The organism is Endozoicomonas sp. ALB115, assembly GCF_049310245.1.
GTDB lineage: Bacteria > Pseudomonadota > Gammaproteobacteria > Pseudomonadales > Endozoicomonadaceae > Endozoicomonas.
The window spans coordinates 1-115,343 of sequence record NZ_JBLYZG010000006.1; the positions used below are offsets into that span (position 1 = coordinate 1).

The following is a 115,343-nucleotide window of genomic DNA, read 5'->3' on the forward strand; positions in this document are numbered from 1 at the left end:
GAGCGCAGGTAGCGACCAATCAGTTTCAGAAGGCGTTTGTCGTGGACCTTACGGGAGACCCTCGACATCAAAACGTCGTGATTAACCGTATCAAAGAATTTACTCAGATCAACGTCAACGGCGTAATGCAGCCCCCGGTTGATCAACTGCTTAACCTGACGGACTCCGTCGTGTGCTGACCGTGCCGGTCGGTAGCCAAAGCTGTTTGGAGAGAACCCCGGATCAAAGACAGGCGTCAGCACTTGCACAATGGCCTGCTGTATAACCCTGTCGATCACGGTTGGGATTCCCAGTAAGCGTTCACCACCATCCGGCTTTTCTATAACATGCCGACGTACTGGTGACGGCTGGTAGGTTCCGTCCAATAGAGCTTGACGCACTGAAGGCCAATGCTGTTTGGCAAAGTCGGGATAAGCTTCAATGGTGACTCCATCAATACCCGGAGCACCTTTGTTGCTTTTGACCTGTTTCCATGCACTTGCCAGATTAGCCGGTTCAAGTACGCAATTTAGTAGATCATGGTTCAAAGCTGGTTAAAGATTCTGTCGCCAAGTACGGTGAGTCGCCGGACGGCTGCATCGCCTTGAGTGAATCAGTCTCCTCTTTGTCATTGATGTTTGGCCCTTCGCTGACGACTTCCCGTCCGTTAATGACTTCTGTCGTACAGCTACTATGGCCTCTGCTGACTTCTGTCCAATCACCATGCGGAGTTGCCTCTGCTGGCGCTATTGGTTGCCATCGGGTTTGCTCGAACAGGATGATGAGTCACTGTTCGCCGAGCCTGTTGTAACCAGTGGCTGAGAACTGGGAACTTACCAATCGCATGTTGAACAGATCTCCCCGGATAAGGACATGGACTTTCAGTGCACAACCGCCGCATTTACCGTGTCTCACGAACCTGAGGGCTTCGTAATCTTTGGCTCACTCGCCCAGAGACTCAGCCTTGTATGCGGTTTCTTTACGTCGGCTCGCACCTTTGCACTCAGACTGCCTCCGCACAGCCTCTCGCGAGACTGCACTTGCCTTAAGCTAGTGGTTGTCATCAGCAGGCGTCTTTACCGCCAGTCAGATGTAGGTTCTCCCACAGGGGACTTTCACCCCATCAGTTCATGCCCATGCCGGGCGTACCAAAACGACGACAGGTGTGAATCCATGAACATCCGGTTGCCTGATATCCAGGGAGTCTGTCTGCGTTTATCGTCAATTGGGAAACGCCTGCCTGACCATCTGCCAGCATGGCTCAAAAGTTCGGCTATTCAACAGGGTTTAATGTTTGGAGTGGTCTCAATCATCAGTCTGGTACTGATGGCTTCTGTTACTTTTCTGTATGTGGATTACGAACTGGGCAAGCAAAACCGTGAAATTGTCCAGGAGTCCAGAGAACTGGTGAGAGAGCAACACCGGGACTTCAATGATATTGATGAAATGCTGTCCCGACTGGAAGGTTCCGTTACTGCCATGCGGGATATTTCAGCAAATATCGCCCATGAACTGAAAACCCCTATTACCCGGTTATGTCATAACCTGCTGACACTGAGGGATGAAGCAGGCCAGTTGCACACCAGCAGGGATAAAGATTTTTTCAGGCAACTTGATCATGCCCTTGAGGACTCACAACGACTGACCTCCATTTTTGATGCATTGCTGCGAATCACTCAGATCGAGTCTGGCGCACGCAGAAGCCGTTTTACCCGGATAGATCTGGCTCAGATCGTAGATACCGTGACAGAGATTTATCAGGACGTCGCAGAAGATGCACGAATGACAATGTATGTTGTTAAAAAAGATGCCCCGGTTATCATCCAGGGAGACCGAGAACTATTAATTCAGCAATTTGCCAGCCTGATTGAAAACGCCCTGCGATATTGCCCGGCAGGCAGCAGGATTACTCTGGGCTGTGGTCTTGATAAAGAAGATGGCATTGCATGGCTGAAAGTCGCAGATAATGGCCCGGGCATTGTTGATGAAGAGAAAGAACGGGTATTTGAACGCTTGTATCGTGTTGATAAAAGCCGCACCGATGGCGGCTTGGGGCTGGGACTTTCACTGGCTAAAGCCGTAGCTGGTCTGCATCATGGCTCAATTGCCCTGAGTGACTGTATGCCCGGACTGGGAGTTAAGGTGTCCATACCGGTTGATGAATCAACTGCTGCTTTGCAGGCTGTGTAAGAAAGCTGTCGGTTGGATAACAGTTAATGTTATCCCCCTTTCACCGGATCAGGGCAATGTTTTCCTGAATGGTTACAAGCCCCGGCATTACCGGGGGCGACCAACGATCCTGGTGAGATCGGTTCATCATTAACCCGACAGGGCCTGTATACACTTCTGCGCTGATAACCAGGCCCCCTCAACCCTGCCACCCGCACACCAGGCACCAATGACCGCAAGCCGCTGACGTTCATCCAGAAGATAAGGTTGATCAAAGGTTACTGGCTTAATATTGGCATAGCGCCAGTAATGTCGATATTCCGCGGTTTTCTCAAGCCCGGTAGCCATTATTGTCTGCAGCCAGTTCAAACCTGTCTGACCAATGTCCACTGCCGTTTCTTTACCCTGTTGTTCAGACCACTCTGGCGAGAAATGCAACATCCAGACATCGTCAACATCCGGCGCTTTCCTGAAACCGGGTCGGCTGGATAACCGCGAAGCCCAGCGGACCGTTTCATCCCCAAAGATCCCCTGCACATCTGCTGGAATTTTCCCCCGGGTAGCAAGGCCTGCTGCCCAGCAGGGTTGATGGACGGCCTCAGGTACATGAGCCATCACATCAGAACAGCCATCAAGCAGGGTACGGCTTTGCTCGGCAGGACTACTGACAATCAACCAGTCGAAGCCGGAAAAAAGCGCACCATCGGCAGACAACAGCTGCCACCCTTCCCGGCTCTTTTCCACCTTCGAGATGTGACACTGGAAGTTAACGGCAATGTTGCTGCTCAAACAATAAACCAGCTGGTTCATTAACGGGGAACCAATGTAGCGCACCGTTTCATCCGGTGACGGTGTTAATGTTCCCTGTGCAACACAGTAGGGTGAAAAATCCCAGACCTTTACAGCAGATGCTTGCAGCCAGAGCTCTACCTGTTTCTGAAACCCCGGATCCCTGGCGGTAAAGTACTGGGCACCAATATCCAGCTTGCCCCATGCTTCCCGTCGATTGGCTAAGCGCCCACCCAATCCGCGACTTTTCTCAAAAACAGTCACTTCATGCCCCAATTCCGCCAACAGACTTGCGGCCTTTATCCCGGAAAGTCCGGCTCCAATCAGTGCAACTTTCATGGGTATGCCTCGTTACTTATCATCCGGCCCTCTCAACGAAAAGTGAATGCCATGAATACCATTTCTTTCTGGCAAGCAGATTGCGGAAAAATTTGCAAAGTTGCAACCCACCTCTACGTGGAGGCCGCACAAATAGATGTGAAATGTACTGATAAGGTTTCCCAAAGTGATCCGGGGGTTTGATGGTCATCAGGAAAGAGTAGCTGAGGGTACCGGATGACCCGGCTCTACCCTTGCTCAATGAATTGAAAATGAGGCAACCGGATTTAGTAACTCCAGACCAATAACAGAGATAACTGTCAATAAAGCATACCTGACGTAATTGTTAAGTCATAGTTAATACCTGACCAGTCAAATAAACCAAACAACCTTTATTTATTCATTTTCCTCACCAACAATAAAATCACTTCATTCAAAAACATTTTATCCAGGTGTATATATGAAAAGTTTATTGATCATCGGTCTGGCATTTGGTCTGGCTGCCTGCTCTGATTCAAAGCAAAGAGAAGGCACGATTAACAGAGACAAAGAATCATCACCACTTTCTGAAAACCCCAGCCGGGAAAAGACCACAAAGACAGAAGATAACCATTCATTTTCAAGCACCTATACAGAAAATAAAGCAAAACCCATATCCTATAAATTATCGAATTTTGCCACATCAGGTTCAGATATAAACGACCTTTCTTATAGCCTTGGCTATTACACCGTCAACCAAAATGACACTCTGATGAAAATTGCATTTGAGATATACGGTGATTATGAACAATGGATAGTCATTAAGAATGCCAATTCCGAAAAAATTGATTCTGAAAATGTAATAAAAAAAGGAGCAACATTAACTTTTCCAGAACCAGCGGATAAATTTGTTCAAAGCAAAAAAGGGGATTCATACCTGATAAAGCGTGGAGATACGTTAGCATCCATTGCCCGAAATACTTATGGTTCAAGCCGTCACTGGAAAGCCATCTGGAAGAACAACACGCGTTTGATAAAAGATCCGGATAAAATCTTTGCCGGATTCACAATATACTTGCCGGTTGTCAACGACTAAACAGGCCTCGTCTCCATGCTCTGAAAGAGGTCACATCACCATCAATGACCTCTCTGCCACTACCACCCGCCTCCACATTCGTGAGAGGCTGAATTTTCAGGTTTTTATATCACAACTGCTTATAGTTATAGCCAATTTTCATTCCTGATTAACACAAATACTAAATAAACTGTGTTTGATAAGAACTTTTATAAGAGAGAGAGGTCTTAAGAAGTAATTCAGCAATTCAATAATTCAATAATTCAATGAATTTCCAATATACTTCATCTTTATTCAACCCTGCTTTTTTTGATCTTTATCCCGGATCATCAGATTTAGAGCAGAATTTTCAATTTTACGGTGGCAGACAACAACCGGCGTACCATGGTATGTCTGTTCAGAGGATGGATGACCCTTTTCCTGTTTACCTCAATCAATCAGCCATACATCATTATGGCGCTGGCTTTTCCGGGTTATTAAAGGAATATGAGATTGCACCTGTGGCATCAGCCAATCCAGCAGGCTATTCCAGAATTGATATGTCTGAGATACCACCACCAGCTCTTGAGAAATATGCACCCCGGGATTATCGTAATCAACCCGTTAATGGTGCCCTGCCACCAATACCAAACATCCACTTTACTCAGCCGTTATTCCCGGTAAAAAGTGAGCCTGGGATCAGGGAACCAACACCAGCGCACCACTACAATCCAGGTTACTGGTTAACTCGTCCTCCTGTCGTATTCTTTAATCCACAAGATTCAGGACCCGTTGCTGTAGTTCACTCGCTAAACCTGAACCAGGCAACAAGTAATAACCAGTCAACTCAGACAGAAGAAATGACGGATGGTAGCTCTTCAATCATTGAGGACCAAAGGGTACCCCGCCAAGAGCCCACTTATGCAAAGCGCAAGTGTCCGTACTCAACGTATCGCTACCAGACTGATCCCGAGTATGCAGAGCGCCAAAGGAAGCGCCAGAAGGAGCGCTACCATAATGATCCCGAATACGCAGAGCGCGTAAAGAAGCGTCAAAGAGATCGTGCACGGGAGCTTCTCAAAGATCCCGCTTACCGTGAACGCCAAAAGATCATCAACAAGAAGTACCGTATGAAACGCAAAAAAATAATAGAGAGTATGGCAGGAACCCTGTTTGCCCAGAACATCAAGGGTAACACAACCAGCCAATCCCCGGGATAACTTCCCATCAGTCCACTTTTCGGACCACCTTGAAGTTATCCCACGCTTGAGAAGTTGGCATCACTTCCAGAGTGTTGATATTGATATGCGCTGGCTGTTGAGCAATCCAGAAAATGATATCTGCAATGTCTTCCGGACGAAGTGGGTTAACTCCTTGATAAATACTGTCACTTTTCGCCTGATCCCCTTTAAAACGAACCAGCGAAAACTCGGTTTCACACATGCCTGGCTCAAGACTGGTCACACGTACGCCGCTGCCAGCCAGGTCGCAGCGAAGATTACGGGAGAACTGGGCAACAAATGCTTTACTGCCTCCATAGACATGGCTGCCAGGATACGCCCAGTTAGCAGCCACAGAAGCCAGGTTAATAATGGCAGCTTTGGGTTGTTCACGGAGAATGGGCAACAACTTATGGGTGACATTCACCAAACCGGTCACGTTGGTATCAATCATGGTATGCCAGTCTTCCAGGCTGGCTTCCCACGCAGGACCGGCACCCAGCGCAAGACCGGCATTATTGACCAGAACCTCAATATTGCGAAATTCATCAGGCAGTGAATCCACCATTTCTGATACTGCCCGGGCATCGCGAACGTCCAAAGTGACACTGTGAACCGGTACTTCAGGCGTCAGCTCTTCCGCCAGTGCCAGCAGGCGTTCTGAACGGCGACCAGTGATTATCAGGGAGTGGCCATGTTGAGCAAATAACCGGGCACTTGCCAGACCAAAACCGGAGGTTGCTCCTGTGATCAAAACGGTGGGCAAACTCATTCTGCATAACTCCATTTCATTTCTTCAGTTGCAGTTTATCAGTTATCAAAGCATCACATAAAATGAAAAAGTGCTATGCCTTCCTGTATCATTGGGGTCATAAAAAATCACTTTGAGCCCCCTCCTGCTTTTTAAATCTCAAGCCCTCACAAAATACGGCATCGCCACAGATCCTCCGACTTTTTTGCCCCTCTGGCAAGCAGGAGTTCTACACATCGGTCTCGACCTTCACTGATGGCCCAGTCCAGGGGAGTAAAACCTATTGAATCGATGACATTGATATTCACCTCCGGGCTAGTGAGCAGAAACTTCAAGCTACCAGCCTGACCCATTTGGGCAGCCAAACTCAGGGGAGTTTTGCCAAAATCATTTTTGGCATTGACAAGCACTTTGCTGTTTTTTAGTAACGCTTGCACACTATGGGTTTTATCCCCTTCGGCGGCGATGTGCAACGGTGTTTCGCCGCAAAAATCGGTTGCATTGACATTCACTTTACTGTGAGTGAGCAGTTCATCCAGGATATCGCTTCTGTTCTCTATGGCTGCCATGTGCAGAGGCGTGCGGCCTACCTGAGCGATGGCATTGACATTCACCCCTTCCGTATTGAGCAGTACCCTCAGGCTTTTGACGCTTCCTTTTCTGGCGGCGCAGTGCAGGGGGGTTTCGCCGAGGATATTAATGGCATTAACCGTTGCCCCGAACTCGATTAGTAGTTGCAGGCAGTTGCTGCTATCGGTATATGCAGCCAGGTGCATGGGCGTGCGAGGGTAATTACCGGCGGCATTGACATCCGCCTGGCAGTTAATCAGTCGTTGGGCGCAGCCGACGTTATCGTTTATGCAGGCCCGGTGCAAGGGAGTGTAGCCGCGCTCATTAGCAGCATTGACCTTTGCGCCAAAATCAATCAGTAGTTGCAGGCAATCCGCTTCGCCCACGAAGGCGGTTATATGCAGGGGTGTTTGGCCCATCTCATTAGTAACGTTGACATTGACACCCGCCTCGCACAATCGTTTAAAGCCTGCATAATTTTCTGCCTCCAAAGCAATAAAAAGCAAGTGGCCATATTCATGTATGTTGACACCACAATCACTGTTTATTGCCAGACTCTGTTCGAGGGCTTGCATATCTCCGGTGCGAAGGGCGCTTTGCAGTGCCAGGATACCAGACGATGGCCCGGATTGGCGGGGAAGCGACGACCGGGGTTGCTGATGACATTCGACACAGCCCCGTTGATTCAGTTTGGAGGGCTCCTGATCCGCGGTATGGTCAAGATGAAGCTGCCATCCATCCTGACCAGACATTTCGACCCGCGACCAGGAGGCAAACTGCCCTGCGGTGGAAACATCTTCGTTCTGACGGATATCAAACGAAGGGTTGTTGATGTTAGCCCTGACACTCTCCATTTTCACACCTCTGTTCGCGATTCGCGGTTTGGTATGGGGTCCTCTTGGACAACAAACAAAAGAGAAAATTCCATCATGACGAGTGCCTTTACAGAGACACCATCAACATGGGTTCTACCGCAGAAGCATGAGTGAGGGGTATTGCTATAAATATTGCCTATAAAAAAAGCCGGACTCAAAGAGCACCGGCCTTTACTTCATTAAAGCCAGAGTTTAGCCACCAAAATCATCCAGAAGGATGTTCTCAGGCTCTACACCCTGATCTTCCAGCATCTTGATAACGGCTGCGTTCATCATGGGTGGTCCACACATGTAGAACTCGCAGTCTTCCGGAGCCGGATGATCCTTCAGGTAGTTATCAAACAGAACCTGATGGATAAAGCCGGTGTAGCCGGTCCAGTTATCTTCTGGCAGCGGATCGGACAGTGCCAGGTGCCAGCTGAAGTTCTCATTCTCTTCAGCCAGTTTGTCGAACTCATCCACGTAGAAGGCTTCACGCAGGGAGCGGGCACCGTACCAGAAAGAGATCTTACGGGTGGAAGACAGACGCTTCAGCTGGTCAAAGATGTGCGAACGCATGGGTGCCATACCCGCACCACCACCAACAAAGACCATTTCGTTGTCGGTCTCTTTGGCGAAGAACTCACCAAAAGGTCCGTACACGGTCATCTTGTCGCCGGGCTTCAGGTTGAAGACGAACGAAGACATCTTGCCAGGCGCAAAATCAGTACCCGGAGGTGGTGAAGCAATACGGATATTGAACTTCAGCAGGCCTTTCTCTTCCGGATAGTTGGCCATGGAGTAGGCACGGATAGTCTCTTCATCCACCTTGGAAACGTACTGCCACTGGTTAAACTTATCCCAGTCACCACGGTACTCTTCGCCGATATCGAAGTTTTTGTACTCGACGGTATGGGGAGGACATTCCAGCTGGACGTAACCACCGGCACGGAATTTAACGTCTTCCCCTTCTGGCAGTTTCAGTACCAGTTCCTTGATGAAGGTCGCTACGTTGTCATTGGAAACAACTTCACATTCCCACTTCTTGACGCCGAAGAGTTCTTCTTCAACTTCAATTTCCATGTCCTGCTTAACCGCCACCTGGCAGGAAAGACGCCAGCCTTCCTTCTCTTCACGCTTGGTGAAGTGGGAGCGCTCGGTTGGCAGCATTTCACCACCACCGGACAGCACCTTACACTTACACTGCGCGCAGGTACCACCGCCACCACAGGCGGAGGGCAGGAATACCCCGGCACCGGACAGGGTGTTGAGCAGCTTGCCACCGGCAGCCGTGGTTACGGCTTTGCCGGGATCTTCATTAATCCCGATGGTCACGTCACCCATACTCACCAGTTTCGAACGGGCGGCGAGGATAACCAACACCAGCGCCAGTACGATAATGGTAAACATGGCAACGCCATAGATAATATTTAAATCCATATCGTCCCAATCCCCCTTACAGCTGTACGCCAGAGAAAGAAAGGAAGCCCAGGGACATCAAACCTACGGTAATGAAGGTAATGCCCAGACCTCTCAGTCCTGCAGGTACATCACTGTACTTGAGCTTTTCACGGATGCCCGCCAGGGCAACAATGGCCAGAGCCCAGCCCACACCAGCACCGAAACCATAAACCGCAGATTCACCGAGGTTATAGTCACGCTGAACCATGAACAGTGACGCACCCATGATAGCGCAGTTTACGGTAATCAGTGGCAGAAATACGCCCAGCGCGTTGTAAAGAGCGGGTACAAATTTATCCAGAAACATTTCCAGGATCTGTACCAGGGCAGCGATAACACCGATGTAGGTGATCAGGCCCAGGAAGCTCAGGTCAACACCGGCAACCAGCGCCCCGTCTTTCAGGATGTTCTGGTAAATGACATTGTTAATGGGCACGGTGATGGTCAGTACGGCAACCACCGCAACCCCCAGGCCCAGGGCAGTTTTCACCTGCTTGGATACGGCCAGGAAGGTACACATCCCCAGAAAGAAAGCCAGCGCCATGTTTTCCACGAACACTGCTTTCACAAATAGCGAAATAAAATGTTCCATGACTTAGTGCGCCTCACTGAATTTGGTATTAGGTGCAATCTTGAATTCCACCTCTTCAACCTGGTCTGTCTTCCAGCTGCGAATCGCCCAGATCAGCAGACCGATCAGGAAGAAGGCACTGGGTGCCAGCAGCATCAGGCCATTGGGAACATACCAGCCACCGTTGTTTACGGTTGCGAAGATCTCCATACCAAACAGGTTCCCAGCACCAAACAGCTCACGGAAGAAAGCAACAATCATCAGCACACAGCCATAGCCCAGACCGTTACCGAAACCGTCCAGGGCTGACAGCATTGGACCGTTCTTCATGGCGAAGGCTTCCGCCCGACCCATGACGATACAGTTGGTAATGATCAGGCCAACGAATACCGACAACTGCTTGGAGATGTCGTAAGCGTAAGCTTTCAGGATCTGGTCAACCACAATGACCAGCGAGGCGATAACCGTCATCTGACAGATAATACGGATGCTGTTGGGAATGTGGTTACGGATCAGGGAAACCGCCAGGTTGGAACAGGTGGTTACCCCGATAACCGCCAGTGCCATAACCAGGCTGACCTGCATGCTGGTGGTGACCGCCAGCGCCGAACAGATACCCAGAATCTGCAGGGTAATAGGGTTATTCTTAACAACCGGTTCCAGCAGGATATCTTTGGTCTTCACAGACATTATGCATTCCCCGCTTTCAGATTATTCAGGAACAGTTTAAAGCCGGCATCGGACAACCAGAACTTGATCAGATTGCTGACGCCATTGGAAGTCAACGTGGCTCCAGCCAGGCCATCAATCTGGTTTACGGCTCCCGGGCTGGCTGTATCAACGCCACCTTTGACCACGTGCAATGCCACCTTGCCATCAACACCGTAGATTTCCTTGCCAACCCAGCGGGATTTCCAGACCGGGTTGCTGACTTCACCGCCCAGTCCGGGGGTTTCCGCCTGCTCAAAGAATCCGAAACCTTTCACGGTGTTCAGGTTGTTTTCCAGCGCCAGGAATCCGTACATGGTAGACCACAGGCCACGGCCGTGAACCGGCAGGATCAGGGTCTGCATCTGGCCATCCTGCTCCACCAGGTAGACCTTGGCAACGTCAGCCTGGCGGGAAATACCGGCGATGTCAGCACTGCCCAGGGCTCTGGAAGCCTTGGCATCTTTGGCGGCAGTACGCTGGTCGTACTGATCAACGGTCAGGCCATTGGCATCATCAACAAACTTACCGGTTTTCAGATCCACCAGCCGTGGTTGGATCTGCTGGTACAGCTCAGCAATTTCAGCGGGACTCAGCGCTCTGGCATCACTGCTCAGACCGGCGATATCCAGAATGTTACGCTGAACATCCAGCTTGATGTTCCGGTCCTGAACCGGCTTCAGAAATACTGCCGCCATGGATACCAGCACCGAACAGATCAGTGACAGTACCACCGTGACCAGCAGCGTCTTTTTAATCGTATCGTTTCCCATCAGGCCCGAGCCTCCCGACGCTTGATATTGGCCTCTACCACAAAGTGGTCAATCAGCGGCGCAAACAGGTTGGCAAACAGAATGGCCAGCATCATCCCTTCCGGATACGCAGGGTTCACCACTCGAATCAGGACAACCATGACACCAATCAGTGCACCGTAGAACCAGCGGCCCTGGTTAGTCATGGACGCCGATACCGGATCCGTGGTCATGAAGATCAGACCGAAGGCAAATCCACCCAGGACCATGTGCCAGTACCAGGGCATATGGAACATGTAATTGGTATCAGAACCGATCATGTTGAACAGGGTAGACAGGGCAATCATACCGATCATGGTACCCGCGACAATTCTCCAGGAAGCAATACCAGAGAACAGCAGAACCGCACCACCGATAAAGATGGCCAGTGTCGATGTCTCGCCTACAGAACCCTGCATCACGCCAACAAACGCCTGGATCCAGCTGATGGACTGTTGCAGTGCTTCCATACCGCCCTGCTGGGTAACGCTCAACATGGTGGCACCGGAGAAGCCGTCAGCCGCAGTCCATACCAGGTCACCGGAAATCTGCGCCGGATATGCGAAGAACAGGAACGCACGGCCAGTCAGCGCCGGGTTCAGGAAGTTCTTGCCCGTACCGCCGAATACTTCCTTACCGATAACGACACCGAAGGAGATACCCAGGGCTACCTGCCAGAGCGGGATGGAGGGTGGCACAATCAGGGCAAACAGCACGGAGGTAACGAAGAAACCTTCATTCACTTCATGCTTACGGATAATGGCAAACAGCACTTCCCAGAAACCACCGACAAAGAAAGTCACGGCGTAGATGGGCAGAAAGTGAACAGCACCATAGATCAGGTTATCCAGGATACTGGCAGGATCATTACCGGCCAGCATGGCAATCAGCATACCGTGCCAGTCAGCCGGGACAGTGCCCAGACCATTGGCAATGGCCGTGTTTGCCTGATAACCCACGTTCCACATACCGAAGAACATGGCCGGGAAGGTACATAACCAGACCAGCCCCATCATGCGCTTCAGATCAACCGCATCACGCACGTGGCTGGTGTTATGGGTTTTGTCCAGCGGTGTATAGAACAGCGTGTCAGCGGCTTCATACAGCGCATAGAATTTTTCGTATTTACCGCCCTTGACGAAATGGGGTTCCATCGAGTCAAGGAGATTTCTTAATGGCTTCACTGATTACCCCTCCAGCTCAATACGGGTCAGGTTGTCACGCAGCAGGGGGCCGTACTCATACTTACCCGCACAAACGAATGTGCAGAGAGCCAGGTCTTCCTCTTCCAGCTCAAGGGCACCCAGTTTCTGAGCGGTCTCGGTGTCACCGACAATAATGGCACGAAGCAGCTGAGTCGCCAGGATATCCAGAGGCATCATCTTTTCGTAGTTGCCTACGGGTACCATCGCACGCTCACCACCGTTTGTCGTTGTGGTGAAGTTGAACAGGCGGCTCTTGCTCAGGCCGGAGGTCATAACCCGCAGAATGGAGAAGCGATCCACCGTTGGGTTGACCCAGCCCAGGAACAGACGCTCGTCACTATCTTCCAGAACGGAAACCTGATTATGGTAACGTCCCAGGTAAGCAAATGGACCTTTGGCAGTGCGACCGCCAAATACCGATCCAGAAATAATACGGTTGGTGGCAGGCTTCAGTTCACCGGCAGTGATTTCATCGGTAGAGGCACCCAGGCGGGTACGAACCAGGCGTGGCTTGTCAACCTGAGGCCCTGCCAGAGAGACAACACGATCCGTGAACAGCTTACCGGTGGTAAACAGTTTACCGACGGCAATAACATCCTGATAACCCACCTGCCAAACCGTTTTGGTGGCAGAAACCGGGTCCAGAAAGTGGATGTGTGTACCTGGCAGACCTGCGGGATGGGGACCTGCAAACTCTTCACTGTTGGCAATGCCCGCAGGAATGTTGGCACCCGGAGCCTTGCACAGGAAGATCTTGCCGCCACTGAGTTTACCCAGGATATTGATACCCTGTTCAAACGCCTCGGCCTGTTCCCTGATCACCACTTCCGGATTGGCAGCCAGCGGGTGAGTATCAATCGCCGTGATAAAGATCGACGCCGGGCGGGTTCCCAATACGGGTACCTTGCTGAACGGACGGGTGCGCAGGGCAGTCCAGAGACCGGATTCATTCAGCAGCGCTTCCACCTGTTCAGCGGTCAGACCCGCCAGCTCTTCAGGTTTGAAGGCTGTAAAGGTCTCTTCTTCTTCCTGGCCATCGACATCGATCACCACGGATTGCAACACCCGTTTTTCACCACGGTTAATTGCTGAAACTGTACCGCCAGCCAATGCAGTGTACCGGATACCCGGTGTCTTTTTATCGGTAAAGAGCAGTTGCCCTTTCTTAACTCGATCTCCCACAGCAACCGCCATCGTAGGTTTCATACCTACATAATCAAAGCCAATCACGGCAACAGAGCGCGCCGCCCTGCCTTCCGAGATACTTTGTTCAGGCGATCCTGAGATCGGGAGATCCAGCCCCTGTTTGATTTTGATCATACCTTTCGCCTAATCAATCAAGTTGAGGTCAGGAGTAACCCGTCTCTCCGGTGATCCGGAACTGTCGTAACGAATTATGGAAGCCATGGTCATTGAGTCTTCCCTGACGAAAAACACAAAAACAAAACTCCCGCTAACCAGAACACTGGCCGGGGCACTGCACATTATGGTCAGTAAGCAACTTGAGAAAGGGGGGAGCAAACACGCCGGGCAAGGCAAAACCCTGAGGCCTAAAGCTTCAGGGTCAGGCAGCAGAAGCTGATAGCAAACCCCCTTTTTCAAGGTTACTGCTGCGCAGTTTTATTCCCGGAAAGCAATCTGGCAATCCGATCAGACACAGAAAAAACTCCGCTGAAAATCAGCCGAATTCTGATGGGCATCCAGATAGACAAGCATCGTAATTGTAGAACTTGTGTTCTTTATAATTAGCTGAAGCATGATCGGAAATTCCGTATCTGAGCCTAAATCCGCAACATCACCGATGAAAATGGTGGCGCAATTATAAATAGACTGGAGGTGATATGCCATACTGACAGGGAGGATATTTTTACCAATACCTATAAGAAATAACCAACAAATACCCTAATCGCCAGAGTTTTTCTCGCTCTTCCCTGGCAGAGAAAACAGCGAGAATTCTCGGCCAACTTACCCTTCAATCATGCAAAACCTGATACATAATTTTTCCTTTATAGCACTAGTACATGGTTTCAATGAGTTTGAGGTGTATAATCTCCGTTCACCCTGAGCGGAGTCGAAGGGTGCTTGGCACGATCTATCAGAGTCCGGAGTTTCCGCCCTTCGACAGGCTCAGGACGAACGAAGTGCGGAGGCATGACATCCCGTCAAACTCATTGAAACCATGTACTAGGTTACACGACCATTGCTTACCAATCAGACTGCCCGGCGGAACAGCCGATAGAAATTGTCAGACGTTTTTTCTCCAAGCTCCTCGGGTGTCACTCCTTTCAGCTCAGCAATAAATCGTGCCACATCGGCAACGAACCTTGGCTCATTCGACTTGCCCCGATGGGGGACCGGTGCCAGATAGGGAGAGTCTGTTTCAATCAGCAAACGATCCATGGGTAAATAGTCAACCACCGCCCGCAACGCAGATGCATTGCGAAAGGTCACAATACCCGATATGGAAATGTAGTAATTCAGGTCCAATGCCGCTTTTGCCATCTCCAGAGACTCGGTAAAGCAGTGCAGCACCCCGGCAGACTCCCTGGAACCGTATTCACGGAGAAAGTCCAGAGTATCTTCCCGGGCATCGCGGGTATGCACCACCACCGGCAACACCAGTTCTGCGGCCAGTTCAAGATGGTTAATAAAGGACTGCCGCTGAACCGCCTGAGCCCCCTCGGTGGTGGCGTAGTAGTAATCAAGCCCTGTTTCACCGATAGCAACCACTTTTTTATGGTTGGCCAGTGAGCGCACAACGTCGATATCAGGCACAACCTCCTTGCAGTCCAGTGGATGAACGCCAACCGAGGCATAGACATCCTCATACCGCTCCGCCAGTGATACTACTTCCGGACCATTGGCCAGATCGATGCCAATACAGAGCATACGATCCACACCCGCCGCCCTGGCTGCCTCTACTGCAAGGTCAAGATTCCCCTCATAAGCACTCAAATCCAGACGGTCGAGATGACAATGGGAGTCAATAAACATTCTTCTCTCCTGAAAGTTCAACCCTGACAAATTTGCACCGCAGGTTTCATAAAACCAATTTCTGCCACAGGGTCAGGAGGTTTTTTGATGAGTCTGCTACCAGGCCTGCTGGCCCGGATGTCTGAAATAAAGAGACCGGATATTTCCGGAAACTGGAAGTGTAGGCAACCCACACGGTCAGTTAAGGATGACCGGGTCGCCATTGGAGCAGCGTAACCTTTTCACTGACTGGTTCGGGCACACTGTCAAAAGACCGCTCACATTGTGTTGGTATGGCGGTTCGACGACAAGGCACCGGCGATATGCTTCTCAATTTTACTGCGGACACTGTCAGTCGGATCATTAAATTGAATACCGATCCCTGCCTGTCGGCCACCCTGGGCTCCCATCGGCGTCACCCAAACCACCTTCCCCGGCACAGGAATCTTCTCCGGCTCATCCATCAGCGTCAGACGAATAAACACGTCATCCCCGAGGTTGTAATGTTTGTGAGTTGGCACAAACAGCCCGCCGCCACTGATAAACGGCATATACGCTTCATAGAGTGATGCCGTGTCCCGTATGGTCAGAGACATCAGTCCCTGCATCCCTTTCCCCATGACAGCCCTCTCCTTTTTTCCTGAATTCAAATTCTGAACGGGTTCAGAACCCGATTTATATCACCAGCTCAAGATAATCGCTGAACACACCTTCCATCAACATCTGACTGTTCAGGTTAGCGCCCTCAAGCAATTGCTGTCGCTGTTGCATGATCTTATCGCGCAATACCAGCAGATCACCCGCTTCCACTTTTTTAGCCATATAGTCCAGCATTCTCATCAAATCACGATTCCGAACACAGCTTTCATCGGCCGCCAGTTTCAGTTTTACAGCATCATCCAGCCAGCTGCCCATCCAGTCCAGCAGTTCAACCAGGTTACCCGTATGCCACTCTTTCGCCATTTCTACAGGGGTCAGATTCCCACGAAACAGTTCGGGCATAGCATTGAACAAACGTCCTCGAACTGCCAGCGTATCATGATCAAACATTGCCCTGGCGGTCATGGGCGAACCTGATGAAAGGCTCAACAACTGATCCACCACCAGAGGATCGGCAATATGATCCGACAACCAGGCTTTTGCCTGCGCAGTATCCGGCACAGTAAAAGACACCATCTGACAACGGCTGCGGATGGTCGGCAACATATCTCCGGAGCGGGCACTGACCAGAATAAAGAGAGTATCACCGCCGGGCTCTTCCAGACTTTTCAGCAATGCATTGGCGGCATTAACATTCATCGCTTCCGCCGGGTTAATAACGATGACCCTGCGCCCCCCCTGCTGGGCGGTTTTACGGGCAAACTCATTGACCTGACGAATCTGGTCAATCTTGATTGGCTTGCCTGTCGCCTCAGGCTGAACCGCCAGCAGGTCAGGATGAGTTCCCGCCTTTACCAGCTCACAGCTCTTGCAATGACCACAGGCGTAATCACCACTGTTTTGATGACAAAGCACACGAGTGGCCATAGCCCTGGCAAAATAACCCTTGCCCACCCCGGGCACCCCCTTCAACAGCAGGGCATGGGAAAGCAGGCCTGCCTGCATTCGCTGAACCAGTGGTTGCCACTGAACCCCGTGCCAGGGTAACGGCTTTGACAAGAAGTTACTCACCATATCAGTTGATTCAGAACTCAATTAATCCAACCCTTATCCTTGACCGTAGAGCTATTGACTACCCAGCCGACGCTGCAAAGCCTTGATGATGTGTGCTTCAACCTCCGGAATCGACTGACTGCCATCAATAACAACGTACTGATCGGGAAAACGCTCAGCCCTTTCCAGATAGACAGTGCGAACGCGGTGAAAGAACTCGATCGCTTCCTGCTCAATCCGATCCAGCGCCCCACCCTGCTCCATAGCCCGACCTTTCGCCCTTGCCAGGCCAAGTTCCGGCTCAATATCCAGAAGCAACGTCATATCCGGCCTGCGATCTCCCTGCACCAGCTGCTCCAGTACCGCGATACGCTGCTCATCGATACCACGACCACCACCCTGATAGGCATAAGTTGCATCGGTAAACCGGTCACAAACCACCACCTTGCCCTCAGCCAGTGCAGGTTCGACACGCTGACTGAGGTTCTGGCTGCGCGCGGCAAAGACCATCAACAGTTCGGTAGTATCTGTCACCGTCTCTTCGTGTTCGGCCAGCACCAGGCTTCTCAGCTGTTCAGCCAATGGCGTGCCACCTGGCTCCCGGGTTTCAACAACATCATGGCCATTAACCTTTAACCATTGCAGAACAACCCCTTTGGCGGTGGTTTTACCGGCACCTTCACAGCCTTCAATCGTCAGAAAAAAACCCATCAATCTCTCAATTTCAACAGTAGCCAGTATTGCTATTGCACCGTAGAACGATAATCTTTCCGCCGTTCCGTAATCTGATACTTCCTGACGGCGCGATTGTGCTCAGCCAGTGTTTTGGAAAAGTGGTGAGTACCATCGCCACGGGCAACAAAATAAAGCGTTTCCCCATTGGACGGATTCAGTGCCGCCTGAATGGCCTCACGGCCAACCGTCGCAATCGGGGTTGGCGGCAGACCATGAATCACATAGGTGTTATAGGCGGTTCGTTCCCGCAGCATACGACGATTCAATTCACCCTGGTAACGATCACCCATACCGTAGATAACGGTCGGATCGGTCTGCAGTCGCATCCTTTTTTCCAGACGTCGGATAAAGACACCGGCAATATCAGGCCGCTCGGATGGCACACCGGTCTCTTTCTCAATAATCGACGCCATAATCAAGGCTTCGTAGGGGGATCTATACGGCAGGTTTTTGGCCTTTTGATCCCACTCATCCGCAAGGACGGATTGCAGCCTTTGATAGGCTCTTTGCAGAATTGACGCCACCGGCGTCCCCGCTTCAAAGCTGTAGGTGTCCGCATAGAACAACCCTTCCAGGTTATCGGTCTGCGGTACATCCCCGGGCAACGCCCCCATCACCGCTGGCAGTTTGTTCAGCTCTACCGGAGCGGCCAGTTTCGGGTGGCTATTCAAGTCTGCGAGCAACTCTTTTAGTGTCCAGCCTTCCACCAGGGTCGCGCTGAAGTAACGAACATCACCAGTAACAAACTTGTGCAACAGCTCCCGATAGGTGGTACCGGGAGCAATCAGGTATTCCCCGGCATGAAGGTCCGCAGCAACCCCCTTGACCCGGGCAAAGACCTTAAACATATCAGGATATTGAATCAGCCGGTCTGCCGCCAGTCGCTGCACCACACGTCCCAGCGAGTCGCCCGTAACAATGACGAACCCGGCTTCACTGGTTACCGGCACCTGCTGGTCACCATACCAGCGCAGACCATACCAGCCAGCTACAAGACCTGCCAGGACCAGAAACAGAGCCAACAGCAAACCACCGAACAGTGTCAGCAGCAACTTCCTAAGCATTGAATTCTTCCAGTACACAATCTCGAATTTGGACAGTCAGTGGGCCAATCTCCCACTCCCTTCCCTCGTATTCAATCACAGGCCAGACACCGTTGACACTGTTGCAGAGAAAGACTTCCGCAACATCCAGCCCCCGGGGTACGGACTGCTCTTTAACCGTCATCCCACGATGACGGGCAAACTCAATGATAAAATCGCGACAAACCCCCGCCACACCTTGGAATGACAGATCCGGAGTCACCAGGTCACCTTCATGGGTCACAACAAACAGATTACTCATGGTGCCTTCAACCAGGTTGCCCGCAAAATCACACAGCAGACCTTCGTCGTAAGCATCGCCCTGCCATTCACTTCTGGCCAGCACCTGCTCCAGACGATTCAGATGCTTCAGACCTGCCAGGTCACTTCGCCCAAGACGCATCTGACAAAGCTTTACCCGTGCACCATGCACTCCGGGATCACGGGACCTTGACGGCAGCGGCTGGAGTGACAGAATCCGACGCGAAGAGAGACAACCCTCTGGATTATAGCCGCGCCCACCGCTGCCCCGGGTGATCATAACCTTCAGCACACCGTCACCAGCCCGGTTATCCAACAGAAAGGCACCCACCTCCTCAAGCAATCGCTCAATATCCACGGCAATACCCAGCTGCTGGCAAGAGCGTTGCAGACGACGCCAATGGTAGTCAGCCAGCGTTGGCTTACCACCGGCAACCCGAACCGTTTCAAATAAGCCATCCCCGTAAGCCAGCCCACGGTCTGAAACCGGCAGGACACTTTCAGGTACTCCATTCACCCAGACTGGATACTCACTCACCCGGAACCCCCTCTTTAACCGGCCCTATCTGTCTAATCTGGAAAATGCCAGGGTTACATTGGTACCACCAAAGCCAAAAGAGTTGGAGAGCACATGATCTATCTGCATTTTCCTGGCATGGTGCGGCACATAATCAAGATCACAGCCTTCGCCGGGCTGATCCAGATTGATGGTCGGGGGAATCACACCTTCAACCAGGGATTTGATACTGAATACCGCTTCCACCGCCCCGGCAGCCCCCAGCAAATGACCGGTCATGGATTTGGTGGAACTGACCGCCAAACGCGCGGCGTGGGCACCAAACACCTGATGAATCGCCCGTGTTTCAGCCACATCCCCTGCCGGTGTGGACGTGCCGTGGGCATTAATATACGACACATTTTCAGGTGCCAGACCGGCATCTTCAAGGGCTGAAATCATGGCACGCGCAGCACCACGACCATCTTCTGGCGGCGACGTCATATGCCAGGCATCACCACTCATGCCAACACCACTGAGCTCAGCGTATATCCTGGCACCACGTTTAACCGCATGTTCGTACTCTTCCAGCACCAGAATACCGGCTCCATCGCCCAGGACAAAACCGTCACGATCCGCATCCCACGGGCGGCTGGCTTTTTCAGGCTCATGGTTACGGGTAGAGAGCGCACGGGCTGCGGCAAAACCGGTCATACCCAGCGCAGACGAACCTTTTTCGGCACCGCCGGCCACCATCAGATCGGCATCACCATAAGCGATGGTTCTCGCGGCAAGGGCAATGGCATGGCTGCCGGTAGCGCAGGCTGTAGAGGTGGCAAAGTTGGGTCCCTGAAGATTGTATTTCATGGAAACCCAGCCCGCCGCCATATTGACGATGGCAGCGGGAATAAAAAATGGGGATATTCGACGCGGGCCGCTATTCAATAGCGTGGAATGGTTCTGTTCAATAGACGTCAAACCACCGATACCTGAGCCGATCGCCACACCATATCGGTATGCACGGTGATCATCAATCACCAGACCGGCGTCAGCCATGGCCTCGGCAGCAGCAGCCACACCGTATTGAATAAAGACATCCATTTTACGGGCATCTTTCTTATCGATAACACCGTCAGGATCAAAACCTTTGACCGCTCCACAGATAGATACACTGAAACCTTCCGTATCAAGGTGGGAGATCGCCTCAATACCACTGCGCCCCGCTAACAGGGCAGACCAGCTGTCATGGACATTATTGCCCACCGGGGTTATTGCCCCCATGCCTGTTACAACAACCCTTCTACGCATTCGCTGCGACAATCGTTCTGTATTTTTTTCTTCCGACAAGACTGACTCTCCTGCTGACCTGTCGTATAGATTTAATGAACCGTCATTCACATCAAAGCACCGCCACAGTAGCCTGACTATGAAAAAACGACAACAACACGATGATAAGTAGTTAACCAAATGAAATCATATTTTCTGACTAAGTGGTCAGTCACTCCCGGCAACTGCTCCTGCGTTGCTCTAGCTCCTGCATCCATGCAGTCGTGCGGCGTTACAACTCCGGTCACATAGCTAAGGCTATGCTCCCTTCGTTGTGCCTTGCATAGTAACTGCCCACTTAGCCAGAAATATACGATTCCATTTGGCCAACTACTTAATGTCATCACCCAGCCAGCTTTTACCGCGATAGCCAGCAGACTGCCATAAACAACAAAAGCCGCAGACCATCGTCGTGCGGCTTTCGAGTGACATACTTTGGGGATACTTTCGCTAGAGAATATGTATCGGGAAAGCGTGTCACAAAGATACAGTTGTGCAAATCAAGGCAGAATCAGGAGTGTGCAACAACGTAGTCAATTGCTTCCTGAACAGTGGTGATTTTCTCAGCCTCTTCATCAGGAATCTCGGTTTCGAATTCCTCTTCCAACGCCATCACCAACTCAACAGTATCCAGAGAGTCCGCGCCAAGATCCTCTACGAATGACGCACTGTTAGTGACTTCGTCTTCCTTCACGCCAAGCTGTTCGCAAACAATCTTCTTAACGCGCTCTTCAATGGTGCTCATACCTTGTTGTGCTCCTATCGATATTCGGTGCAGCCTGAGGCTACAGGTGAACTAGTGTATATGGTCAATTATGGGAATTTCAAGCCAGTTCATGGAAAACCGGTGACCATCCACGCAAATTGACAACAGATTTAACAAAACCCCAAAACCCAACCCATTAGAACAGGGCTTGCCTCGCCCTGCTCATTACTACAGGTTCCGGCCAAGGAGGATTAATTCATGTACATGCCGCCATTGACATGCAAGGTCTCACCAGTGATATACCCGGCAGGCTCACTGACCAGAAATGCAACAGCAGCGGCAATTTCTTCCGGCTGCCCCAACCGGGCCAGGGGAATCTGGCCAAGCAGGAAGGACTGCTGCTCTTCAGGCAGCGCCCTGGTCATATCGGTTTCGATAAAGCCCGGAGCAACGGTGTTCACGGTAATGCTTCTTGAACCGACTTCACGGGCCATCGCCCTGGTGAAGCCTTCAATACCGGCCTTGGCTGCCGCATAATTTGCCTGCCCCTGGTTACCCATGGAACCAACGACAGAGCTGATATTCACTATCCGCCCCCAGCGAGCTTTAGTCATGCCACGCAGGACAGCCTTACTCATCCGGAAGATGGAACTGAGATTAGTATCAATAACGTCATCCCACTCCTCCTCCTTCATGCGCATCAGGATATTATCACGGGTAATGCCGGCATTGTTGATCAGAATCAACGGTGCGCCATATTCTGCACTGACCGCCTTGAGCACTGCCTGACATTCATCCGCTGAGGTTACGTTCAGGGCCATGCCCTGACCTTGAATACCTTCCGCCTGCAAAGCGTCAGTAATGGCCGCCGCACCGGACTCAGACGTTGCCGTGCCAATCACGATGGCTCCGGCTTTCCCCAGGGCAAATGCTATGGCTTTACCAATACCACGACTGGCACCGGTAACCAGGGCAACCTTCCCCTTCAAACCATCTCCTGCAATGGACTGTTCCAGCTCTCTTTCAGCAGTCATTTCCCGCCTGTTCCTTATTGGTTAGCTTCTGCCAGCATCTGAGCCATAGCGTCAGCAGACTCCAGCGTAGCAATGGGCGCACGTCGTGCAATACGTTTATTCAGTCCAGCCAGCACTTTACCGGGGCCGCATTCAGCAAACCGGCCAACACCAGCGGCCATCATGGTTTCCACAGACTCAACCCAGCGAACCGGACTGTACAGCTGAGCCACCAGATTCGCCTTAAGCTGAGCCGGGTCAGAACAGACACTGGCAGAGACATTCTGCACCACCGGAATCACCGGCTCGATCAACTCAATACCGTCCAACGCTTTTTGCAGGCGCTCTGCAGCAGGCTTCATCAAGGCACAATGAGAAGGAACACTGACTGGCAGCTCAATCGCCCTTTTGGCACCCGCTGCTTTGGCAGACTCAATGACACGTTTAACTGCGGCAACCTGACCGGCAATCACCACCTGACCGGGGGCATTGAAATTGACCGCCTCGACCACTTCATCACCTGCCGCTTTCTCACAGGCAGCAACCACATCTGCATCATCAAGGCCAATAATAGCAGCCATGGCTCCTGCACCGGAGGCAACCGCCTCCTGCATAAACAGTCCACGCAGACGAACCAGACTGACGGCATCGGCAAAATTCATCGCACCGGCACACACCAGGGCCGAATATTCACCCAGGCTGTGCCCGGCCATCATCGACGGCGCTTCGCCCTGACGCTCACACCAGAGACGCCAGAGAGCCACACTGGATACCAGCAATGCAGGCTGGGTATTCTCCGTCTGATTCAGCGCCTCAGCAGGCCCCTCAGAAACCATGTTCAGGAGATCAAAACCAAGCCCCCCGGTGGCTTCAGCAAACGTTGCCCGCACCACTGGCTCTGAAAGATAGTCAGCGATCATGCCAACTTGTTGGGACCCTTGTCCTGGAAAGACAAAAGCAAGCTTATCCGTCATTGCAACCCGCTCTTTCGCTTGGCTCTCCTGTTACCGAGAGGCCTGAAATTCAATTGAATACGAAGCGAACCTCTCGGTACAACCGCACCGATTAATGCAGTCAGCCCAAAGACCAGATACGCTTCCCAATAAAAAACCGGGGCAATTATAGGAAAAATAGACAACAAGGTAAGTAAATTTATGTTTCCAATAACAAAAAAGAACCAAAAATGATTATAAGCACAGAATAATTAACACAAAATATTATAGATACCATTACCTGCAAATCCCGTGCAATCTCTGACCTGGAGTTGCAATTGATCATTATTAACGGTAAAGCCTTGGCAATAAGTTCAGTAAGGCAGTCACAATGATCTATGCAGGGCAACTTATTTTTCCGGAACATTCACTCAGAAACGATCAGCGAAAAATACAACCTGTTTAACCGAGGCAAGAGACCAGCTACCAGACCCGGAAAACCAACAGTCTGTTTTTGAGGCAGTAGCCCTGTTGTTATTCCGGGGCCGGTAATGTACGCTCACCTGCTATTTCGGATCATATCTTCCAGGGATGGCTTTCAATCATCATTAACCTTTACCCCTCTCCCAGCATTAATTCTATCTCTTCTGCCAACCGCCCGGGAACATCACTATCCACTTCCCTGACGGCCTCGCCGATAGCCCGAAAAAAACCTTCTTCATCGGAGTGACCGTGACTTTTGACCACAATCCCCTGCAGCCCGAGAAAACTGGCACCGTTGTATACTACCGGATCAATGCTTTTATAGATTTTGCGCATGACCGGCGCAATCAGCAGAGAGAGAAACCGACGCCAAAGCGTCTGCTGAAAAGCGGCAACCAGGCTGTCACGGATTAAACCGGCAACCCCCTCTCCGGTTTTCAGGGCAATATTGCCAACAAAACCGTCGCAGACCACCACATCCGCGCCACCGGCAAACACATCATTCCCTTCGATATAGCCGATGTAGTTCAAACGACCATCTTCTTTCAACAGCCGATTTGCCAGCTTTACCTGTTCATTCCCTTTGATATCCTCAGTGCCGACGTTCAGCAACCCCACCCTCGGAGCATTGATACCCCTGACAGTAGCGGCCAGCAAAGACCCCATCACAGCAAACTGATAAAGACTATTGGCTGGACAGTCAACATTGGCCCCCATATCCAGCAGCAGAACACTGCCACCCGCACAGGGAATAGCTCCGGCAATGGCGGGACGATCAATACCCACAAAGGTCTTCAGGGCAAATCGCCCCATGGCCATCAGAGCCCCCGTATTCCCCGAGCTGACGCAGGCAGCCGCATGGCCATCAGCCACCTGCTCAAGGGCAACCCACATGGAGCTATCCTCTTTGGATCTCAGGGCAAAAGAGGGTTTTTCATCCATGCCAATGGTCTTACCAGCATGAATAACCGTAAGGCGGGACTGATCGAAAGCAATAGAAGAGAGGTGACCGGTAATCAGTTGCTGATCACCTACCAGGGAAAGATGAAGATCCGGATAAGCATCCAGGGCTCGGAGGGCAGCCCGGATACGAGAACGGGGACTTTCGTCCCCGCTCATAACATCAAGCGCTATTCTCCGTCCTGGAGCTGCTGACCATCCTGGCATACAACGACTCACTCGCCGACTTTACCTTCAAGCACTTTGCGGCCACGGTAGAAGCCGTCAGCGGTCATGTGATGACGACGATGAGTTTCGCCGGAAGTCGCATCAACAGACAGCTGAGAAGCAGTCAGACTGTCGTGGGAACGGCGCATGTCACGCTTGGAACGGGTTTTACGGTTTTGCTGAACAGCCATGTGTCAACTCTCCTAAATTCTTTGCCTGGAACTCTATTTGGGTTCGGTAGTACTTTAATCCTGATCAGCTTTCAGACTAGCCAGAACACTGAACGGGTTACGACGCTTTTTCTCTTCCTCTGCCCGGGCAGCGGAAGCCTCAGCCTCTTCATCAGATTCAGTAGTAAAGTTCTGCTGAACCTGGCAGGCTTCAGGCGGATGATAAGCCACGATAGGAAGGCTCAACAGAAGCTCTTCCTCCAGCAGGGGCACTAACTCCATCGGCTCCTCCTGGAGCATCAGGGGTTCATAACCCTCTGGCAGGGACCGGGCCTGCTCATCGGTCAATACACCCATCAGGTTGAGGTCTGAACGCACGGGAAGTTCTGCTACATCAAGGCAGCGCTGACAAATCATTTTAAGATTCGCTTCAACATGCCCCTCAAGAACCACTCGGTGATCTTCGCTCATGTAGAAATGAAGAAAGACCTTCACCTCGCCCTGATCGTCAGCGAGACTGGCCACCAGTCGATCAAACTGTTTAAGCGCCAGCGAACCTTCAAACTGTAACCCCTGACGCGCGAGTTTCCGCGGATCAATGGTTTTTGGTAATTGGCCTGATAACATAAGCGCGCAATCATAGGGCGATGCCCCTTTGCTGTCAAACATCCTTTTCGGGTGAGGTTTATCAGAATTTCAACTATTTCATGAATAACATGCCTGAAGACAGTATTTTTCACAACCTGCTGCCGGATGGCGCAGGCGTGTTTTACAAAAATTCGTAACCGTGCATACTGTGCTTGACTATCCGCACCCTTTGCCCGCACCACCTGCACAACATAAAACGATGAATATATTGCTAGCCTCAGGCTCACCCTATCGAAAAAGCCTGCTTGAACGACTTAACCTGACGTTCAGCCAGGCCTCACCAGACATTGACGAACCCCCTGAACCCGGAGAGAGCGCCAGGGAGCTGGCCATCAGGCTTTCCCGGGAAAAAGCCCTGATACTGGCAGATCAGCATCCGGACACCCTGATTATTGCCTCCGACCAAACCGCCGCGCTGGACAATAGAATTCTGGGCAAACCCGGAACCCGGGAACAAGCCATTCAACAGCTGTCCAACTGCAGCGGCAGACAGGTGGTTTTCCACACCGGACTTTGCCTGCTGAACACCGCTACAGCAGAGCATCAGCTGACCTGTGTGGATTACACCGTCTGGTTCCGAACACTGTCCAGCACGCAGATTGCCACCTATATAGATGCAGAAAGTCCGCTGGACTGCGCTGGCAGCTTCAAATGTGAAGGACTGGGCATAACCCTGTTCGAGAAAATGGCTGGCGATGATCCTGACAGCCTGATTGGACTGCCACTGATCACCCTGACCACCATGCTGATGAATGAAGGGGTTTATCCTTTGGGCAGATAGGGTAAATACACCGGGTCTTGCACAGCAGACCCGGTAATCAAATCACATTAACTGAAAACCGTCACCCAGGGCTTCCACCAAAGTGGCGCTGACACCAGCCCCAAAATCCCGGGCAAATTTTTCCAATGGTGAAAGGCGAAAGGTGTAATCAACAATATCCTCTTCACCCACCACTTCACGGGCCACATAACCGGCACTGCCCAGACCATCAATCAGACCCAGTGTTTTGGCCTGTTCACCAGACCAGACCATGCCTGAAAAGATATCCGCCCGATCAGCCAGTCGATCACCCCGCCCGTTTTTTACCGCGTCAATAAACTGCTGGTGAATAGTATCCAGCGACGCTTGCCATTCGACAGCAGCTTCACGGTCCACGGACTGGAATGGATCAAGGAATGCCTTATTTTCACCGGAGGTATAGGTTCTGCGGGTAACCCCCAGCTTCTCCATCGCCCCGACAAAACCGAAACCAGAGGAAATAACGCCGATAGACCCTACCAGGCTGGCCTTGTCAGCGTAAATTTCATCAGCGGCAGCGGCAATGTAGTAGCCGCCAGACGCACCAATATCCATAATGACCGCGTAAAGAGGAGTATCCTTGTGCAGTTCGCGCAGCCTGAGAATCTCATCATAGATATAGCCAGATTGAACAGGGCTACCACCCGGGCTGTTAATTCTCAAAATCACCGCTTTAGTGCCCGGATCCTCAAAGGCTGAGCGTAATCCCGACACCACGACATCTGCATTCACATCGCCACCACCAATCTGGCCATCAATCTCCACCAGCGCCGTATGCTCACTGGAGCCATCACTGATCACCACATCATTGATATTGGTCGCGTTATAAATGACAGCAACGGAGAAAAACAACCAGCCAAAGGTCAGCAGCTTAAAAAATATACCCCATCGCCGGGAACGCTGCTGCTCCAGCAGCGAGCCTTTGGCCAGGGCATCCACCAGATCCCAGGCTCGATTACTGTCCAGGTTATCCTGCGCCTCAGACGAGGACTCCCGCCACTTGTCTTGCATAATCACCCCTTAAACAGGTTCACTCAAAAATGATCATATTTATCAATTCTTCGGTTCGGCATCCAGCCCTTGCAAAGCTGACAACACCTCAGCCAGGTCGTCCGGCAAAGGCGCTTCAACCTTCAACCGCTTACCATCCAGCAGGTCAAATTCGATACTGGCGGCATGCAGGAACAGCCTTTTAAGACCAAACTGCTTCTGGGACTGATTGTCTGAATCCTTACCGTATTTTTCATCCCCGGCAATGGGATGCCCTGCGTGCAGACAGTGAACCCGAATCTGATGGGTCCGCCCTGTGATGGGGTAAGCCTCAACCAGGGTCATATTTGGAAAACGGTTCAGTACTCGAAACGCTGTGCGGGATTTTTTGCCATCCACATGCACCCGGACCATCCGCTCTCCTGACTGCAGCACGTTCTTCAACAGCGGCGCATTTACCAGCTGCTTTCTCGCTGGCCACTTACCCACCACCAGCGCATGATACAGCTTTTCAACTTTTTCTTTCTGCTGCAACTGGTTATGCAGGTGACGCAGCATACTGCGGCGCTTGGCAATCACCAGACAACCCGAGGTGTCCCGGTCCAGGCGATGCGCCAGCTCCAGCGTGCGGTTATCCGGCCGTAGCTGGCGAAGCGCTTCAATTACACCATAAGACAGACCACTGCCGCCATGCACAGCAAGCCCGGACGGTTTGTTGATAATCAGCAGCAGATCATCTTCATATAGCACCGCTTTTTCCAATTGAGCGATCACGCTGTCAGCGGGCCTTACGGGAGCATCCCTTTCGGCCAACCTGACCGGAGGAATACGAACAACATCGTTCAATTCAAGGCGATAATCTGCGCTTACCCGCTTTTTATTGACCCGCACCTCACCCTTGCGAACGATACGATACACCCTGGTCTTGGGCACCCCTTTAAGAACCCGCAACAGAAAATTATCAACACGCTGACCAGCCGCATCCTCATCAATGGTAATAAAGTTAACGTTTGCTTGTTTCAATCGTCTAACCACATATCTGTTTATGCCAAGTTGCAGCCCCGGAAGCTCTACCTTAACCGGTTGAGATAAAAAGACTTTCAGGGATTACCGCGATTTTCTTTCAGGTAATGTTATCAGCTTTGTGTCATTTGAAGCACTTACAGATTACTGATATAGTTGTGGCACTGCCTTGTAACTATCCGAAGAGGCAGTTCGATTTACGAAGTCTGAGCATGACCCGAAAGGGATAGCATCACTTAAATTCCGCTAACCGGGCCGAAAATAAACTGGAGCTACGTTCACCCGATGAACAAGTCCGGGCCAGGTAACTCCGGGAATAGCCGCTCAGGCAGACATCATGGCAGATGAACCAGTTGCATCCCTCCCTGAGGGCATGAGTTCCTGCCATGGTGCTGAACGATTAAAGACCACGGCCACAGCCGTGATAGATAAACAGTGCCACCCAAGAACAGAGGTTGCGCTCCCGATACCAGGGATGAAGAACAGCGGACGGGTCATATGCTAGTGACAGGCTCAGTGATACCTGTAAACGTATCCACAACCAGCCAGAAGCGCCCGATCAACGCATCTCCCCACTATGCATCTGGTCAACATACGGATGCAGATTGCTATATCGTTACAGCCTTACCCTTGAATAAGCCCGGCTGTAAGTCTGATAGTTGGTTACCACCGACCACACCGCTCTCCTGCGGCTGTTGGCCTGTGTACACTCGGGTAGCACCGGAGAGTTTGTACAGAAGCTGAAGGAAACCAGTTGCACTGCCAGCCACCGCGAATACGTCAGGTGGCAGGCCGGGCGCTTCCGGAAAGACGATGGATTGCCCGTCAAACCAATGAATGCGCTGGATTTACCGAATGTCACGAACAACTTTTCGCCACCAACATCTGCTTAGGGTAGCCATTAGCAATTTGGTACTCTATGAAGAGAATGTTGATCAATGCAACCCAGCAAGAAGAGCTGAGGGTTGCACTCGTCGATGGGCAGCGCCTGTTCGATCTGGATATCGAATCCGGAGCCCGCGAACAGAAGAAAGCCAACATCTACAAAGCAAAAATCACCCGTGTTGAGCCCAGCCTGGAAGCCGCGTTTGTGGACTTTGGCGCAGAGCGACACGGCTTCCTGCCTTTAAAAGAGATCTCCCGGGAATACTTCGTCGGCCATACTGGTGGTCGTCCCAACATTAAGGATGTCATCAAGGAAGGCACCGAGGTTATCGTTCAGGTCGATAAGGAAGAGCGTGGCAACAAAGGTGCTGCCCTGACCACACTGGTCAGCCTGGCCGGCCGCTACCTGGTGCTGATGCCCAACAACCCAAGGGCCGGTGGCATCTCACGGCGTATTGAAGGCGATGAGCGCGCTGAACTGCGTGAGGCCATGAGCAAGCTGGACATCCCTGCCGAAATGGGTGTCATCGTTCGCACAGCTGGCCTTGGCCGTTCAACAGAAGACCTTCAGTGGGATCTGGACTATCTCCTGCAACTCTGGAACTCCATCAAAGATGCTGCCGATAAAAATCCCGCACCATTTTTGATCTACCAGGAAAGCAATGTCATTATCCGTGCTATCCGCGACTATCTGCGCCAGGATGTTGGTGAAGTACTGATCGACAAAACCCAGGTTTATCAAGAAGCCCTGGATTTTGTTAAACAGGTCATGCCCCAGTACCAGAACAAGATCAAGCTGTACAAAGACAGCGTCCCCCTGTTCAACCGCTTCCAGATTGAAAGCCAGATCGAGACCGCCTTCCAGCGTGAAGTCAAACTGCCATCCGGCGGCTCCATTGTTATTGATCCAACAGAAGCCCTGGTGTCCATTGATATCAACTCCGCCCGTGCAACCCGTGGTGGCGATATCGAAGAAACCGCCTATAACACCAACCTCGAAGCGGCGGATGAGATTGCCCGCCAACTGCGCCTGCGCGATATTGGCGGACTGATTGTTATCGACTTCATCGATATGGGCAGCAACCGGAATCAGCGGGAAGTTGAGAACCGCATTCGTCAGGCGCTGTCGGTTGATCGTGCCCGCGTTCAAACCAGCCGTATCTCCCGCTTTGGCCTGCTGGAAATGTCCCGTCAGCGTCTGCGCCCATCACTGGGTGAAACCAGTGGCGTGGTCTGCCCTCGCTGCTCAGGCCAGGGCACGATTCGGGATATTGAGTCTCTGGCCCTGTCTATTCTGCGCCTGATGGAAGAAGAGGCCATGAAGGACAAGACGTCCGAAATTCGCGCACAGGTTCCTGTGCCGGTGGCGGCATTTCTGCTGAATGAAAAGCGCAAAATGATCGCCAAGATCGAGAAGCGCCATGATGCCCGCATCATCGTTATTCCAAATGCCAATCTGGAAACTCCCCATTACGATGTCCAGCGCCTCCGTGACGACAATCTTCAGGATCGCGAGAGCAGCTACGAAATCATCCTTGAGGGTGAAGACGCCAGCCCGGAAGAGCTGACCACAGCCACCAGGCCTCAGCCCAGACAACAGGCCGCCGTGCGCAATGTTGCCCCGGCACAGCCTGCACCCGCCATTAAAGCGCCTGAAGCAAAACCCGGATTTATTGACAGCCTGCTGAAGTCCATCGGCAGCCTCTTCAACCCGGAAAATGATGACGACAAATCCGCTGGCCAGGACAAACTCACCCAGCAACGTCAACCGGCGCGTCGTGACAGTCAAGCTGGCCAGAACAGGAAAAAGACCCGAACTGATTCCCAGCGCCGCGACAGACAGGACAGCAACCGTCCTCAGAAAGAGCGCAAAAAGAGTCAGCAGGAACGTTCAGACAACCGTTCCAGCAGCCAGGAAAACCGTTTTGAAAGGCAGGAAAGACGCCAGCGTGACAAACCGGAAGTAGCGGAACAACGGGAACCCAGACAGGAACGCCGCCAAGACCAGGAACCAGAACAAGGCTCCGGTGATCGTCGACGCCGCCCGAACTCTGCACCCCGTCGTCGCAACAACCGACAGTCTCAGCGTCAGCAACAGAATGAACCGCAATTACAGCCACTGCTGCCTGAAAGCGCTAAAGGGGCAGTAAATGCGCCTGCTGTTCATGAAACTGCCGCACAGGAAAGCATTCCACAGGAAAAGCGTGCTGACAAAAAAGAGTCATTTGCCAGCATTGAGAAGCCTGAGCTGGAAAGCAGAAAAGCTGCAGCAGCTGCCCCGGAAGCTCCTGCAGCCCCGGCCATGCCAATGGACAAGGTAGAGGAAACCAGCAAGGCTCCTGTCGAAGAGCAAGCCGTTGCCAACACCCCTGAAGCACCGGACGAAGTGAGACCTCGTCGCTCCAGAAGAGTGAAGAATGACCCTCGCCGTCTCAGGGAAACTCAGCAGTCTGCGCCTGAGGAAGTCAGCGAACCTGAAATCCCTGCTGAGAGCGACTCACCAGCCAATCAACAGCCTTCTGTCGATAAAGAGCCAACAGTTGAGCTTGCAACAGCTGGAGATTCTGAAGCGCAATCGGAAAAAGCAGAACAAGCCTCCGTTGAGACCAGCACTCAAGAACGCCAGACTGACCTGCCCGTTGCCGCCGCAGAAGCAACAACCGTTGAGCGGGAGAAGGTAACCCCACGCCCTCAGATGACAGAAATGGCAAAAGCCGTTGCCGCTTCCCATAATCTAGATAAGCCAGCGTTTGCAACCATGCCACCCGCTTTCGAGAAACCAGCCGTAGCGGAAGCAGAGGCTGTCGAGCCCAAGCCGACCATGACCGCCAATGAAGCTGAAGAGATGCTGAAGCAGGCATTAAATCAGTCTGATGAAGACAAGGCCGTTGTTCATGAAAGCCAACAGGAGAAGCCCGCTGAGGCTGCCACGGCACCACAACCTTTAGCGACTGAGAGCAAAGCAGCAGAAGCACCACAAGCAGCTGAGCGTGACCAGACAGCAGAGGTTAAAGCCAGCGAAGCTGAAGCATCTTCTGATGATGAAACCGTTGAAAGGCCGCGTCGTCGTCGCAGCCGTGCTCACAACGACCCCCGGGCAAAGCGCCAGACTCAGCAGATCGAACTGCCTGTTGAGCCAGAAAGCGAAACTCAGGAAGCTCCGCAGGTGCGCACTGAAGAAAGCAACCTGTAATAAGGGTTGATACTGAACTGAACGGGGTGGTTTCCACCCCGTTTTTTTTTGCCTTGAAAAACCACCAGAAGGCTCTCCAGTCATAGCGATGGACAATAAATCTCTGCCGAACTCGCACCCACGAAAATTAAAAGAGCCACAACCCGCCACTGGTGGAACTTTTATCAATTTCAGAAATCAAAACAAGGAGTAAACCATGTAACTAAAACAACCAAAACAGAGGGAAATTTATGAAAAACAACCTATTCAAGCAGTGGGTAATGGCCAGTTTACTGTGCATTCTATCCTGCTCTGCATTTTCAGACGTTGAATATTCAGGCATCGCTTTCAGCAACGTAGATATCCACGGTCAAGGCACTGAAGCCGACGTTAAACCCGGTGAAACTGTCGGCATCCATGCCCATTACAAATGGCTCTGGCCCCGGGAAGAAGCCAGCATTGTCCAGATTATTGTTGGTATTGATGGCATAGGTGCTCAAACAACAATTGCCAATGCCATTGTCGTTGATGGTCGATATCTTGACCCTCATTACAATGATATCACCGAGCAAGATGTAGACTTTCACATCGTTGCACCCAACGAACCCGGCACTTACCAGATCCGCTTCCGCTACGCTCAGGCCTACGGGGCCGAAGAGGCCGTTGGAGTATGGTGGTACGTTGATCAGGCTCCTACCGACGAAGCAACAATTGGCACTATTACTGTCCGTTAAACGATATGACACGCTAGGAGCCTGTCAGAGAATAGCGCCCGTAGCGAGGATTGCGAGAAATTGAGGATAAAAATTTCTGATTCTGAGGAGAATAGCGGGGCTATTTGACGAAGAAGCAGGAATTTTTAGACCAATTTATCGCAACCGCAGTAGGGCAGTCTATTCTCGGACAGGCTCCTAGTCAGGAGTCCCGGACAACTCATGGGACTTCTGACTGATTACAGCCAGTAAACACCTCCCGGAACCGGAATTTGCATCCTCAGATTCACAGGGTTGCTTTATCATCTTCCATATAAAGGCGCGGCTCTCTTTCCAGCTGAACACCAAACTTTTCATTTACTTTCTGCTGAACCTGCCTGGAGAAAGACAGCACATCCCGACCAGTGGCTCCACCGTGATTTACCAGAACAAGAGCCTGTTTCTGGTAAGTCCCCACACAACCCTCTCGCTCTCCTTTCAGCCCGGCCTGATCAATCAGCCAACCAGCGGCCAGTTTCCAGTTCTGCCCAAGGGGATAAGCGACGATATTCGGATATTCCTGCTTCAGGCGATCCATCTCTGACTTTGATACCTCCGGGTTTTTGAAAAAGCTGCCAGCATTACCCACCTCAGATGGGTCCGGCAACTTTTCCCGGCGAATATCACAAACAGCCCGACTGATATCCAATGCGGAAGGAGCCTGATCGCCCAGACGTCTGGCAAGCAGATCACCTAACTGGCCATAGCCCAGGTTGGGTTTTAATGTTGCATCAAGATCCAGGGTCACAGCGACAATAATGTACTGATCACGCTTTTCCCTTTTGAATACCGAATCGCGATAACCAAAGCGGCAACTTTGCCGGTCAAAATACTCAACCTGCCCGGATTCCAGGTTCATCGCCTCCAGCGACACGAAAGAATCCGTTAACTCAACACCATAGGCACCAATATTCTGGATAGGTGCAGCGCCAACGTTACCCGGTATCAAGGAGAGGTTTTCCAGTCCATAGGCCTGATTATCCAGAGACCATAAAACAAACTCATGCCAGTTCTCTCCCGCCTCGGCCCTGACCCGAACACAATCCTGATCACGACTCAACACCGTTTTTCCCTTGAGATTAACGTGCACAACCAGGGCATCAAGAAAATCACCAAGCACCACATTACTGCCACCGCCCAGGGGAATAACGGGCAACTGCTTTTGCCTGGCAAAAGCCAGTGCCGACTGCAATTCAGCAACCGTATTTGCCTCAGCGTAGTATCTGGCAGTAGACGGCAACCCCAGGGTATTTCTCTCCACCAGGGAATAGTTGTCGAAAATCTTAAGCGGGAAGTTCATTAATAGTTGATTCAATAGAAATTGGAGACAAAACGGAGATACTATTTATGGGTTTTCTGCAAATGATCCAGCAACGCAACCCCACCCAGCTCAACCAGATTAAGCACCCGCTCAAACCCTTCGTTACCACCGTAGTAAGGGTCCGGAACTTCAGAGACTGGCAGGTCAGCAAAATCAAGAAAAAGCTTCAATTTACAGGCATGTTCCTGCGGGCAGATCTTTTGCAGGTTCTTCAGGTTCTCTCTGTCCATAGCCAGAATATAATCCTGCTCAACAAAATCAGCAGAGGTTACCTTGCGGGAGCGAATAAATGAAAGGTCATAACCGTGATCCGCAGCCTGCTGCATGGAACGGCTGTCTGGTAACCCGCCATCATGCCAGCCACTGGTGCCCGCTGAATCAACTCTGATACAGTCTGACAACCCTGCTTCCGCCACTTGATGGGCAAACACACCATGGGCAGTGGGTGACCGACAGATATTTCCCAGGCAGACGAACAGTACTTTTGTCATTCTGTTTATGCTCTGACCATGGTTTCATTGGGCTCAGAACTGTCCAGTTCCTGCTCTCTTTCAAGCAATGCACGAACTGCCTGCAGATCCTGTTCCGTATCGACACCATGGGGCGGCGTTGCCACCGCTTCAGCCACATGAATACGATAGCCATGCCACATCAGTCGAAGCTGCTCAAGAGACTCCATACTCTCAATCGGGCTGACACCCCAGGTCACATAATGATTCAGGAGTCCAACCCGATAGGCATAGATCCCAATGTGACGCTGAAAGCAGGCATCTGCCGACACTCTCTTTTCCTCCGTGGCAAAATCGTCCCGCGCCCAGGGAATGGGCGCACGGCTGAAATAAAGCGCATACCCCCGGACATCAGCAACCACTTTGACAATACCGGGATCGAAAATCTGCTCCACCCGGGTCAACGGGCTGGATAACGTAGCAGCCCCTGCCTCAGACCACAGCTGCAGATTTCTGGCCACCTGATTGATCACAGAGGGGGGGATAAGAGGTTCATCACCCTGCACATTGACAATGATTTCATCATCCTTCAGACCATAGATTCTGGCCACTTCCTGCAACCGGTCAGTGCCAGAAGGATGCCCCGGCAGCGTCATGCATACCTCTGCGCCAAAACCGTCAGCCACCTTCAGGATACGCTCATCATCCGTAGCAATGATGACCTTCCGGGCGGCACTGGCCAGTGCCCGCTCATAAACATGCTGCACCATAGGCTTGCCCGCAATATCAGCCAGAGGCTTGCCCGGCAAACGACTGGAAGCAAATCGGGCAGGTATTACAACGGTGAAGTCAGAGCCTTCAGCTGTATGAGAGCCTTCAGTGGAGGGAAAGCCCTCAACCGATAAAAAGCCTTGTGCCATCAGGACGCCTCATCCAAACGTTCATCAACGGTCAATGTGCGCGCCTCACCTTCGAGCATGACAGGAATACCGTCACGAACCGGATAAGCAAGACCGCAGGGTCTGCAAACCAGTTCCTGACGCTCTTTATTTGGCCGCACTTCCCCTTTACACAGTGGGCAGGCCAGAATTTCAAACAGCGTTTTATCCATCATTGTTCCTCTGCCATCAGCCAGCAAATACCGGCTTACGAGCTTCAATCATTGCTACCAGCTGCTCAATACATGAGTCCGATACACGGGTCGTCACCGGCAGATACCAGTGTCGGTGATCGGCAAAACCACTGCATTTAACGGCATCCTTAGCCGTCATAATTACCGGAAGATCGTCGTTAAAACAGATATCTTCCGGTGCAAATACGTGGTGATCCGGATAAGGATGCCCAATAACATCGTATCCCAAAGCGCGCAGTGTATTAAAAAAACGCTCCGGATTACCAATTCCTGCAACACCATGAACCCTGGTTTTATCGGGAATTGGTTGCGAAATCCCCGTCATGCTGACCAGCGCCGAAGGTTCAAGGGAAAAACAATACAGTTTTTCCCGCTCCAGCGTGGTCAGCCCAAGCGAACTTTCTACTTCCTCAGCCTTCGCTGACAGAGAAGCATGGTTGGTGTTGACCAGAATCATATCCACCTGGCTCATTCTTTCCGGTGGTTCCCGAAGCGGGCCTGCGGGCAGACACAGCTGGTTGCCAAGCAACCGGTCACCATCCAGAACCAATACTTCAATATGCCGTTGCAGATTATAGTGCTGCAATCCATCATCTGCGATGATCAGATTGCAGTATGTCTGATCACAGAGATAGCGGGCCGCCTTTACACGATCAACGTCAACAATCAAAGGGACATGCAGCTGTCGGGCGAGCATCACCGGCTCATCCCCTGCCTTTGCCGGGTCTGAATCCGGCCGCACCGACAGAGGCATACCTCCGGTTTTCGCACCAAATCCACGACTGATAATCCCAGGCCGGTAGCCCCTTCGCTGAAACTCCCGTACAAGGGCGGCAACCAAAGGGGTTTTACCGGTTCCCCCTACCGAAATATTACCCACCACAATGACCGGCACAGGCGAAGACCATCGCGCTGCCTGCAGTAAACGTTGCTTTCTTCTCGCAGCCAGAAAGGAAAATAACCAGCTAAGTGGCTTGAGACAGCGGGTCCAGCCACCGGCAGGAGCATACCAGGAGTCTGTGACCGACTGGCTGAAACGGGGCCAGAGCTTCACTGATCAGACTCGGTATCTTTTCGGGTGGTCATGCTCAGGTTGGTAAAACCCAGCTGCCCGGCAGCATCCATTGCTGTAACAACCGCCTGATAAGGCGTATTGGCGTCAGCGGTAATAATCAGGGGTATCTTGCTGTCTCCCTGGCTTACTTTACCCAGTGCCCGCTTGAGTGTATCCAGCTGACCATTGACCAGTCCCTGACCATCAACGGCAAAATCTCCGGACTTGCTGATGATGATCTCAATCTGCTTTGGCTGCTGCTGCAACACCTCGCCGGAGGATTCCGGCAAGTCAATGACCAGATGCGTCTCCTTGGTGAAGGTGGTTGAGACCATAAAGAAAATCAGCAGCAGGAATACCACATCAATCAGGGGCGTCAGGTTGATCGACACCTCTTCCTGATTTATCTGTCGTCGGAAGTTCATTTTTTCCTGGCCTCACTGCCCGGAGCGGATGAAGAGCCCTTGCGATCACCCTGCAGCACTTCCACCAGCTTGATGGCATCCTGCTCCATGGCAACCACCAGCTCATCAATGCGCCGGGTAAAATAGCGATGGAAAATCAGGGCCGGGATAGCTACGGTAAGACCGGCTGCTGTGGTAATGAGAGCCTTGGAAATCCCGCCAGCAAGAACACCGGCATTACCGGTGCCTTCAACCATCAGCACAGTAAAGACATCAATCATACCGATCACGGTTCCCAGCAAACCCAGCAGCGGAGTAATCGCGGCAATGGTCCCCAGGGTATTGAGATAACGTTCAAGGTCATGGATCACCTTGCCCGCCTGCTCTTCAATACTTTCCTTCATGATTTCCCGGCCGCTGCGGGCATTGGTCAGACCAGCGGCCAGAATCTCTCCCAGGGGCGACCCGGCTTTCAGCTGGTCAAGCTTGCGATTGTCCAATCCATTACTTTTGATCCACCTCCATACTTGAGACAGGGTATTTTTCGGTGCAATGCGTGAGGGTCTCAACGTCCAGAGCCGCTCGAAGATGATTGCCATGGCAATGACTGAAGACAACAGGATAGGCACCATCAGCCAACCACCGGATTTCACCAGTTCGAACACAATAATCTTCCCTTATAATGACAAATTCATGATATCTGGCCCGGTTAATGTCAGGCATATCAGTTCCCGGCCAGTATGACTGTATCACAGAGATTAGCGCCATTTAAGCAGTAACTGATCGCTTTGGCAGAGCGTCAGCGCCACCAATAGCGGGTGTGTGTTTTGCGGTAGGCTGAAACGGTCATATCACCGCTACCGAGCGTAAAGGAAAGTGAGCCGTCCGCAGCGGTATTAAAAATTTTCGCCCCCGAGCTTTGCGCACGGGCTAATGCTTCAGCGGCCGGATGACCGAAGCGATTGGCAAAGCCGGAGGAAAAAATAACCGCCCCGGGCTGAACCGCAGAGAGAAAGTCAGAACTACTGGAAAACCGGCTACCATGGTGAGCGGCCACCAGCACACTGGATTCGAGCTCAGCGCCCTGCTCAATTAACCGTTTCTCAACCCGTCCACTAATGTCTCCGGGCAGTAAAAGACTGTCTGACCCTGCTGTCACTTTCAGGACACAGGATGCATCATTGCTGCGCCGATATTCACCACCGGCCAGCACCTGAAAATAAACCCCATCCCACTCCCAATGATCTCCGGATTGGCATTTCACCCACTCTTGCTCAAAACCGGGCAGCCTGGTACCACTGATAACCGGTACATTCGGGTATCTGGACAACAGTGATGGCAAACCACCTGAATGATCCTGATCACCATGAGAAATGATAATGCGATCAATTTGGGTCACGCCGGATTTGGACAGCGCCGGAAGAATCACGCTTTCTGCCGCTGACAATTTTTCCGAGAACCGGTCACCAGTGTCGTATACCAGAAGGTGCTGACGTGTTCTGATAAACACAGACAACCCTTGCCCTACATCCAAAACAGTGACCTCAGCCTGACCTGCCGGTATCTCAGGTGTTTTCGGGAACAACGAAGGCATCAGCATCACCGGGGCAAGCCAGCGCAAACGCAGAGTTGCCGGAGCAATCAGCAGCAACATGCCGACCACAGCGAACAACAGGTCAAGCCAGGTCAGAGACTGCTGTGGTGGAATAAGCACTATCAAACCGGACACCCACTGCAGTACCCATTGAAACCCTGTCACCAGATAATCCAGCCCGGCCATAATGAAACCGGCAGCCTCAGGCAACACAAACTGCACAATTGCGCTGAACAGCAGCAAGGGAACGACGGCAATGCCAATTAATGGAATGGCGAGAAGATTCACCAGGGGAGACAGTGGTGATACCGGCTGACCATTAAACAGCAGCAAAGGCGTCAACAGGGCAAACACCAGCCATTGCGGCTTAAACAGGGTTACCGGCCAGCCAGTCCTCTCCTTTCTGCCAACTATACCGAACAGCAGTGCACCTGCGGCAATAAACGAGTACCAGAATCCATTGCTGGTTATGGCCAGAGGGTCAATGGCCAGCACTGCCGCCAAAGCCAACAACCAAAGTGTGGCGGGAGAGGCTCTGATACCCAGCAAGGGTGCCAGTAATGCAGCAAATGTCATCACCAGGGCCCGCTGCACCGGCACACTGAACCCGGCCAACAGGGCATAGAACAACGCAAACAGCATGCCTGTCAGCGCCTTGACCACGGGTAAGGGTACACTCCGAAGTGGAATTCCCCCCAATCGCCCAACAATGGTGGCAAGGGAAAAGCCCAACCAGGCCATAAGACCGATATGCAGGCCGGAAATCACCATCAAATGGGTGGTTCCCGTCTCATTCAGCATCTGCCATTGCTGAGTATTGATTGCGGTTTTATCACCCAGCAGCAGTGCCGAGAAGATTCCTCTGTTGTTATCCGATACCGTGGAGTACAACCACTCTCTTAAAAGCGCCCTTACCTGATGAAGGCGATATATCCCGCTAACACTATTGTCGAGCAGTGATCCGGACTTCACATACCCCGTGGCCTGTATCCCCTGACGCAGCGCCCAGGCTTCATAATCGAACGCACCCGGGCTTGAAAAACCATGGGGCTGTCGCAACCTGACCGTTAACTGCCAAGTCTCTCCAGCCTGCAAATCCGGCGGTTCATACCAGCTGAGCCTGACCTTTTTGGCATACAGAACAGCCCCTGCATGACTGACTGCGAAATCAAAGCGCGCTGCCATGCCGTTTATCACCGGCAGACTGGCAATCTTTCCTTCGATATTGATATCCCGCCCATGTATATAGCCATCAAGGCGAGTGACAGCGTAATGCGATGCATACCATGAGCTGACAAGAGTACCCGCCAGCAGAGGCAGCAGCCACCAGCGGACCCGGGAAGCTCCGGCTGACGATAATCCCCACAGAAACAGAATGAACAGCGGCAGGCTGATCGACAGCAGTACTGACATGCCAAATGTCAATGAAACAAAACCACTGGCAAGTACGAAGATAAGTAATCCCCTTGCCGGTTTTATGGTCGTGTGCGTGTTATCCACGTAGTCTTGCCTACCATTTCAGTGCATAATCCAAGGCTTTACCTCATTCAAGGCACTGTTCTGCCCTGCCTTGAATGACCGCAATTGTGCTGTGGCATAATCAACCATTCTTTATTTGAAAAGTGGCATGCTATGGCCGATGAAAATCAGCAAGCATAGATGAATTTCAGTCTGGAAAAGCCAATCCCGAATCGATTGAAGGCAACTGGCAAGACTTCCATACTGGAAAACTGGCAACCTCTGCAAACCATGAACTAAAGTCATAGCTCAGAGCATAATGAGTTGATGTCATGATAGCGGTAAGATAGTGAAAGGATATGGCGAAAAAACTGATTAAAAGGTATTTGCCGGAACCAAAAACCATCAAGGAACATCGCCACCTGCGGTTTCTGGGTTCTGCATTATATGATGCAAACCTGTGGCAACTGAATCGCCGCTCCGCTGCTGCCGCATTTTTTGTCGGCATATTTGTTGCGTTTATTCCCATGCCTTTCCAAATGATTCTGGCGGCATGTCTGGCCATTGTTTTCCGATGCAATCTGCCTCTTTCTGTGGCACTGGTCTGGATAACCAACCCATTGACCATGCCTGCCATATTCTATTTTACATACAAAATTGGCTGTTTTATCCTTCAGACACCGGTAAGTGAAGCTTCCTTTGAACTCACCGTACAAGGTCTGGGTGCCGGACTTGCCCGTGTGTGGAAGCCTCTTTATCTGGGATCGCTGGTATCAGGCGTTGTGCTCGGCTTTATCAGTTACCTGCTGATTCGGGCGGCCTGGCGCTGGAATGTTGTCATCCACTGGCGCCAGAGAAACAAACGTCGCTCCCGACCCGATCCTTTCAACTAACCGCTATTCAAAAGTCTCTAGAGATAACAGCCCCATGCAAAGAAGTTTTCAAAAACGCCAGCCAAAACTGGAAGGTCGTGGTCTGCTTGAAGCTATCAGCACCGATGGCCCTCACAGCGACTGGCTGGGGATGCCGGATTACTATATCCATACCCTGACGGTTGCTGGTGAGGATTACAAATACCTGTCGGCCGACAAGCAACTGGATGTCAACGTTGGTGATACGGTGGTCTTCAGATATCAGGAAGTCGGCAAGACTGAAAACAAGGAAAAGCGCATTGATAAGCGCTCCCTTGGTCTCTACATTGACCCAAGCCAATACCTTCAGGAAACGCCCTGAAGCCTGCCTGCCGCGCCGTCTGACCGGGTAAACCCTGCGTCCGGACGGCTGGTAACTGCCAGCAAAATCACTCTGAATTTGAATATCACCTCTGGCACATCAAGCCCTTGGCTTCCAGACTAAAAACCACTTTTGAATGGTTGACTGAAACCAATTTAAGCAACACGCGGAACTATATGACTCAAAAAGCAGACTAAGTGTTTATTGACGGTGTTTTATGAGTACCTGACAGCAGCAAATCTCTGACAATATACAATTTCGAAATATCAATTTGAAAAAATAAAAATTCATAACATTTAAATCAATCTGTGGTTGACCAGATTTCCGGTAAAAGTGACCATTAACCATGTTATTTAACAGAAAACACACAGGCAGCCATAAGCAAAAGCATACAGGCCCTCGTTATATTAAGCTGATTGCCGGGCTCGCCATTACCATTGCCGTTTTAGCCACAAAAATGGCCTACTGTGACATTGAGCATCCGCAAAACAAAAGCCTGAGATATTCCGTCGCCAGGCATGCAGTCCCCATATTAACCGAAACACTGTTTTCAATTGAGAGGCTTCATGAACAATCACCGATGCTGTCATGGGTGTTTAAAAGCAGTCTGCTACAGGCATTTCAGGCAGCATCTCGAATCAACAATTTGTATATCATCTCTTACCGGGATATCAAGGCACTTAACGATTATGCCAAAACCACTAAACACGGTTATTACGAGTTATCCTTCAAAGGCAAAAGAATTTATTTCATCGCTAATGCAGATATCGCCAATCAGATCATCGCTCTTGAAGGACAAGAGCACAACGTTCATACCCACAGAAGACTGTTGAGTGCACAAAACTGGTTTCTGCTGGAAAACAATCCTGTAGCTGCAAGGGATATGCATCACCATAGCTATGGAAGCAAGCAGGCAGCACTCTTTCAGCAGGCGTTTGAAAGGCTGCAACAGCTGCCCGATACTTCTGTGTTATTAACAAACCAGCAAACCTCGGACTTCGTATATGGCGAGAAAGCTGCCGATCTGATCAGCAATCTGCTAACCCAGATATATTTTCAAATACTGTTTTCCAATGTCTCTCCACAATACCCCGTTAACAGAAACATTCAGCAGCAGGTTAATCAACATTATTACCCGATAAAGCGGCTTTACGACCAGCTTGAAGTGCATACCGGAAAATACGATTTAAAAGCCAATCATTTCATTCATGGCAACAGCTCATTTGTAAAAGATCACCCGTACACCAATATTCAAACATTAGAACAGTTTTACAAAGTGCTCTGTTATTTATATGACGAGCCCCTGATGCCGAGCATTCACTCTGGCAACCACCAGTCCACCAGAGAAACTGTGGCAACAAGAACAGTCGAGCTATTAAGAAAAAATAATGCAGCCGTGCTACCCGTATTTGCCCCCTCCCTGACTCTGGACCTTGAAGAGGTGTCACCAGAGGAAGCCATCAACATTATTTTCAATTTATTATCCTGGATTGATAATTCATTGAACATCAGCAATACAGCGACAAATTTTGTTATTCACATCGCTGAACATCATCAAAACCAGCACCTTATTGATATGCATCAGCTATTTGCTGATGAAGTCCACAACCTGCGCGCCCTGGCAACGCTGTTTCCCAGAAAAGTGAACCGCCCCTTCCGGGTAACAACCAGATCAGAAACAGAAAGCCACCAGATACATTTTCAACCGGATGATATGATACTGATAACCAACGCCATCAAAGGGCACGCCTTTGGCTATGAGCCCAGAAAATGCCCATCAAAGCCATACAGTGTTTATATTCTTCCTGAGTTTCTCCAGTATTTTTTTGCGAATTATCACGCCCGATATGCTGCCCGCTCAAAACTGATTCCAAACAGTACAAGCTGGTTCTGGAATAAACTGGATGTTGCTCCATTAGTTCTGGAACCAGCGTTTAATGTAACTGAGCAGTAATTTATCAGGCTGTCTCAGTTACTATCCATGCAAACTAACCTGAGCCAGATCCATTAACTCACGATTGGCAACGGCAAACATGGCCAGGTCGGCCTGTGGCGCACTGCGTATTTCGGCCAGCATGCTCTGCCAGCGGGCTACCAGGGCATGGTTATCCATAATCCATTTATCGATGGTTTGCTCAATGGGTACGCCATCCTGCGCCATGGTGATGAGCCCTTCGGATAATTTACGCTGTTGCCAGCTCAACTCGTCCCTGGCGCTGTCCCGTGCCAGAGACTGCCAGTGATTAGTCACCTCCAGTTGCGACAGGGCATTACCATACCAGGTCAGCTCCAGGCGAGAACCTATGGTAAAGAAAGTCCTGATGGCCACCTCCAGGGGAACACCGGTTTCGTCGGCTACCCTGATCACGGGCAACACACTCAATAGATAACGCTGCCCGGCAACCACCAGAGCCAGCGCCTGTGGAACGCCTTGTGCAACCATACTGTCAACGGCCTTGTCCAACTCTGCCTTTTCTTCTTCACCGAGGGATTCGGTAAAACAGGAGAGGAATTTCTCCACCCTGGGCCCATAATGTTCAACACACTCGGTCGGTATCAGGTCCTGACGCTTCAGGCGGATAAACCATCGGGTAGTCCGCCTCGCCAGCTTGATCAATGCGCCCATCATCCGGTACTGCAATGCACTGGAAACTTTATGGTCCAATTGCTCAATCATCATCCAGTAACGGGAAACATTAAACACATCACGACTGGCACTGAAGGCACGGGCGATCTCGGCCGATGACGCACCCGTGGTCATTTGCAGCCGATAAACAAAGGTAATCCCCATCATATCAATCAGATGATTGGCAATCTGGGTAGAGATAATCTCCTTGCGCAGACGATGTTTTCTGATCTCCTCCGGAAAGCGGTCCACCAGAATCCGGGGAAAGGCACTGTATAATTCCCGGGTAAGATATCGATCATCAATCACTGTCGAGTTCAGTAACGCTTCTTTCAGGTCAGCTTTACTGTATGAAATCAACAGGGACAATTCCGGCCGGGTTAACCCCTGCCCATTAGCGGCCCGTTCGGCCATCGCTTCATTATCTGGCAAAAACTCAATGGTTCTGTCCAGCTTACCCTGCTCCTCAAGGTGCTGCATAAAACGACGATACTCGCCCATTCTTGAGGCAACGTCCGATTCAACCACAGAAATCGCCTGGGTCTGACGGTAGTTATTGGTCAATACCAGGGCGGCCACTTCATCGGTCATGCTTTCCAGCAGCTGGTTTCGCTGTTTAATGGTCATATCGCCATTGGCGACCATATCATTCAGCAGAATCTTGATATTGACCTCGTGATCAGAACAGTCAACGCCACCGGAATTATCGATAAAGTCGGTATTCAAGCCACCGCCCTGCAGCGCATATTCCATACGCCCCAGTTGACTCAGCCCAAGATTCCCCCCTTCCCCGACCACACTGGCCTGAACTTCACAACCATTAATTCTCAGTGGATCATTGGCCTTATCCCCCACGTCGCTGTGGGTTTCGTTCATTGACTTGATGTAGGTACCGATACCGCCATTCCATAACAGATCAACCGGGGCCCGTAACATACAGCGAATCAACTCATTGGGTGGCAGATGACTGGCGGTAATACCAAAGCGTTCCTTCATTTCAGGACTGATGGCGATTGACTTTGCCTGGCGGGAAAAAACGCCCCCGCCCTTAGAAATAAGACTGGTGTCGTAGTCTGCCCAGCTGGAACGAGGCAAATCAAACAGACGACGGCGCTCGGCAAAACTCTGATAAACATCCGGATTGGGATCAACAAAAATATGCAGATGATTGAATGCACCAATTAAAGCAATGGTTTCGGAGCACAACATACCATTGCCAAAAACATCTCCGCCCATATCGCCAATACCAATGGTAGAGATCACATCCTGCTGGACATGTATCCCTTTTTCCCGGAAGTGTCTCTGCACCGAAACCCAGGCACCTCTGGCGGTAATCCCCATCTTCTTGTGGTCATAACCCACACTGCCCCCGGAAGCAAAGGCATCCCCCAGCCAGAAGTTGTAATCCTGTGCAATGCCGTTGGCGATATCGGAAAACGTTGCCGTGCCTTTATCCGCGGCCACCACCAGATAACTGTCACTGTCGTCATACATCACCACGCCATCCGGATGAACCACGTCACCTTCCACCAGGTTATCGGTGATATCCAACAGTCCTCTGATAAAGGTTTTATAACAGCGAATCCCCTCTGCCATTATCGCTTCCCGGCTGCCATCAACCGGTAACTGTTTGGGCACAAAACCGCCTTTGGCACCAACGGGGACAATAAGCGCATTTTTCACCTGCTGGGCCTTGACCAGTCCAAGAATTTCCGTTCTGAAATCTTCCACCCGGTCAGACCAGCGCAAACCGCCTCGGGCCACTTTGCCCCCTCTCAGGTGAACACCTTCGACAATGGGCGAGTAGACAAAAATTTCATACAGTGGCACCGGTTTGGGAATGTCCGGTATCTCCCTTGCCGCCATTTTCAGGGAGATATACCACTTGGCACTGCCTTCGTCATCCTGCTGATAAAAGTTGGTTCGCTGTGTTGCCTTGATCACATCCTGATAACACCGGATAAGCTTGTCTTCACTCAACACTTCCACCTGATCAAGCCCATGGAGAATTTGCTGCTGAATATGCTGCTGGCGAGCAAGCCGCTGGGTTATGGACAGCTTCAGCATGGGGTTGAAGCGAACCTCAAACAACGCCACCAACAACCGGGCAATCTCAATGTTATTGCACAACGTTTCGGCAATATAAGTCTGACTGAAACCGACACGAATCTGCTTCATATAACGGGCATAAGCCCGCAGCATGGCAACCTGCCGCCAACTCAGGCCAGCAGATAATACCAGCCGGTTGAACCGGTCATTTTCCGCCTCCCCGAACCAGATTTTTTCAAACGCTTCCCGGAAGGTAGGACCCACTTTTTGCAGATCAATGGTAATTCGTGAATCGAAACTTAACTGAAAGTCATGGATCCAGATGGTGTCACCGGAAGCGGTGTTAATCAGATAGGGATACTCACCGAGCACACGCAGACCCAGGTTTTCAATAATTGGAATCTGGTCAGCTAACGGCAGAGGCTCGATAAAATGGTACAGCTTCAGGTGAACCAGCCCGGCAGCATCGTCCAGTGACTGGTAAAACCCCATGGCCAGCGGCCGGTCATTGTCCATTTTTTCAAAATGGCGAATATCCGTCACCGCAGACTGGGGCTTGAACGCTTCCTGATAGGCGGCACTGAACCCATCGGAGAACCTTGCCAGCAGTTTATTCCCCCGCACCTCCCCAAAAGTTTCCAGCACCTCTGTCCGGAGGTCATCATTCCAGGATGATCCCGCGAGCATAATCTCCCGGGTAATCACATCCAGATTGTAATCAATCCGCCCTTTCAACTTGAACACGAAATGAACCCTGGCCAGGATCGACTCAGAAAAATAGGTGGTAAACTCGCTGTCTTCTGCCTCCAGTCGGTGACAGAGAATGTTTTCCACCCGCCGACGGAAGCGGGTACTGTAGATATCCCTTGGCACATAGACCAGCGCTGAACAGAATGGTCCGTAGGGGTCCTGGCGGATAAAGACTTTTATCTGTTTCCGCTCCTGCATTCGCAGGATTGACATGGCGGTCTGAAAAAGTTCGTCCTGACTGGTCTGAAACAGTTCATCCCTGGGGAAAATCTCCAGTATCTGCACCAGGTCTTTGCCATGATGGCTTTTGGGGTCCAGACCAGAGCGTTGCAGGATTGCCGACACCTTATTACGGATATAGGGAATGGCGTAGGGCGTCTTGCGATACACCGGAGAGGTGTAGAGACCAACAATACGCGCCTCACCCACAATGCGCCCCTGCTCATCAAAGCGTCGCACAGTAATAAAGTCAGGATAGGCTGGCCGGTGAACACTGGAACGGACAGAAGCTTTGGAGAACGAGAGCCGTTCGGTCAGCTCAAACAGATCATGTTCAATAAAGGGTTCCAGTGACAGCTGACCGGGCTGACCTTCATTGACAGGTTTCAACAACCCAAACAGTGACTCCGACGGTCTTCTCAGACGACGACTGCCTTCATGTTCTGTGACAATCAGTTCTTCGTAACCCAGGAAGGTGAAATTATCATCCAGCAGCCATTCCAGAAAGGCCTGAACCTCATCGTCTTTTTTCAGCAAGCCTCCCGGCATAGCCCCCGGCTCTCCGGCCATAGCCGCCAGCCTTTTCACCCGTCCGGTCATTTCACCGAAGTCATCGACAACACGACTGACATCTCTCAGCACCGCATTTAATTGACTCTCCAGCTGGTCCAGTTGACTCTGGTCTTCACAACGGTCAATTTCGAGATAAACAAAGGCCTCCTGGCAAACAAATTCACCCTCACCCCGTTCATCCCCAAACTGCAGGGTCATGTCTGCGGCACGCCGGGAATAGAAGACGCCATTGCGCAATAAATGAATGGTCGAGCCATAATCGTTCAGCTTCATCCTGAGCGAGTCCACCACAAAAGGCATATCCCGATGGAGGATTCGGATGACGGTATGGGTTGAGTGCCAGCCATGCATGTTATATTCCGGATTGATGACCTCAATGCGCGGCTGGCCCGGATTATGGTATTGAATAAACTTCCAGAATGAGTGGGTAGCGCCCAGCAGTTCCTGCCAGTTGCCGGATACCAGATCCTCATGGGTATCCAGTGAGTAATACCGGTAGACAAACTCATGAAAGCTATCCAGCTGCTCTACCGGAATATGGGTAGCCAGATCACTGATCAGTTTATCCAGAGTTTCTTCACGCTCCTGACTATTTAACTGCCCCATCCCTGGCCTCTCCATTTTGAATAGATATCTGTTTAAAAATCCATGTACTAGACCATCGGCCTTGGCAAACCTATATTGAAGGGCGCTGTCGAAAATAAGATCTTTAAGTAGTTAACCGTAAAGCATTCGACAAGACACAGGGATGGGGCTTATCAATAGCACAAATGACTTGTAGAATTTCCAGACTGAAAAGTGGTGCCATGCACTCTCTTTAAAGACGCAGACAGATTGCCAGGTTGAAAAAAATGTCATCAAGCCACTGTTTTACCCAATTCAGTCAGCTGAAAAACTACCTCTCCAGCACCATCATTGGCCAGGAACATCTGGTTAACCGCCTGTTAACCACCCTGCTGGCTGACGGACACCTGCTGGTTGAAGGTGCGCCCGGCCTGGCCAAGACCAGGGCGGTTAAAGCACTGTCCGATGGCCTGGATGCCGATTTCCACAGAATCCAGTTTACCCCTGACCTGCTGCCTGCCGATGTCACCGGCACCGACATCTATCTGCCGGAAGATGGCAGCTTCCGGTTTCAGCCCGGCCCGATTTTCCACAACCTGATTCTGGCGGACGAGATCAACCGCGCACCGGCCAAAGTTCAGTCTTCATTATTGGAAGCCATGGCCGAGCGGCAGGTCAGTGTTGGCCAGAAAACCTACCCATTGCCTGAGGTCTTTATGGTGATGGCCACCCAGAACCCCATTGAACAGGAAGGCACTTACCCATTGCCGGAGGCCCAGCTGGATCGCTTTATCATGCATGTCCGGGTGGGCTATCCCGATGTGGCAGCAGAGCGGGCGATTCTGAAACTGGCCAGGGGAGAAGCCATGCAGACACCGGTTGAGCGCCCCCAATCCCCGCTTACCCAGGAAGAAATTCTGCAGGCCCGCCAGGCAGTGCTGACCGTGCATATGGAGCCATCGGTTGAGGAATACATTGTTCAGTTAATTAATGCCAGCCGCCACCCGGAACGCTACAGCGATCAACTCTCAGGATGGCTGGATTATGGTGCCAGCCCCAGGGGCACCATTGCCCTTGATCGCTGCGCCCGCGCTTATGCCTGGCTGGATGGCCGTGATTATGTCACCCCTGATGATGTTCAGTCGATCGCCCACGACGTGCTGCGCCATCGCCTGCTGCTGACTTTTGAAGCTGAAGCCGAAGGTAAAGATGCAGACCAGATCATCAACCAGCTATTAGACGTAGTTCCCATCGCCTGAACTGATTCACACCTGCATTTAAAGGGCTATTCAAGCCATGAGTGGAGCCTACTGTACATTACAGAGCCTGGTTAATCTGCGGTTGTCGGCCAGGGACCTGCCTTTGTTTCGCCAGGGACGCAGCCTGCGACAGATGCTGGGTAACTCCCGCTCCCCGTTCAAGGGCCGTGGTATCGACTTTGAAGAAGTCAGGGCCTATCAGTTCGGGGATGATATCCGTTCCATCGACTGGCGGGTCACGGCCCGGAGAATGAAGCCGCACACCAAAGTCTTTCAGGAAGAGCGGGAGCGGCCGGTGATGATTTTGCTCGACCAGAGCCACGCCATGTTCTTTGGCAGCCAACTGAACTTCAAATCCGTCACGGCGGCGGAAATCTCCGCCCTGATTGCCTGGGCCACCCTTAACCATGGTGACCGGATTGGCGGCGTTATTTTCAATGAACATGAGCTGAATGAAACACGGCCAAAGCGTTCCAGAAAAACGCTGATGTACTGGCTTAACCAGACTGAGCGGATGAACCGAAAACTCCGCCTTGCCTCCATAGCCAGTATGGATGCGGAACATGGGCTGGCCAGAACCCTCAGGCACACCCGGCGAGTGGCACATCCCGGCACCCAGATATTTCTGATCAGCGATTTCAGCCATGTTAATAAAGAGTCCGAACAGCATCTGGCTCAGCTGGCCCGGCACAATGAACTGATGGCGATCAAAGTGAACGACCCTCTGGAACAGCATCTGCCAACTCCGGATCAATACCGGATAACCGATGGCATGCACAACCTGTCGGTGAACACCGGCCACCCTCAGCTACGCCAGCAGTTCCACCAGCAGTATCTGGTGCACCATGAACAGCTGAAGCAGATGCTGGCACGGTATCGTATCCCGCTGCTGGAGATTAATTGCGCCACACCCTCCGCGCAGCAGTTGTTGGGGCTGTATGGTGTCAGGACGAACAACAGGGAGCTGGCTCAGTGAAGAGATATTTGGTGGTTAACGCCTGTTTTGAGCTTACGGCATCTCAGGGGACTTAGTTATGGACCTGCAAAATCCTCTGGACCAACTCCGCCCGAACCATCTCCCGGACCCTGTTGGATTATGGCCACCCGCCATTGGCTGGTGGCTTCTGGCGTTGATTGGTATTGCCCTGATGGTTCTGGTTACCGTCTATAGCTGGCGTCGCTGGCAGAAAAACCGTTATCGCTCAGAGGCACTGCTGCAAGCCAGAAAAATTCACGCTGACTATCAGGCTCATCAGTCGCTGCACAGACTGGCCAATGAATCCAATGAACTGTTAAAACGGGTAGCCTTGCATGCGTTTCCTGCAAACAAGGTTGCCGGGCTGAGCGGGGCTTCCTGGTGCCAGTTCCTGGCAGATACCGGTGATATGCCCGACTTCCTCAACCACAGCGCCTTCAATAACCACCGCTATAACCCGCAGATACCGCTAACGCCAACCCACGGCACTCCTGGCGAGATGCCAGCGAACGTGTATAAACTCACCCGGCAATGGATAAAGAAACACCATGCTTGAGCTTGAATGGCCCTGGATACTGATTGCCCTGCCCTTACCTCTGCTGGTTTATCGATGGGTCAAACCAGCCAGCAGTAATAATGATGCCGCGCTGTATACCCCTTTTTATGGCAAGCTGTCGTCCATAGTGGGAGAGCAACGGGCAGAACAGGAAACGCCTTCTGGCAAACGAACCATTCTACCCGGTGTGATCTGGCTACTGCTGCTTATTGCTGCCAGCAAACCGGTCTGGCTGGGAGACCCCGTTGAGATACAAGACAGTGGTCGTGACCTGATGATGGCCGTTGACCTCTCAGGCAGTATGGAGATCAAAGATATGGTGCTCAATGGCCGTCAGGTTGATCGGCTGAGCGCCACCAAAGCGGTGATGAATGACTTTATCCAGCGCCGCCGTGGCGACCGGCTTGGACTTATCCTGTTTGGCACCCAGGCCTATCTGCAAACACCGCTGACCTTTGACCGGGAAACGGTCAAAACACTGATGAATGAGTCGGCTATCGGGATGGCGGGCAACAAGACAGCCATCGGAGATGCCCTGGGTCTTACCGTTAAGCATCTTCGTAAGCGCCCCGAAGACAGTCGGGTGCTTATCTTGCTGACCGATGGTGCCAATACTGCCGGAGAGATCTCGCCACTGCAGGCTGCCCAGATTGCCCGGGAAGAAGGCATCAAAATCTACGCCATTGGCCTCGGGGCTGAGGAGATGGTGGAGCGCAGTTTCTTTGGCTCCCGCCGGGTTAATCCATCGGCGGACCTGGACGAGCAAACCTTACAGGAAATGGCAGAACTGACAGGCGGTCAGTACTTCCGGGCCCGCAACATTGAGGAACTGAATAAGATTTATGCGCTGCTGGATCAGCTTGAACCTGTCGTTCAGGAAGAAGAGGTGTTTCGCCCCAGCAAGAACCTGTTTTTCTGGCCACTGGGGCTGGCGCTACTGCTAAGCTTGATCCCGGCAATGATAAAGATCAATTTCCCCAGCGCTCTTAACCATTGGCAAGCTGACAAAGGGAAGCCTCACCATGATTGAATTTTTCTCTTTGTTTATGGATCAATTCCATTTTCTCAGACCACTCTGGCTGCTGATGCTACTGCCCTGCATCACCCTGGTATTCCTGCTCTGGCGACAACATCGGGATCGGGGCAGCTGGTCTAAAGTCATTGCCCCTGCTCTCCTGCCCTGGTTATTGGAAGGAGAGCAGCAGCAACCGGCTCGCTGGCCGCTGATGCTGGTATGGACTGGCTGGGTAATCGCCTCTCTGGCCCTTGCCGGGCCTGCCTGGCAGAAGGAGCCGGTACCCGTCAGTAAACATCAACAGCCCTGGGTGGTTGCCGTTGATCTCTCCTATCACATGTACGCGGCGGATCTTTCCCCCAACCGCCTGACCCGGGTGCGTTTCAAGCTGCAGGATTTGTTCAACCAGCGCAGTGAAGGGCTCTCTGCCCTGGTCGCCTACGCTGGCTCTGCCCATACCGTAGCGCCACTGACAGACGATAGTCGTACATTAAACAACCTGACCAAAGCCCTTGGCCCTGACATTATGCCCGTACAGGGTAACGACCCTGTAGCAGCAGTGCGCCTGGCAAAACAGCTCCTGACTCAGGGCAGCAGTGAGTCCGGCGATATTTTGCTGGTTACCGGCTCCATGACCGCAGCACAGGCGGAGGAGATTTCCAGTCTGCTGCAGAACAGCGGTATCCGTTTATCCATTCTTGGTACCGGAACGGAACAGGGAGCACCGATTCCCTTGCCTGATGGCGGTTATCTGAAAAATCAACAGGGAGCCATTGTCGTCCCTCAACTGGAACAGTCCCGTCTGCAGTCACTGACTCGGGCCAATGGCGGTGGATACCAGACCATGACCGTTGCAGCTACCGACCTGCAAGCCCTCCTGCCAACAGGCAACATCAATCCACTATTCGGTGAACAGATATCAACTGAGCGTGAGTTTGATCAGTGGTATGACGCCGGTTACTGGCTGGTATGGCTGCTATTACCTGCTGCCCTGCTGGGCTTTCGCCAGGGTTGGTTAGTACTGCTCATGATCTCCCTGCTGCCGGTCCCCCGGGATGCCATGGCATTGAGCTGGAATGACCTTTGGCAGACACGGGATCAGCAGGGGCAAAAAGCGCTTCAGGAGGGGAATCCGGAGCTGGCAGCCAGCCTGTTCAATGATCCGGCCTGGAAAGCGGAAGCTTTATTCCGGAATCAGCAGTTTGAGGAATCTGCAACAACCCTGAACTCTCCTGATGATCAGACGATTGAGCCCATATCGGCTTACAACCGGGGCAATGCACTGGCCAGGGCAGGCAAACTTCAGGAAGCCATTGACGCTTATGACCAGGCAATATCCCAACAACCCGATATGGAGGATGCCAAGTTCAACCGTCATCTGGTTGAACAGTTATTGCAGCAGCAGTCCGATCAATCGCAGCAAAATCAGGGAAACGACAGTCAGCAAAATAGCACCCGACAAGAAAGTGGCCAGGGTGAAAATAGCCAGCAGCAGTCCCGGAGCGATAATAACCAATCCAGAAACAACAACCGGGATGACGCTGCTCCTGAAAATGACCAGACCGGTGAAAACACCAGCGCGCAGGAATCTTCAGCGCAACAGCGCCCACAGAACAACCCACCCGTTGATCAGAACCAGCAGCAAGATCAACAACAAGCCCAATCTGAACCGTCTGAAGATAAGGACAGCACCAGTCCATCGCAACAGTCTGCTCAGGCCGAAAAAAATAAAGTTGATGATAAAGCTCCGGAAACAACGGCCAGTGCTTCGGATGAAGGGGAAGATGAGCAGCCACTTTCTGCCGAACAGCAGGCTATTGAAAGCTGGTTGAGAACCATTCCGGATGACCCGGGTGGTTTATTACGCAGAAAGTTTCTGCATCAGCAAAAGTCTCAACAACTATCTCAACAACAGCAAAACAGAACGGAGGAGGCATCATGGTAAACCGAAAGTCATTTTATTTGATGTTGACCGCATTGATCAGTCTTTCGGTTTCCATGATAGCCAATGCCGCATTTACCGCCAGTGTTAACAGAACATCACTGGCCAGCCATGAAACCCTGGAACTCACCCTGCGCACGGATGAAAGTTCCAGTGACGCTCCAGACCTGAAACCCCTGGAGTGGAGTTTTGACATACTGGGCACCCGGCAACAGAACAAGACCAGTATCATTAACGGCAAAAGGGAGTTTACCCGCGACTGGGTGGTTACCCTGGCTCCGAAACAGCAGGGAACACTGGTGATTCCACCGATCCAACTGGGTGACCGGCAATCTGAAGCGGTTACCATCACCGTCCGCGATAACCGACCCGATGACGCAACAACGGATACCGGCCCAATCCTGATGAACGCCGAGGTCAGCAGTAACAGTATTTATGTCCAGCAGGAGCTGATCTTCACCCTGACCATTCTCTCCAGAGTCCAGCTGTATGATGATAACCGGCTGAGTGCCCTGGATATCAGTGATGCGTTGATTCAGCAGCTGGGGGAAACACGGAAACTGGATACCATTATTGAGGGTATCCGCTACCGGGGATTTGAGTTGAAGTACTCGATTCATCCCCAATCGGTGGGCGAAATAATCATACCATCACTGACCTTTACCGGGGTGGCGGCCGAGCCCCGGGATCCATTTGGCAGTTTCTTTTCCAGTGGTGGCAAACCCGTACTTGCCCGCTCCAGGGAGATACAAATTGAGGTAAAACCCAGACCTGAAAACTACCCTGCCAGTGACACCTGGTTACCCGCGCGAAAGATAACGATTCAGGAGCAATGGAGTCAGCCACCGGACAGTTTGCAGGTGGGGGATGCCATTACCCGAACCATCACCGTCAATGCCGACGGTCTCAGTGCCGCACAACTGCCACCTATTCTGATGACTCAACCAAAGGGAGTGAACAGCTACCCGGATAAATCCGGGACAGCAGACCGGGAAACCGCCAATGGTGTTCAAGGGCAGCGCACGGATTCCATAGCCATGATTCCAACCCGCCCCGGAAAAATCACATTGCCCGCGATTGAATACACCTGGTTTGATACAGCAAGTGGCGAGACTAAGACCTCCAGACTGCCTGCAACAGAGATAGAGGTATCCGCCGATCCAAACGCGAATGCCTTAACTGTGACCTCCCCGACCACATTGCCAACAGACAAGCCTGCTGAATGCCCGGATCCTGCGAGAGTCAGCGATACAACACCGCTGGAGCCTGCCAGCATCTGGCAGACACCTGTCTTCTGGCAGTGGTTAACCGCTTTTTTTGCACTGTTATGGCTGGTAACCCTGGGGCTCTGGCGGTTCAAATCCGGTGCCGCAACAAAGTCAGATCAACCCATCACTAACATGGCTGGTCGTCATCAATCCGGGAAACACGCATCTGAAGCAGAAGCATTCCGGCAACTGGAAGCTGCCTGCCTGCAGAACGATGTTCGGTTGACGCTGAGTGAACTGAAAAACTGGTGTCGTATATATCTTAACAACAACCTTAACAACGAGAACCGGACTTCATTGACCGACTGTCTCAACCAGCTTGGCTCAGAGGAACTGAGCGATATCTGCAACCAACTGACCGCCAGTCTTTATCAAACTCAGGCAGGAGGGGCTGCCACAGCTGCTCAAGAAGAGCAGTTGACCGCATTGCTGGCAGTGTGCAAAAAGCTCAAAGGTACAAAGTCTGGTCGGAAAAAAGATCAGCAGCTCGGTGAGCTGTATCCCGAATAGATCCGCTTAACTTGCTGGGAGCATCCTCTCAGCAAATTCATTTTATGTCATTTTGCCCCTGGCCCAATACGTTCTGCCTAACCGTCTAACAATAAATTGCAATCAGGTATATTTAACAAAAGCCGTCACTCCCGCCTGACCAACTGAAACTGAAACTGAAACTGATCGCATTTAAAATGGAAAATTTTTCTATAATACAGTTTAAAAAAATCAGGATAAATTAATTAAGAGAACTTTTAGAATGCCATTGCCTCCTATGAACATTGATGAACGGGTGCATTATCCAGAGCCAGAAGTTTCAGGATTGCCTGTCACTCCTCATGTCAAAAGCGGCTATGTACAAAACCCGGCTCCATTAAATTGCGAAGCATTGATGCCCTGTTGTCCTAATTCATATCCTTTTCAAACTACAGATATTTCTTCAAGGGGCATCCTTCCCGTTTCAACAGTTCCAGTTCAATTTCTGGCAACAACCCAAATGACCGGTCAGCCGGTTGCTGCCGTATATTGTGGAAATCAACCTGTCATTCCATTTCCGCAACAACAACCAATCAGTATGAACACACTGCCATTGGCAATAGAGCCAGACACTTACGATGCAACATTCCGTCCATTTCCCGGGCAGGATTTTGTGGCAGTAACTTCTGATCAAGTGTCAGGCTGGCCACCTTCTTGCCCGGTTGAGAGCCTTACGCATGATAAAGCGCTTCGCCAGGGATTTGAGAGCAAGACTGCTCAGCCTGAGGCAACCATGGTGAAAGCGGATAGACAAATAGCAATAACGACAAAGGTTAATCTGGATCCGGAAGCAAACGAGTTCGTGCCAAAAACACTGCAATGTTCTAAGGAACAGGTATCCCGGAGGGATGACAGACAACCGGCAAACGCTTTTGCCAGCAACAATGAAAAAGCATGCCCATCCCAACAGCTGCAGGCAGAGGATGAAGTACCAGTGGGAGCTATACCACTCCCGCAGGTTACAGGTACGAAATCTAATGAGGCCGGTGCTGAGTTAACGCCTTCATCAGCCCCGGATTACGCGAATAGTCCCGGGACATATTTTTCAGTCCAACAAGTCCTGCAACTCAGGCACCCCGGGGCTGCCAGAAAAACACCCTGGGCACTCAGGCTGCTTTACCTCGAATGCTTCGATTTTCATCAGAAAATGCGCACCGATAATAGCTTTGATAAACAGGGGAACAGGATAAAGCTTTCCAGGAGCGAGTTAAAAAAACAGCACAAGACACTACAAAACCAGCTGAGGGAAAATAACAGCACGGTAAAACTACCTCCGTTACATAAAATAAAAAAACTGCCATCGACTGATATACTTTTGGTCAGACCAACAACCCATGCAAATATTCACCCACTGAGCAGTCAATTAAACCATACTGCTGCTTCATTAGACCCGGATAAGTTTACTCAGAGGGAAAAAGTAAGAAACAGTCTGGCCGCGCATTTGGCATTTTATAAGTGTTCTGGCAAAGAGATGAACCAGCTGAAAGAAATGGCCAAAACCGAAGAGGTAAGAGGATACGTGGAAAAAATAGAAACAGATGATCTATGGAATCTGGATTTTACCAGCATGTACTACTACCCCTATTTTGACCAAAAGGTTTTTACACTCAAAGCCCCATTCATCAGGTCGGCAGAGACGATTTACTGCCATCCACGTTTGTCCAGTCAACCATTGTTACAATATGGAAAAAAACTTTTTGCTATCAGTGAAACACAGCAAGCCATTAATGAAAGCCATGATAAACAATCAGCGGACATTATCAATACCATCACGTCATTAGCAAAAACCCTGAGTATCAAGCTGAACCAGCAGGCGGATAACAATACACCTGCCAAGGTGCCAGAAACTTTTTCCAGGCAGTGCATTCAGTGGCATATACAATTTACCTCTGATCTTGTTTACAAAATGATTAAATTGGGTGAGGAAAATACACAGGAAATTGGAGATGCTACTGCCTACTCAATGGATGCTCTTCTTGTGAGTATTAACACACTGTCTGACTATTCTTCAATATTTACCGAAGAGTTCATAATGCTTACTGAATCACTGTGCCTCTTGCTGCAAAGTCGCCCGCTTCAGCATTTACTGGTGCAACAGGTAGCACAAGTACCCGGCAACGTTAAAAGCGCTTGGCTTAAATCTATAGAACAACTGGAAAGTACGACCCTGATGATTCTGGTAAAATCATTGCAGCACCCGGGGCTGTTAAACACCACCATGTGCCTCCTTAAAACGCTATCTGACCATGAAATATTTCGAACGGGACAAGCTGGCAATAACAAAATATCCATGATTCGATTAGCCAGAGTAGCAACAGAGATTACTAATAGTTTATTAACAACACTGACTAATAATTTCCTGGATGACCTTTCGACACATAATCAATTTATACAACAACTGAACAGTTGCTGCTCGATACTCAATCAAGTGCATCAAAAAGTCATTCAGAAATCCAACCTTGTTCACACTGAGTCACAAAATCTGGAAGCTTGTATAAAGACTCTCCATGAAGCGTGTAAAATTCGACTCACTGAAATTGACAGGGTACGTCAGGATTATCTTAATGAATTTGAGAGTGAGAAAAAAAGCAATCATGACATATTACGAGAAAATATGAAAAAAAGGGAGCGGGCAAAACAGAAACAGGAAATAAGAAACAAAAGAAAACAGCAGCTTCAACAGGAGATTACCAGAGTAAAATCTGAGCCACAGGAGAAAGAACAACCGGAATCAGATCATGCAAAGCTGGTTAATAGCATGAGTAAGCGACTGCAACTGTTTAATAAAAATCTTGAGTACGGTGAAAACTATGTTAACGAACTGACGACAGTCGATTCTGTATTTCCTGAAATACAGCAATCCCCCGTATTGGCTGTCTGGGTTTATGGTGATCTTGCCTACAACCTATGCAATAAGTGTACGGATAAATTTAACCGGGCCACACTTTTTGTCGAGAAGTTCGACAAAATGAGAGCCTTCTGTGATGATGCTCTTAAGGAAGCTGCTCAACATCCATGGCAGTATGACGCCCAGTGGCTATATGATAGAAATCCAAATCAGCCAATCAGCATCAGCAGCATCAATTTCCTTACGCGGTTATCTGATCCAGAGCAGATTCAGGTCCTGATCAAACGTGCATTCACCAGCGCTTCCCTGTATCAGTCAGCCCTTGATCGAGGCAGAGATGCCGCCCATCAACTGACTCAGGATATGATGGTCGGCCTGGCAAGTGAGGAAAATGATCTGCAAATGTATCACCTGCAGCAAAGGGTAGCGTTTATCATTGAAGAAATGAACGATGTAAAGCAGTACCTGAAAGACCTGCAACCGGTGCCTGACATATCTCATCTTTTAGCTACAAGAAAGCAGCTTTTTAAAACACTTAAAACAAAAGAGGTTACCAGTGTGCCAGACGTCGGTAAAGCAGATCAGGGCAAAGAAGCAAAGGACGCCGTTTATAAAGCACTGCTGGAGAAATCAAAAAGGGAGTGGAAAGTTGACAGCTCAGTTTGTGATATGCGCAATTCTGCCGAACAGCAGCTTGAGCAAGTCATTAAAGGTTTTACAGAACTTAAAACACAGCTGGGAGTCGTACAATAGTCTTTTTCAACTAACCAATATCCGGATTAATAGCCTTAGCCAATCTTTATAATTGGCTGACGTAAATATCAAATGGGCTGTATCAGAGTTGAACTTTCATAATGAAGGAGTGGTCTCAGGGTGTAATTCAATAGTTCAGTAATGTAATGTACAGGTTTAGCCCGGACTCAACTGTCTTTTATGGATCTCCTTGTTTACAGGAGTTGCAAAAAAATCCCTTGCTATTACTGGCGGAGGTTTCAAGCTCACAACTCAGCGGGTTCGGTTATCCTGTACAGATACTTAGGCAGTCCCATTCTGGATATTTAAAACAACAATTACCGAATCAGGATACACCCGGTTCTTCACGTGCTCTGAGTATTTTTTCAACGTTCCATTTACCTCCCTCTGTACATTCAACAGTTACTTTTTCCCAGCCACCACCACGCTCCATTGCGGCAGTCAGTCCGTTGATCAGGTACACTCAACAGCAGGCTCCTGCCAACACTGTTGAGTTTAAAGCAACTGAATCTTCCGGTTACGGCGAACTTCTGCCCCCCACTCCTGATCTGCCCCAGGCACTTAAGACACTGAAAGAGGTGAGTGAGTCCGATAAACGCAACGCGACCAGAGCCAGATATGCTGCATCCGAAAAAGGCAGGAAGGCCATAGCCAGGGCCAAAGCTAAATATCAGGCATCCAATAAAGGCAAAGAGATCATGGCCAGGGCCAGGGCTAAATACATGGCATCCGATAAAGGCAAAGAGACCATAGCCAAATACACCGCATCTGATAAACGCAAGACGTCAAGGGCCAAATATGCTGCATCCGAAAAAGGCAGGAAGGCCATAGCCAGGGCCAGGGCTAAATACATGGCATCCGATAAATGCAAAGAGGCCAGCGCCAGAAGGTGGGCCAAATTCGCTGCATCTGATAAAGGTAAGGCAGACCAGCCCATAAGGTATACAAGGACAACAACCTATCGATTGGCTATAAAACAAGGCTTGAGTGAAGAGTTGGCGAGGGAAAAAGCAGAGCTGGCAGCTGAGGCAAAAAAAGCAGAATTAACATCAGTCCCCCCCACTTTTCAGTCAACAGACTGAAGGAGCATTACCAATCCGGAAGCAAAGTGCATCTGATGTAACGCCCTGTTCGTTATGTGAGTTTATTTACTCAACCAAATCTGTGAGATGGTTGGATTGGAATGCAGGCATGTTTCCCTAACCTTCAATTGCACATCAGAATTGGTGGCAAATGCTGAAAGCACCATAGATCGGACGATATTGTTTGAAATCACCTCAGCCTGTGAATCATAATCATTGTATAAATCCACTTTTACCAAATCGCTTCGGCAACCATACGGACCAATAGTACGGTCAACTTTGAAGTAAAAAGTTCTGCTTCCCTGGGCATGGGCACCAACACTGATTATCTTCAATCCGGTTTCCGTACCGGCCACAACAGTCGTTGATATAATTGATAACAATAGTCCAAGTATGCTAATGAATATGCGCATTTTTTTCCCCTTTTCAGTCAACCTTCCGGCCGCTATTCAGTACCTGTGTAGTTGTCCCCATGATTTTACGTCCGAGTAAAATAGAAGGTCTGTATGGATGCAGTACCGCAGACAAGCCTGAAGGGTTATAGTCATCATCCGCAGGTTTCTGGTGACCTGTGCCTCCGGCATCGCCACAACTGTGATAACAGCAGGGGGTATGTATCCATACGTGGCTGTTGCCATCTCCTGCCACGATTGCCACGATTGCCAGGACAGTTACCGCAGCGACAGCTACACCGGAGAAGATCAATTCAGATCCATGTCTTGGCAGCTCATAGTACAGGCGTGAAATACAGTTGAAAGTCTCTCGGGCGGGTTTGATGGTATATTCCAGCAGGCTTTTGTGTGGTTTTCCACGGATCGCATCTGTGGCCATTTTCCCAATACCATAGACAGCACCTCCGGTGGCAGCGAGCCCGGTAACAGCCACAGCGGTAACGTAATAGGCAGCAAAAACACCGCCATTTACCACCGTTGAGGCAATGCGAAATGGCATGACACAAGCCTTTGCAGCAGCTTTGCCGATACTTGACCATACGGAACGACGACCGCTTCCCTCCATGGCAGGAGCATGAAATTGGGTCTGACTGACATTAGTCGAAACTGGAGCAACACCCGGATAGCTCATAAAACCACCTCCCTGTTGATATAAAAATTAAGGTAATGCTTTATCAGACCCGGAATTTACCAGGGTATTCAGTTTGATTGACTAACAAGATGGTTAGGAATAGTGTCATTCAGCCTGATTAAAATGCCTGGAAATAAATGTAAAGCACCCTAAGCACCAGCTGGCGACAATAGAGACAACCAGCGCTGGGAATAACACACTCTGGAGAGTGATAGCCCGATTTGACTCTGGAAAAACCATCACCCTCGACAACAGAAAGGGCTGGCAACCTGATGCCATGCTTACCCGGCAGAAGAACCACATGGCTGAGGGCCAGAAACTTGGCCACATGTTTTCGGGTTTCAGCTGGCAAATCAAGGCTCCAGAAACCCGCATCTGAATATTCTCCCGACGCTTCAGCCTGAGCAATGCTTTGTTTCACCCGGTAAAGGCCTGCGTTATAAGCAGCAATGGTTAACATCCAGTCACTGGTTCTTTTATAGAGGTACTCAATATAGGTCAATGCGGCATCAGTGGCTTTTTCCAGGTCAGTTCTTTCATCACACTTTTTCGACACCTTAAGTCCGTAAGCCCTGGCTGTTCGGGGCATCAACTGCCACAGCCCCATCGCCCTTGCCGATGAACGTGCTTTGAGGTCAAGCTCGCTTTCGATCAGCGGTAGCAGGGCCAGCTCTGCCGGCAGACCTTTTTCCTGAATCTTCCTGTTCAAATAAAATTGATACACCAGGATTCGTTCGGACAGACGGTTAAAATAATATTGGGGAAATGCTTTCAGCTGCTCTTTGACCTTCGCATTGTGATAGTAGGCCATTAACCGAAAACCATGGCGTAACGACTGCCAGCCATCTTTTGGATCATGAATGCAGACCGGCCGGTAGGGCTTATCCATTTGACGCTTATCCGTCTCTGCCATGTCCCCCTGTCCATGGCATGGCACAGGAGAAAAGCCCATGAAGACAACAACAGCTGCCAACGCCAGAAAATACCAGCCCGTCCGACAACCCGCCAAAAGTGGCCCGTCTTTTACTGCACTTTTATTGCACAAGGGTGTCTCAGGCTGCTTTCCGGACTGAATAAAAACGGTAGTGCTAACAGCAGACTCCAAGCGACGGCTCCAAAGCAAACAATGGCGAACGAAAAACTCTATAAATTGAAACCAGAGTTTTAAACTGGGACAAAAAGACAAAGATCATAAAAATATAGCGTATTTTACACCGGAAATTCGGGGCATGCTGTTAAAGACCGACTGACAGAATCCCCCCCAGACAACCTTTTATCCGCGGTAAATAGTTGGTCAAATGGAATTGAATCGTGATTCGTGGAATTGATATCTTCACGCTCCTGTAATAATTGATGGCTCTTTCTATCAACGCCTCAATTGATAGCTTAAGCAGACCAGCATAACGTCGCCCCATTAAATTCAGAGAGAATTGATTTTGTATAAACCGGTAATGATATACCGTAAGGTAATAATGTGATTTTTTTGAAAAATTATTGTTATTTGGTTCAACTGACTTAAAGGCTGTGCCATTATTAATAGGTTTTTTTACTTTAATCCTGATACAGGCAAGATCGTCCTGGCCAATACGGTATTTCTGGCCAAAACAACGGAAACTGATATGAAGAAGGTTATTAAAATATCTGCTCTGGCAGCTGCTGTACTCTTGGCAGCAGGCTGTCAGGAAAAGACCATCCAGGCTCCTGAAGTTGAGTTAAACACGGATGATCAGAAAGCCGCCTATGCCATTGGTGCCTCTGTTGGTAACTTTGCCAGTCAGACACTGAAGCAGCAGGATGAGCTTGGTGTTGTGCTTGACCGTGCGCTGGTTCAGCAGGGCTTGCTGGACGCCCTTGCCGATCAGGTCAAAATGAACGAGGAGGAGATGGGTGCAGCACTTAGGGCTCATGAGCAGAAGATGAACACCGTCGTTCAGGAGAACGCTACCAAAAAGCGTGAGGAGACCCGTAAAACCGGTGCCAAATACCTGGAAGATAACGCCGTGAAAGAAGGAGTTTCCGTGACTGAGTCCGGTCTGCAATATGAAGTTATCAAGCAGGGAGACGGCCCAAAACCAACCGCAGCGGATACTGTTACCGTTCATTATACCGGTACGCTGACTGACGGCACTGTTTTCGACAGCAGCAAGCAGAGAGGCCAGCCAGCGACTTTCCCCCTGGCAAACGTGATCAAGGGCTGGACTGAGGGTGTTGCCCTGATGCCTGTTGGCTCTGAATATCGCCTGACAATTCCCGCTGAGCTGGCTTACGGCGACCAGGAAGTTGGCTCTATTCCAGCAGGCTCCGTGCTGGTATTTGAGGTTGAGCTGATCAGCATTGAAGGCAAAGAAGAAGCCGCCAGCGAATAAACCACGAAATAAATCCTCAGGCTGGGTACAATAACGGGCAGTACGACGACTGCCCGTTATTTTTGGTGAAATATGAACCTGATCTCTATTTTAGTACTTTTGTTCATCACCCTGTTTGTTGTGGTTAAGCTGACGGAGCGCCATGGCAAACCGCTGACTAATGAGCAACAGGGCAAGCTTGCCAAAATCGCCATGGTATTAATTTTTGTTATGTTAGTGGCAGCTCTGATCAAATCTCTGATGTGATCAAAATTGAAACAGCTCACCGATGATGACCATCAACAGCAATGCAGGGCTGACCCAGCGGATCAGGAGCTGCCAGGTTTTCAGGGATTTACCCTGCATTCCCAACTGTTCAATCAGCACTTTTCTTTCCATGATATAACCGCAAAAATAAAGTACCAGAAGCCCAACGGCTGGCAGCATAACCTGGGTAGCAAAGGCGGTATAAAGGTCAAACAACGTTTTACCATCAACAGCAACCTGCTTCCAGACACTGAAAGAGAGCCCGGGTATTAACCCGACCAGAAATATCATAACACCGGCTATGGTGGCTCCTGTTGCGCGGAAGCCTGAACACAGGCGACTCATCATCACCACCAGCGGCTCCGCCAGATTGACTGCCGATGTCCAAACCGCCATGACCAGAAGAAGAAAGAATAAGGGTAAAACCAGCGAGCCAAAGGGCATTTGAGCCAGGGCAACCGGCAGGGTGATAAACATCAGCCCGGGACCTTCCGCCACCGACAGCCCTTCACTGAATACCACGGCAAAGGTGGCAATACCGACCATTACCGCCACCAGCACATCAAGCAAGGCGACCACCAATACCGCCTTAACCACCGACTGCCTCTCCGGCATATAAGCCCCATAGGCCATCAGACAACAGGCACCAATGGCCAGGGTGAAAAAGGCATGGCCCATTGCCTCCAGCACCACACCGCCGCTGACCGCCTCAAACCGGAAAGCAAACAGGTAATCAAGGGCTGGCGCAAAACCACTGAACTGACTGGCATATATCAGTAGAACCACCAGAATCAGGTACATCAGGGGCATCAGCCAGTTATTCAGCTGTTCAATGCCTTTGGAAACGGCTCGACCACTGATGGCCACGGTCATAACAATAAACAGACCGTGGTATAAAACCACCTGCCAGGGTGATTCCAGCAGCTGTTGAAAATGTATCGAAGTCGCTTGAATGCTGTTGGCTGGAAGCCCCCCCGAGAGCGACTGGAAGAAAAAGTGCAGCACCCAGCCGGACACCACACTGTAGAATGAGAGAATCATTGTGGCCGCCAGCGTTCCCATCCAGGCCAGCTTACTCCAGTGCCTGGTATGGCCAGCACTCACCGCCAGCTGCCGCAGACTGCTGGCAGGTGAAGCCCGCCCTGCCCGGCCAACCACAATCTCGGCAACCATGACTGGCAACCCCAGCAACCCCACAAAAATAATATAAAGAAGGAAAAACAGGCTTCCTCCGTTTTCACCGGCTACATAAGGGAAACGCCAGATATTTCCCAAACCGATGGCAGCCCCGGCAATAGCGAAAATAAACGCGCGATTGGAAGTGATTCTGTTTTCAGGTGGCATGGACTGTCCATTTTCTACTGGTATGTACTGACCAACAGGTCATTATCAGCATAGACGCAAACGCATACTTATATCATCGGACGGGCTCGATTTCAGTGGATCAAATATTGATCCAGATCGATAAACACTCCCCATGGATGCGTCTATGATGGATGCTAAGAGGTAAAGTTCAATGATCCAGGGGACGTTCCCAGAGGCATATATGAGCAGTAGCGAAGTTTTTCATCTCGGCCTGAGCCAGAAGGTTCTGAATGGTGCCACACTGGCCATTGTCCCTGGCGATCCGGAGCGGGTCGAACGTATTGCTGAACTGATGGATAACCCGATCAAGCTGGCCAGCCTCCGGGAGTTCACCTCATGGCGAGGGGAGCTGGAGGGTCAGTCTGTCGTGGTTTGTTCAACCGGTATCGGTGGACCCTCCACATCTATTGCCGTAGAAGAGCTGGCACAACTGGGCATCCGGACTTTTCTGAGAGTTGGCACCACAGGTGCCATCCAGCCCCATATCAATGTGGGTGATGTCATTATCACCACCGGTTCCGTCCGCCTGGACGGTGCCAGCCGACATTTTGCCCCCATCAGCTATCCTGCCGTTGCTGACTTTCAGTGTACCCGGGCACTGGTAGATACCGCTGAACAAGGCGGGCTTAACTTCTGGACAGGTATTACCGCCTCCAGCGACACCTTCTACCCCGGTCAGGAACGTTATGACACCTTCACCCAGCGGGTCAGAAAAGAGCTACAGGGCTCTATGGCAGAGTGGCAGTCGATGGGGGTGCTTAACTATGAAATGGAGTCCGCAACCCTTCTGACCATGTGTTCTGCCATGGGGCTTAAGGCCGGGTGCGTTGCCGGGGTCATTGTTAACCGTACCTGCAATGAAACGCCAGATACTGAAAAGCTGGCCAGTGTTGAGCCCAACGCGATTAACACCGTGATCGGAGCAGCCAGGAGGCTTCTGGGCAGCATTGGCTGAATATTAAACCAGGCCCCGGATGGGCATGGAAATAAGATTGGGAATGATACAACGTTCCGGTGAGACTCCTTTGATACAATCGTTACTAACACCTTTATCCAACGGTCCTGTGGATCGATCCGGAGATGCGCCTCCGACAGATCAACCACAGGCCAGCTGGAAGCGCTGGGCAGTGTGTATATTCCCAGCGGCTTCTACCATTGTGTCTGCAGCATTTACCTTGAGTGCGATCTCTTCAGGATGCTTCGTCGCAGCAGCAGTTTTTGGAGTGCTTACCGTCATGTCTACGGACTGTGCTATCAATGCCTGCTCACCAAACAATACCCTTTCTACCAATCCTTCTAAATTTTCCCGTGACATCGATAGACTGAGTGACATACTCAGCAGTTTATCTGAAAGCACCTCCAACATTGTGTACAACCAGGGGTACGAAGTTGTCGATGTCCCCGGCGATGGCAATTGTTTTTTCCATGCTGCCCTTGTGTCATGCGCGCAACGCCCCGGCCGGGATGCTCACAGCTTACGTCAACAGGTGTATGAAGAAGCAAAAGAATGGCTACAGGATTACGAAAACAATCATTCACGTTTCAATGAAGACGAAAGCTGGCGGGATTCTGATTCTGTGCCGGAAGAAGACCTTTACTTCTATTTAACGAATGATTTCGAGCACGATGGCATGACCGGTATGGACGCCATCAAATGTGATGGCAAATGGATGTATACAGTCATCGTCCCCCTGGTTGCCAGAGTGTTGCAAAAGCCAGTCATTACAGTAAATAACAAGGGCACCATTATGAGCGCTGTTGATGCTTATGGTTTCTACTTCCCCGTAACTGACGATCAGTTGAAAAACTTTGATTTAAATGGGATTGGCGACTTTGTATTACTTGAGAACACTGACAATAATCACTTCAGAGGCTGCCGAAAGCGCAACATCATGCCTGAAGATCAACACAGGAAGGTGTCCGAAGATACCATCCCCGAACCACCTGCCGGGGAGATTGCCTCACGTGCGCCCTTAGTTGCCAAGCCCGGGAAAACCCTGAAGCATATCGTTGGCAACCCCCCCCCAGACCTGGCTTAATGTCTGAACGAGAGCTTGTGTAGAAACATCACTCGCCAGCGGCAGGGTATAGACTCTCTCCTGCCGGGCAATGACCTGCTGATCCTGCCCTTCCAGGGACCAGGCCACGTTCATCTGTAACTGCCGGTTCACCAGCGCTATAGACTGAACATCAACAAATGCGACCACTTCCGGGCGTTTATTGCGGACCCAGGGGCCGGAGCTTATCCAAGTGCCAGAGTGAACCTGTTGACGCAGATTCTGCACCATAGCCTGTGTCAGCAGCTCTGGCAAGGGCTCCCCCCAGTGATCATTCGCAGAGGACTGTAAACGAACACCACCATCGCTCCAGGTAATTGTTTTCTTATCCAGCCAACCGGCAACACTCACCGGAAAAACCCCCAGTGTAGCGGTGTCCGGCAGCACAGTCTGCTCTTGTGAAACCGTTGCCGCCACCAGCGTATAATCATGATAGTTGGGGTTCCTGGCGGAACAGCCCGAGAGCAATATGATCAGGAAAAAAGCCTTTGCAGCAGCGTTCTGCCCCATAACAAGGTTCAATATACGAAGGTAACGGCTCACCGTACGTCTCCTGACTGTCTACCAAAGATAATCGAATCGGGTTGGCGTTGCAGCAAGTCCGCCAGATCGTCCACCGCCCTGGAAGCACGACTGATGTCTTTTGAACTCTGCGTCAGCTGGTACATCAATGGTGAGTCAGGTGCCAGTGTCTCTTCCGCTGCGGACATGGTCTGCTGGAGTTGCAGCATGGTTTCATTCAACTGCTGCGTGGCGGCAGGCAGATGGGTTTTCAGCAATGCGGTCACTTCCCCGGAATCCTGTGACATGGCAGCAAATTCTTTGCGAATGCCCGCCATGCTTGAGGTCATCTCATCGGACATCGCTGCCATACTGACAAATGCCTTATCAACATCATCAATCAGTTTGTTCAGGCGATCATCTCCGGTCAGCCGGGACAGATTATCAAGAACTTCCGTTAAACTGCTGGCCATTTCCGCAATATTAATGCTCTCAAACCGCTCAATAAACTCTTCCAGGTTATTGGGCACCGTGGGAATCTGTGGATACTCGGTGGCCACAGGCTGCATTTCCGGCACAGAGTCAAAAAAATCCACCTCGATATACAGCATCCCGGTCAATACACTCTGCAGCCCAACCTGGGCACTGAGCCCCTGCTGCAGCAACTGTCCCAGCACATTTTGGTCACTGCTATCATGCTCACTGATGGCATCCGGGTACATATCAATGGTGACCACATTCAAGACCTTCTGATGATTGTGATACAACTTGGTCTTGATGGTGACCACTTCACCAATTTTCACACCGCGAAGAGTCACGGGAGCACCAACATTCAGGCCTTTGATCGAGCTGTCAAACAGGATCTGATAACGCTGGACAGCCTTCCTCGAAAAACCATCCGCATTAAGAAACAACACCAGGGCAAACGTCATGGTGATGATCAGGATGACAAAAAGGCCAACGGATACTGACAAGGATTTTCTATTCATAGGCTTCTCTCGGAAAAGCGAGCCTCACTGATTGATTCGTAGAGTCGCTTTTAAATTCCCCCATCCTTAACACTCACCTCTGGACAGAAACGCTCTGACCAGATCGTGTTTACTGTGGTTAAGCATATAGTCGGGAGACCCGGTATCCAGCTGGGTTTTGCTGTTGGCATCGAGGTAGACCCCATTACTGCCAATGGCAAAAATACTGGCCAGCTCATGGGTGACAATCACGACCGTGGCACCGGTGGAATCTCTTAATTGCAGAATCAGGTCATCCAGTCGTCTGGCACTGAGAGGGTCCAGTCCAGCCGAGGGTTCATCAAAAAACAGGATATCCGGGTCCAGGGCAATGGCCCTGGCCAGCCCTGCACGCTTACACATACCACCACTGATCCGGGATGGGTAAAAGTCTTCAAAACCGGCCAAACCCACCAGTGCCAGTTTATAACGCACCATATCCTGAATATCTTTACTAGACAGTGTCGTATACTGTGCCAGTGGCAGGGCAACATTCTCAGCCAGTGTCTTATCACTGAACAACGCGCCCCCCTGATAGGTAACGCCCCAGCGTTTACGCATCGCCAACTGTTGCTCCGGGGATGCGGCAAAGTAACTCTGCCCGCCAAACAGGATATCGCCCTCTGTCGGCTGGTAGAGCCCAATCATATGTTTCAGGAGCGTGCTTTTACCGCAGCCACTGCCCCCCATAATGACAAACACATCACCTTTGCTGATTTGAAAATGCAGGTTGGACTGAATCAGGTTGCTACCATACTTCATGGTCAAGCCACGGGCTTCAATCACCACCTCCTGACCTTCCTGCTGCAGTTGCCCCATGCTCAAATTCCCAGGTGATAAAAAAGGATATTCAGTCCAGCATCGGCCACCACCAGATAAATAATGGCGGTCACTACCGCGTTGGTCGTCGCCTGCCCTACCGCAGCGGAGGAACGACCACAAGCCAGGCCGGCACGACACCCGGCCATGGCAATCATCAGGGCAAACAGAAAGCTCTTGGCAACGCCGGTCATGATATCACCAAAAGAAATAGCATCCTGGAGCTGGTAAAGGAACATCAACCAGCTAATATCCATACTGGTAGCCACCAGCCCACCCCCGAGCATGCCCAGAATATTACTGTACAGACAGAGCAGAGGAATGGTCAGAATCAGGGCCAGGGTTCTGGGTAACACCAGATAATCCATGGGTTTTATGCCCAGAGTTGTCAATGCATCAATCTCTTCATTAACCTGCATGGTGCCCAGCTGGGCGGCATAGGCGGCACCGGTTCGACCGGACATAATCACCGCCGTCATCAATGCTCCCATCTCACGCACCATGCCAACCCCCACCAGATTGGCGACATACACCTCGGCACCAAACTGTCGGAGCTGGACCATACCCAGATAAGCAAGAATCATCCCGATCAGAACACTTTGCAGCGTGATAATCGGCAAGGCAGAAGGCCCGGATTGATGGCAAAAGCTAATAATATCTGACCAGCGGGCGGATCCTTTCCGGGACAACCAGCGGCACAGGGACAGTGCCAGTTCGCCAATAAACGCCAACAGCTCCATCGCCTCATCACCCAGGCGGGCAACCCGGTCGACCAGCCGATGCAACAGGGATGGGTTTCTATCCGGCAAGGCCTTATTGGGCGGTACGGTATTGGCAAGCCTGAACAGATCTCTTACATCCTCAGGCAGGCCACTGAGATCAAGCTGGCAATGGGAAGGCTCCAGCATGCGCTGGCAGGCCAATAGCCAGGCCAGCAGTCTGGAGTCCCACGAGAAGTCATCACCGGTAATAAAAACAAGGGTCTTTAATTGATCATAATCCGGTAAAGCAGAAAGCTGATCCAGGGCTGGCAAAACACCACTAACCGTCCAGCTGCCCTGAAGAGTGATCACAACCTTTGGGTCAGACACTTTATCAAAGGTCAGTGTCGCCTGGTTCATGCTGGTTAATGCCTTGAAAAAATAGTCAATAATAACAGAAAAACACCACCAACAGGCAAGCGTGAGAAATACTTACCAGGCATCAAAACGGCTAAAGCGGGAACTATTTACCAGATTTGCTTTCTTACTAAGGGATTGTCCCGAAAAAGTTTCCAGATTTCTGAGTTTCAAAGTTACGTTCGTCCTGATTGCTGTGCTTGTCGAAACTATTTTGGGACAGGCTCCAGGGAGGCTATTCTCGGTCAGCCTCCCAGCTCCTACATTCTTGAAGTAACCTCAACCAGGTAATGTTCGCCATTATGAACCAGACATTGAGGGTGATTCACCCATGTGGGTCACAATATCTACACCCCCTGATCCCTACCACACGCTTGTTATGGTTGGGACGTGAGACGGGGAGTATCGATTCACTGGAAACAAAACTATGTCCCGTTACCACCCTGCCACTGCCTCCCCCCACCTCTTCAGTGTGGACCCCTACCTCTTCAGAGGTAAAAAAAATGGGCACAGCAGCCTTTCATAACCCGTTTGCAGTTCCAAACTACAGTCCCAGATATGAAGAAAATCCTATATGCGAAGCGTTACTGCAAATAGTGGAAGGCAGAAGGTATATTGATCCATCAGATACCGATAAACCACCTGCTCCCAGCACTTTAAGGGGAGAGCCCATCTTTGCAAACACCACGCTCTCTGATGGGAAGGGAACTGGCAGGCAAAACGGCACACTGACGCAAACCGCTTCCTTGTGCAAAAAGGAAAAATCGAAATCAGGTATCATCGTTGCTGGTAAGACGACTGTTGATCAGGCAACTTCAGCCAAAGCACTACCTGAGATACCTTCTGTTAACCACTATGCCATTATAAACACGCTCAGAGCATGGAACGGAAAAGTAATAACCGCTAACTTTGGATATATCAATAAAGAACTTAGCGCAGGTTTTGCCAGCTTTTCCCCCGGGGGAAGTAGACTGCGCATTCAGGTACACTTCAAAAAGGATTTATCAAACAGCGGATTACCGCTGCACACACTGCAAAAAAAGTACGCTATATCAGGTAATTTGTTATTTGATGACGAGGCGATGGTAAAGAAAGTTATCTCAATGCCTGCCCGATGCTTTTTGAAGGAAGCGCAGCAGCATACCCCACCCAACCCCATTCACCTTGCTAAAAACAGCATAAAAATTTTTAAAAAAGATTCAACGACACAACATTTACTACGTATTCCCATCTTAACGAAAGGTCAGCAGAAAGTTTACAATACAATTACGTCGCTTTTTAACAAACTGCTCGATACCGATATTGTCAGCCTGAAAGGTACACCCAGAGCGAAATCCACACTTCAGGGGCAGGCATGCTGTCACCTCAAATCCGGCCAATTACTGTTTATCAGCTTTAAAATCCCTGCTACTGAAATAGACCAGAGAGTAGATCCATCGGTTTACCTGGAACAGGGTAAAATTCGTGGCAGATTGAGATACGACCCAAAATGGTTATTCTCGAAAATATCAAGTAATTCAACATTACTTCACTCATCACATCCCGGCATCCTGCCAGGTGAAAACAAGATTTTTTTTCCTGCCAACACCATTACATTGTATTTTGAAGATCCCTCCCGCTCGTCAACGTCTTAACCCGGATATTTTATCAACGTGCACCAGTCTGAACCACTCATCGGATCACTGGTAAAGCATTGCTACCAACTGCTCCGGACACAAAGAGTGTTCCTGCAAAAACAGGAACACTCAGTTAACCCGGATATTTCATAAACTGCCCCGAATATCGCGAAGGACTTTGTCGCTCTAAGGGATTTTGTGAAGGAGCGCCGTACCGGGGGTACGGTCGACTGAGCAAAACTCCCTTAGAGCGGCAAAGGACAAGCGAGATCGGGAGCACGTTTATGAAATATCCGGGTTAAACATCCCGGCAATACTCAGCGTAATCTCTTTAATCTCCTGCACACTGGCAGGTACCACAAGAATGGTGTCATCCCCCGCCACACACCCCATAATCCCACCTTTTACGCCAATAGAGTCCAGGAGCCTGGCGATCATCTGGGCGGCACCCGGGCTGGTTTTGATCACAATCATGGACTCATTATGGCTAACGTCTTCTACCAGATCTTTTACCGCAATACTGGAATCCATCTTGCCCAGCTCAGGAGGCAGGCAGTAAACCAGCTCATTCAATGCATTGCGCGCCCGGACCGCACCAAAACGGCTGAGCATGCGCGATACCTTGGACTGACTGATATTGTCAAACCCCTGCTCCTGCAGAAGAGTCACCATCTGGCCCTGGGAGCCGCAGCGCTCTTCTTTAAGCAACTGACGGAAAGAGCGAACCAGGGCATCCTGTTTTTGGCTAGTCATAGTCGTCAAATAACCTTCCAGAAAAAATGCTGTTTTCAGGGTTATCCGTTATCGGAAAATTCTGAGTAATGCAGCATTTTTAATCAATCATATATCCAAAAACCAGCACAACCTTCGATTTTCCACTTGCTGGATGTGTTCGAAGGGTGAGCGTTATAAATTGGCGTCAATTATAGACCCTTACCTTTGCAATATGCATTTTTATTCATTTTTTTGTTGATTTTACCCAATCAGTACAGGACAATTCAGCCATAAATTTCAACCGGCAATAAGAAGATTCAGGCAATGGGCATCGCAGTACAGAGCCTTAGCAAATCCTTTGGTGTCCATCAGGTTCTGAGGGACATCAGCTTCAGCATCAGTAAAGGTGAAACAACGGTATTACTGGGTTCCAGCGGAGCAGGAAAAAGTACGCTATTACGCATGCTGAACCTTCTTGAGAGTCCGGATCAGGGCACTCTCAACATAGCCGATATGGAATTCAGTTTTCCACAAAAAAAACACCAGAAACCATCATCCTCGACTACATCAGCAAAAGCCTGCCAGCTGCGACGCAAAGTCGGCATGGTTTTCCAGCAGTATCATCTGTGGCCCCATATGACGGTTCTGGAGAACCTGGTGGAAGCTCCTGTTCAACAGGGTATGCCCAAAGCAGGGGCCAGAGACAAGGCCATGGGACTGCTGCAACGGATGGGGCTGGCGGATAAAGCCAATGCCTGGCCCGCTTCCCTGTCCGGTGGCCAGCAGCAGCGGGTAGCCATTGCCCGGGCACTGATGCTCTCTCCGGAAGTATTATTGTTTGATGAACCCACCGCTGCCCTGGACCCGGCCATTACCAATCAGGTGGTGGCCATTATCAACGAGCTGCAGGCGTCTGGCATTACCATGGTGGTGGTCACCCACGAAGTGGACTTTGCCCGGAAAATCGCCAGCCGCGTAGTCTATCTGGAAAACGGAGAAATTGTCGAGGAAGGGACTGCTGAACGATTCACTGCCCCACAAACCCGTGCATTTAAACGTTACCTGCAACATTAATTCAATCGCAACCAACAACCCACTGCTTGCAAGAACCAGCTGTCATTAAGGAAAGCCCGATGAAAAAAATAATTGCCACTGTCGCCCTGGCCAGTACTGCCTTCGCCTCCCTGTCTTTTTCCGGGATAAGCCAGGCGCAGGACACCATTCGTTTTGGTATGGAGGCGACCTATCCTCCTTTCGAGTTCTTTAATGAACAGAATGAGCTGACGGGTTTTGACGTTGAACTGGCCAATGCCATCTGCGCCGAACTGGATGCCACCTGCGAGTTCAACAACCAGCCGTTTGACAGTTTGATCCCCGGCCTGAAATTCCGTCGCTTTGATGCCATCATTTCCGGCATGGATATCACCCCGAAACGACTGGAACAGGTCGCCTTTACCCAGCCCTATTATGAAAACTCAGCCATCTTTGTGGCTGGCATCAACAGTGATGTTAAAGAAGCCAAAGATCTGAAGGGTAAAACCGTCGGAGTACAAAATGGTAGTACCCACCAGGCCTATCTGATCGACAAACTGGAAAAACAGGGCGTGAAAACCCGCCCATACGACAGCTACCAGAACGCCTTGCTGGATATGACCAATGGTCGGGTTGATGCCGTGTTTGCCGATACGGCGGTTGCCCGTGAGTGGCTGGTTCAGCAGGGCAAAGATCAATACCAGAGCGTGGGTGAAGAAGTGAAGGATGCCAATTACTTTGGCATCGGCATGGGCATCGCGGCCCGTCAAGGTGACCCCCTGGTGGAAAAACTGAACACGGCGCTCACTCAGGTAAAAGAGAGCGGTGTTTACCAGCAGCTGCATGCCAAGTATTTCAACTCTGCACAGGTGAGATAACTGTGGGCCTGACCACTCTCTTCGCCAAAGCAACCGTGATGACCCTGGGCCTTGCCCTGTCATCACTGGTTCTGGGCCTGTTAATGGCCGTCGCTTTTTCCCTGGCCGAACTCAGCCGCTGCAAACCCCTTGCCCTCGCCACCAGCACCCTGGTTGCCATATTGCGTGGGCTACCGGAAATCCTGGTGGTGTTTTTCGTCTACTTTGGCTCAACCCATGCCCTGTTCCTGCTAACGGATGAGTTTATTGAAGTCAGCCCGTTTGTTGCCGGTACCCTTGCCCTGTCGTTAATTTATTCGGCCTACGCCTCACAAACCCTGCGCGGCGCTTTTATGGCGGTCCCCAAAGGACAGACCGAAGCAGCGGTAGCACTGGGGATCAGCCGCAGCCATTGCTTTTTCCGCATTATCCTGCCGCAAACCTGGCGTCACGCCCTGCCCGGTCTGGGTAACCAGTGGCTGGTACTGCTGAAAGATACGGCGCTGGTTGCCCTGATTGGTGTCAACGATTTACTGCTCCAGGCCAGGATGACTGCCGCCAGTACCTATGAACCATTTACCTGGTATGGTGTTGCCGCCCTTATTTACCTGGCAATTACCCTGGTCAGCCAGCATATACTGGAACGCATGAAATCCCGATTTAATAGACACCTGACGTCCAGTAACGGCGTGACAGAAATGCCCGTTGACAAACCAGTCAACCCCGGTGAGGCCACCGCATGAATATGGACTATTTACCCGAGCTGCTGAAAGGTCTTGGCACCACACTGGAACTGACCCTGGTCAGCCTGTTTACCGGGCTGGTGCTGGCCATCCTGTTCACCCTGGTGCTTGCCCTGAAAGTGAGGCCGCTGACCTGGCTGGTCAAACTGCAGATTCTGCTGTTTACCGGCACGCCATTGCTGATCCAGATATTTCTGATTTATTACGGTCCGGCTCAGTTTGACGCCATCAGAAACAGCGTTCTCTGGCCCTGGTTAAGCCAACCCTGGTTCTGCGCCATGTTGGCCCTGGCACTGAACTCAGCCGCCTATTCTACCTTGTTATTCAAGGGAGCCATTGATGCCGTGCCAAACAGTGACCGGGAAGCCTGTATGGCGCTGGGCATGACCAACAGACAGGCACTGCTGCGGGTCATCCTGCCCCATGCCGTGCGCCGGGCACTGCCCGCCTATGGCAACGAGGTCATTCTGGTTATGAAAGGTTCGTCCCTGGCCAGTACCATTACCCTGATGGACTTAATGGGCTATGCGGCCAGACTGAACGCACAAACTTACGACACATTAACGGTGTTCACCATGGCTGGCCTGATCTATCTGGCCATGACGGGCGTTTTGACAGTGCTGATCCGGTTTATGGAACACAAAGTTCTGGCGTTTAGCCGCTGATTCTTTGTGTAAAACGCCAATTCCGACAACCCCTGTTTGATTTTTTTGCAGATCCCGGCCTGCTGGCTACACTTGTCGGTGGTCATCCAGGCCATGTTTACTTAGGAGGCTGTCCGAGAATAGACTGCCCTACTGCGGCTAAGCGTTATTACCCATACACCACGTTCACCCTGAGCGGAGTCGAAGGGTGCTTGGCACGATCTATCAGAGTCCGGAGTTTCCGCCCTTCGACAAGCTCAGGACGAACGGTATGGGTAACAGCGCTTAGCTGCACTAGGTAATACACGGTTGGCATCCACAGGTAAAACATTACGACAACGTCGCACAGCCTGACTGATAACGTTCATTTATAAAACAGTCAGGCACACCGGATACATAATTGAGCAATGATCAAATTATTGAGCTGTCTGGTACCGTTTATCGTTATCATCAGCCATGAGCTGTCCGCCGATGGCAATCAAACTGACATTGAAAGTCATATTGAAAACCAGATTGACAGCATCGACACCTTTTACGGAACAATATCGTTTAAGGCCATGGCAAATGATCAATCCCGGCTACTCTCTTCCCTTCTGGCCCACCCGGCAGTCAACAGGCTGAAACACATCAACCAGTATGGCCCCATACAGATGGTGGACTCACAGGGCAGTAACAATGAACCCTACTCCCGTTACGACCATTCTCTGGGTGTCTTCTATTTACTCAACCGTTTCGGTGCCCCCTTCCCGGAACAGGTCAGCGGCCTGCTCCATGACCTGCCCCACAGCACCTTCAGCCATGTGTCTGACTACCTGTTTTCTGACAGCTCAGCAGGCAACCCGGACTATCACGATTCACAGTTCACCAACTTTGTGGACAGGCACAGCATTACTCCAATCCTGAACAGACATCAACTGTCGTCTGAAACCGTCCACCCCAAAAAAAATCCCTCGTTTACCCGGCTGGAACGGCCACTGCCGGACCTTGCTGCTGATCGGCTTGATTATATAGTGCAGGGCGCTGCCAGACGGAAAAAGCTCACCAGTCAACAGGTCGATGCCATCCTGGCAGACCTGTTCTTTGACCCGCTGTCGCAACACTGGTATGCCAAAAGCCTGGAATCCGCGCGGCTGACCGCCGATGCCAGTATTGAACTGAACCGGCATATTTTTGTTACCGCCTGGGGACGGGTTCTCTATCTCTGGACAGCCGATGCCCTGAAACAGCTGGTCAGGGCAGGAGAACTCGGGGCCGATGATCTGTTTTTTACCATGGGTGACGATCAGGTCTGGCAGAAAATACACCAAAGCGCCTTGCCCGGTGTACGCACATTAGCCGGGCAAATGTTGACCGCCTGGCATAAAGTGCATGAGGTCACCCATCCCGGGGCAAACACCATAACGTTTGAAAATGTCCGCTGTCGTATTGTTGACCCAAGAGTGGCAACCATCCGTTCCGACAATACCGTAGCCAGCTGGCTGCGTGTTTCCGATATCGACCCGTTATTCAGGGACCGTTACCTTACCGAACTTAAGAGATGCCAGCTTTTTTATGCTGAGGTCGAGCCATAATCAAAAGCAGCATGATGCTTATTCCATATGCTTCTGCTCAGTGATTTCTGTGAACCGCCTGCCCAGCGACCGGGCAGATGCAATCCAGATTGCGAAGAAACAGAGAACAATCACCGCAACATAGGGTGCAATGGCAGACAGTGACCCCAGCATCACCATCAATATCTGCTGTATCAATGAACCCGTGGATTTTCCGGTGGGATTGCCAATAATATCCACTGCCGCCTTGCCCTTTACCTTCTGTTCCGGCGTCAGGGGGATATAACTCATCTCCTTGGTGGGGTCGAACAGGGCGTATTTGGTCGATTTACTCAGAATATTCTGAATTGCCCCCAAAATCACCGTCAGCATTAACGGGGCAATCCCCAGGGAGAGTATCAGGCTTTCAGGCAACCAGTCCCGGAACAGGACAAAACAGAAAAACAGGGACCCGGTGACCAATAATATGACCGGCGTACACAGCGCCGCAAATGTCCAGCCGAAATACCGGATCACATTATTGGTGAGAAACAGCATCATAAAGATCGTCACCAACCCGGTGCAGGTTGAAAACAGCCCCATAAACTGGTTGTAATTATTCGGGTCCGGAAACTGCATACGAAGCTGATTTTTCCAGGTAACCTCCACCATGTTGATGCACACCCCATAGCTGATCACCAGCAGGGCAATGCACAGGAGATATCTGGAATGAATAATCATTTTCAGGCTGTCGCGCAGGGACAGGCTCAGTTTTTCATTGGCTGGCTCATGGGCACCCAGCTGATGGTATAAGCTGGGATCACTCAGGACATAACGGTTTATCCACCAGTAAATCAAAATAATCAACGCCCCGCCCAGCGTCAGAACCGTGGTCATCAGATTAAGGGAATACCCCCAGCAATCCACACCTTCGGGCAGGTTCTCCCTGACTCCGGAGGCAATATAGACAAAATAACCTGCCGTGGGCAGCGCCAGATTGCCCATCATGCCAAACAGGGCATAAAACCGTTTTGACTCGGCAATGGTATTGATATGGTTGGCAAATCCCCAGAACAGCATCGACAGGCAAACACTGCCCCACAACTCCGACATGACATAGAACAGGGAGAAGGTCCAATTACGCATCACCGCAATCAGCCCCTTGAACCCCGGTGGTAAAACACTTTGCAGATAGTCCGATGTATCATGAAAGTGCAGGGTATCACGGTTGGGGTAGAGCCAGAGCGCAAAGAAAACAAAGAACAGAATAAATGTGGTAATCACCAGGTAAAAAAGTGTATTCCTTCTCACCAGGTTACTCATGCGCGAATAAATCAGGGTAAACCCGATAGCAAAAGGGACATTAACCCAAAGCTTCAGAAATGGGATAATCTCGGCACCGGAACCGGCACCGGTGACCACCAGGGTATCTTTGGTGTCCCTGAGAATCGTATAGTTAAAAAGAATAAGGTAGAACATCAAAATCATGGGGATAAGCTTTTTCAGCTCATGACTGTGAACCGGCCAGAACCGTTCCCGCCATTTGCTGAACTCAGGATCAGAACTCATTCAGAAACCTCCGAAACAGATAACCTCGCCCCTTTAATACGGCCTAAAATAAGCCGAAGTAACAAACACGGAAGTCCACTATCAGTCTGAAAACCTGTTCACGAGCCAGATGCAGCCCATTACCGGCGGGAGGTTGTCAAAGAGAATTGACTCCCTGACCTCTCTGTTCAACCCTGAAACAACAATAGAAAAATAATGGTTATTTCATTCAATTACCAGTTTCAAAAAAAGAACGAAATAAAAAACTTTATAAGTTGTTACATTCGGACAAACAAATCAACAAAACCCTAAATTCAGGAGAAAAAACTCCCATTGAATCATCATTCGCTCTTATAAAAAAATCTCTTATAAAAAAAATCAAAACATAAATAACAAATATTTCTCACCAGCATGCGCATTACAGCCTATTTTGAGTGGTTAGGTATTTATCACTCCGGTTTCTTATCTCAATGAAAACAGGTTATTGCTACTACCGTATTCTTCTTATGTTTTTATGCCTGTTAATGGCAAGTTTGCTGCCATATTCCGGTACTAGCGTCTTTGCAGCGGTTCATCAGGCTGAAACTGACCGGCAGAAGCAAGCGGAGCAAAGCAAAAACGGGGAGATCAGTCGTCTGGTGAACACTCTGAAAACGGCGGTTGCCTGGGGCCTGGTGCCATTAAGTTCAGAAATTGCCCTGAACATCAGTAAAAATTATTTAAAACAGCATAATTACACCTTTCTCCAAACCTTACTGAAAATCCACGGCAGTAATATCCGGCGTTCAACCAGCCAGCATTTGACCGACAATCTCAGCGCCCGGCTGGAGAGCCTCAGTTACAAAACGCTGTCGGACGAACATCTGAAAAAGCAGACCGATGATCTGCAAACCGATCTCCTGTTCCGTTCTCTGTTTACCTTTTCCATTCTCAGCATGAATGCCCAGAAAGCGAGAAAAACCTATTTCCGTCTGCAGGACATTCTGGACAACATCGCCTCCACCGCCAGACTCGCTTTGACTGATGGAGATTATGACCGGGCCAGTGCCATGATCGCCCTCGCCGTACAGACCATGGTTTACATTCATCCCGAAGCCAGGGCCAGTGACGGAGCTGACAGCATCAGGACCCATTTCAATTACCATATTGACTGGTCCGATATTCCGGAGTTTCGCAACGACATCCAGCGCCATCTGCAGACCATGGATCCACTGGTCCGACGCTCAACATTGATTAACCTGCGTTACTGCGATCTCCTGAACCAGTGGCAGATCAGTTATCAGGACTGCAGCGACTTTGAAAACGGTGCCATAGAGGAACTGGAGGGCATGGCCATCATGTCCGAAAAGGGAACCAGGCCCGGGGTCATCCAGTCCGTCCTCAAGGGGGTTCCTGAGCACTACATCAGAAACGCCATTTTCATTATGGGGGTCTCTGTGCCGGCGGTACTGCTCCATTTCCTGGACAAAAAGAAGACACCGGTGGTCTACACCGTGGTGGACCATTTTGCCAGGGTAACCGGGATGGCAACCACCAAAGCAAACATTGAACGGTTCTCCTCCAATTCCCGCCGCAGCCTGGAAAACTGGGGGGCCATTGATACCGGCAAAGGCAGTTCGACATCGCCCACCGGGGAATTCGCCAACCATTACTTCAACACCCTGCAAAAAAATGCCACCGCCATTCTGGCCGAACAGCCCAACTTTGCCCGCTCCAATGCCCAGCGCGCCCTGGAGGCCCTGGTGGTCAACCTGGCAGAAGCTTTCAACCTGCAGCGGGTCGATGACGACCAGGCCAGCGCCGGTTTGCTGGCCGCAGCGCTGGTTCAGCATTACCGGGAAAACGTTGAAGTTACCAATGATGACAGCCTGATCCGTTCAACCCTGCTGGCCTTCCGGCCACTGTATCGTCAGGAACTGATCCCTGAAGTCGTGGCAGCCCTGGAAATACTGGAACCTGAATACAAAACAAGTTCAAAGGTGAGGCGTTGGTATCAGCAGCAACTGACCACCTGGTTCAGGCTTTCCTCCCCGGATGGTTCAGCACAGGATCTGCCGGAATTCCCCGATATACCATGGATCAGCCAGATTCCCCAACTGCCTTCCGGGAAACCACGGCCACGGGCCCCGAGCAAATCCTGGTATCAGAGCTACCTTCCGGACAAGGAAACCATATCCACGATCACCATCCAGGGTACTGCCCTGGGCTATTCAATACTGGTGGCCATCCTTGAACCCCTGACTGTCAAGCGGCTAGTGGCTGGCAATCCTCCCTACTGGAATCTGGCGTCTTACTACCTGTTGACCTCCATGTTCGAATTTGGCCTGCGTTCCCTGGGCGAACCGGCCATTGTGCACCTGCAAACGGTGATCAAAAACGGGATTGGCAGCACCACGGGCATTCTGTCTTCAGAGGATAAACAGATCCAGGACGAGCTGGCCAACAAAGTCAATGCCCTTAACCGCAAGCTCAGCATTGAAGCCCAGACCAGCCGCTCATACCGTGCCACACTGGAAGGCCTGCTCACCCGTTACTGGAGCCTGTCCAGTCATCTGCTGGCTCACCCGGAACATTATCCACAGTCCCGGGCGGCGGCCACACTGGCCCTGGCTGCTTATACCCAGCGTTATTTTCACGCCGAATTTACGGAAGACAACCTGGTGATGAAAACCCTGGCAGTAGCACGACTGAACCCAGCCTTTGAGATACTCAGGGAGCAGGGTGACATTGAACACTTTACCCGGCAGGTTTTCGCTGCCCTGAAAGCCCTGGATCCGGCATTTGCCAAACAGGACATCAGCAATATCTACCTGAAAATGCTGCAAGGCTGGGGCCTTAAACATGACATACAGATGACAGCCAAATCACAAGATGTGCTGGACACGTGGGCATCTTATGGTGATTACCTGCTGGCAGCCGTGGGATTCTCAACCCAGGCCATGGTGAAAGCACTGGTCCATGACGAAAAAACGGTGGATGTGATCAGCCAGTCGATGGCGCATTTTTTTGTCAATATTTTTGAATATGGTACTACTGACTCATTAAGAAAGAAGATTTACGCCTGGTCCCGGCTGAAGATGCTCAATGTCGTCTCCTTCTACCCGGAGGAAGAGATGGTTGGTGTCAATTTTGCCAACCAGGAAATGACCGACTCTTTTCGCCGCCAGAAATTCTATTTTGGCAAACCGGAACTGGATATGCGGACGCAACTGATCCAGATCATTACCTCTATCGCCAACAGCTATTATCAGGCAATCATAGCAATCGATGCTGACCGCCAGAGTGATAATGTGATCGATCAGGAAACACTGGATAATGTGGAAAACCTGGTGACCCTTACCGTTCTCCGGCTGGTTCTGTTTGCGCCGGACCTGGCAGCCGATGACCTGTATATCCTGCAATCGATCAGCATACTTTCCCTGCCCATCAGGGATGAGCTGCTTGCCATGCGTGAGCCAATCATTGCCAAAATAAAAACAGCCCTTGATTCACTGAAGGTTGATGACAAAAGCGTGATAGAAGACTGTAAGAATAAAGCTATATTGATTATCGATAACTGGCTTCAGCCGCCTCTGCAGAGTACCTTCCCGGACATTGCATCTGAATAACACCTTGTTTAGCTGCAAAGCCCCTGCGGTAACCTGTTTTTTTGTTTGAGCCCCGGCTTTTCCTGACAAGGCACAACGAAAAAACGTAAGTTGTTACCACTTTCCATAATCGGCACTGTTACTAAAAAAATGGTTCACCCAATGTTCACCAGCGACCTGTCTACCGAATCAACTCTCAGCCCCAACATTACCAGGCATAGCCTGAATGGCCTGACCATTCTGAAAATTCAGAGCCGTGAATGTGAGGCGGCAATATCCCTCCACGGGGGCCATCTGCTTCAGTACAAACCGACCGGGCATCAGGACGTTATCTGGCTCAGTAAGAAAGCAATCTTCTCACAAGGCAAAGCGATACGTGGTGGCGTTCCTGTCTGCTGGCCCTGGTTTGGCCCGGCCAGTGCGCCTTCGCACGGGTTTGCCCGAATCAGCCCCTGGCAGTTGCTGGATCATGGGGAAAATGAACAGACCGTTACCATTCGCCTGAAACTCTGTACCTCCGAACAGACCCGAGAGATCTGGCCCCATGATTTCAGTGCCGTTCTCACCTTTACCCTGGGAGCAACCCTGCGCATAGACCTGGAAATGATCAACACCGGTGAGCGCCCCTGGCAATGGAGTGGTGCTTTGCACAGCTACTTCAATATTGCCGCAACCACCGAAACCTGGATTACCGGTGTCGGCACTTCCTACCTTGATAGCCTGCAAAATGGTCTGCCCTGCGAAACCTCAGAAGCCCTGATCATCAATCAACCCATTGACCGGATTTATAACGCCCCGGATGCCAGCATCGCAATCCATGACCGGGGTAATCAACGCATTATCCATGTTGTTAATGCCGGTCATAACTCCGCCGTTATCTGGAACCCATGGAAAGAAACCAGCAGAAATATGGGTGATATGAACGACGATGGTTATGAGACAATGGTTTGCGTTGAGGCAACCCGCTATGCGAAGGATCAGGCATCGGGTGCATTGTTGATGCCCGGTGAAAAAAATATATTGAGCACTGAAATCAGTGTTACTTCTGATAAATAACCATCCGAAAAGTGAAACCTTATTCAGAGTATTTCCCGGATTGAGCGCTATGTTGTTTCCGGTATTAAGGTATCGTGGGAACCGGTAGGCGATCAGGAGTCAGGGCAACGACGCATCGATAATAATTCTGCTTTTTTTGCATCAGCTGCTGACTCTCCTTTTTTCCTCGCTTCTTTTTCACTAAAGCCTTTGTTTAGCGCTGATCTATAGGCGTTTGACTTGGCATTTGAAATGGCCCTGGTCACCTTGCCTTTAACGGTTGCGGCGTATCTGGCATCTTTTTTGGCTCTGGCCGCCTTGCCTTTATCGGATGCGAAGTATTTGGCTCTGGCCGCTTTGCCTTTATCGGATGCGAAGTATTTGGTATTGTATTCGCGCTTGGCCGCCCGGCCTTTCCCGCACTCACGGTAAGCCTTCTGGACAGCCCTTCCTTTCACAGTCTTACGGTAAGCCTTCTGGGCAGACCTTCTTTTTCCTGGCGCAAAGGAAGCCTTCTTTTCATCGGTCTGCTGGTGAGCTACTGAGAGCGTGAGGGGCAAAGGCTCAACAGAACCGGACGATTCAGGCGCGTTAAACTCAGTGGTTTCCGTTGTAATTTGCTCATGTGTGTCTTTAATTAAAGGATCAATCATAGCAACTGGACGTGATGATGGCTGAGAACAACTCAACAATGAATTGCTCAGGGGAAATTTCTGAGCTATTGGCTGAACGTTTGTCAAGGTTAAATCTGTGAATGCAGAGTCATCATCTACAGGTTCACGGGAAAAATCACAAGATAAAGCTTGGTCAAAGTCTTCCAGAGACAGTTGAGGTAACACTGACTCATTTTCAGGGGATGGTAATTGAGAAATTGAAAAATCATCAAGCGAACGAAGAGAAGATGGCATGCCCTGATTCATCATACCCTTCCTTAAATATTCATAATGTAATGAATGACGTGTCTGGATAGAACAGCCCGTCAAACCTGGCTTTGAACTGGAAGAGCCAGAGGGTACTAAAGGTGATTCTGGAGGCTCCTGTAAACAGGAAGAAACAGAAAAGAAGTTTGAGCCAGCGTTACATCTGTCCATTGGATTATTGCATTATTGAATTACCGCTTAAGACCGACCCTTGATTATAAAAGTTCCTCCTTGACCCCAAAAGTAGATTAAAGGTCAGTGATTTAAACTTCATCATAAATCAATATCTATTAAATAATCCATTGAAAAACAGTGTTTTATTGATTTGAGCACACTCTATGCATAAAAACTCAAACCGCTTTCTCCTGCAAGATATTTCATAAGCATTTACTATGACCACAAACAACAACGTCAGCAATCTCTTTCAGGATATTTCCCGGATTGAGTGCTATGTGGTTTCCGGCATTTAAGGTATCCTGAGAACCTGCAGGCGATCAGCGGTGTGGACAAAGACCCATTGATAATAATTCTGCTTTTTTTGCATTTGCTGCTGACTCTCCTTTTTTCCTCGCTTCTTTTTCACTAAAGCCTTTGTTTAGCGCTACTCTATAGGCGTTTGACTTGGCATTTGAAATGGCCCTGGTCACCTTGCCTTTAACAGTTGCGCTGTATTTGGCATCGTTTTTGGATCTGTTCGCCTTGCCTTTATCGGATGCGAAGTATTTGGCTCTGGCCGCCTTGCCTTTATCGGATGCGAAGTATTTGGCTCTGGCTGCCTTGCCTTTATCGGATGCGAAGTATTTGGCTCTGGTCACATGGCCTTTATCGGATGCGAAGTATTTGGCTCTGGCCGCCTTGCCTTTATCGGATGCGAAGTATTTGGCTCTGGTCGCCTGGCCTTTATCGGATGCGAAGTATTTGGCTCTGGCCGCCTTGCCTTTCCCGCGCTCACAGTAAGCCTTCTGGACAGCCCTTCCTTTCTCAGTCTCACGGTAAGTCTTCTTGACAGACCTTCTTTTCCCTGGCGCAAAGGAAGCCTTCTTTTCATCGGTCTGCTGGCAAGCTACTGAGAACGTGAGGGGCTGAGGTTCAACAGAACCGGACGATTCAGGCGCGTTAAACTCAGTGGTTTTCGTTGTAATTTGCTCATGCGTGTCTTTAATTAAAGGATCAATCATAGCAACTGGACGTGATGACGGCTGAGAAAAACTCAACAATGGATTTATCGGGGGTAATTTCTGCGCTATTGGCTGAACGTTTGTCAAGGTTAAATCTGTGAATGCAAAGTCATCATCAGCAGTTTCACGGGAAAAATCACATGATAAAATTTGGTCAATGTCTTCCAGAGACAGTTGAGGTAACACTGACTCATTTTCAGGGGATGGTAATTGAGAAATTGAGAAATCATCAAGCGGACGCCGAGAAGATGGCATGCCCTGATTCATCATACCCTGTCTTAAATATGCATAATGTAGTGAATGACGTGTCTGAATAGAACAGCCCATCACACCTGGCCATGAACTGGAAGCGCCAGAGGGTACTAAAGATGTTTCTGGAGGATTCTGTAAACAGAAAGAAACAGAAAAACAATTTGAGCCTGCGTTACATCTGTCCATTGGATTATTGAATTAATGAATTATTAAATCACCGCTTGAGACCGCTCCTTGATTACAAAAGTTCCTCCTTGAACCCAAAAGTAGTTAAAGGTCAGTAATTTATGAAAAAGCAGATGACCAACTACCAAAATAAGCTCTCATTACAAAATAAACTTCTACAGGAGTTGAATATATGAACCCCATAATTGAGCTTGCATCCTGCACAAAAACTGTAAGTGACATCGCACTACCATACAACCTTATCTTAGAGGCCAGGTTTAAAGGCTATAAGATAAGCGTTGTGCCCAATGTATCCGACATATCATATATCCGAGAATATTTTTATTCCAAAAATCTAAAAGTCTCACCTATTAAAGGTGCGAAGAAAGCATTAAAAAAAATAGATACAGCTAAAAACTCCAACAAAAGAGTTATTGAAGTTATTGATATCAGTGCTGCCACTACAGCTGCTTATCTGTCATTTAAACTTAATCAAGAATCAATATCTATTGAACTTTTATCAGTAAAAAAGTCCTATCAAGGTAATGGACTTGGAAAGTTGTTGATGAAATCCATTATTGAAGTTGCTGCGTCCAGGAAAGTCCCTGGCATAGTCTTGAATAGTGACTACGATGCTATTTCCTTCTATGAGAAATTTGGCTTTAAAAAAGTTAAAACAGGAGAATCTGAACCACTGATGAAATTAGCAACGCCTGTGCGAGATTATTTACGGCAAAAGAGCCTGGAGCACTATGATCTGATCTGCCTGGATAAGCAGTTATTATCGCCAATTCAATATAAAAAGGTTTAACAAAACCGGGTCGGAAAGAAAACCGACACCGGATCCTCTTACACCTCATACTGCGCCAGATCGGGCGCACTATTTTTGATCTCCACTGCCAGAATATAACCGTCATAATGCACATTTCCTGGTGCATCATGGAAATGTACTTTTTTATACCGTTGCCGCTGCCAGTATCATCTCTACTGCACTGTCCGACATGGCATCAATGGAGTTTCTATCCAGGTAAATACCATCATTCAATAAGCGACTCATACCGTGCAACATGCTCCAGCTCACCTGGGCAAGGCGCAGACCATCAATATCTTTTGAAAACTTACCCTTGTCCTGCCAGCTGCGGATCAGATCAACATAGTGCTGAAAGCAGGCAAAAGAGGCCGCTCTCAGACTCTCTGTTGGTTCACCATTTTTCCAGACCGGACGACCGAACATCAGGTCATACTCCTCAGGATACTTCCAGGAAAGATCCAGATAGGCGTGGACAAAAGCCTTTAACCAGCCATTCATGTCCCCTGACTGCTCATGCATCTGTTGTGCAAAGTGTGCCTGCCACTTCTCAAACCCCTGCTCGGCGATGGCACAGAGCAGCGCATTCTTATCTTTAAAATGATGATAAGCGGCGGTTCTGGAGACCCCTACCCGCTCCGCCAGCGCGCGCATGGAAATGCCATCCACCCCCTGCTCCCCGATCATCCGGGTTGCCTCTTCAAGCAGCTCCTGGTGAAGATTGCCGTGGTGGTAGGATTTTCTGCCAGTCATATGTCGTTTAATGCCCGTGCGCTGTCTGGTATAAATGGTGCAGTCCAGAGACAATACAAATTATCTTGACAGTGTCAAATTACCATTTTATCTTGACAGCGTCTAGCCCGGATATTTCATAAACGTGCTCCCGCTCTCGCTTGTCCTTTGTCGCTCTAAGGGAGTTTTGCTCGGTCGACCGTACTCCCCGGTACGGCGCTCCCTCACAAAATCCCTTAGAGCGACAAAGTCCTGCGCGAGATTCGGGGCAGTTTATGAAATACCCGGGCTTGATGAGGCGTCGAATCACAAGAAGGATTATAAAAATGACTACCCCCTACCCACATCTTCTGGCACCGCTGGATCTGGGTTTCACCACACTGAAAAACCGGGTTTTGATGGGCTCCATGCATACTGGCCTGGAAGAACGGCCCAACGGTTTTGAACGACTGGCGGCTTATTTTGCCGAACGCGCAGTCGGCGGTGTAGGACTCATTGTGACCGGCGGTATTGCGCCGAATCAGGAGAGCGGGGGTATGCCGGGTGCTTCCACCATGGAAACCATGGATGATGTAAAGCACCACCAGTTGGTAACAGACGCCGTACATAAGGCTGGCGGAAAAATCTGTATGCAGATCCTGCATACCGGCCGTTATGCCTACCACCCAAAATGCATTGCTCCCAGTGCCATTCAGGCACCTATCAATCCTTTCACACCTAAAGAACTGACCTCCGAAGAGGTGGATGAGCAGATCGAGAGCTTTGTCAACTCTGCGGCCCTGGCAAAAGAAGCAGGCTATGATGGCGTGGAAATCATGGGGTCTGAAGGGTACTTCATCAACCAGTTCATTGCTAATCGTACCAACCAGCGACAGGACGAATGGGGTGGAGAATACCGTCAGCGCATTCGCCTGCCGGTAGCCATGGTGAGACAGACCCGGGAAAGAGTAGGCCCGGACTTCATCATTATTTACCGCCTCTCCATGCTGGATCTGGTTGAAGGCGGCAGTAGCTGGGATGAAATTGTTGAACTGGCCAAAGAGATTGAACAGGCGGGTGCCACCATTCTTAATACCGGCATTGGCTGGCACGAGGCCCGTGTCCCCACCATCGCGACAATGGTGCCAAGAGCGGCCTTTACCTGGGTAACGGCAAAAATTCGTAACGAAATCAGTATTCCGGTCATCACCTCCAACCGGATCAACATGCCGGAAACCGCAGAAGAAGTTCTGGCCCGTGGTGATGCCGACATGGTGTCCATGGCCCGCCCTATGCTGGCAGATGCCGAATGGGTGAACAAGGCGGCGGAAGGCAGAACCGATGAAATCAATACCTGCATTGGCTGCAACCAGGCCTGCCTTGATCATGTCTTTTATATGAAACCCGTCAGCTGTCTGGTAAACCCCAGAGCATGCCATGAAACCGAGCTGAACTATCTGCCAACCAGCAAACCCAAGAAGCTGGCCGTGGTGGGCGCAGGTCCTGCCGGCATGGCATTTGCCGCCACAGCCGCCTATCGTGGTCACAACGTCACACTGTTTGATGCGGCAGACAAAATTGGTGGACAGTTCAATATCGCGAAAACCGTACCTGGCAAGGAAGAGTTTGAAGAGACCCTGCGCTACTTCAAACGACAGATCGAGTTGACCGGCGTCGAGCTGAAGCTCAACCACAGAGTAACGGCAGAAGAGCTGGAAAACAGTGACTTTGACGAAGTCATCGTCGCCACGGGTATCACCCCCAGAAGTCTGGAGCTGGAAGGTATTGATCACGCCAAGGTACTGAGTTATCTGGATGTGTTCAAGGGAGCACCTGTGGGCAACAAGGTCGCCGTTATCGGCGCTGGCGGTATCGGTTTTGATTTGTGCGAACTGATTACCCAGGAAGGCCCATCCAGCAGCCTTGATATTCCCGCCTTTATGAAAGAGTGGGGGGTGGATATGGCCTTGGAAAATCGCGGTGGCCTGCTGACCGAAAGTGAGCACCCAAAATCCTCCAGAGAAGTCTTTCTGCTGCAGAGGAAAAAGAGCAAGCCCGGTAAAAACCTCGGCAAGACCACCGGCTGGATTCACCGCTCATCACTGGCTAACCGGGGGGTGCGCATGGTACCAGCCTGTGAGTACCACAAGGTGGATGATCAGGGTCTGCACCTGTCCATTGCCGGGGAGCCTCAGGTGCTGGATGTGGATAGCGTCGTTATCTGCGCAGGCCAGGAGCCCATGCGCGAACTCGCTGATAGCATCAGCGGCAAGACCGTGCATCTGATTGGCGGAGCGGATGTGGCTGCTGAGCTGGATGCCAAGCGGGCAATCAACCAGGGCTGCCGACTGGCTGCTGATATTTGATACTGCCGCTTAACCAGTAAAGGGGGCTCGCCCCCCTTTATCATTCCGGCCTCAAGTAAACCTCGCCAAATAGCCCGAATTGCTATTATTTCTATGTGTGTTTGACATAAATATTGAATGGGTTGTAGTGGGAAGGAACTTTTATGATAAAGGGTGGTCTTAAACTTTAATGCTGTAATTTGATAATTCAATGCATCACTCTAGTAAATTACCACCCTTCCATATTGCGTTTTCCGGACTCAATTCGAATTCACTTCAACAAACGTACCAGCATGACAAAAATGAACAGCAACCCACCTATCAAGGCATGCCTGTCCAAACACTGAAATCTCCTTTTCCTGTTTATGTCAGGCTAGAATCAACGGAATCTTATGATTTTGGTGAAGCTCTGCCCCTTCCCAATGAAGGGGCATGCACTTCTGGAATGGGCAAAACGAGCAAAACCAAATACGCCGCACCCGATAAAGGCAAGGACAGCAAAGACAAATGCATCGCAAAAGCTAAGCATAGGGCGGCCCAGGCCAGATACGCCGCATCCAAAAAAGGCAAGGCAAACAAAGCCAGATACCTTGCATCCGATAATGGCAAGGAGAGCCAGGCCAAATACGCCGCATCCAAAAAAGGCAGGGCGGCCAGGGCCAGATACAATGCATCCGATAATCGCAAGGTGAGCCAGGCCAAATACGAAGCATCCGAAAAGGGCCAGGCGGCCAAGGCCAGAAAACTGGCCAGGTACGCCTTATCCAGGGAAAAAAGGATTTCCCAGTCCATAAAAAATGCAAAATCATACGCCTATCGATCAGCCATAAATAAAGGCTTTAGTGAACAAGTAGCGAGGGAAAAAGAAGAGTCAGCCGCTACGACAAAAAAAGCAGAGTTATCATCAACGTCCTTCATCACTGCTCAGTTATCAGACTGAAGGAATATTTACAATCCCATTCGAACCCTTTTATCCTGAGTGGTTAACAGGCAAAGTAAAAAGTTAGTTTCAGTTAACTAACTGATGACTGGATTGCGAAAGGCTGGGAACTTCTATAAAAAATAGCGGTCTTGAAATATACTCGACTTTAGAGTCTGTATAAAACGATGATTCGGTCAGCTTTCTATAATAAAGCAAGCCGAAACCAGTGAACTGTTTTTCCAAGTTCGTTCTTACTTCCGTTTTTTGTCTGAAAGCCTTTGGTTATGCTGCTTCCGACTTATCCGGTATTAACTGGTCGATCAGATCGGTAAAATTGAACTCATATTTTTGCTCATATCTGTTCCAGCCCTTGCGAATAGAGAACCTCGGAATAATTCCTGAAAGAGCAATTCTCATCATGCCCGCAGTGGTTGTATCCGGGCTTCTCCAGGGTATCCGGGAAATATTCAGACATGCCTGATTTTTACAAACGGTTAACAACTGCAATAATGCATAGCCTGCCATTTTCAAATGCATCCACCGAAGCAGTGTTCGTAATTTCTGCTGCCATAAATGGCAACAACCAAAAGTATGTTTGAGTTGGTGAAACATTGGCTCTACTGGCCATCTCCGGGAGTAGGCACGAAGCACCTCAAGTTCCGGATTGGTCGAGATGAATATTCTGCTTTCGGTCAGACCTTTGTCATTTTCAAAGCGACTCCAGACGACGCGTACTTCATGACCTTGAAGGAATCTGGCGCGACAGATCAGGGTGCGATAACGTATTTTGCGAAATTTGCCGTACATCCATACTGTCGCTTTTTCTTCCGGCAGTGTTTTGACCTGCTCTGCCGTCATCTTGATGCCGTACTTTTTGGGGCGCCCTCGTTTCTTTACGGTGGGTGTTGGCGGCAAAGCATAGAGAGCCCGATTTGAAGGTATCTGACCAACAACTTCTATGTTCATTTCCAGAGCTGGCTTTATCAGTGTCCAGTTCATATACCAGCAATCGGTTAGCAGGCGTAGCACCCGATCCTTCACCTCATTGCGTACCACCCTGAGCATGGCAACGGCAATTTTCAGTTTGCTGGTGTTACCTGAAGCTGGTGCCGGAAATGAGATCACCGGTACGGCGGTAAATACTTCATCTGCAGCCCGTTCAAATATGACGGCCAGGGAGACCCAACACTGCCCCCAGATATACGTCGGCCGGTTACGTTTCTTGCTGTGTTGATGATGTGTACGACAAGCAGGGGCTTTGTCGGAAAACCGTTCGATTACCCAGTCATCGAGTCCCAAAACAACAGGCTCATTTTCCGGAGCTTTGGAGCAGACCAGACGGATCAAGCGGCGCGCCAGGTTCTTCCATTGCCACTTGCCCTGGGATAGCCAGTGGTGGTAGCTGCTCCACACACAATGAAAATCCATTGTTAACAACGCCTGTGTAACAAAGCCTTCGGCTGAAAGCATGCAACCGAACAGCAGTTCGCAGAACGTTGGTACTGCGATTGATGATAGCGCTCCGGCAAGAAAGGTTGTATATAAAGCGAGCTCCCTGAGGATTACTTGATGATCTGAAGTGAGCATGGCAACCATCTCGAATTTCGTCGTTGGGGATGGTTGCTTTTAGCAGATTATGCGCCGGAACTATTGTGCTTATAAAACTCTAAAGTCGAGCATCAATAACAGACACCGGTAGTACTCAGCAGGCTTGCTTATCGGGGAGCGAGCCTGAGGTCAGGGAGCCAACCACAATAAGTCATTAGAGTCCAGACTATCAGTTACCCAACCCACCAGATTTAAAGCCTTTTGCTGTAGTTAACCCACCAAACCTGATCGAAACGACAATTGATCCCCCCCCACCAGACAGAAGAAATGACTGATGGTAACGCTTCAATAATTGAGCACCAAAGGAAACTTCGCGAAGAGCCAGCTTACCAGCTCTATAATTTGCGTCCAAAGCAGCGCAATCAGAAATTACGCTGGGGACCAAAAACTTCACAATGATTCCACTTGCATAGAGCAGAGAAGGAGCCGCTACCAGAGTGATCCCGATACACAGAACGCAAAAAATCGTCAAAGGGAGCGAGACCAGAATAATCATTCTTACCTTAGCAACGCCCTGTGTGATTCTCAACTGCAGATCAAACCTTCAAACCGTTATCCCCTGCGCTTCAACGATAGCTCCATTCAAGCAATCAGAAAGGTCCGGGAGGATTTCTGAGCTGCTGTTCAAGGGCTCTAATGTATACACATGCCTGTCTTAATATCTGTACTTTTGTTAATGACTGTTCAGCCCCTCCGGGAATTTTATTTTTAAGTACTAAGAAGGCGTCGTTAATTTTACTGACACGATGTTTTTCTCTAAGGCTAGCCATTCGCCTATGCTGATCATAGGTCATACGCGGTCTATTTCTTTTGGTGAGATAGTTACATTTCCTTGCAGTTGATGTGGAAGAAACGTCTCGGTGATCAACTTGATGAACATCGAACTGCTTGAACGTTATATCTTTAGCAGGATTTATTCCAATAGCGCCAGATGATTCATCTGATGGAGTCTGATTTGGCTGTATTTTTGTTGTATTAATATTCATCTGATTTATTACCTTCTTCATTTTGAATGAAAAAGTACTCGATATTGAGCTTTTTAGTTCATGTTACTGGCGCTGGCATGGTACCTTCAGAAACCTCAAAGTTATCGAAGTATGCTGTACGTCCATACTCCGTTTTCAGAAATAGGCCAATACGGCTTCTGTCTACTGCGAAGCCATAAGATGTGAGCTTCTGCATGCCATTACCATCCAAAAGATCATAGAAGAATGTGTACCTGTCAACCCCGAAGCCATTACCATTTTCAATCACTTCCATACGCAGTTTGACCTTGCCAGAAGCGTTGGCACTGACGTTAATAAGCGGGCTATTGGTACCGAGGCCTTGAAGGTTAATAAGTCCATCACGGCCACTCCAGTAGTCCAGGCCATAGGAGAATACCGGTTGTGCACCATCTTCATCCGCATAGACAGTAAGGCCTGCAATTTGACGATTTTGTGCGGTGTTCAGTTCGAGCTCTGTTTCCACTGCCCAGGACTCAGAGGCGGGTGCTGTAAAATAAGCAATAGGGCCATTGTTACGTGCCTTCCACATATCCGTGTTGCCCATAGTGGTAATGTCGAGACGATCATTAACCTCATCGATGGTAATAGAAGCCAGTGAGCTATCAGGGATATCCGCAGATAAGCCAGAGTCGGTCAGCGTAGCGCCTGCAAAAGACGTCGAATGAGTAGTAAGCAGCGGCAGCCCCACGGTGTTGCCAATTGAAATGGTAAAGGTCTGTTCAGAAGAGTAACCATGTTCATCGGTTGCACTGACAACAAGGCTGTATGAAGGTTTCAGGTCAAAGTCCAAAGCCGCTATTAAGGTCACAGTTCCATCAGGGGCAACTGCGAAATGACTGAGTCCATCACCGCCCACTGCAGAATAGATGACGGTTGTGTCGCCACGGTTAGCATCCGTTGCAGTGAGCGTCATAACGACAGTGTTGACCGCCGTATCCTCCATTACCAGAAAAGCATTGCTGGTGAATTTCGGAGCCTGCTCAACCTGGTAATTCAAGTCAAAGAATGTTTCCTGCCCCCGGTCATCGACAACCTTGAGGTTTATGGTCTGTGCATCAGCATTCGTTACCCCCTCATTAGAGTAGACCTGACCACTACCATGAACGTTCAAACCCGCTGAAAAGGCACCACCCCATGGCCCATAAGTACCAGTGGCCGTATTTTTATGGAAGACGAGGAGTTCACCTCCCTCAGGATCGCTGTAGTATTGGCTGAGATCAACAGGCCCAAAGGGTTTACTTCCCTCAATCGTACCAAGGTCAATGGTTGACTGAGTGATCACCGGAGCCTGGTTGGTATGAGCCACATAGCCAGAAGCCACTTTTCGGAAGCTGGAGGTATCGCCCCGGATACGACTGGCGTCAGCCATAATGGCATCCACACGCCAGAAAATCTGGTCGGTGTCGTTAACTGTCTGTACAACTTCAGTAGGGCTGCCAGTCCAGGCCGCTATCAAGCCACTGTCCGGGTTATCAACATCCGTTTTGTTTGAACTGACAAAGAGTTCGTACCCTGCCGCATCGTGTACGCTTGTCCAGTCAAATTGAACATCTCCCGCAGCAACAATACCGTTATAAGCCGGAGCAATCGGGACTGGTTTGGTCCGTTGATAATTGGCAGTGACCTGAGCGTCATTCAGGGCATAGTTAAAGCTTTGAATCTCATCGATGAGCCCGTTAAAGCCCTTACCAAAAGTCAGACTGTTAAAGTTATAGGTATAGCCCACGTGGGTGGCGGAATCGACGAGCTGACCATCGAAGAAGAGTTTGTTGATACCACCATATTCATGGACCATGGTTACCTGATGCCAGGTTCCTGTTGCTATGTCTACAGCCCCTTCATTGGTGTATTTGGCATCGATTTCATTCCACTCTATGGCACCGGCCAATTGTGAAGATGGCCAGTGCAGTTTTATGCCAGTGCCATGGTTGACAATATCAATGCTGAGCGACTCTTTACCATAAGAACCGTGCAGCAAATTGACGTTAGCAGTGATCGCATTCGCAGAATTAAACCAAAAAGAGAGCGTCATGCTGTGATGGCGTGCAGAAGGTATTACATCATTGCCGATCACCAGGCCATGGGTGTCGATAGATGTGTCGTACGCCTTGCCACTGACGCCACCGGAAACGACAGCTGCCTCATTGACTGCCACTGTAACGCCACCAGAACCCAGGGTTTGTGATTGACCTGAAACAACATGGTCGAAGTCAATTAAGCCATCGACGTGCGGTGTTCGTTTAAAGAAATTGAATTTCCGGGTCGTGGTATAACCACCGGTTTCCTTGATATAGATATGAGCGACTGACTGACCTTCATCGAGGTTCACGGCGGCAGTATTCGCTGTAGCAGTGACAGTGATCGTTTCACCTGCTGCCAGTGAAGCAGATGTCCTGTCAAGGCTTAACCACGGACTGTCTGTTTGAATAGACAGAGTCTGATTTACATCTGTGTTGTTGGTAATGTCGTATTCCTGATGTGGTAATTTGCCATTACCATCCCAGTCATAGACGACTTCCTGCGTCGGGCGGGCGATGATCGGGTAAGTTGGCTTCATCGCCTGTGGAATCACCTTGATGGACGGATCGCCATTGAGTGTCCAGAGAATATTACTTCCTGTGAGACTTCTATGCCCGTCACACATTCTCTGCCAGTGTGCCAGTCCCATGGGCTCACCTTTAGTGAAAATATCGAAGCGGCTATGACGGTAGAACGGTTCACCAACACCATTATTTTTGCCAAGTGACGCCACCGGGCGAGTCCCGCCAATGACACCAATGGAACCATAACGCAACTGGGAGGCACAAAGGTTATTGTCGAAACCAACTTCACACGCTTCACAGGAGCCGATCTCAGACAAGTACGGGCGGACATTGTTACCATGGTTGCGTGAGAGATCGACACTGAGGCCGCCTTGTGTCCAGGTGGGGGTACCATGGCCACCGGTACGGATATAGCCAATATCGTAGTTGGTCAGGAAGTAGTCATTCTGCCACTGTTGGAAATCTGTCGGCACGTGACCATCGCCAACAACACCTCCGCGAACCCGATACTCAACGCCTGCAAATTCGTAGAGAGCGGCATTGATATTCCAGGTTGTGTCATTGATATCCGGTCTGTAGCGCCAGGTGGTATCGGCCTCGTTTTCGTAGTCGATAAACTTCTGCAAGATCGCATCCACATCACTGTATTTGCCAAACTGACTGCCTTCACCCGCCACCTGGATACGACCAACGAGGACATTCCACTGCCCTGAATGCCCTTTACCCCAATCGCCATTACTGTAAAGAATGCCATCGCCATCGGCATCAATCGTTTCATTCACCAGGTCCACGTAGTAATGATCAGTAGCCGCTACCCCATAGGTATACTCGTACCAATCTGTGACTTCACCCGCATCGACTTTGGCCTGGCGTTCAAAGCGTGAGATACCGCCTTTGGCAATGGCCATCGGCACATCGCCCCGGTAAATATCGGGATCACCGACCATAAGGACATACAGAATATCCTTGCTCTGATAGTTATTACGCAACCAGGTACGTATGTTATCCGCCGCATAGGCACCATGACCGCCACCGTGATCTTTTTCAGTGACAACATGTACAGTAAAGCCGATGGCTTCTTTATGGGCGATAAAGTCATTTAACTTTGTCAGATTTTTTCTAAGTTTCTCGGTGGTTACAATTGCAAAGCCTTTACGGTTAAGACGGACATCATCCACATCTTTCATTGGCGATGGCGTGTCGAAGTTACCATTGCCGGTATACCATTGGGCTCCGAGCATTAAAGGGGGCCTCTTCGTCTCCCACGTCTGGCCAAGGGGATTCCACCACCGCTGGATGTTAACTGGAGTCAAGACGATACGATAGACTTCCATCAAGCTGTCATTGTAGTCGTCTAATCCTTTTAAAAATGCTGTGTGCTCTCCTTCGCCAGGCGTAGCTGTACCTAATTTGATACTGGTTAGATCACCACTTGTCTGGGCCAGAGTAAATTGAAGCGCTTCCGGGCCGATTTGTAACTGAACGCTCTTACCTGCAGAGCTGGCAGGGACATTTCTGAGCAAAAGGTTCACATCGTAAGAAATGTTCTCCAGACCTTTGATTGTCCATTCTGCTTGAGAACCAGCGGAACTTCCGCTGAACAATAAGTACTTTGCGCTTGCTTCCCAGGTGATACCTGCCCCCAGTTTGGCGTCCCAGCCGCGCAGGGTGACCACACCTGCGGCGTTAGGCTGAGGGTTGCCTTTGGGAATATCTGCAAAAGTGAGCTGTAGGGATAGTAGAGATATCAATAGAACCAGCCACACCTGTCGTTGAGCCATTGTTTCTCGCAGGCTGGTAGCGAGGTCCCGGTAAATGTTGAAAGCCGGGGTCACGAAAGCTGGGGGCAAGTCTTTCATGGTTCACAACTCTGGTCGTTTACGGTGATAAGAGAAAAAGGCGGCAAAAAGAGAAGGCGGGAAGCAGTGGCAGGTCTTTGCATAAAAGCAAAATTCAAGTCCTGCCTCAGAAACGTTCTTAGTATAACAAACAGAATCACCCTCTGTTTGGATGGTCAGGCTAAAAAGAGTGTTCCGGAATTTCAGCAGCGCCCGGAAGCAGCCGTACTCCGGGCACTGCTGAGATGAGAAGCCAATTAAGCAGGATCAAAACAATCGGTTCAGCCCATCCAGGGCAGCAACACGGTAGGCTTCCGCCATGGTCGGATAGTTAAATGTGGTATTCAGGAAATAACGGAGTGAATTGGCCTTGCCCTCTTGCCGCATCACCGCCTGACCGATATGGATAATCTCCGAAGCCTGGTCACCAAAACAGTGAATGCCCAACACTTCCTGGGTATCCCGGTGGAAAAGAATCTTCAGCATGCCGACCACCTCGCCAGTGATTTGAGCCCTGGCCAGCCTGGAGAAAAACGCCTTGCCCACTTCATAGGGAATGGCATCTGCCGTCAGTTCTTCTTCGGTGCAACCCACAGAGCTGATTTCCGGGATGGTGTAGATCCCCGTAGGCACTTCATTGACAAAGTGCCAGTCCTCACTGTTACAAAGGTGTGCCGCCGCCGAGCGTCCCTGGTCATAAGCGGCACTGGCCAGACTGGGCCAGCCAATGACGTCACCCGCCGCATAAATATGGGGTAATGAGGTCTGATAGCTTTCATTAACACTTAACTGCCCACGGCCATCGGGCTTAAGGCCGATCATTTCCAGCCCCATTGCCTGGGTATTGCCTGTCCGGCCATTGGCCCAGAGTAACATGTCGGCCTTGAGTTTCTTGCCCGACTTGAGGTGCAGCACCACGCAATCATCCATGGTCTCAAGTTTCTGGAACTCTTCATTATGACGGATAATGACGTTCATTTTGCGCAGCTGATAGCTCAGGGCATCGGAAATCTCTTTATCAAGAAACGACAGCAGCCGCTCACGGGTATCAATCAAATCCACCAGCACACCCAGACCAGAGAATATCGAGGCATATTCAGAGCCGATTACACCGGCACCGTAGATAATCATGCGTCGGGGCGTAGAAGACAGCTCCAGAATGGAATCACTATCAAAAACCCTTGGATGGTGAAAGTCGACACCGGGTGGGTGGTAGGGACGGGACCCGGTGGCAATCAGAAAGTTGGACCCGAACAGACGCTCCGTATTCCCGCTGGGCTCAGTCACCTCCAGAGTGTGCTCATCAATAAAGACACCACGGCCAAAGTAGAGATCAATGCGATTCCGGGCATAGTACATGGTCCGGGACTGTACCTGCTTCTGGATCACCGATTCCGCCCTTTTCAATACTTTGGGAAAACTGAACCAGCGGGGGTCACCAATCTCACGAAACATGGAGTTGGTATTGAAATCCATGATCTGTTTGACAGAGTGGCGCAGAGCCTTGGATGGAATCGTACCCAGGTGAGTACAGCTGCCACCGACAAAGTTAAACTGCTCAACAACAGCGACCTTTTTACCAAGCTTGACGGCATTCATGGCCGCCCCCTCACCCGCAGGCCCCGACCCAAGGATGACCAAATCGTATTTACTGACACCCATTTATTCGATTCCCCCGGTTCCAAAACATTATCTGTTTATTCTTTTTTACAGCTTATACTTTGAGTGCCCAAAAAGCTTTACACCAGGAGGCTGTCACTGGTGCCTACAACCAACAAAAAAACAAACGTAACCAGAAACGATTACGCCTTTTCACTCTTATTTGCAGCCGTCGCGTCATAAAACAGGTCATCATTCACCTCGGAAAGAGGATCTGTTTTGTCGCCGCCGCCACAAATGACACAGCTGTCCTTCAGGCCAAGATTACTAAGGCCACCACAGGAGCCTTTAATCGGCTTATTGGCAAAAATCACACCCACTGCCATAGCCGCAATGAGTACCAGAAAAGTACAAAATGTAATCAGCATAATGGTCATGACTGATTCCTCCATTATTTACCATGAAATGGTCAGGTGATACACGGAACCTGTTTATTGAAGCGCTATTTCCCGCTCAAGGTTGTTCATGGCTGTTGAACCAGGTAAGGCTTAAAGGCGTCACTGGTTACCGTTGCAAATCCTTCATCGGTATAATAGGCAAAACGTGCCGCAATACCCAGCCTGTTCGCCAGTTCCAGTCCTTTCTCATCCCCCAGCACCATAAACATGGTGGCCAGGGCATCGGCCCGGGCCGAGGTATCGGCAATGACAGCCACTTCCGCTACCCGCTTGGCTTCAGGCCAGCCGGTAACGGGATTAATGGTATGCGAGTAACGCTTGCCATCGACTTCAAAAAAATTCAGATAATCACCAGAGGTTGCCAGCGCCTTGTCCAGAGGCTCAACCAATGCTGATACGCCGTTTTTTCCCATTTCAGGACCGATCACCGCCAATCGCCAGGGGTTGCCATTCGGCTTGACACCCTGAACCAGCACTTCGCCACCAACCTCTACCATAAAGTCCTCAATACCCTGAGCCCTGAGAGCCGCTGCCGCCTGATCAACACCATAGCCCTTGGCGATGGAACTCAGATCAACAAACAACGCCTTTTCACGGGTCAGGGTTGAGCCTTCAGGATCCGCTTTCAGACTCTGATAACCAACGTTGGCCAGGGCTTCCTGAATAGCGGTTGCCTCGGGAATATGGCCCGGATACTGGTCCTCTATCCATTTGACAAATTCCGGAGCATTGGCCAGCGAGCGGGAGTCACTATCCTCGTGACTGTCGTTGACGGCAACCCATTGTGTCGGGCCAAAGCCCCACAGGTTCACCAGGGGGCCTACGGTAATATCGTAGGCTCCATCCGACAGATCAGAAATCGCCCTGGCTTGCTGAACCAGCTGAACAATATCACCGGACAGTTTAAACGGCTCCCCTACCGGGGCCCGGTTAAACTGCATCAGCTCAGAGTCAGGCTTATAGGTTGACATCCGTTGATCCACATCAGCCAGGGCATCCTGAACTACAGCGGACACATCCTTTACCGGATGACTGAACAGAGTCGCTACATAACTGACGTTATAGGTCGTTCCCATAACCTGCCCCTGAAAGCTATTCAACCTGGGCCGCGTACTCAACACCAGAAATACCGCCACCAGCACAATGATGGCAGGTATCAATGATCGCTTCAGAGATCGGGAAAGCAAGTGGAGCTCCTGATAGATAGTGGTTCAATAGGGCGTGGGTCAATCTCAGGTAGCTCTCTTAACACAGTACGGGCAAGGATAACTACCTTATGTCGGTGCGCTGGAAAAGATGCTCTGAGAAAGCTCCCGGCTGAAAGTCTGGCCGGATTCTAGCACCTGCCCGTGGGATAATCATCAGGGATTAAACGGAACGATTCGGGCAGTTACTTAGGAGGCTGACCGAGAATAGACTGCAAGATTCAAGACCCGAGACTGGTTTCTGCTGAAGCTACCGCCAGGACATCGACAGTTTCCGCTGATTGGCAGCACAATCTTTAAGGTAGAGATTAATCAGACTCTGATAGGGTATCCCCATTTCGTCAGAGAGAGCTTTAAAATAATCAATCACATCCTCATCAATGCGAATGGTCATCTGCTTTTTCAGCTTCTTGGCGTAAGGGTTTTTTTCGCCCTGACTAAAATCATACTCTTCTCTCATGGCTTCATTCTCGCTGTGTAGATGTCGGTTTCTTTTTTGGTTGCACTCCTCGCGGAAAAAATCCGGATCACCTCATCCATTCGGTAACAGTGACAGACAACTAAAATTTTCAGGCTTGCAGTCATACCAAGAAGGATAAAACGGTCATCCATTCCCGAGTGATCCGGGTCGCCTATGAGCAAGCCATTCTCATCAAAAAAGACAGTTCTGGCTTCATCAAAGCTGATACCGTGCTTTCTGAGATTACTACGGGACTTATCATCATCCCATTCAAAGGTAAGGTGCTTCATTCAACAAAGTGTAACTACAATGTAGTTTATTTCAAGCAGTCAGTTTAGGAAATCGGTGTCTTGAATCTTGAACTTCGTCCCAACATCGCCGCCCCATCAACCACCTGAGAAAGAAGCACTCCTATCCCGCAGGCTGCTTTCTGTAACTCATCAAGCAACTCATTTAAACGTGCTGGTATGTCCATACTGCTGTGCAAAATAGACAGGACGTATAAAACTTCCGATTGCGCACCATCGGAGGATTTTACAAATACAGTTTGTAGGTAAAGAGCCAGATTTCTTCCTGCTGAGCAATGGCTACCGGGTGAAAGCGGTAGAGTTCGCTCACTCATCACCTCCGGAATTGTTCAGTCTCTTTCTGGCTCTTGCCTTGATGTCATCAGCGTTGAGTGATTGAAACTCGTCTTCCGGTGTATTCAAGATGGGCTCCAGATGCCCTTTTAACCATTTGGCCGACTGTTCTTGCTGGCGTTTGTCGTTACGGATCAGGTCCCTCAGATAGTCGCTGGCGCTTGAGTATTCGCCTTGTTTAACCTGCTGGGCAACCCAGTCTCTGAGCTGGTCGGGTAATGAAATATTGAGTGTGGCCATAATTGTCTCCTTTATCATTTTATGACTGAATATTAGCAGATATTGGCAAAATTTGGCATTTTGGCAGGAGAGGGCCTACAAGCAACTTTTTACCATCACCATCAGGTCGCTGTGAAAATTTGTTTCTTATTGAAAACTTGTTTATTGATGTGGGAGGAAGGTATTGTTACGCTTGCCGTCAGGAATTCAGTGATCTGGTCAAAACCCGTTAATAACCCATTGATGCCTGGTTTCAGGCTGCTCTCTGTTAATGGCTCTTTATGACCATCTTCCTTTTGATAAATAACAAAAAAATAGCCCTGAAAGCAGATATCACAAAAATATACCAACAAATGGAGTCATGGCGATGAGCTTAAGTATTCTCGATTTGTTCAAGATTGGTGTAGGCCCTTCCTCATCCCACACGGTGGGTCCAATGGTAGCCGCCAACCGCTTCCTTGACGCCCTGCTCCAACAGGGGCAGCTTGAGAATACCCGTCAGATTCGTATTGAGCTCTACGGTTCCCTGGCCATGACCGGTGCAGGTCATGCCACCGACACGGCCGTGATGCTGGGCCTTATGGGTGAAAAACCGGACCAGCTCGATCCTGACCAGGCTCCGGCATTGATCAACAATGTCCGCAGCACCGGTGAGTTGATACTTGCTAACCAATATCCGATTCCTTTCATTGAAGATCAACACCTTCACTTTTTGCATGGTCACTCGCTTGCCAAGCACCCTAACGGTATGACGCTAAGAGCTTTTGATGCAGCAGGCCTTGAGCTTTTTCATGACAATTATTACTCCGTGGGCGGAGGGTTCGTACTGAATGAAGAGGAAACCGAACAGACAACTTCGGCAACGGACATTCAGATCCCCTTTCCGTTCAATAACGCTCAGGACCTTCTGGATATCGGAGACAGAACCGGACTCTCCATTGGTGAAATTGTCCTGGAGAATGAACAACATCTGGGAAGATCTGACCAGATCCAACCAGCGTTGCTGAATATCTGGCAGGTAATGGACCGCTGCATCAACCGTGGCTGTGAGCAAACCGGGGTACTTCCCGGCGGCCTGAACGTCAATCGTCGTGCACATCAGCTGCATCAGGAACTGTTGAACCGCCCGGAAGACCAGCAGGATCACCTGGAAGTCATGGACTGGGTCAACCTGTTTGCCATCGCTGTCAATGAAGAGAACGCCGTTGGTGGTCGTGTCGTTACCGCGCCAACCAATGGTGCAGCCGGTGTTATTCCGGCGGTTCTGGCCTATTACGATCGTTTTGTTCCGGGCAGCAGTGAAGCGGGTATTGTGACCTTTCTGGCCACCGCTGCTGCCATTGGCATGCTCTATAAAAAGAACGCCTCAATCTCGGCCGCTGAAGTGGGTTGTCAGGGGGAAATCGGGGTGGCCTGTTCCATGGCGGCAGGCGCTCTGTGCGCCGTCATGGGCGGCAATAACCGCCAGATTGAAAATGCCGCTGAAATAGGCATGGAGCACAACTTGGGCCTGACCTGTGACCCGATAGCCGGTCTGGTACAGGTCCCCTGTATTGAGCGCAATACCATGGGCGCTGTCAAGGCCATCAATGCGGCCCGCCTGGCCCTGAAAGGTGACGGGCAGCACCGGGTATCCCTTGATGACGTCATTGAAACCATGCGTCAGACGGGGCTGGATATGCAGGATAAATACAAAGAGACAGCCACCGGTGGCCTGGCTGTCAATGTCGTGATGTGCTGAAAGCCCAAATTGAAAACAACATTTGTCTTTTATTTCCACTACTGACCTTTGTCTTTAACAACAAATCAGTCAGTTCAAAAAATTTTTATTAAAATAACGTAATAGTGAAAACAGGACGACAACATGGCCGTTGAACACACTTCTACTCTGCCGACACTGGCAGAATTGAAACATAACGATGCCTTTACCCATCGTCACACAGGTTCTGACCAGCAGGAGCAGCAGGCCATGCTGGCAAGTCTCGGGCTCAAATCGCTGGCAGAGCTGATCAATGACACCGTTCCGGGCAGCATCCGGTTAAACCGGGAGTTAGCACTTCCTGCGGGAAAAACAGAGCAGCAGGCCCTTGCCGGGCTCTATGAGCTGGCCCGGCAAAATACAGTGAATAAGTCGTACATTGGCATGGGTTATTACAACACCGAAGTGCCCAATGTCATTCTGCGTAATCTGCTGGAAAACCCCGGCTGGTATACCGCCTATACCCCTTATCAGCCCGAAATCTCTCAGGGCCGGTTGGAAATGCTGCTGAACTTCCAGCAGATGGTTATGGACCTCACGGGTATGGAAGTTGCCAATGCCTCCCTTCTGGATGAAGCAACTGCCGCTGCCGAAGCCATGACCCTCTGCCTGCGCAGCGTGGGACGCAGCAAAGCGGCCTCACAAACATTCTTTGTGGCCGATGACGTGCACCCACAAACCATTGATGTGATGAAAACCCGCGCCGACTGGCTGGGCATCAACGTTATCGTTGGCAACCCCCATACCGAACTGAGCAATCACGATGTATTTGGTGTGCAGCTTCAGTATCCGGGCACCTACGGTAACATCACAGATATTGAGAGTATTGCCGCCATGGCGCGGCAACAGGGAGCCATGGTTTCGGTAGCCACGGATCTGCTGGCCCTGACATTACTGAAATCCCCCGGGGAGCTTGGAGCTGATATTGTTCTGGGTAACACCCAGCGCTTTGGCGTGCCCATGGGCTTTGGCGGCCCTCACGCTGCCTTTTTTGCCACCACCGGTAAACTGAAACGCTCAATCCCCGGCCGGGTTATAGGGGTATCCAAAGACAGCCGTGGCAATACCGCCCTGCGTATGGCCATGCAGACCCGTGAGCAACATATTCGCCGGGAAAAAGCCACTTCCAACATCTGTACTGCCCAGGCTCTGTTGGCCAACATGGCGGCCGCTTATGGGGTCTACCACGGTCCGGAAGGGTTAAAAACCATTGCAGAACGAGTACACCGCCTGACCCGAATCCTTCATCATGGACTCACTGAAATGGGTTTCCAGTGCAACCAAACCTTCTTTGATACCCTAACCTTCAAGGTTGGCAGTGAGCAGGAAACCATTATCCAGCGGGCGCTGAAATATGGTTGCAACCTGCGCCGAATTGGTTCTGACCGCCTGGGTGTCAGCCTTGATGAAACCACCCGCTCTGAAGACATTATTGAACTGTTCAATATCTTTATGGGTGACGGCAAAGAGCTGAATATTGCCTCTATTGACCGCCAGATCTCGGCCAATAACAGTCAGCTGCCTCATACCCGGAGCACCATCGGACTCTCACCGGAACTGCGACGTTCAGACAGCATCCTGAGTCACCCGGTATTCAACAGCCATCACTCAGAAACCGATATGATGCGTTATCTGAAGCGGCTGGAAAACAAGGATTACTCACTGGTTCATGGCATGATTCCACTGGGTTCATGCACCATGAAACTCAATGCTGCAGCAGAAATGCTGCCGGTTTCCTGGCCGGAATTTTCCAGTATTCACCCTTTCACGCCCAAAGATCAGGTTCCGGGTTACCTGACCATGATCCGGCAACTGGAACAGGCTCTGGTGGAGATTACCGGTTATGACGCCATCTCCATGCAGCCAAACTCCGGAGCCCAGGGGGAATATACTGGCCTGCTGGCTATCCGTAATTATCAACGGGCAAACCGGCAGGAGCACCGCGATGTATGCCTGATCCCCTCTTCCGCTCACGGCACCAATCCCGCTTCAGCGGCGATGCTCGGGATGAAAATTGTGATTGTCGCCTGTGATGACAGCGGTAACGTGGATGTCAATGACCTGAGAGCCAAAGCTGAAGAGTACAGTGAACGCCTCTGTGCTCTGATGGTCACCTACCCTTCCACCCACGGGGTCTACGAAGAAGAGATTCGCACCATCTGCCAGATCATTCATGATCATGGCGGCCAGGTCTATATGGATGGTGCCAATATGAACGCCATGGTCGGTGTCTCCCGCCCGGGTGATATCGGCTCCGATGTCTCCCATCTCAATCTGCACAAGACCTTTGCCATTCCCCACGGTGGTGGCGGTCCGGGTATGGGCCCCATTGGTGTCAAGAGCCATCTGGCACCTTACCTGCCCAACCATTCGATAAGCCCGGTCGAAGGCCATAATGAAGGCATTGGCGCCGTATCTGCTGCGCCTTACGGCAGCTCGTCCATACTGCCCATCAGCTGGATGTACATCACCATGCTGGGCAGCCAGGGTCTACGGGAGTCAACAGAGCTGGCCATCCTGCATGCCAACTACATGGCAAAACGGCTGGGTGATCATTACCCGATTCTCTATCAGGGCAGAAACAACCACGTTGCCCACGAATGCATCCTTGATATTCGCCCGATCAAAGAAGCCTGCGGTATTACCGAGGAAGATATTGCCAAACGCCTGATGGATTATGGTTTCCACGCTCCGACCATGTCTTTCCCCGTGGCCGGAACCCTGATGATCGAGCCAACCGAGTCCGAATCCAGGGAAGAAATAGACCGCTTTATTGATGCGATGATCTCAATCAAGCAGGAAATTGATCAGGTCGCCAACGGCACATGGCCAAAGGACAACAACCCTCTGGTCAACGCCCCCCATACCATGGCAGACCTGGCGGAAGATGAATGGCAACGCCCATACAGCAGGAAGGTCGCGGCATTTCCGTCAGCTGCCGGTCATAAGTCGAAATACTGGCCTGCGGCGAATCGCATCGACAACGTTTTTGGCGACCGCAATTTTATCTGTTCGTGCCCCGGCATTGATAATTATCAATAAATGGAGATGAGGTATGTCTGAAGCGTCTTCTGAAAGTCTGAAGAAAACCCCGTTATATGCTCTTCATCTGGACCGGGGAGCAAAAATGGTGCCTTTTGCCGGTTATGAAATGCCGGTACAGTACCCATCCGGGGTTAAGAACGAGCATATCCATACACGCAGTAAGGCCGGGCTTTTTGATGTCTCCCACATGGGGCAGCTGAAACTGTCCGGTGAAGGGGCTGACCATTTCCTGGAATCCCTGGTACCGGTTGATATTGCAGGCCTTGCCATTGACCGACAGCGTTACGCCCTGTTTACCGATGAGGCCGGGGGTATCCTTGATGATCTGATGGTCACCCGTTACCACGACTGCCTCTACCTGGTGGTTAATGCGGCGTGCAAGGCGCAGGATATTCAGCATATCCGGTCCAGACTGCCGGAAGGTATCAAGCTGGACGTTCTCGATGACCGGGCACTTGTTGCTCTTCAGGGGCCCATGGCCGCAGAGGCTATGGCAAAGGTTGTTCCTGAGGTGGCTGAACTGGTCTTTATGGACTCCCGCCAGCTATCCATCGATGGGGCACCCTGTTTTATCAGCCGTTCCGGGTATACCGGGGAAGATGGCTTTGAGATTTCCATCCCGGAAAAAGACGCTGAACGCATCACCCGGCTACTGCTCGACCATCCGGAGGTTGAATTAATTGGCCTGGGTGCCAGAGACTCCCTCCGGCTGGAATCGGGCCTCTGTCTTTACGGCCATGATATGGATGTCAATACCACCCCTATTGAAGCGAGCCTGATGTGGGCCATCAGTAAAAATCGTCGTCATGATGGTGAGCGGGCAGGCGGCTTCCCCGGAGCCGAAAAAATTCTGCAGCAGATTGAGAACCGACAGGTGGCCACCAAACGCATTGGTTTGGTTGGCAGTAGTCGAGCCCCGGTTCGTGAAGGGGCAGAACTGGTTGATGATCTTGGTCAGCCTATTGGTCGGGTAACCTCCGGCACCTTTGGCCCAACAGTTGGGGCACCGGTTGCGATGGCTCTGATCAACGCTGATTATGCGGCATTGGGAACTGGAGTGTATGCACTGGTCAGAGGTAAAAAGTTGCCAATGACCGTCAGTAAAATGCCATTTATCGAACAGCGTTATTACCGGGGCTGATTGATATCTCATAATGACTGCCGACTTACAGTTGGCAGCTTTGTTGATTCATTATCCCTTCTGGTTCCCATATCAATATCACCATCCTCATTTCTATCGTTAGCCAATGCAATGAGTATCACTAATCCTTGATATTCAATAAAAAATCAAGGAGATAGGTCTTTTCCGGGGTAGAAAGTTAATATTTATTAGGAAATAATGCATAATCAACCTAAACAGAGTGCAATCAACAGCTGGCAACCTACTGGCTGCGATATGCACTGATTCATTTAGACCATGACCACACTCCTGACTCATTTATTTGCTGGGCAGGAAATTTGAGGTTTTTGGATCATACTTTCGTGCATGGCTGAGTTTGAGGAGCCCAGGGCTTGTTATGAAGCAGTTTACAGCCGTAAAAAAGAGAGAGACCAGCCTGCGTCACTGGTTAACGTTTTTAATTCCATCACTGATTGGTCTGTTGCTATTTGTCACTCCGGTCAGTATTAATGATGAATTTACCATCCCTGTTGCCCTGCTGGCCGGCGGGTTAAAAGCGCTGCTCAAAGACCAGCTGACCACCATCATTACTATTATTGTCAGCTTTACCGGATGCATCACCATCATTACCAAGCTGTTTCAGCCAAAAGCAATAATGACGCGGCCATTTCTTAACTCTCTGTTTGATATTACCCCACTCTGGTGCCTGGTAAGGGTTGCTGGCATGGTCTTTGTCCTTTCCAGCTTTTTCGAGTTTGGTCCGCAAGCCATCTGGTCAGGAGCCACTGGTGGCATGGTTTTAAATGACCTGATGCCGACCCTGTTTTCGGTCTTTATCTTTGCCGGACTTTTGCTGCCACTGTTAATGAACTTTGGCTTGCTGGAACTGCTGGGCACACTGATGACACGCATAATGCGGCCGGTATTCAATCTGCCCGGCCGTTCAGCTATTGACTGTATTGCCTCATGGCTGGGGGATGGCAGCGTTGGTATCCTGATGACCAGTAAGCAATATGAAACCTCCTATTATACTCAGCGTGAAGCTGCGGTGATCGGTACCACTTTCTCTGTTGTTTCAATTACCTTCTCACTGGTGGTGATTGCCCAGGTGGGTCTGGAACACATGTTTACCCGCTTCTACCTGACCGTCTGCTTTGCCGGGCTGGTTGCCGCTTTTATCGTCCCCAAGCTGCCCCCCCTGTCCAGAAAAAAAGACGTGTTCATCTGCGGAAAAACCCGCAGTGATGATGATGAAATTATTCCTCAGGGTACCAGTGCTTTTGCCTGGGGTCTGGAGCAGGCACTGGAGAAAGCCGCAAAAATCACCCATCCCATGAAGATCATTCAGGATGGTTGCAAGAACGCCATCGATATGGTGTTTGGGGTACTGCCAGTGGTGATGGGTATCGGTACCATTGCACTGATCATTGCCGAATACACCCCGGTCTTCCAGTACCTGGGCATGCCTTTTCTGCCGTTGCTGGAGTGGTTACAGATTCCTGAAGCCCAGGCGGCCTCAACCACCATGATGGTGGGCTTCACCGATATGTTCGTGCCCTCTATCCTGGCGGCATCCATTGACAATGATATGACCCGGTTTGTAATTGCGGCATTATCCCTGACTCAGCTGATTTACCTGTCTGAGGTGGGTGCTTTGCTCCTGGGAAGCAAGATTCCGGTCACCTTGTTTGAGCTATTTATTATTTTTATTCTAAGGACGCTGGTCACACTGCCCGTTATTGCCGCGATTGCCCACCTTATCTTCTGATACCGAAAAGTGAGCCTCAGATTGCTGAGGAGCCTGTCGGACGCTTAAGTCCGACAGGCTCCTGAGGCTCAGGTCCAAATCATTTAATCAGCCTGGCGACATCACGAAACTGTGGTGCGTCGGCAGATTTCATCAGTTCAAACAGCGCCATTTCAACGGTTGTCAGATCAGCCCCCTGGGCTGACATTTTATCCAGAGCCACCTCTTTGCTCTGTAATGTTCTTGATGAAACCCCATCAACCAGCACTTCTACCTCATAGCCTCCGGCAAGAAGATCCATCGCCGTCTGATAGACGCAGATATGGGTCTCTATGCCGGTCAACAACACCTGTCTGCCACCTGTCTGTTCAAGTGCTGACATAAAAGCAGGCTCACCACAGGCACTGAAGGATGTTTTTCTCACCGGGCTGAAGTCCGATAACTCATCAGCCAGTTCAGGAATTGTGCCTCCCAGCTTTTCCGGAACCTGCTCCAGCCAGAGAATCGGAATATCAAGCAATCTGGCCCCTTTAACCATGGTCACAATATTATCAAAGAGTGACTCATGTTCATGCATCAGGGTGGCCAGCTTGCCCTGAACATCCACAACCACGAGCACCGTCGTATCAAGATTTAACATACCTGTTTCTCCTGCCCCTTAGATCAATATTATTTTCGAAATCCCTTGGTCCTAGCACATGGTTTCAATGAGGTTGACGTGTACAATCTCCGTTCACCCTGAGCGGAGTCGAAGGGTGCTTGGCACGATCTATCAGAGTCCGGAGTTTCCGCCCTTCGACAGGCTCAGGACGAGCGGAGTGCGGAGGCGTCAAACTCATTGAAAACATGCATTAGATAATAACCGGAGCCAGCAGAAAACCAAAAATCACACAAAGCAGGATGCAGATCACTCCGGGTACAAAGAAAGGATGATTAAACACCATCTTGCCGATCCGGGTAGAACCTGTTTCATCCATCTCGACGGCTGCAAGCAAGGTAGGGTAGGTTGGCAAAACAAACAGGGCACTGACCGCAGCAAATGACGCGATAGCGGTCACCGGGTCAACAATCATCAGGGCTGCAGGCATCAGAGCCCGGGTCGTTGCGGCCTGGGAATACAGTAACATGGACGCCAGAAACAGTGCCAGGGCAAGCAGCCAGGGATAGTGATCAAGAATATCCCCGGCGGTCTCCTGAACATTCTCAAGGTGGGCACCAACAAATGTATTCCCCAGCCAGGCAACGCCCAGAACACAGATACACGCACTCATACCCGACTTGAAAGTCTGGGCATTCAGAATGTGATTGGTATCTATATGGGTAACCAGGGTAATCAGGCACGCTGCACTGAGCATAAAGGCAAAAATGGCGCTGTCTCTGGGCAGTACGGGATTGTCAATAACACCCACCTTATCGCTGACCAGCGTCGCATATACCACCACCGCCAGGATGCTCAGGCCAAAAATCAGCACGGACATCCTTGCCCCGGGCTTTATTCGATTATCCACAACCTCTGCAGGTTGAATCAGCCCTTCAGAGAGCTTGTGCAGATACACTTCATCTTTGTGCAGTTCACAGCCAAGGTAATTACACACCAGCGACGTCAACATCACGGCAACAAATGTGGTAGGAATGCAGATCAGGAGCAGATCCAGATAATCAACACCAAAGGGTTCCAGCATACCGCTGAATACCACCACAGCGGCGGAGACCGGAGAGGCGGTAATGGCGACCTGAGAGGCAATCACCGAAATACTCAGAGGTCGGGATGGGCGAATCCCATTCTCACGGGCAACAGCAGCAATAACCGGCAATGTTGAATAGGCCGTATGGCCTGTGCCAGCCAGCAACGTCATAAAGTAAGTGATAGCCGGTGCCAGGAACGTCACGTACTGCGGCCGCCTTCTAAGCAATTTATCCGCAATATATACCAGATAATCAAGCCCGCCAGCGACCTGCATGGCTGCCACAGCACCAATGACAGACATGATGATAAGGATCACATCCACCGGGATGGTGCCAGGATTCATCCCAAGCCCCAGGGTAAGCACCACAACCCCGACAGCACCGGCAAAACCAATACCAATGCTGCCCAACCGGGCTCCCAGGAAAATAAATGCCAGAACAATGATCAACTGCAACCAGGTCATGCCAAATCCCCTGAGAAATTAATCTTAAGTCAATGGATAGATAATTTAAGATAGCCTGAAAACGGCAAAAGACGTTTCAACACCGGTCAGGTGATGCTCAGAATCAGAACCGAAACAACCATCAGGAGGCATTACAACTCGTCCGGGGGAGGGAACTTGATACTGTGCATAGTATCTTCAATGTCAGACTCCCACATTGAGGGAACCACCCAGGACGTCAGAAAAACAGTGGCCATCAGGCCGGCTGTGAGCGGGAAGTAATTATTAATACCAAACTGCCCCATCAGCAGATAAGAAACGGAAGGGGTACCAATAAATGCCAGCCCGGGCACGAACCAGGAAAACAACCTGCGCGTGGTGAAGGTAATGACCTCACTTTTAGAGCGAACGGATGCCTCCGCTGCCAGACATAGGTTTTCGGTGTAAACCCGGAATGTGGTAACATTCGGAACCTGTTTGACCACCTTTTTACGCACCGTTCTGGTTCTCTCCCTGGGAGTCATTCTGTCACCCCGTGCGCCCCATACATAAGTGTCAGAATGCTGATAATAAATTTCGGTTTCATCTTCCTCTTCAACAACCTCAATATCTTTGCTGCCACCTTCGTGTAACATCACTTCACAATAATTCCAGGCGATGGGAACAGGCCCCATGGAAAAATACCCTTTCCTGTCTACCCTGATAATCTGACCACTTCTGAATGCACTTCGCTTTGATATGGTTTTATTCCAGTGATGCAGAAACGTTCGGTCAGACTCCTCATACCGACCTGTTCGTTTGAAAAAATCCGTCTCTTCAAATTCGACAACTTGATAGACGTCAGTTACCAGTTCCTTTGTTGCATAATAGAAATTGTACAGGGACGAAAACAGTGAATTTTCTTCATCCCATATCTCCAGCCTCGGCATAAAAGGTTTTACAACATCAATAACAATCAGTTCATTTTTGTGTTCCTCTGACATTTTGGTTCCCACTTCTGCCGTCTCTGCCCCGAGACGTTCCACCAGAACGGGATGATTATGATATTTATTGTCGGTAATGCCCGGACTGCGTACCTCAGAGCCCAGTTTAAAATCAGCAACAACATTCTTTACAACCCAGCCATAAGGCACGCCTGCAATAGCATAAGGCCAGTTTGTAGTCCCGGTATCTTCATTCAAAATATTATCAAAGGTACCGAGCATGACACTGTCCATATACCTCATATAGTGTTTACCACGGCGCACCGGATCTAACACGTGATGGTTGAAAACATCCTGATACTCCGAAGCAAAGTTGATAAAAGGACGGATCAGGAGGTCCATCATCAGGTCATTAAACAGGTAGTTACTATTATCAATGATCGACATGTATAGAGAGGTTGCATTCTTATTTCTGGATCGAATCAGATCCTGGTAATATTCACTGTCTGCATATTGTTTCTCCGGTTCGTTGCCTG

At 50.4% G+C, this 115,343-nt stretch carries 99 protein-coding genes (1 of these 99 running past the window's edge); 38 read left to right on the forward strand and 61 right to left on the reverse strand.

Annotated features, from left to right (window positions below):
* Nucleotides 1-527 (reverse strand): reverse transcriptase domain-containing protein (locus ACO6VE_RS04100; protein WP_422459857.1); only part of this gene is annotated, 527 nt, incomplete at its 3' end.
* A 625-nt stretch (nt 528-1,152) separates the two neighbouring features.
* Here ACO6VE_RS04100 and ACO6VE_RS04105 point away from each other — a divergent pair.
* Nucleotides 1,153-2,169: a sensor histidine kinase gene (locus ACO6VE_RS04105; RefSeq protein WP_422448758.1), complete on the forward strand. Its 1,017-nt coding sequence runs from the start codon at nt 1,153-1,155 to the stop codon at nt 2,167-2,169.
* Between the two features lie 129 nt (nt 2,170-2,298).
* Here ACO6VE_RS04105 and ACO6VE_RS04110 read toward each other — a convergent pair whose 3' ends face one another.
* On the reverse strand, nt 2,299-3,276 hold the full coding sequence (locus ACO6VE_RS04110) for an NAD(P)/FAD-dependent oxidoreductase (protein WP_422448760.1): 978 nt from the start codon (nt 3,274-3,276) through the stop codon (nt 2,299-2,301).
* 439 nt (nt 3,277-3,715) lie between these two features.
* On the opposite strand from ACO6VE_RS04110, the gene ACO6VE_RS04115 reads away from it, so the two are divergent.
* On the forward strand, nt 3,716-4,330 hold the full coding sequence (locus ACO6VE_RS04115) for a LysM peptidoglycan-binding domain-containing protein (protein WP_422448762.1): 615 nt from the start codon (nt 3,716-3,718) through the stop codon (nt 4,328-4,330).
* Between the two features lie 368 nt (nt 4,331-4,698).
* A complete protein-coding gene (locus ACO6VE_RS04120) occupies nt 4,699-5,508 on the forward strand; it encodes a hypothetical protein (RefSeq protein WP_422448764.1) in 810 nt (269 codons plus the stop codon).
* 7 nt (nt 5,509-5,515) lie between these two features.
* Here ACO6VE_RS04120 and ACO6VE_RS04125 read toward each other — a convergent pair whose 3' ends face one another.
* The 9 genes from ACO6VE_RS04125 to ACO6VE_RS04165 all read right to left on the reverse strand — a co-directional run bounded on the left by ACO6VE_RS04125 (nt 5,516) and on the right by ACO6VE_RS04165 (nt 15,413).
* A complete protein-coding gene (locus ACO6VE_RS04125; RefSeq protein ID WP_101749059.1) occupies nt 5,516-6,280 on the reverse strand; it encodes an SDR family oxidoreductase in 765 nt (254 codons plus the stop codon).
* A gap of 146 nt (nt 6,281-6,426) precedes the next feature.
* Nucleotides 6,427-7,683: an ankyrin repeat domain-containing protein gene (locus tag ACO6VE_RS04130; protein WP_422459859.1), complete on the reverse strand. Its 1,257-nt coding sequence runs from the start codon at nt 7,681-7,683 to the stop codon at nt 6,427-6,429.
* A gap of 213 nt (nt 7,684-7,896) precedes the next feature.
* Complete coding sequence (gene nqrF / locus ACO6VE_RS04135) at nt 7,897-9,123, reverse strand: NADH:ubiquinone reductase (Na(+)-transporting) subunit F (protein ID WP_422448768.1); 1,227 nt, start codon at nt 9,121-9,123, stop codon at nt 7,897-7,899.
* 16 nt (nt 9,124-9,139) lie between these two features.
* The gene (gene nqrE / locus ACO6VE_RS04140; protein WP_422448770.1) at nt 9,140-9,736 is read right to left on the reverse strand and encodes an NADH:ubiquinone reductase (Na(+)-transporting) subunit E; all 597 of its coding nucleotides are present in this window, start codon (nt 9,734-9,736) and stop codon (nt 9,140-9,142) included.
* A gap of 3 nt (nt 9,737-9,739) precedes the next feature.
* Entirely contained in the window at nt 9,740-10,405 is a 666-nt protein-coding gene (locus ACO6VE_RS04145) for an NADH:ubiquinone reductase (Na(+)-transporting) subunit D (RefSeq protein ID WP_422448772.1), read from the reverse strand.
* On the reverse strand, nt 10,405-11,196 hold the full coding sequence (locus ACO6VE_RS04150; RefSeq protein ID WP_422459861.1) for a Na(+)-translocating NADH-quinone reductase subunit C: 792 nt from the start codon (nt 11,194-11,196) through the stop codon (nt 10,405-10,407). The genes ACO6VE_RS04145 and ACO6VE_RS04150 overlap by 1 nt, the downstream gene beginning before the upstream one ends.
* Nucleotides 11,196-12,368, reverse strand: a complete 1,173-nt coding sequence (locus ACO6VE_RS04155) for an NADH:ubiquinone reductase (Na(+)-transporting) subunit B (RefSeq protein WP_101749066.1) — start codon at nt 12,366-12,368, stop codon at nt 11,196-11,198. The genes ACO6VE_RS04150 and ACO6VE_RS04155 overlap by 1 nt, the downstream gene beginning before the upstream one ends.
* 33 nt (nt 12,369-12,401) lie before the next feature.
* Entirely contained in the window at nt 12,402-13,739 is a 1,338-nt protein-coding gene (locus ACO6VE_RS04160) for a Na(+)-translocating NADH-quinone reductase subunit A (RefSeq protein ID WP_422448776.1), read from the reverse strand.
* Nucleotides 13,740-14,630: 891 nt separating this feature from the next.
* Complete coding sequence (locus ACO6VE_RS04165) at nt 14,631-15,413, reverse strand: TatD family hydrolase (RefSeq protein ID WP_422448778.1); 783 nt, start codon at nt 15,411-15,413, stop codon at nt 14,631-14,633.
* Nucleotides 15,414-15,500: 87 nt separating this feature from the next.
* On the opposite strand from ACO6VE_RS04165, the gene ACO6VE_RS04170 reads away from it, so the two are divergent.
* Nucleotides 15,501-15,629 (forward strand): hypothetical protein, encoded by a 129-nt coding sequence (locus ACO6VE_RS04170; protein ID WP_422448780.1) that lies wholly within the window; start codon nt 15,501-15,503, stop codon nt 15,627-15,629.
* Between the two features lie 41 nt (nt 15,630-15,670).
* Here ACO6VE_RS04170 and ACO6VE_RS04175 read toward each other — a convergent pair whose 3' ends face one another.
* The 12 genes from ACO6VE_RS04175 to ACO6VE_RS04230 all read right to left on the reverse strand — a co-directional run bounded on the left by ACO6VE_RS04175 (nt 15,671) and on the right by ACO6VE_RS04230 (nt 26,085).
* The gene (locus ACO6VE_RS04175; RefSeq protein ID WP_422448782.1) at nt 15,671-16,012 is read right to left on the reverse strand and encodes a PilZ domain-containing protein; all 342 of its coding nucleotides are present in this window, start codon (nt 16,010-16,012) and stop codon (nt 15,671-15,673) included.
* A gap of 55 nt (nt 16,013-16,067) precedes the next feature.
* Entirely contained in the window at nt 16,068-17,087 is a 1,020-nt protein-coding gene (locus tag ACO6VE_RS04180; protein ID WP_422459863.1) for a DNA polymerase III subunit delta', read from the reverse strand.
* Nucleotides 17,088-17,117: 30 nt separating this feature from the next.
* Complete coding sequence (gene tmk, locus ACO6VE_RS04185) at nt 17,118-17,759, reverse strand: dTMP kinase (RefSeq protein ID WP_422459865.1); 642 nt, start codon at nt 17,757-17,759, stop codon at nt 17,118-17,120.
* A gap of 29 nt (nt 17,760-17,788) precedes the next feature.
* Complete coding sequence (gene mltG, locus ACO6VE_RS04190) at nt 17,789-18,844, reverse strand: endolytic transglycosylase MltG (RefSeq protein ID WP_422459867.1); 1,056 nt, start codon at nt 18,842-18,844, stop codon at nt 17,789-17,791.
* On the reverse strand, nt 18,837-19,661 hold the full coding sequence (gene pabC, locus ACO6VE_RS04195) for an aminodeoxychorismate lyase (protein WP_422459869.1): 825 nt from the start codon (nt 19,659-19,661) through the stop codon (nt 18,837-18,839). The genes mltG and pabC overlap by 8 nt, the downstream gene beginning before the upstream one ends.
* A gap of 24 nt (nt 19,662-19,685) precedes the next feature.
* Nucleotides 19,686-20,927 carry a beta-ketoacyl-ACP synthase II gene (gene fabF, locus ACO6VE_RS04200; protein ID WP_422459995.1) on the reverse strand — a complete coding sequence of 414 codons (1,242 nt, stop codon included), beginning with the start codon at nt 20,925-20,927 and terminating at the stop codon, nt 19,686-19,688.
* Between the two features lie 529 nt (nt 20,928-21,456).
* Nucleotides 21,457-21,690 carry an acyl carrier protein gene (gene acpP, locus ACO6VE_RS04205; RefSeq protein ID WP_020582918.1) on the reverse strand — a complete coding sequence of 78 codons (234 nt, stop codon included), beginning with the start codon at nt 21,688-21,690 and terminating at the stop codon, nt 21,457-21,459.
* Nucleotides 21,691-21,902: 212 nt separating this feature from the next.
* The gene (fabG, locus tag ACO6VE_RS04210; protein WP_422459871.1) at nt 21,903-22,685 is read right to left on the reverse strand and encodes a 3-oxoacyl-ACP reductase FabG; all 783 of its coding nucleotides are present in this window, start codon (nt 22,683-22,685) and stop codon (nt 21,903-21,905) included.
* A gap of 14 nt (nt 22,686-22,699) precedes the next feature.
* Nucleotides 22,700-23,638, reverse strand: a complete 939-nt coding sequence (gene fabD / locus ACO6VE_RS04215) for an ACP S-malonyltransferase (protein ID WP_422448795.1) — start codon at nt 23,636-23,638, stop codon at nt 22,700-22,702.
* Nucleotides 23,639-24,211: 573 nt separating this feature from the next.
* Nucleotides 24,212-25,246 (reverse strand): phosphate acyltransferase PlsX, encoded by a 1,035-nt coding sequence (plsX, locus tag ACO6VE_RS04220; protein ID WP_422459997.1) that lies wholly within the window; start codon nt 25,244-25,246, stop codon nt 24,212-24,214.
* Nucleotides 25,247-25,254: 8 nt separating this feature from the next.
* On the reverse strand, nt 25,255-25,437 hold the full coding sequence (gene rpmF / locus ACO6VE_RS04225) for a 50S ribosomal protein L32 (protein WP_209276529.1): 183 nt from the start codon (nt 25,435-25,437) through the stop codon (nt 25,255-25,257).
* A 54-nt stretch (nt 25,438-25,491) separates the two neighbouring features.
* Nucleotides 25,492-26,085, reverse strand: a complete 594-nt coding sequence (locus ACO6VE_RS04230) for a YceD family protein (protein WP_422459873.1) — start codon at nt 26,083-26,085, stop codon at nt 25,492-25,494.
* A gap of 178 nt (nt 26,086-26,263) precedes the next feature.
* On the opposite strand from ACO6VE_RS04230, the gene ACO6VE_RS04235 reads away from it, so the two are divergent.
* Nucleotides 26,264-26,845: a Maf family protein gene (locus ACO6VE_RS04235; protein ID WP_422459875.1), complete on the forward strand. Its 582-nt coding sequence runs from the start codon at nt 26,264-26,266 to the stop codon at nt 26,843-26,845.
* Nucleotides 26,846-26,887: 42 nt separating this feature from the next.
* Here ACO6VE_RS04235 and ACO6VE_RS04240 read toward each other — a convergent pair whose 3' ends face one another.
* Both ACO6VE_RS04240 and rluC read right to left on the reverse strand, forming a co-directional pair.
* The gene (locus tag ACO6VE_RS04240; protein ID WP_422459877.1) at nt 26,888-27,874 is read right to left on the reverse strand and encodes a S49 family peptidase; all 987 of its coding nucleotides are present in this window, start codon (nt 27,872-27,874) and stop codon (nt 26,888-26,890) included.
* Nucleotides 27,875-27,916: 42 nt separating this feature from the next.
* The gene (gene rluC, locus ACO6VE_RS04245; RefSeq protein ID WP_422459879.1) at nt 27,917-28,876 is read right to left on the reverse strand and encodes a 23S rRNA pseudouridine(955/2504/2580) synthase RluC; all 960 of its coding nucleotides are present in this window, start codon (nt 28,874-28,876) and stop codon (nt 27,917-27,919) included.
* A 919-nt stretch (nt 28,877-29,795) separates the two neighbouring features.
* Between rluC and rne the strand changes: the two genes are divergently transcribed.
* Together rne and ACO6VE_RS04255 are read left to right on the forward strand one after the other, a co-directional pair.
* Nucleotides 29,796-32,954: a ribonuclease E gene (rne, locus tag ACO6VE_RS04250; protein ID WP_422459881.1), complete on the forward strand. Its 3,159-nt coding sequence runs from the start codon at nt 29,796-29,798 to the stop codon at nt 32,952-32,954.
* Nucleotides 32,955-33,214: 260 nt separating this feature from the next.
* Nucleotides 33,215-33,667, forward strand: a complete 453-nt coding sequence (locus ACO6VE_RS04255; protein WP_422459882.1) for a hypothetical protein — start codon at nt 33,215-33,217, stop codon at nt 33,665-33,667.
* A 265-nt stretch (nt 33,668-33,932) separates the two neighbouring features.
* On the opposite strand, the gene murB is transcribed toward ACO6VE_RS04255, so the two are convergent.
* The 8 genes from murB to ACO6VE_RS04295 form a co-directional block, all read right to left on the reverse strand.
* A complete protein-coding gene (gene murB / locus ACO6VE_RS04260) occupies nt 33,933-34,985 on the reverse strand; it encodes a UDP-N-acetylmuramate dehydrogenase (RefSeq protein WP_422448809.1) in 1,053 nt (350 codons plus the stop codon).
* Nucleotides 34,986-35,026: 41 nt separating this feature from the next.
* Nucleotides 35,027-35,497 (reverse strand): low molecular weight protein-tyrosine-phosphatase, encoded by a 471-nt coding sequence (locus ACO6VE_RS04265; protein ID WP_422448811.1) that lies wholly within the window; start codon nt 35,495-35,497, stop codon nt 35,027-35,029.
* A 5-nt stretch (nt 35,498-35,502) separates the two neighbouring features.
* On the reverse strand, nt 35,503-36,375 hold the full coding sequence (gene kdsB, locus ACO6VE_RS04270; RefSeq protein ID WP_422459884.1) for a 3-deoxy-manno-octulosonate cytidylyltransferase: 873 nt from the start codon (nt 36,373-36,375) through the stop codon (nt 35,503-35,505).
* Nucleotides 36,375-36,566 carry a Trm112 family protein gene (locus ACO6VE_RS04275; RefSeq protein ID WP_066015636.1) on the reverse strand — a complete coding sequence of 64 codons (192 nt, stop codon included), beginning with the start codon at nt 36,564-36,566 and terminating at the stop codon, nt 36,375-36,377. The genes kdsB and ACO6VE_RS04275 overlap by 1 nt, the downstream gene beginning before the upstream one ends.
* Before the next feature lie 16 nt (nt 36,567-36,582).
* Nucleotides 36,583-37,641 (reverse strand): tetraacyldisaccharide 4'-kinase, encoded by a 1,059-nt coding sequence (gene lpxK / locus ACO6VE_RS04280; RefSeq protein ID WP_422459886.1) that lies wholly within the window; start codon nt 37,639-37,641, stop codon nt 36,583-36,585.
* Nucleotides 37,638-38,066, reverse strand: coding sequence for an ExbD/TolR family protein (locus ACO6VE_RS04285; protein WP_422448817.1), 429 nt, complete (start codon nt 38,064-38,066; stop codon nt 37,638-37,640). The genes lpxK and ACO6VE_RS04285 overlap by 4 nt, the downstream gene beginning before the upstream one ends.
* Nucleotides 38,063-38,710, reverse strand: a complete 648-nt coding sequence (locus ACO6VE_RS04290; protein WP_422448819.1) for a MotA/TolQ/ExbB proton channel family protein — start codon at nt 38,708-38,710, stop codon at nt 38,063-38,065. The genes ACO6VE_RS04285 and ACO6VE_RS04290 overlap by 4 nt, the downstream gene beginning before the upstream one ends.
* A gap of 134 nt (nt 38,711-38,844) precedes the next feature.
* On the reverse strand, nt 38,845-41,139 hold the full coding sequence (locus ACO6VE_RS04295; RefSeq protein WP_422459888.1) for a DNA internalization-related competence protein ComEC/Rec2: 2,295 nt from the start codon (nt 41,137-41,139) through the stop codon (nt 38,845-38,847).
* A gap of 317 nt (nt 41,140-41,456) precedes the next feature.
* Between ACO6VE_RS04295 and ACO6VE_RS04300 the strand changes: the two genes are divergently transcribed.
* From ACO6VE_RS04300 to ACO6VE_RS04310, 3 genes are all read left to right on the forward strand, one after another.
* The gene (locus ACO6VE_RS04300; RefSeq protein WP_209200847.1) at nt 41,457-41,990 is read left to right on the forward strand and encodes a DUF2062 domain-containing protein; all 534 of its coding nucleotides are present in this window, start codon (nt 41,457-41,459) and stop codon (nt 41,988-41,990) included.
* A gap of 34 nt (nt 41,991-42,024) precedes the next feature.
* Nucleotides 42,025-42,330: a hypothetical protein gene (locus tag ACO6VE_RS04305; RefSeq protein ID WP_101745623.1), complete on the forward strand. Its 306-nt coding sequence runs from the start codon at nt 42,025-42,027 to the stop codon at nt 42,328-42,330.
* Nucleotides 42,331-42,676: 346 nt separating this feature from the next.
* Nucleotides 42,677-44,284, forward strand: coding sequence for a hypothetical protein (locus tag ACO6VE_RS04310; RefSeq protein WP_422459891.1), 1,608 nt, complete (start codon nt 42,677-42,679; stop codon nt 44,282-44,284).
* Between the two features lie 21 nt (nt 44,285-44,305).
* On the opposite strand, the gene ACO6VE_RS04315 is transcribed toward ACO6VE_RS04310, so the two are convergent.
* The gene (locus ACO6VE_RS04315; protein WP_422459893.1) at nt 44,306-49,153 is read right to left on the reverse strand and encodes an NAD-glutamate dehydrogenase; all 4,848 of its coding nucleotides are present in this window, start codon (nt 49,151-49,153) and stop codon (nt 44,306-44,308) included.
* 245 nt (nt 49,154-49,398) lie between these two features.
* On the opposite strand from ACO6VE_RS04315, the gene ACO6VE_RS04320 reads away from it, so the two are divergent.
* The 8 genes from ACO6VE_RS04320 (at nt 49,399) to ACO6VE_RS04355 (ending at nt 61,338) form a co-directional block, all read left to right on the forward strand.
* Entirely contained in the window at nt 49,399-50,370 is a 972-nt protein-coding gene (locus ACO6VE_RS04320; protein ID WP_422459895.1) for an AAA family ATPase, read from the forward strand.
* A 37-nt stretch (nt 50,371-50,407) separates the two neighbouring features.
* Nucleotides 50,408-51,346 carry a DUF58 domain-containing protein gene (locus ACO6VE_RS04325; RefSeq protein WP_422459897.1) on the forward strand — a complete coding sequence of 313 codons (939 nt, stop codon included), beginning with the start codon at nt 50,408-50,410 and terminating at the stop codon, nt 51,344-51,346.
* Between the two features lie 58 nt (nt 51,347-51,404).
* Nucleotides 51,405-51,902 (forward strand): DUF4381 domain-containing protein, encoded by a 498-nt coding sequence (locus ACO6VE_RS04330; protein WP_422459899.1) that lies wholly within the window; start codon nt 51,405-51,407, stop codon nt 51,900-51,902.
* Nucleotides 51,895-52,932 carry a vWA domain-containing protein gene (locus tag ACO6VE_RS04335; protein ID WP_422459901.1) on the forward strand — a complete coding sequence of 346 codons (1,038 nt, stop codon included), beginning with the start codon at nt 51,895-51,897 and terminating at the stop codon, nt 52,930-52,932. Before ACO6VE_RS04330 ends, ACO6VE_RS04335 begins: the two co-directional genes overlap by 8 nt.
* Nucleotides 52,925-54,862, forward strand: a complete 1,938-nt coding sequence (locus tag ACO6VE_RS04340; protein ID WP_422459903.1) for a VWA domain-containing protein — start codon at nt 52,925-52,927, stop codon at nt 54,860-54,862. Before ACO6VE_RS04335 ends, ACO6VE_RS04340 begins: the two co-directional genes overlap by 8 nt.
* Nucleotides 54,856-56,637 carry a BatD family protein gene (locus tag ACO6VE_RS04345; protein ID WP_422459905.1) on the forward strand — a complete coding sequence of 594 codons (1,782 nt, stop codon included), beginning with the start codon at nt 54,856-54,858 and terminating at the stop codon, nt 56,635-56,637. The genes ACO6VE_RS04340 and ACO6VE_RS04345 overlap by 7 nt, the downstream gene beginning before the upstream one ends.
* A gap of 478 nt (nt 56,638-57,115) precedes the next feature.
* Nucleotides 57,116-60,256: a hypothetical protein gene (locus ACO6VE_RS04350; RefSeq protein ID WP_422459907.1), complete on the forward strand. Its 3,141-nt coding sequence runs from the start codon at nt 57,116-57,118 to the stop codon at nt 60,254-60,256.
* Between the two features lie 449 nt (nt 60,257-60,705).
* Nucleotides 60,706-61,338, forward strand: coding sequence for a hypothetical protein (locus tag ACO6VE_RS04355; protein ID WP_422448843.1), 633 nt, complete (start codon nt 60,706-60,708; stop codon nt 61,336-61,338).
* A gap of 62 nt (nt 61,339-61,400) precedes the next feature.
* On the opposite strand, the gene ACO6VE_RS04360 is transcribed toward ACO6VE_RS04355, so the two are convergent.
* The 3 genes from ACO6VE_RS04360 to ACO6VE_RS04370 all read right to left on the reverse strand — a co-directional run bounded on the left by ACO6VE_RS04360 (nt 61,401) and on the right by ACO6VE_RS04370 (nt 63,334).
* Nucleotides 61,401-61,751, reverse strand: a complete 351-nt coding sequence (locus ACO6VE_RS04360; RefSeq protein WP_422448845.1) for a hypothetical protein — start codon at nt 61,749-61,751, stop codon at nt 61,401-61,403.
* Nucleotides 61,752-61,764: 13 nt separating this feature from the next.
* Nucleotides 61,765-62,421, reverse strand: coding sequence for a hypothetical protein (locus tag ACO6VE_RS04365; protein ID WP_422448847.1), 657 nt, complete (start codon nt 62,419-62,421; stop codon nt 61,765-61,767).
* A gap of 118 nt (nt 62,422-62,539) precedes the next feature.
* Nucleotides 62,540-63,334, reverse strand: a complete 795-nt coding sequence (locus ACO6VE_RS04370) for a lytic transglycosylase domain-containing protein (protein ID WP_422459909.1) — start codon at nt 63,332-63,334, stop codon at nt 62,540-62,542.
* Nucleotides 63,335-63,371: 37 nt separating this feature from the next.
* Here ACO6VE_RS04370 and ACO6VE_RS04375 point away from each other — a divergent pair, with 37 nt between their 5' ends.
* The 3 genes from ACO6VE_RS04375 to ACO6VE_RS04385 all read left to right on the forward strand — a co-directional run bounded on the left by ACO6VE_RS04375 (nt 63,372) and on the right by ACO6VE_RS04385 (nt 65,033).
* On the forward strand, nt 63,372-63,494 hold the full coding sequence (locus ACO6VE_RS04375; protein ID WP_422448851.1) for a hypothetical protein: 123 nt from the start codon (nt 63,372-63,374) through the stop codon (nt 63,492-63,494).
* Between the two features lie 546 nt (nt 63,495-64,040).
* A complete protein-coding gene (fkpA, locus tag ACO6VE_RS04380) occupies nt 64,041-64,787 on the forward strand; it encodes an FKBP-type peptidyl-prolyl cis-trans isomerase (RefSeq protein ID WP_422459910.1) in 747 nt (248 codons plus the stop codon).
* A gap of 72 nt (nt 64,788-64,859) precedes the next feature.
* Nucleotides 64,860-65,033, forward strand: coding sequence for a hypothetical protein (locus tag ACO6VE_RS04385; protein WP_209203657.1), 174 nt, complete (start codon nt 64,860-64,862; stop codon nt 65,031-65,033).
* Here ACO6VE_RS04385 and ACO6VE_RS04390 read toward each other — a convergent pair whose 3' ends face one another.
* Nucleotides 65,034-66,377 (reverse strand): sodium-dependent transporter, encoded by a 1,344-nt coding sequence (locus tag ACO6VE_RS04390; protein ID WP_422448855.1) that lies wholly within the window; start codon nt 66,375-66,377, stop codon nt 65,034-65,036.
* Nucleotides 66,378-66,579: 202 nt separating this feature from the next.
* Here ACO6VE_RS04390 and udp point away from each other — a divergent pair, with 202 nt between their 5' ends.
* Both udp and ACO6VE_RS04400 read left to right on the forward strand, forming a co-directional pair.
* Entirely contained in the window at nt 66,580-67,353 is a 774-nt protein-coding gene (gene udp, locus ACO6VE_RS04395) for a uridine phosphorylase (protein ID WP_422448857.1), read from the forward strand.
* A 220-nt stretch (nt 67,354-67,573) separates the two neighbouring features.
* Complete coding sequence (locus ACO6VE_RS04400) at nt 67,574-68,437, forward strand: hypothetical protein (RefSeq protein ID WP_422459912.1); 864 nt, start codon at nt 67,574-67,576, stop codon at nt 68,435-68,437.
* On the opposite strand, the gene ACO6VE_RS04405 is transcribed toward ACO6VE_RS04400, so the two are convergent.
* The 4 genes from ACO6VE_RS04405 to ACO6VE_RS04420 form a co-directional block, all read right to left on the reverse strand.
* Nucleotides 68,372-68,998 carry a PqiC family protein gene (locus tag ACO6VE_RS04405; RefSeq protein WP_422448861.1) on the reverse strand — a complete coding sequence of 209 codons (627 nt, stop codon included), beginning with the start codon at nt 68,996-68,998 and terminating at the stop codon, nt 68,372-68,374. The genes ACO6VE_RS04400 and ACO6VE_RS04405 overlap by 66 nt on opposite strands.
* Nucleotides 68,995-69,945 carry an MlaD family protein gene (locus tag ACO6VE_RS04410; RefSeq protein ID WP_422459914.1) on the reverse strand — a complete coding sequence of 317 codons (951 nt, stop codon included), beginning with the start codon at nt 69,943-69,945 and terminating at the stop codon, nt 68,995-68,997. The genes ACO6VE_RS04405 and ACO6VE_RS04410 overlap by 4 nt, the downstream gene beginning before the upstream one ends.
* Before the next feature lie 66 nt (nt 69,946-70,011).
* On the reverse strand, nt 70,012-70,782 hold the full coding sequence (locus tag ACO6VE_RS04415; protein ID WP_422448865.1) for an ABC transporter ATP-binding protein: 771 nt from the start codon (nt 70,780-70,782) through the stop codon (nt 70,012-70,014).
* Between the two features lie 2 nt (nt 70,783-70,784).
* Nucleotides 70,785-71,903 (reverse strand): ABC transporter permease, encoded by a 1,119-nt coding sequence (locus tag ACO6VE_RS04420; RefSeq protein ID WP_422459916.1) that lies wholly within the window; start codon nt 71,901-71,903, stop codon nt 70,785-70,787.
* A 500-nt stretch (nt 71,904-72,403) separates the two neighbouring features.
* On the opposite strand from ACO6VE_RS04420, the gene ACO6VE_RS04425 reads away from it, so the two are divergent.
* Nucleotides 72,404-73,534: a hypothetical protein gene (locus ACO6VE_RS04425; RefSeq protein WP_422459918.1), complete on the forward strand. Its 1,131-nt coding sequence runs from the start codon at nt 72,404-72,406 to the stop codon at nt 73,532-73,534.
* 264 nt (nt 73,535-73,798) lie between these two features.
* Here the strand turns inward: ACO6VE_RS04425 and argR are convergent, their stop codons facing one another.
* Complete coding sequence (gene argR, locus ACO6VE_RS04430) at nt 73,799-74,269, reverse strand: transcriptional regulator ArgR (protein ID WP_422448871.1); 471 nt, start codon at nt 74,267-74,269, stop codon at nt 73,799-73,801.
* 285 nt (nt 74,270-74,554) lie between these two features.
* Here argR and ACO6VE_RS04435 point away from each other — a divergent pair, with 285 nt between their 5' ends.
* From ACO6VE_RS04435 to ACO6VE_RS04455, 5 genes are all read left to right on the forward strand, one after another.
* Nucleotides 74,555-75,304, forward strand: coding sequence for an ATP-binding cassette domain-containing protein (locus tag ACO6VE_RS04435; protein ID WP_422459920.1), 750 nt, complete (start codon nt 74,555-74,557; stop codon nt 75,302-75,304).
* A gap of 59 nt (nt 75,305-75,363) precedes the next feature.
* Complete coding sequence (locus ACO6VE_RS04440; RefSeq protein ID WP_422448875.1) at nt 75,364-76,140, forward strand: transporter substrate-binding domain-containing protein; 777 nt, start codon at nt 75,364-75,366, stop codon at nt 76,138-76,140.
* 2 nt (nt 76,141-76,142) lie between these two features.
* Nucleotides 76,143-76,862: an arginine ABC transporter permease ArtQ gene (gene artQ, locus ACO6VE_RS04445; protein ID WP_422459922.1), complete on the forward strand. Its 720-nt coding sequence runs from the start codon at nt 76,143-76,145 to the stop codon at nt 76,860-76,862.
* On the forward strand, nt 76,859-77,527 hold the full coding sequence (artM, locus tag ACO6VE_RS04450; protein WP_422459924.1) for an arginine ABC transporter permease ArtM: 669 nt from the start codon (nt 76,859-76,861) through the stop codon (nt 77,525-77,527). The genes artQ and artM overlap by 4 nt, the downstream gene beginning before the upstream one ends.
* A gap of 386 nt (nt 77,528-77,913) precedes the next feature.
* On the forward strand, nt 77,914-79,077 hold the full coding sequence (locus ACO6VE_RS04455; protein WP_422459926.1) for a hypothetical protein: 1,164 nt from the start codon (nt 77,914-77,916) through the stop codon (nt 79,075-79,077).
* 18 nt (nt 79,078-79,095) lie between these two features.
* Here the strand turns inward: ACO6VE_RS04455 and ACO6VE_RS04460 are convergent, their stop codons facing one another.
* On the reverse strand, nt 79,096-80,604 hold the full coding sequence (locus ACO6VE_RS04460; protein ID WP_422459928.1) for an NTP/NDP exchange transporter: 1,509 nt from the start codon (nt 80,602-80,604) through the stop codon (nt 79,096-79,098).
* A 449-nt stretch (nt 80,605-81,053) separates the two neighbouring features.
* On the opposite strand from ACO6VE_RS04460, the gene ACO6VE_RS04465 reads away from it, so the two are divergent.
* Both ACO6VE_RS04465 and ACO6VE_RS04470 read left to right on the forward strand, forming a co-directional pair.
* Entirely contained in the window at nt 81,054-84,191 is a 3,138-nt protein-coding gene (locus tag ACO6VE_RS04465) for a hypothetical protein (RefSeq protein ID WP_422448885.1), read from the forward strand.
* A gap of 141 nt (nt 84,192-84,332) precedes the next feature.
* On the forward strand, nt 84,333-85,226 hold the full coding sequence (locus ACO6VE_RS04470; RefSeq protein ID WP_422448887.1) for a D-hexose-6-phosphate mutarotase: 894 nt from the start codon (nt 84,333-84,335) through the stop codon (nt 85,224-85,226).
* 92 nt (nt 85,227-85,318) lie between these two features.
* Here ACO6VE_RS04470 and ACO6VE_RS04475 read toward each other — a convergent pair whose 3' ends face one another.
* Both ACO6VE_RS04475 and ACO6VE_RS04480 read right to left on the reverse strand, forming a co-directional pair.
* Nucleotides 85,319-85,858, reverse strand: coding sequence for a hypothetical protein (locus ACO6VE_RS04475; protein ID WP_422459930.1), 540 nt, complete (start codon nt 85,856-85,858; stop codon nt 85,319-85,321).
* Nucleotides 85,859-86,619: 761 nt separating this feature from the next.
* Nucleotides 86,620-87,573: a hypothetical protein gene (locus ACO6VE_RS04480; protein WP_422459932.1), complete on the reverse strand. Its 954-nt coding sequence runs from the start codon at nt 87,571-87,573 to the stop codon at nt 86,620-86,622.
* A 340-nt stretch (nt 87,574-87,913) separates the two neighbouring features.
* Between ACO6VE_RS04480 and ACO6VE_RS04485 the strand changes: the two genes are divergently transcribed.
* The gene (locus ACO6VE_RS04485; RefSeq protein ID WP_422459934.1) at nt 87,914-88,531 is read left to right on the forward strand and encodes a GNAT family N-acetyltransferase; all 618 of its coding nucleotides are present in this window, start codon (nt 87,914-87,916) and stop codon (nt 88,529-88,531) included.
* Between the two features lie 144 nt (nt 88,532-88,675).
* Here the strand turns inward: ACO6VE_RS04485 and ACO6VE_RS04490 are convergent, their stop codons facing one another.
* Nucleotides 88,676-89,281: a TetR/AcrR family transcriptional regulator gene (locus ACO6VE_RS04490; protein WP_422459936.1), complete on the reverse strand. Its 606-nt coding sequence runs from the start codon at nt 89,279-89,281 to the stop codon at nt 88,676-88,678.
* A 305-nt stretch (nt 89,282-89,586) separates the two neighbouring features.
* Between ACO6VE_RS04490 and ACO6VE_RS04495 the strand changes: the two genes are divergently transcribed.
* Both ACO6VE_RS04495 and ACO6VE_RS04500 read left to right on the forward strand, forming a co-directional pair.
* The gene (locus ACO6VE_RS04495; protein ID WP_422459938.1) at nt 89,587-91,605 is read left to right on the forward strand and encodes an FAD-dependent oxidoreductase; all 2,019 of its coding nucleotides are present in this window, start codon (nt 89,587-89,589) and stop codon (nt 91,603-91,605) included.
* A gap of 424 nt (nt 91,606-92,029) precedes the next feature.
* A complete protein-coding gene (locus ACO6VE_RS04500; protein WP_422459940.1) occupies nt 92,030-92,524 on the forward strand; it encodes a hypothetical protein in 495 nt (164 codons plus the stop codon).
* Nucleotides 92,525-92,788: 264 nt separating this feature from the next.
* On the opposite strand, the gene ACO6VE_RS04505 is transcribed toward ACO6VE_RS04500, so the two are convergent.
* From ACO6VE_RS04505 to ACO6VE_RS04555, 11 genes are all read right to left on the reverse strand, one after another.
* Entirely contained in the window at nt 92,789-93,976 is a 1,188-nt protein-coding gene (locus ACO6VE_RS04505) for a transposase (RefSeq protein ID WP_422459942.1), read from the reverse strand.
* 307 nt (nt 93,977-94,283) lie between these two features.
* The gene (locus ACO6VE_RS04510; protein WP_422459944.1) at nt 94,284-94,610 is read right to left on the reverse strand and encodes a hypothetical protein; all 327 of its coding nucleotides are present in this window, start codon (nt 94,608-94,610) and stop codon (nt 94,284-94,286) included.
* A 94-nt stretch (nt 94,611-94,704) separates the two neighbouring features.
* Nucleotides 94,705-95,100, reverse strand: coding sequence for a basic helix-loop-helix domain-containing protein (locus ACO6VE_RS04515; protein ID WP_422448907.1), 396 nt, complete (start codon nt 95,098-95,100; stop codon nt 94,705-94,707).
* A 58-nt stretch (nt 95,101-95,158) separates the two neighbouring features.
* The gene (locus ACO6VE_RS04520; RefSeq protein ID WP_422459946.1) at nt 95,159-99,523 is read right to left on the reverse strand and encodes a LamG-like jellyroll fold domain-containing protein; all 4,365 of its coding nucleotides are present in this window, start codon (nt 99,521-99,523) and stop codon (nt 95,159-95,161) included.
* Nucleotides 99,524-99,769: 246 nt separating this feature from the next.
* Nucleotides 99,770-101,164 (reverse strand): Si-specific NAD(P)(+) transhydrogenase, encoded by a 1,395-nt coding sequence (gene sthA, locus ACO6VE_RS04525; protein WP_422459948.1) that lies wholly within the window; start codon nt 101,162-101,164, stop codon nt 99,770-99,772.
* Nucleotides 101,165-101,304: 140 nt separating this feature from the next.
* Nucleotides 101,305-101,538: a (Na+)-NQR maturation NqrM gene (nqrM, locus tag ACO6VE_RS04530; RefSeq protein WP_422459950.1), complete on the reverse strand. Its 234-nt coding sequence runs from the start codon at nt 101,536-101,538 to the stop codon at nt 101,305-101,307.
* Between the two features lie 86 nt (nt 101,539-101,624).
* Entirely contained in the window at nt 101,625-102,746 is a 1,122-nt protein-coding gene (locus ACO6VE_RS04535) for an FAD:protein FMN transferase (RefSeq protein ID WP_422459952.1), read from the reverse strand.
* Between the two features lie 268 nt (nt 102,747-103,014).
* Nucleotides 103,015-103,224 carry a BrnA antitoxin family protein gene (locus tag ACO6VE_RS04540; RefSeq protein WP_209201584.1) on the reverse strand — a complete coding sequence of 70 codons (210 nt, stop codon included), beginning with the start codon at nt 103,222-103,224 and terminating at the stop codon, nt 103,015-103,017.
* The gene (locus tag ACO6VE_RS04545; RefSeq protein ID WP_422448917.1) at nt 103,221-103,514 is read right to left on the reverse strand and encodes a BrnT family toxin; all 294 of its coding nucleotides are present in this window, start codon (nt 103,512-103,514) and stop codon (nt 103,221-103,223) included. The genes ACO6VE_RS04540 and ACO6VE_RS04545 overlap by 4 nt, the downstream gene beginning before the upstream one ends.
* 44 nt (nt 103,515-103,558) lie before the next feature.
* Nucleotides 103,559-103,846 (reverse strand): hypothetical protein, encoded by a 288-nt coding sequence (locus ACO6VE_RS04550; protein ID WP_422459953.1) that lies wholly within the window; start codon nt 103,844-103,846, stop codon nt 103,559-103,561.
* Nucleotides 103,839-104,105 carry a type II toxin-antitoxin system ParD family antitoxin gene (locus ACO6VE_RS04555; protein ID WP_209202371.1) on the reverse strand — a complete coding sequence of 89 codons (267 nt, stop codon included), beginning with the start codon at nt 104,103-104,105 and terminating at the stop codon, nt 103,839-103,841. The genes ACO6VE_RS04550 and ACO6VE_RS04555 overlap by 8 nt, the downstream gene beginning before the upstream one ends.
* Nucleotides 104,106-104,451: 346 nt before the next feature.
* Between ACO6VE_RS04555 and ACO6VE_RS04560 the strand changes: the two genes are divergently transcribed.
* The 4 genes from ACO6VE_RS04560 (at nt 104,452) to ACO6VE_RS04575 (ending at nt 111,776) form a co-directional block, all read left to right on the forward strand.
* Nucleotides 104,452-105,825 (forward strand): L-serine ammonia-lyase, encoded by a 1,374-nt coding sequence (locus ACO6VE_RS04560; protein ID WP_422459955.1) that lies wholly within the window; start codon nt 104,452-104,454, stop codon nt 105,823-105,825.
* 123 nt (nt 105,826-105,948) lie between these two features.
* Nucleotides 105,949-108,885, forward strand: a complete 2,937-nt coding sequence (gene gcvP, locus ACO6VE_RS04565) for an aminomethyl-transferring glycine dehydrogenase (protein ID WP_422459957.1) — start codon at nt 105,949-105,951, stop codon at nt 108,883-108,885.
* Nucleotides 108,886-108,898: 13 nt separating this feature from the next.
* A complete protein-coding gene (gene gcvT, locus ACO6VE_RS04570) occupies nt 108,899-110,029 on the forward strand; it encodes a glycine cleavage system aminomethyltransferase GcvT (RefSeq protein ID WP_422459959.1) in 1,131 nt (376 codons plus the stop codon).
* A 376-nt stretch (nt 110,030-110,405) separates the two neighbouring features.
* Complete coding sequence (locus ACO6VE_RS04575) at nt 110,406-111,776, forward strand: YjiH family protein (RefSeq protein WP_422448927.1); 1,371 nt, start codon at nt 110,406-110,408, stop codon at nt 111,774-111,776.
* Between the two features lie 79 nt (nt 111,777-111,855).
* On the opposite strand, the gene ACO6VE_RS04580 is transcribed toward ACO6VE_RS04575, so the two are convergent.
* The 3 genes from ACO6VE_RS04580 to ACO6VE_RS04590 all read right to left on the reverse strand — a co-directional run.
* Nucleotides 111,856-112,395 carry a hydrolase gene (locus ACO6VE_RS04580; protein ID WP_422448929.1) on the reverse strand — a complete coding sequence of 180 codons (540 nt, stop codon included), beginning with the start codon at nt 112,393-112,395 and terminating at the stop codon, nt 111,856-111,858.
* A 211-nt stretch (nt 112,396-112,606) separates the two neighbouring features.
* Nucleotides 112,607-113,905 carry an anaerobic C4-dicarboxylate transporter gene (locus ACO6VE_RS04585; RefSeq protein WP_422448931.1) on the reverse strand — a complete coding sequence of 433 codons (1,299 nt, stop codon included), beginning with the start codon at nt 113,903-113,905 and terminating at the stop codon, nt 112,607-112,609.
* Nucleotides 113,906-114,036: 131 nt separating this feature from the next.
* Nucleotides 114,037-115,343 carry the 3' portion of a hypothetical protein gene (locus tag ACO6VE_RS04590; RefSeq protein ID WP_422459961.1) on the reverse strand. It continues 268 nt past the right edge of the window, so 1,307 of the gene's 1,575 nt are visible here — the last part of the coding sequence; its start codon lies beyond the right edge, outside the window — the gene reads right to left on this strand; its stop codon occupies nt 114,037-114,039.

What these genes read in the sequence shown, in the direction of transcription:
- ACO6VE_RS04265 (WP_422448811.1), bottom strand. Translation starts at nt 35,497, where the DNA reads ATGACAAAAGTACTGTTCGTCTGCCTGGGAAATATCTGTCGGTCACCC.
- acpP (WP_020582918.1), bottom strand. Translation starts at nt 21,690, where the DNA reads ATGAGCACCATTGAAGAGCGCGTTAAGAAGATTGTTTGCGAACAGCTT.
- ACO6VE_RS04120 (WP_422448764.1), top strand. Translation starts at nt 4,699, where the DNA reads ATGTCTGTTCAGAGGATGGATGACCCTTTTCCTGTTTACCTCAATCAA.
- gcvT (WP_422459959.1), top strand. Translation starts at nt 108,899, where the DNA reads ATGTCTGAAGCGTCTTCTGAAAGTCTGAAGAAAACCCCGTTATATGCT.
- ACO6VE_RS04170 (WP_422448780.1), top strand. Translation starts at nt 15,501, where the DNA reads ATGAGTCTGCTACCAGGCCTGCTGGCCCGGATGTCTGAAATAAAGAGA.
- ACO6VE_RS04425 (WP_422459918.1), top strand. Translation starts at nt 72,404, where the DNA reads ATGGGCACAGCAGCCTTTCATAACCCGTTTGCAGTTCCAAACTACAGT.
- ACO6VE_RS04130 (WP_422459859.1), bottom strand. Translation starts at nt 7,683, where the DNA reads ATGGAGAGTGTCAGGGCTAACATCAACAACCCTTCGTTTGATATCCGT.
- fabF (WP_422459995.1), bottom strand. Translation starts at nt 20,927, where the DNA reads ATGCGTAGAAGGGTTGTTGTAACAGGCATGGGGGCAATAACCCCGGTG.
- ACO6VE_RS04275 (WP_066015636.1), bottom strand. Translation starts at nt 36,566, where the DNA reads ATGGATAAAACGCTGTTTGAAATTCTGGCCTGCCCACTGTGTAAAGGG.
- ACO6VE_RS04110 (WP_422448760.1), bottom strand. Translation starts at nt 3,276, where the DNA reads ATGAAAGTTGCACTGATTGGAGCCGGACTTTCCGGGATAAAGGCCGCA.
- ACO6VE_RS04165 (WP_422448778.1), bottom strand. Translation starts at nt 15,413, where the DNA reads ATGTTTATTGACTCCCATTGTCATCTCGACCGTCTGGATTTGAGTGCT.
- ACO6VE_RS04480 (WP_422459932.1), bottom strand. Translation starts at nt 87,573, where the DNA reads ATGATGAATCAGGGCATGCCATCTTCTCGGCGTCCGCTTGATGATTTC.
- ACO6VE_RS04470 (WP_422448887.1), top strand. Translation starts at nt 84,333, where the DNA reads ATGTTCACCAGCGACCTGTCTACCGAATCAACTCTCAGCCCCAACATT.
- ACO6VE_RS04320 (WP_422459895.1), top strand. Translation starts at nt 49,399, where the DNA reads ATGTCATCAAGCCACTGTTTTACCCAATTCAGTCAGCTGAAAAACTAC.
- ACO6VE_RS04125 (WP_101749059.1), bottom strand. Translation starts at nt 6,280, where the DNA reads ATGAGTTTGCCCACCGTTTTGATCACAGGAGCAACCTCCGGTTTTGGT.
- ACO6VE_RS04485 (WP_422459934.1), top strand. Translation starts at nt 87,914, where the DNA reads ATGAACCCCATAATTGAGCTTGCATCCTGCACAAAAACTGTAAGTGAC.
- ACO6VE_RS04440 (WP_422448875.1), top strand. Translation starts at nt 75,364, where the DNA reads ATGAAAAAAATAATTGCCACTGTCGCCCTGGCCAGTACTGCCTTCGCC.
- ACO6VE_RS04545 (WP_422448917.1), bottom strand. Translation starts at nt 103,514, where the DNA reads ATGAAGCACCTTACCTTTGAATGGGATGATGATAAGTCCCGTAGTAAT.
- ACO6VE_RS04580 (WP_422448929.1), bottom strand. Translation starts at nt 112,395, where the DNA reads ATGTTAAATCTTGATACGACGGTGCTCGTGGTTGTGGATGTTCAGGGC.
- ACO6VE_RS04420 (WP_422459916.1), bottom strand. Translation starts at nt 71,903, where the DNA reads ATGAACCAGGCGACACTGACCTTTGATAAAGTGTCTGACCCAAAGGTT.
- argR (WP_422448871.1), bottom strand. Translation starts at nt 74,269, where the DNA reads ATGACTAGCCAAAAACAGGATGCCCTGGTTCGCTCTTTCCGTCAGTTG.
- ACO6VE_RS04455 (WP_422459926.1), top strand. Translation starts at nt 77,914, where the DNA reads ATGATCAAATTATTGAGCTGTCTGGTACCGTTTATCGTTATCATCAGC.
- rne (WP_422459881.1), top strand. Translation starts at nt 29,796, where the DNA reads ATGAAGAGAATGTTGATCAATGCAACCCAGCAAGAAGAGCTGAGGGTT.
- ACO6VE_RS04515 (WP_422448907.1), bottom strand. Translation starts at nt 95,100, where the DNA reads ATGAATATTAATACAACAAAAATACAGCCAAATCAGACTCCATCAGAT.
- ACO6VE_RS04375 (WP_422448851.1), top strand. Translation starts at nt 63,372, where the DNA reads ATGAAGACAACAACAGCTGCCAACGCCAGAAAATACCAGCCCGTCCGA.
- gcvP (WP_422459957.1), top strand. Translation starts at nt 105,949, where the DNA reads ATGGCCGTTGAACACACTTCTACTCTGCCGACACTGGCAGAATTGAAA.
- ACO6VE_RS04175 (WP_422448782.1), bottom strand. Translation starts at nt 16,012, where the DNA reads ATGGGGAAAGGGATGCAGGGACTGATGTCTCTGACCATACGGGACACG.
- ACO6VE_RS04145 (WP_422448772.1), bottom strand. Translation starts at nt 10,405, where the DNA reads ATGTCTGTGAAGACCAAAGATATCCTGCTGGAACCGGTTGTTAAGAAT.
- ACO6VE_RS04560 (WP_422459955.1), top strand. Translation starts at nt 104,452, where the DNA reads ATGAGCTTAAGTATTCTCGATTTGTTCAAGATTGGTGTAGGCCCTTCC.
- rpmF (WP_209276529.1), bottom strand. Translation starts at nt 25,437, where the DNA reads ATGGCTGTTCAGCAAAACCGTAAAACCCGTTCCAAGCGTGACATGCGC.
- ACO6VE_RS04310 (WP_422459891.1), top strand. Translation starts at nt 42,677, where the DNA reads ATGTTATTTAACAGAAAACACACAGGCAGCCATAAGCAAAAGCATACA.
- ACO6VE_RS04475 (WP_422459930.1), bottom strand. Translation starts at nt 85,858, where the DNA reads ATGATTGATCCTTTAATTAAAGACACACATGAGCAAATTACAACGGAA.
- ACO6VE_RS04340 (WP_422459903.1), top strand. Translation starts at nt 52,925, where the DNA reads ATGATTGAATTTTTCTCTTTGTTTATGGATCAATTCCATTTTCTCAGA.
- ACO6VE_RS04460 (WP_422459928.1), bottom strand. Translation starts at nt 80,604, where the DNA reads ATGAGTTCTGATCCTGAGTTCAGCAAATGGCGGGAACGGTTCTGGCCG.
- ACO6VE_RS04415 (WP_422448865.1), bottom strand. Translation starts at nt 70,782, where the DNA reads ATGGGGCAACTGCAGCAGGAAGGTCAGGAGGTGGTGATTGAAGCCCGT.
- ACO6VE_RS04555 (WP_209202371.1), bottom strand. Translation starts at nt 104,105, where the DNA reads ATGGCCACACTCAATATTTCATTACCCGACCAGCTCAGAGACTGGGTT.
- ACO6VE_RS04360 (WP_422448845.1), bottom strand. Translation starts at nt 61,751, where the DNA reads ATGCGCATATTCATTAGCATACTTGGACTATTGTTATCAATTATATCA.
- nqrE (WP_422448770.1), bottom strand. Translation starts at nt 9,736, where the DNA reads ATGGAACATTTTATTTCGCTATTTGTGAAAGCAGTGTTCGTGGAAAAC.
- ACO6VE_RS04240 (WP_422459877.1), bottom strand. Translation starts at nt 27,874, where the DNA reads ATGCAAGACAAGTGGCGGGAGTCCTCGTCTGAGGCGCAGGATAACCTG.
- ACO6VE_RS04330 (WP_422459899.1), top strand. Translation starts at nt 51,405, where the DNA reads ATGGACCTGCAAAATCCTCTGGACCAACTCCGCCCGAACCATCTCCCG.
- kdsB (WP_422459884.1), bottom strand. Translation starts at nt 36,375, where the DNA reads ATGGCACAAGGCTTTTTATCGGTTGAGGGCTTTCCCTCCACTGAAGGC.
- ACO6VE_RS04435 (WP_422459920.1), top strand. Translation starts at nt 74,555, where the DNA reads ATGGGCATCGCAGTACAGAGCCTTAGCAAATCCTTTGGTGTCCATCAG.
- udp (WP_422448857.1), top strand. Translation starts at nt 66,580, where the DNA reads ATGAGCAGTAGCGAAGTTTTTCATCTCGGCCTGAGCCAGAAGGTTCTG.
- ACO6VE_RS04365 (WP_422448847.1), bottom strand. Translation starts at nt 62,421, where the DNA reads ATGAGCTATCCGGGTGTTGCTCCAGTTTCGACTAATGTCAGTCAGACC.
- plsX (WP_422459997.1), bottom strand. Translation starts at nt 25,246, where the DNA reads ATGCCAGGATGGTCAGCAGCTCCAGGACGGAGAATAGCGCTTGATGTT.
- ACO6VE_RS04550 (WP_422459953.1), bottom strand. Translation starts at nt 103,846, where the DNA reads ATGAGTGAGCGAACTCTACCGCTTTCACCCGGTAGCCATTGCTCAGCA.
- fabG (WP_422459871.1), bottom strand. Translation starts at nt 22,685, where the DNA reads ATGACTGCTGAAAGAGAGCTGGAACAGTCCATTGCAGGAGATGGTTTG.
- ACO6VE_RS04285 (WP_422448817.1), bottom strand. Translation starts at nt 38,066, where the DNA reads ATGAACTTCCGACGACAGATAAATCAGGAAGAGGTGTCGATCAACCTG.
- ACO6VE_RS04390 (WP_422448855.1), bottom strand. Translation starts at nt 66,377, where the DNA reads ATGCCACCTGAAAACAGAATCACTTCCAATCGCGCGTTTATTTTCGCT.
- nqrF (WP_422448768.1), bottom strand. Translation starts at nt 9,123, where the DNA reads ATGGATTTAAATATTATCTATGGCGTTGCCATGTTTACCATTATCGTA.
- ACO6VE_RS04315 (WP_422459893.1), bottom strand. Translation starts at nt 49,153, where the DNA reads ATGGGGCAGTTAAATAGTCAGGAGCGTGAAGAAACTCTGGATAAACTG.
- ACO6VE_RS04510 (WP_422459944.1), bottom strand. Translation starts at nt 94,610, where the DNA reads ATGATTATTCTGGTCTCGCTCCCTTTGACGATTTTTTGCGTTCTGTGT.
- mltG (WP_422459867.1), bottom strand. Translation starts at nt 18,844, where the DNA reads ATGCTTAGGAAGTTGCTGCTGACACTGTTCGGTGGTTTGCTGTTGGCT.
- ACO6VE_RS04155 (WP_101749066.1), bottom strand. Translation starts at nt 12,368, where the DNA reads ATGGAACCCCATTTCGTCAAGGGCGGTAAATACGAAAAATTCTATGCG.
- ACO6VE_RS04305 (WP_101745623.1), top strand. Translation starts at nt 42,025, where the DNA reads ATGCAAAGAAGTTTTCAAAAACGCCAGCCAAAACTGGAAGGTCGTGGT.
- ACO6VE_RS04150 (WP_422459861.1), bottom strand. Translation starts at nt 11,196, where the DNA reads ATGGGAAACGATACGATTAAAAAGACGCTGCTGGTCACGGTGGTACTG.
- ACO6VE_RS04490 (WP_422459936.1), bottom strand. Translation starts at nt 89,281, where the DNA reads ATGACTGGCAGAAAATCCTACCACCACGGCAATCTTCACCAGGAGCTG.
- fkpA (WP_422459910.1), top strand. Translation starts at nt 64,041, where the DNA reads ATGAAGAAGGTTATTAAAATATCTGCTCTGGCAGCTGCTGTACTCTTG.
- ACO6VE_RS04255 (WP_422459882.1), top strand. Translation starts at nt 33,215, where the DNA reads ATGGCCAGTTTACTGTGCATTCTATCCTGCTCTGCATTTTCAGACGTT.
- ACO6VE_RS04230 (WP_422459873.1), bottom strand. Translation starts at nt 26,085, where the DNA reads ATGTTTGACAGCAAAGGGGCATCGCCCTATGATTGCGCGCTTATGTTA.
- ACO6VE_RS04410 (WP_422459914.1), bottom strand. Translation starts at nt 69,945, where the DNA reads ATGAATAGAAAATCCTTGTCAGTATCCGTTGGCCTTTTTGTCATCCTG.
- ACO6VE_RS04300 (WP_209200847.1), top strand. Translation starts at nt 41,457, where the DNA reads ATGGCGAAAAAACTGATTAAAAGGTATTTGCCGGAACCAAAAACCATC.
- ACO6VE_RS04345 (WP_422459905.1), top strand. Translation starts at nt 54,856, where the DNA reads ATGGTAAACCGAAAGTCATTTTATTTGATGTTGACCGCATTGATCAGT.
- ACO6VE_RS04500 (WP_422459940.1), top strand. Translation starts at nt 92,030, where the DNA reads ATGGGCAAAACGAGCAAAACCAAATACGCCGCACCCGATAAAGGCAAG.
- nqrM (WP_422459950.1), bottom strand. Translation starts at nt 101,538, where the DNA reads ATGACCATTATGCTGATTACATTTTGTACTTTTCTGGTACTCATTGCG.
- ACO6VE_RS04465 (WP_422448885.1), top strand. Translation starts at nt 81,054, where the DNA reads ATGAAAACAGGTTATTGCTACTACCGTATTCTTCTTATGTTTTTATGC.
- ACO6VE_RS04505 (WP_422459942.1), bottom strand. Translation starts at nt 93,976, where the DNA reads ATGCTTTCAGCCGAAGGCTTTGTTACACAGGCGTTGTTAACAATGGAT.
- ACO6VE_RS04335 (WP_422459901.1), top strand. Translation starts at nt 51,895, where the DNA reads ATGCTTGAGCTTGAATGGCCCTGGATACTGATTGCCCTGCCCTTACCT.
- murB (WP_422448809.1), bottom strand. Translation starts at nt 34,985, where the DNA reads ATGAACTTCCCGCTTAAGATTTTCGACAACTATTCCCTGGTGGAGAGA.
- ACO6VE_RS04160 (WP_422448776.1), bottom strand. Translation starts at nt 13,739, where the DNA reads ATGATCAAAATCAAACAGGGGCTGGATCTCCCGATCTCAGGATCGCCT.
- ACO6VE_RS04350 (WP_422459907.1), top strand. Translation starts at nt 57,116, where the DNA reads ATGACCGGTCAGCCGGTTGCTGCCGTATATTGTGGAAATCAACCTGTC.
- ACO6VE_RS04325 (WP_422459897.1), top strand. Translation starts at nt 50,408, where the DNA reads ATGAGTGGAGCCTACTGTACATTACAGAGCCTGGTTAATCTGCGGTTG.
- ACO6VE_RS04495 (WP_422459938.1), top strand. Translation starts at nt 89,587, where the DNA reads ATGACTACCCCCTACCCACATCTTCTGGCACCGCTGGATCTGGGTTTC.
- ACO6VE_RS04575 (WP_422448927.1), top strand. Translation starts at nt 110,406, where the DNA reads ATGAAGCAGTTTACAGCCGTAAAAAAGAGAGAGACCAGCCTGCGTCAC.
- ACO6VE_RS04370 (WP_422459909.1), bottom strand. Translation starts at nt 63,334, where the DNA reads ATGGCAGAGACGGATAAGCGTCAAATGGATAAGCCCTACCGGCCGGTC.
- ACO6VE_RS04115 (WP_422448762.1), top strand. Translation starts at nt 3,716, where the DNA reads ATGAAAAGTTTATTGATCATCGGTCTGGCATTTGGTCTGGCTGCCTGC.
- ACO6VE_RS04540 (WP_209201584.1), bottom strand. Translation starts at nt 103,224, where the DNA reads ATGAGAGAAGAGTATGATTTTAGTCAGGGCGAAAAAAACCCTTACGCC.
- artM (WP_422459924.1), top strand. Translation starts at nt 76,859, where the DNA reads ATGAATATGGACTATTTACCCGAGCTGCTGAAAGGTCTTGGCACCACA.
- ACO6VE_RS04385 (WP_209203657.1), top strand. Translation starts at nt 64,860, where the DNA reads ATGAACCTGATCTCTATTTTAGTACTTTTGTTCATCACCCTGTTTGTT.
- ACO6VE_RS04235 (WP_422459875.1), top strand. Translation starts at nt 26,264, where the DNA reads ATGAATATATTGCTAGCCTCAGGCTCACCCTATCGAAAAAGCCTGCTT.
- fabD (WP_422448795.1), bottom strand. Translation starts at nt 23,638, where the DNA reads ATGACGGATAAGCTTGCTTTTGTCTTTCCAGGACAAGGGTCCCAACAA.
- ACO6VE_RS04585 (WP_422448931.1), bottom strand. Translation starts at nt 113,905, where the DNA reads ATGACCTGGTTGCAGTTGATCATTGTTCTGGCATTTATTTTCCTGGGA.
- sthA (WP_422459948.1), bottom strand. Translation starts at nt 101,164, where the DNA reads ATGGGTGTCAGTAAATACGATTTGGTCATCCTTGGGTCGGGGCCTGCG.
- ACO6VE_RS04105 (WP_422448758.1), top strand. Translation starts at nt 1,153, where the DNA reads ATGAACATCCGGTTGCCTGATATCCAGGGAGTCTGTCTGCGTTTATCG.
- ACO6VE_RS04520 (WP_422459946.1), bottom strand. Translation starts at nt 99,523, where the DNA reads ATGAAAGACTTGCCCCCAGCTTTCGTGACCCCGGCTTTCAACATTTAC.